Below are 87,758 nucleotides of genomic sequence, written 5' to 3'. Positions count from 1 at the left end.
CTCAGATGCAGCCACTGACGCTGATCCGACGTCCCTCCGGCGCCGCACGTCGATGTGTGTGCGAGCGTGGGACGTCGGATCAGCGTCAGTGGCTGCATCTGAGGGATCGCCGTACCACGGGTAAACAGGATCTGTTTGACTGACGACCGTGGATCGCACTGCATTTGACCGTCTTTTCGACATGACCGACCGGACCGTGATCATCACCGGCGGCACCCGGGGTATCGGCCTGTCCCTGGCGGAGGGCTTCGCTCTCGCAGGCGCCCGGGTGGTGGTGGCCAGTCGCAAGCCAGACGCGTGTGAGCAAGCTGCTCAGCACTTGCGTGAACTCGGCGGAGTGGCGCTCGGTGTGCCGACGCACCTGGGTGAAGTCGACGCCCTCGAGGCGTTGGTACAGAAGACCGTTGACGAGTTCGGCGGCGTCGACGTGGTGGTCAACAATGCGGCGAATGCGCTGGCGCAACCGCTCGGTCAGATGACGCCCGACGCGCTGATGAAGTCGTTCGAGGTCAATCTGCGGGGACCGGTCTTCCTCGTTCAGGCGGCCCTGCCATACCTGAAGGCCAGTCCTAAAGCCGCAGTGATCAACATGGTCTCGGTCGGGGCGTTCAACTTCTCGGCGTTCACGTCGATCTATTCGGCCAACAAGGCGGCCTTGATGTCGTTCACCCGGTCGATGGCTGCGGAGTTCGCCTCGGCGGGAATCCGTGTCAACGCGATCGCCCCCGGACCGGTCGACACCGACATGATGCGCAACAACCCGCAGGAGGCCATCGACGCGATGGCCGGCAGCACGTTGATGAAGCGACTGGCGTCGCCGGACGAGATCGTGGGCACTGCACTGCTGTTGGCGTCGGATGCGGGCAGCTATATCACCGGGACGGTCATGATCGTGGACGGCGGCGGAACGCCTCGCTAGCGTCGCGGATCTCGCCGCTGGTCGATGCCAGGATCTGGCTGCGGTTCTCCACCTGCAGTGCGGCTTCCAGGCTGGGCGCCTCGAGGTTGGCCCACAGCACCTGCTTGGTCGATTCGACTCCGAACCTGCCGTAGCCGCACAGGGTTTCCGCGATGCTGAGCGCCTCGTCGACGACGGATCCGTCGGCGGTCACCCGGGATACCAGTCCCAGTCTGAGTGCTTCCTGCACATCGATGGCGCGGGCCGTCAGGATGAGGTCGAACGCCGGGCCGGCACCGATGATGCGCGGCAGTGTGTAGCTGACGCCGATGTCGCAGCCGCCGAGTCCTAATTTGATGAATTGAGTGCAGAATCGGGCGGATTCGGCCGCGACGCGGATGTCGCATGCCGCGGCGATGCCCAGTCCGCCGCCGTACGCCACGCCGTTGATCGCGGCGATGACCGGCTGCCGTAGTCGCTGTATGCGCGTGGTCAGGTCGGCGATGAGCTCTTGCCACCGCATGGCCGAGCGGGGGAACTCCATTCCCTCGCCCGCTTTGTTGGGATTGGGATCGGTGAGGTCGAGTCCCGAGCAGAATCCGCGGCCAGCGCCGGTCAGCACCACGACTCGGCAGTCGTTGTTGCGGTGGATCTCGTCGAGCGTGGTGTGGAGGGTCTGGACGAGCTCGTAGGACAGTGCGTTGAGCTTCTCGGGCCGGTTCAGCTTCAGCACAGCGATGTCGGTGCGGGGATAGTCCACTTCCAGATCGGCCATGTGTTTCACGCTAGCCGCAGCTAGTCGGTGCTACTGCGCCAACCCGCAATGCCGACGACGATCATTCGCAGCTGCTTGACAGCGACCCGCTTGATCTCATCGAGCGCGGCCGGGTCCTTGGTGTCCTCGGTGGCTTCGGCGATCACGATCATCGCGTTGACGAACAGGGACGCAAGGATGTTGAGATCCTCACCGCTCCAACCGTTGAGGCCAGGGAATCGGGCCAGGTCGATTGCGAGTTCTGATGTGAGCAAACGGATTTCGGTGCGGATCGCATAGCGCAGGACAGAGACACCGCTGTTGCGTTCCCGGCCGATGAAGCGCCAATGCTCACGCCGTTCGTTGACGCCGTCGATCAGGATGTCGACGCTGGACTCGATGACGCGCTCGGGGTCCAGCTTTCCCGCGCGGGCCCCGCGAAGCATGTCGCGCAGGCTACGGAAGGACTCGTCGATGAGGACCAGGCCCAACGCCTCCATACTTTCGAAGTGCCGGTAGAACGCCGCCGGCACGATGCCGGCCGCGCGCGTCACCTCGCGCAGGCTGAGCGCGGAGAAGCTGTGGTCCTCGAGAAGCTGAAGGGCCGCGTCGATGATGGCCTGGCGCGTGGCTTGCTTACGCTCCTCGCGCGTCGGGCTGTCGCGGGTGCTGCGGGAGCGTGGCCGATCGGACCGGCTGGAGCGCGATCGATCGGCCCGCGACGAATGGTGCGCGCTGGCCACCCGGCCGAGCGTACAGACGTTTGCCGGGGGCGTTGATCCGACGGCGCCAGAAGTCGCGGTCATTCGAACCACGCTCCGACACTGGTTGTACTCACCGGGTTGCGGGACGCCGGTCCTGTTATTTCCGAATATCGCACGTCCCATGCCGGCAGAACATTTGTGAAGGCGGACACACCTGCGGCGATCCCCTTGACGCGCTCCGATGGGGCGCGCACGGTGTACATATGTTCACCGAAACGCTCGCGAGGGTGCGGCCATCCTCGCTGTTGGACCTGCTGACAGGCCCGCACGGCGTCGATCGCTACACCGAACTGGTCGATCGCACCTGGTCACGCGGTGACGCCCGCGCCAGAGTGGTGGCGGTGCGGCGCGCGACGCCGCGCAGCGTGACGCTCACGTTGGTGCCGAACCGAGTGTTCACTGGATTCCGCGCGGGCCAGCACGTCAACCTGTCCGTGGAGATCGACGGGCGCCGACGCACCCGGCCGTATTCGCCGGCCAACGCCGAGGGCGACACGCACCTCGAGCTCACCGTTGGTCGACACGACGGGGGCCTGGTCTCGACGTACCTGTTCGAACATGCCCGGCCCGGAATGGTCGTCGGGCTGGACTCCGTGGGCGGCGAATTCACATTGCCGGCCGTGCCGGGCCGCGTCCTGTTCGTCTCCGGCGGGAGCGGCATCACTCCGGTGATGTCGATGCTGCGCACGCTGCACGCGCGGGGACACCGCGACGACGTGGTGTTCGCGCACTATGCACGCTCGGCCCACGATGCGTGCTACCGCGACGAGCTCGCCGCCATCGCCGCCGAGATGTCGAACGTCTCTGTCCTGCACGGCTATACGCGGGACCGCGCCGGATCAGACCTGCCGCCGCGCTTCGAGCCGCTGGGCGACGCCGACGCCGTCTTCGTGTGCGGGCCGCCATCGCTCGTCGACGCGGTGCGCGAGCAGTACCCGCACGCACGCTCGGAGAGCTTCGTCCCGCCCGTCTTCGAAGCCCAGTCCAGCGGTGGGCGAGTCACTTTCGCCGACGCCGGCATCGACGTCGTCGACGACGGGCGTCCGCTGCTCGACCAGGCCGAAAACGCAGGCCTGACCCCGGAGAGTGGATGCCGCATGGGCATCTGCTTCTCCTGCACGCGCCGCAAGAGCAGCGGTGTCGTCCGCAACGTCGTCACCGGCGCGCTGTCCACCCCCGATGCCGAGGACGTGCAGATCTGCGTGTCGGCGCCCGTCGGCGACGTCACGCTCGACCTCTAAAACCCCGCCGAAATTGCATTCCACGCGCGTCAAATCGCCGAAATCGCGCACAGGATGCAATCTCGACGCCCGACCGAACGGAGTCATCATGACCGCTCCCAGCACCACCGAACCGCTGGCCCGCACGCTCACCAAGACCGTCGCGGGCAAGACCGTCACCCTGACCCCCGAGCAGGCCGAGGCGTTCGGCCGCGAACTCGACGCGCTCAAAGAGCGCATCATCGCCGACCTCGGCGAACGTGACGCCACCTACATCCGTCGCATGATCAAGGCCCAGCGGGCACTCGAAGTCGGCGGCCGTGCACTGCTCTTCCTCCCGCCGTTCTGGCTGGCGGGCACCGCGATGCTGGGCTTCTCCAAGATCATCGACAACATGGAGATCGGCCACAACGTCATGCACGGCCAATACGACTGGATGGGTGACCCGGCCATCTCCAGCCGCGGCTTCGAGTGGGACACCGCCTGCCCGGCCGACCAGTGGCGCCACTCGCACAACTACATGCACCACACCTACACCAACATCGTCGGGCTGGACCGCGACATCGGCTACGGCATTCTGCGCATGAGCCCCGACCAGAAATGGTCGCCGTACTTTCTGGGCAACCCGGTGTATGCGTTCCTGCTGATGGTGCTGTTCCAGTACGGGGTGGCGCTGCACGAGCTGGAGACCGAGCGCATCCGCGCCGGCGAGATCTCGGTCCGAGACAAGCGCGAGATCCTGCGCGAGATCTGGGACAAGACCAAGCGGCAGACACTCAAGGACTATGTGGCGTTCCCCTTGCTGGCCGGTCCGTTCGCGCCGTGGGTGTTCGCCGGGAACTTGACCGCGAACCTGATGCGCAACGTGTGGGCGTACATGATCATCTTCTGCGGGCACTTTCCCGAGGATGTCCAGGAGTTCTCGATCGAGGAGACGAAGGCCGAGACGCGCGGGCAGTGGTACTTCCGACAGGTGCTGGGGTCGGCGAACCTCAGCGGCGGGAAACTGTTCCACATCCTGTCCGGGAACCTGTCATTCCAGATCGAGCACCATCTGTTCCCGGACATCCCGGCCTTCCGGCACGCCGAGATCGCGCCGAAGGTCCGCGAGATCTGCGAGCGCTACGGCGTGCCCTACAACAGCGGACCGCTGCCGCGGCAGTTCGCGACCGTGGTGCGCAAGGTCGTCCGCCTCGCGTTGCCGTGGACGTAGCTCCCCAACCCCGCCGAACTTGCATTCCACGCGCGTCAACTCGCAGTTTGACGCGCGTGGAATGCAAGTTCGGCGGGGGCGGGACGTAGGTCTTGTGGCGCGGCCCCCGACGTGGTGGGGTGTCCCAGGGTCGGGTCCATGTTTGGGAGGAATTCATGCGTGCTGCGCTAGCGGCGATGACGGTGATGGCTGCGGGTGCCATGGGTGGCGCGGGGCTGGCGTGGGCGCAGCCTGCGACCCCGAGCGCCGGCGAGCTGACCTCGGAGCTGCGCCAGGTGCTCGACACCGGCGCCCCGACCGCCGAGCGGGCCGCCAAGCTCGCGGGCGGCGATGCGGCCGTGCCGACGGCGGACAACATCGCCAACCGGCTGAACTCTTATGGCGGCATGGTCAACTGGCAGGTCCAGAATCCGGTGCTCAACGGCGATCAGTTGGACGCCCAGATCGCAGTGACCATCCCGATCTTCGGCACCAAGACCCACAACATCTACTGGGTGAACCAGGACGGTGCGTGGAAGCTGTCGAACCCGTCGGCGTGCGTGATCGCACGGGACGTCGCCGGCGTCGACTGCACGGTCTAGCCAGGACGCCTCACATACCGCGGTGACGCCGGCCCGCGGGAAAGCGATTTCGATCATCGGTGGGACGCCGGTCGTCTTCCCGTCATCGACAGGCAAGGTCAGCATCTGACACTGCGGTGTGCCGGTTTCACGCCGCTCGATGCTCAAGGGAGCCCTCGGCCTCTCGGTCCTTCCTGTCGTCGGGTTCACCGGCGTCGACATCCTCCGCAGCCCGGTGCCGCCGGACCTGTTCACCCTGGGCGTCGCGTCGGGGGAGCCGAGCCCCGACGGGGTGGTGCTCTGGACTCGGCTGGCACCCGATCCGCTGGCCGGCGACGGGCTCGGCGGGATGCCGCCGCGGCCTGTCGACGTCGAGTGGGAGATCGCCCACGACCAGGCGTTCACCCGGATCGCCCAGCGCGGGGTCGTCACCGCGGTTCCCGAGTCGGCGCACAGCGTGCACGTCGAATCGACCGGCCTGAACCCCGGCGCCGAGTACTTCTACCGCTTCCGCGTCAACGGCGACATCTCACCGCCGGGCCGCACCCGCACCGCACCGGCGCCGGGCTCCATGGGGCCGACGACCATGTGCTTCGCTTCGTGCGCCAACTTCGAGCAGGGCTGGTTCACCGCGTATCACCATCTGGCGCAGGAGAATCCGGATCTGGTGCTGCATCTGGGCGACTATCTGTACGAGTACGGACCCCGCGACATGAGCGTGCGCGCGCATGCCGGCCCCGAAATCGTCACGCTGGCCGACTACCGGCAACGCCACGCCCAGTACAAGACCGATCCGGACCTGCAGGCCGCCCACGCGGCGGCGCCGTGGCTGGTGACCTTCGACGATCACGAGGTGGACAACAACTGGGCCGGCGAGATCCCCGAGAACGTCGAGGCGGACTTCCGCGCGCGCCGGGTCACCGCGCTGCAGGCCTACTGGGAGAACATGCCGCTGCGGGCCTCGGCGCGCCCGCGCGGTGTCGACATGCAGCTCTACCGGCGCGTCAGCTGGGGTGGACTCGCGACGTTCCACATGCTCGACACCCGCCAGTACCGCACCGATCAGGCGTGCGGCGATGAGTATCGTAGCGACTGTCCGGAGCGCTTCCACCCGTTCCGGTCCTTGACCGGTCCGGCGCAGGAACAGTGGCTGCTCAACGGTTTTCAGGTCTCGCAGGCTCGCTGGGACCTGCTCGGCCAGCAGGTGCTGTTCAGCCAGATGGACCTGACCCCCGGGCCGGGGCGCGGCTTCAACCCCGACGCGTGGGACGGTTATGTCCCCAATCGCGACCGCATCGCGGCCGGCATGCGCAACGTACGCAACGCGGTGGTGTTGACCGGCGACGTACACGCGCACTGGGCCGCCGAAGTGTACGAGCGCGCCGGCGATCCGCAGTCGCCCAAAGTGGCAACAGAATTGGTGACGTCGTCGATCTCGTCGGGTGGTGACGGCTCCGATACTCGCGCGGACGCCGAGGCGATCCTGCCGGAGAACCCGCACATCCGGTATTTCAGCAATCGCCGCGGTTACGTGCGTACCCGCATCACCGGCGACGAGGTCCGTGCGGACTTCCGGACCGTGCCGTTCGTGACGACGCCGGGTGCGCCGGTCCAGACCGGCGCGTCGTTCGTCATCCCCGACGGCGACCCGACCCTCCTTTAGCCCGCCGAACTTGCATTCCACGCGCGTCAAACCGTGAGTTGACGCGCGTGGAATGCAAGTTCGGCGAAGGGGGCGCGGGGCGGAAGGGGTCAAGCCCAACGGCGGTAGGCATAGCGCGGGACCTGGACGGTGCCGTGCCAGCCGCGGGCGTGCATCGCCTCGCTCAGCTGTTGAATGACGACGACGGGGTTGTCTTCCTTGACGACGCTGGCGACGTGCCAGCGTAGAGCGCGCAGTTGCGGCATGACCCAGCGGTCCTTGAGGTACTGCTCGCGGTCGGACTGATGGTGTTCACCGTCGTATTCGAAGCCGACGTGGTAGTCGGGCCAGCCGAAGTCGAGGGTGCGCAGGTAGGTGCCAAACTCGTCGAGAACCGTGATCTGCGTGAGCGGTACGGGAAAGCCGGCGTCGATGACGAGCTTGCGCCACCACGATTCCGGGATGGATTCCGCGCCGCCGTCGACGAAAGGCAGCAGCGCCTTCAGCAGTGCGACACCTCGAGCGCCCTTGTAGCGCTTGGTGAGCAGCAGCACGTCCTCGATTGAGTAGGGGGCTGCACGCATCAGCGCGTCAAGACGGCCTAACGCGTCGTAGCGGCGGAACCGGCCGAGGTCGAACGCAGTCCGCGCCGGCGTGGCGACGGGCATCCCGGCGATCTCCCGCCACTCGTCGTCGGCGACGCGATCGGACCGAGCGACGATGCCGCGCGGGGGCCGTGGGCATTTGAAGATCAACTCGACGTCGATGTCGTCGTTGACCCACAGCGATCCGTGCAGCGCCGCCGCGGCCAGCCCGGTGACGATGCCTGCTCGGCGCGACCACAACCACGCGCCCTCGGCGCGGTCACGCACCGTCGGTGCGATGCCCGCGGCTATGTGGACGTCGGGGAAGAGCGGCCGATAGCGGCGACGGAGATGGTGCTCGGTGACGAGACCGGAGGCGACCGCCTCGGTGCCGACGATGATGTTTCCCATGGCCCGAATCATCAGCACCGGCACCGACGAGATTGCGTACAGCGTGGGAGTTATCCACAGTTGACGCGCGTGGAATGCAATTTCGGCGGGAAGTTGGGGACAGAGTCGAAGCTACCGCTGGCAGGCCGGGCACCAGAACGTGTTGCGGTCGCCGGTGCGGTCCCCGACGACGGTGGTGCCGCAGCGCCGGCACGGTTGACCGTCACGGCCATACACCCAGAGGTCCTGCCCGCCGCGTGTGTTGCCGGTGGTCGTGCGGTTGAGGCGTAACCTGTTGAGCCACAACATCTGTTGTGCACGGTTCACCAACCGTAACGGATCACCCACCTCGCCGACTGCCGTCGACGGCCGCAACCCGAACACGAAGCACAACTCGTTGGCGTAGACGTTGCCGACCCCGGCCATCACGCGCTGATCCAGCAGCGTCTCGGCCAGCGGTCGCGCCGGATCGCCCATCAGGTTCGCCGCAGCGACGTCGGGGTTCCAGTCCGGGCCCAGCAGGTCCGGCCCGAGATGGTCGACGACGGACATGTCAGAAGCCCGCTCCAGCACCTCGAGCACGCCCAGATCCACACCCGAGGCGCGGGAATCCGCTGTCTCCAACACGATTCGCACCTTGTATGACGGCACGCGCACCCGCCCGATCACCCACGCACCTTCCATCTTCAGGTGCGAGTGGATGCTGGCCGCACCGACCCGGATGAACAGATGCTTGCCGCGGCTGAGTACCTCGTCGACGACCTGCCCGCTCAGATCCACTGCGGCGTAGCGCGGAACCCGGATGTCGCAGCGGGTCAGCGTCTTGCCTTCCAGCGCTTCGCGTAGCTTGGCCGCCGCGCGGAACACGGTGTCGCCTTCAGGCATCAGCGCAGCCGCAGTCCGCGGGGTGTGCGGGAGAATCCGGCATGCACCAGCGCCTCGGTGACCAGCGAGTCGCGCTGCTCGAGTACCGGTACGCCGTCCACGCGCTCCACGAGCAGTCCCGGGACACGTTGCCGGGAGACGAGTTCCGCCAAGGCCGACGCCGCTGCATTGTGGGTTTCGGCGTCGGAAGCGAAGCTCAGCAGCGACTTGCCGCCGCGCTCGACGAACCACGCCAACTCGCCGTCGACGAGGACCACCAGCGCCCCGGCTTTGCGTCCGGGCCGGTGCGCACTGTCGTCGTCACGCGAGGGCCAGGGCAGGGCAGCGCCGTACGGGTTGGCCGGGTCGGTGGCCGCCAGGGCGACCGCGGCGTGGGCCCGCGTCTCGTCGTCGATGCTGTCGGCGTAGCTGCGCAGCCGGTCGACGGTGCTGGCGGTCGCGAACTGTGCACCGCCCAGAGATTCGACGAAGTAGCCGCGTTGGCAGCGGCCGGCTTCCTCCATGGTGGTGAGCACCTTGTACATCGCCGCGAATCCGCCGGGGATGTTCTCGGTGGCCACCGCACCTTTGGTCAGCACACCGTGCCGGGCCAGCAGCTGATCGGCCTGATAGTGCGCGCGCACCGTGGTGTCCACCTCGGCGGGCGGTAGCAGTGACCAACGCCCGGCCACCGTGGGATCGGTGTCCCGGTGCGCGCCCAGCCCGGCGGAGCTGATGCTGTAGCGACTCAACCGCGGCGCGCGCCGGTGCCGATGCGACGGTGCAGCCGCACGCCGGGGACCCGACGCGCGAGTTCCGGCCAGCAGCGCCCGCACGGGCGCGAACGTGTCGCCACCGACGTAGCCTGCCCAGATCAGTTCCCACAGAGCGGATTTCAACGTCTCAGCGCTGACGCCGTCGACCGACAGCTGCCGGAAGAAGTACGCCCCGCCACCACTCAGTGCGTCGAGCAGGGCGCGGTGCACATCGGTCAGGTCCAGCTCGCCGACCTCCGACAGCGACAGTGGTGCGGTGTCGGCCGGATGGAACGCCACCCAGCCGTCGGCCGACGACAACGTCCCGGCCCCGGACCACAGCACCTCACCGGAGGCCAGCAGCTCGTCGAGCATGCCCGGCTGATAGTCACGCACGCGTTGGCCGAAGACCAGCGGCTCGACCGCCGACGCCGGCATCGGCACCCCGGCCAGCTGGTCGATCACCGAGGCCAACCCGTCGACGCCGGACACCGCATCGTTGCCCAGCTGTTGCCACGCCGGCAGGAAGCGGCCCAGCGCGGCGGTGCTGACCGGCTCGATCTGCGCCCGCAGTGCCGCCAGGGATCGTCGCCGCAGGATGCGCAGGACCTCGGCGTCACACCATTGGTCGCCGGAATCGACTGGTGCATCGGTGAATTCACCGCGCATGAGCTTGCCATCGGCGGCCAGCCGGCCCAGCACGTCGGCGGCCACCCGCACCCCGAGCCCGAAGCGGGAGGCCGCATCGACGGTGGTGAACGGCCCTCGCGTGCGCGCGTAGCGGGCCAGCAGTTCGCCCAGCGGATCGACGACCGGCTCGAGGAAGGCCATCGGCACGCCGACCGGCACCGCGACCCCCACGCCGTCGCGCAGCCGCCCGATGTCTTCGATCGCCGCCCACCACGACGTCCCCGCATAGGACACCGGCAGCGCCCGCTTGGCCGCCAGGAGGCCTTCCAGCCAGCCGCCGACGTCGTCGACCGAGCACCGCTGCACGATCTCGTCTTCGGTCAACGGGCCCAGCAGCCGCAGCAGGTCGGCCACTCCTTCGGCGTCCCGCGCGGCGCGTTCGGGCGTGAGGTGTTGCAGTTGCCGGGTGGTCGTGGCCATCACGTCGGGGTCGAGCAGTTCACGAAGCTCGACGCGGCCCAGCAGCTCGGCCAGCAGGGTCGGGTCCAAAGCCAGTGCGGCTGCGCGTCGTTCGGCCAGCGGGCTGTCACCCTCGTACATGAACGCGCCGACGTAACCGAACAGCAGCGACGCCGCGAACGGCGACGGCGTCGACGTCTCGACCTCGAGGATCCGGACCCGGCGTTGCGCCACGCGCGCCATCAGTTCGGTCAGCATCGGCACGTCGTAGACGTCCTGCAGACACTCGCGGACGGCCTCCAGGACGATCGGGAAGTCCGGATAGCCTTTGGCCACGTCGAGCAACTGCGCGGCCCGCTGCCGCTGATGCCACAGCGGGGAACGCTTGCCCGGGTTGCGGCGCGGCAGAAGCAGTGCGCGCGCGGCGCATTCCCGAAAGCGTGACGCGAACAGCGCCGAGCTGCTGACCTCGGTGGTGACCAGCGGCTCGATCTCGTCGGGCTCGAACACGAAGATGTCCGCGCCGGGCGCGGCGTCGTCGGTGTCGGGGAGCCGCACGATGATGCCGTCGTCGGAGGCGGTCGGCTTCTCGTCGATGCCGTAGCGCTCGTAAAGCCGCTTACCGACGGCCAATGCCAGCGGCCCGTGCACCCGCAGCCCGTACGGGGAGTGCAGGATGACGCGCCAGTCGCCGAGTTCGTCGCGGAAGCGTTCCACCACCAGCGTGGTGTCCGACGGCACCGCCGAGGTGGCGTCGCGCTGCTCGGAGATCAACTGCCACAGATTCTCGACAGCGAACTCGTCGAAACCGACCTGCGCACAACGCTCCTCGAATGCCTGGCGGTCCAGCCGCGCCAGCTCGCCGGTGAACGCTCCGATCGCGGCACCGAGCTCCGCGGGCCGACCCACACCGTCGCCGCGCCAGAACGGCAGCCGCGCCGGCTCTCCCGGCGCGGGCAGCACCAGCACCCGGTCGTGGGTGATCTCGGTGATCCGCCAACTGGTCGCGCCGAGGGATATCACATCGCCCGGCCGGGACTCGTAGACCATTTCCTCGTCGAGTTCACCGACACGCGAGGGGGTTTCGGTGGCTAGGAACACGGTGAACATGCCGCGGTCGGGGATCGCACCGCCGGAGGTGACAGCCAGGCGTTGCGCGCCGGGCCGCGCGGTCAGTGTGCCGGTGTCGCGGTCGTAGACCACGCGCGGCCGCAGCTCGGCGAAGTCCGTGGACGGGTACTTTCCCGACAGCAGATCCAAGGTCGCTTCGAACGCGCTGCGCGGCAGCGTCGCGAACGGGGCGCTGCGCCGCACGGTGTCGAACCACGCATCGGCGTTGACCGGTTCCAGCGCGCACGCGGCCACGGTGTGCTGGGCCAGCACGTCCAGCGGGTTGGCCGGCACATTCATGGCCTCAATCTGCCCACCGAGCATCCGCTGCACGCTGACCGCGCAGCCGATCAGATCCGTACGGTGCTTGGGCAGCAGCACGCCCTGGCTGATCTCGCCGACCTGGTGTCCGGCACGCCCGACGCGCTGCAAACCGCTGGCCACCGACGGCGGTGTCTCGACCTGGATGACCAGGTCGACCGCGCCCATGTCGATGCCGAGCTCCAAGCTGGAGGTCGCCACCACGGCCTTGAGCCGGCCGCTCTTCAACGCGTCCTCGACCTCGGCGCGGGCCTCCTTGCTGACCGAGCCGTGGTGGGCGCGCGCCAACACCGGCTCGGCCCCGAACGTCTGGCCGCTGCCCATCAGATGCGCCGGCGCCCCGCCGGCCACCGTCGGGTTGTGCGAGCCGAGCTCGACGCCGGCGCGTTCGGCGTGGATCTCGTTGAGCCGGGCGGTCAGTCGTTCGGCCAGGCGCCGCGAGTTGGCAAACACGATCGAGCTGCTGTGCGCCTCGATCAGGTCGACGATGCGTTCTTCGACGTCTGGCCAGATCGAGTTGTTCTTCAGGTTCGCCATGTCGGGCACCGGCACCTGGACGGTCAGGTCGAAGGTCTTGGCCGCGGGCGGGGCGACGATGGTGGTGGGCGCCGTCCCGGACAGGAACCGCGCCACCTCTTCCTGGGGGCGGACCGTCGCCGAGAGCCCGATCCGTTGCGCGGGCCGCTCCAACAGAGCGTCCAGCCGTTCCAGGGACAGCGCCAGGTGCGCGCCGCGTTTGGTGGCGGCCACGGCATGCACCTCGTCGACGATGACGGTCTGCACGCCGGTCAGGGTTTCGCGCGCCGCCGAGGTCAGCATCAAGAACAGCGACTCCGGCGTGGTGATCAGGATGTCGGGCGGCTTGCTGATCAGTTCGCGCCGCTTGGCCGGTGTGGTGTCCCCGGAGCGGACGCCGACGCTGATGGCCGGCGGCGCGACGCCGTTGCGTTCGGCGATGCGGGAGATCCCGGTCAGCGGCGTGCGCAGGTTGCGTTCGACGTCGACGGCCAGCGCCTTGAGCGGCGAAATGTAGAGCACCCGGGTGGTGGGCTCGGGAGCCGGCTCGCGGGCCAGGCCGTCGATGGCCCACAGGAACGCGGCCAGCGTCTTGCCTGATCCGGTCGGGGCGATGACCAGCGTGTTGTCGCCGTCGGCGATCGCAGCCCACGCCTGTGACTGCGCGGCGGTGGGCTCGACGAACGTGCCCGCGAACCACTCGCGCGTCAGCGCACCGAACCGCGACAGCGAAGACATGAGTCCATGGTGCCCTGACCTACCGACAAACCGCATATATCTGCAGGTGAGGGCATACGATGTCTTCGTGGTGGCCGCAGACCGGCAGCTCCACATACCTGCTGCAACGATCGGACGGCCGCGGATAGGCGACGGGATCGTCCGACGTCCCGCCACGCTCGTGCCTCTGCTGGAGGCCGGGGATGGCGACATCGTGACCATCAGCGCACCGACCGGCTACGGGAAGACGACCACCGCGGCGCTGTGGGATGAGGCTGATGAGCGCCCGTTCGCGTGGATGCGGCTGGACCACCTCGACGACGATCCCACCCATCTGCTTCTGCACGTCGCCGCCGCCCTCGCACAGATCGGCGCGTGTGACCCCGGCCTGTTGGACTACTTGGGCGCCCCGGGACGCGAGCCGCTGACCCATCTGGTGCCGGCGATGGCGAAGGTGCTCGATGCTGCGGGCCGGCTGGTGCTCGTGTTCGACGACACCCACGAGTTGTGCGCGCCCGAGTCGGTCGCGGCGCTGGACGCGCTGATCCATGCGGTCCCTTCGACGACGACCGTCGCACTGGTCAGCCGCCACGCGGTGCCGCTGCACCTGGCGCATCGTCGGGTACAGCGCTGTCTGGTCGAGATCGGTGTGCCGGAACTGAAGTTCACCACCGTCGAGACGGCCGCCGCGCTCGAAGCGGTCAGCGGGCCGTGTGATCAGGCCACGGTTTCGGCGGTCACCGAGGTTTCGGAGGGGTGGTGCGCCGGAGTCGTGCTGGCCGGGATGGCGCTGCGCGACGGCGCAGGCACGGAGTTCCTGACCGGCGGTGACAGGTTCGTCGTCGAGTACATGGTCGAGGAGGTGCTCCGCGGCCTCGACGGTCCGACTGTGCAGTTCCTGATGGAATCGTCGGTGCTGGAACGCTTCAGCGCCGAACAACTCGATGTCGTCCTCGGACGCGACGACTCTGCCCTCATGCTGGAAAAACTCTGTGGGACAGGGAATCTGTTCCTCGTCACGTTGGACCGGCACGGCATCTGGTACCGATATCACCGGTTGTTCGGAGATGTGCTGCGCCGCAGGCTCAGGAATACCGCACCGGCACGGATGCGTGAGCTTGCACATCGAGCAGCCGAACTCCTGGAACGCATCGGTGACATCGACGGCGCGCTCCTGCAGGCCCTGGCCGCCGGTGACCGGGCGCATGCGGCCACGCTGGTGGGCCGAGAAGCTGTCCACCTCGGATTCGACGGACGCGCAGGTGTCCTCGCGCGCCGTCTGAGTTGGCTCGACACGCAGACGTTCACCGAATACCCCGACGCCGCGGTGGCGCGCGCCTGGCTCGGAGTGGTCACCGCCGACGCCGACATGATCCAGCGCTCACTCCTTCTGGCGCACCAAGCCGACCGCGGTCGGCCGCTGTCTGACGGCACGCTGTCGGTGCCGGTGGCCGCTGCGCTGGTCAATTCGCTGATCGGTCTCGGCGGGGTGCGCGATGTGGTGCACCACGCCGACATCGTGCGCGCCGCCGGGGACAACCTGGTCAATCCGTGGTGGGGTGCGGCGACGGTCATGAAAGGGGTCGCCGAGGCGATGCTCGGCCACAGCTCCCGCGCGCGAAACCTGCTCGAATCCGCGCTGCCGGCAACAGAAGATCTACCCGGCTTCCAGGCGGCTGCGCTTGCCCATCTGGCGTTGCTCGACTTCGCTGCCGGCGACGACGACGGAGCGATTCAGCGCGCCACGGCGGCGCGGACCCTCGTCGACAAGTACGACCTCTGCGATGTGGTCCCGATGGTGGTGGTCTACTCGGTGAGCGCCGTGATGTATGCCCGGGTCGGTGATGTCGCCTCAGCCAGGGAAGCGATCTGCACGACGACGACCCTGCTGGACAGGCTCGGCGAGTTGGCCGCCCGCACCGCGCTTCTCGGGCACGGACTGCTGGCGTGGACGGCGGCGGTCATCCAGGACAACGAGCTGCTGAATACCCACCTGGATGCCGCGGAGCGTCACCGGACCCGCGAGCCCGACGCGGTGGCGCTGCAGCAGCGCGTGGACCGCGTCCGCGCGATGGCCGCCGTCGGTGCCCACCCGCTGACCTCAGCAGAGTTGCGGTTGTTGCCTTATCTGGCAACGCATTACTCGCTGCAGGGAATTGCCGAAGAGCTGACGATCGGACGGGAAACGGCGAAGAGTCAGGCGGCCGCGATCTACCGCAAGCTCGGGGTCGCGTCGCGGGCGGCCGCAGTCGCTGAGGCCAGGCGGATCGGACTGCTGGCCAACTGATCTCAGCGCATCGTCGCCAGGTTGCGCCACAGGTTGCGCAGGCTCGCAGTGCCGCCGAACAGTGTGGTGAAGTGGGTCGAGTCGATCAGCACGATGTCGCCGGCGCGCTCTTCGCACGGCGGCATCCAGATCACGGCGTTGAACTCCGTGTTGCCGGCTGCGGTGAAAGGGTGGGGGCGCTGCAGGTCCACGGGCTGGCGGGCCAGCACGCGCAGATGATCGTCTTCGGGTGCGGTGAGCACATAGTGCGGCAGGTGGGAGTGGAAGCTCAAACTCGGGACGTTGTCGAGTAGGCCCAGACCGTCGCGTTCGTGGAACGCGGTGAGCGGCGCAACGTCGTTGGTGCCGGCGATCACAGCCGGACGTAAGCCCCACGTGTTGCACACGGGAACCCCGAGCCCGCGCATCAGCGAGCGGGTGTACTGGCTGAACCGCTGTTGCCGGGGGACCAGGCGGTCGCCGTGGTGTTCGTATTCGATCTGGCGTTGCGCGAGGTCATTGGTGAACCCGACGTCGTGGTGGGGTGCCAAGACCAGGCACGTGCCGCTGCGGCCCAGCCATTCGTTGATGGCGTCCACCTCATCCTCGGTGGCCTCCAGACCGCAGTCGAGGTGATCGAGTCCGAACACCAGGAGGGTGTCGGTGTCCTCGAGGATTCCCTCGTCGATGGGCTGGCGGTAGCCGGCCTGATCCACGCGCTGCAACACGGCCACGGGATGTCCGGTCAGTTCACCGACAAGGTCTTGGAACGGCAGGGTCGAGCGATGGAAAAGCTCCAGAGTCCCGGCGATGCCCTGGAGAAAGTTCGCCGACTCGAACTCAGGCTTCTCGTAGGCGGGGTAGGTGACGTTGCGCACCTCGGTGATCGTCGAGAACCTGTTCGACATCGCCGCCGGATTCCGTTGTGCCTCCCAGGGATAACTCCAGGTCCAGTAGATGCTGATGCGACGGTGGCCGTTGCGAGCCCTGGTGACGTGGTTCTGGTTGTAGGTGCGTACGGTGTCGGCTGTCATCGTGGTGTCCTAGCTGTCCAGAAGTTCCGGAGAGGCAAGGTATCGCAGCGCAGTCAGGCCGGGCAGAAAGAAATAGGCGCCGCCCTTGAGAGTGGTGAAGGCCGGGATCCCTCTGTGTACCTTGCGGATCGGTCGTCTGGGTACGGTGAAGTCCAGGCTGCCGTCCTGGGCGCCGCAGATCGGGTCGTGCTCGTTGCCGAGTTCATGGAACGTTTGGTCGTTGATCCAAACGTTCTGCGCGAACTCGAACTGACGCACCAGGCTCGCGCAGATGATGAAGGCGGCGATTCCGCGTTCCCGGCCGTCCTCGGGGGCGCCGTCGGGCAGTGCCGGCCCGTAGGTGGCGCCGCGCCGGATCATCCGTCGCCGGTTGACGTTGTGCGCGGTGTCTCGCGGGTTGAGGCGACGCGCGTGTGACCCGAGCGGACACGCGTACCCGAACGGGTCCATCTCCTTGTAGTCGAAGTCGTTGTTACGTTGCGGATCTGCCCCGAGTTCGGGGTCGTCGGCGGTCGGTGCCAGCACCAGGGGAGCACCACTGCGCCAGCGCCCCATGAACTTCGCCGCGAGTAGCTCTTGTTCCTCCGGGCCGTCAGCATTGTCGGCGAGGTACGCGCGGAAGCGTCCCACGTGCTCTTGCAGGCGGCGGTAGGCCATGAAGCTGCTGTTGCGGGACAGCACGTGCGGCTGCGGGATGTCGTTCACCGGACCGTATTCGTCGGGATATCCGAGGATGAACTCGCCGGGCTCCAGCGCGCCTCCACTCCCGGGTGTCGGTTCCTCGCCTGAGCCTTTCATCACAGGTTGCGACAACCGATCCCGGAAACCGAAGTGGTCGTGGGCGTAGCTGAATGGCGGGTGGGCGTTCAGGTCCAGATAGGACAAGGTCCGGACACCGTGGCAGCGTGCGATGAGTTTGTCGTGTTCCCCGACGCAGCGGCGATGTTCGTCGTCGTCTCGTGCGAAGAGAATGGCGATGGCGTGCAGGTCCTCGCCGGCAAGTCCACCGACCCAGTGCCGAGGCGAATTCTCCCCGATGTCACCGAGGATGTCCGCGCGTGCTGCCATGCCCTCGCGGAACGCATCCGGGAAGGTCGCCAGCGCATCGGAAGGTACGCCGAGCGCGCGCAATCCGGTCCAGGTGAAGGCCAACGTGATCCAGCGCCGGGAGTCTTCCATGGTGTGCCGGACCTCGGCGGCTGACTGCACCTTGTCCAGTAACTCCGACAGCCATGCCCTACCGCCGGCGGCGGTGTCGAATGTCAGGAACTCGTAGCGCCCGGTCAACGCAGGCGTCCGGGTGAGCAGAATGTGTTGGATGTCGTCGAGTTCGAGGGTCATTGCATTTGGTCGAGCATCGTCGAGAAGCTGTCTTTCAAGCGCAGCGCCTTCTTGATCTCGTCGGCGGTGACGTACGGATACTCACCGTATTCGAGGAAGCTCGGGCACTGATGCGCGCGCACGAACGCGATGAAGGCTTCAGGGTTGGTCTGCCAATCCTCAGGAAAGCCTTCGAGGTTCGTGAACACGGTGGTGATGCCCGTCTCGCTGAACAGACGTACCGCGTCTTCGGTGTACTTGTCGAAGTCGGTGTCGAAGATGCCCTGGTACTGGAAATGCAGTCCTGATCCGACATCGAAGAGCACCCACCGCAGATAGTGCAGCTTCAACGGGGCCAGTATGTCTGGACTGCCGGCCACCGCATCTTCAATCTGACTGCCGTAGGCCCGCACAGCGTCTTCACAGCCATCTTTGACCTTCGCGATGATGGAGAACCCGTAGCAAGCCGGGGTGCGCGGGTAGGTGGGGCCGTACCGGCCGCGGGTGAGCTCGAAGTAACCGGTCGGCGGGATTGCCCTGGCCGCGGGCTTCGCCCATGTGGGTTCGTCCATCATTCACCTCCGCGTGGGTCGATGCTAGTTCCGGGGCAGGCGTGTGTCGTCCCCCAAAGCGGGGGAGTCCGGACACCGAGATCATCTGAGACGCAGCAAGTATTGAGGCCGTGACACCGGCGCATCGCGACGATTTCCCCCGTTGTGGGGGATGCCTGGCTGCGATCTTGTTCCTACGCTCCTATCAGCTACCCGCGGGCTCGCAATGACCAAGGTCGCAACAAACACGTGAGGAGTGTGGTGATGCGGTTACGTGTCTTGCTTGTTGCCCCCGTCGTCATCGGTACCGGGGTTCTCGTCGCACCAGTCGCGGCTGCGGACTGTGTCACGGAGGGGAACTCGACGCGCTGTTCACTCGGCGGTATCGGTACCGAGGGTTTCTACGGTCCTCATGTTCCGAATTCCTGCGGGTACGACTATTACTGCAACGACGACTGGAGCTGGTTCATCCCGTGACAACGAGCGCCGACGACGACCCGACCCATCGACAGAGGAGAAACATGTTGTCTCACAGGAGTTTTGCCCGGCGGATTCTGATGGTCTCCGTTGCGGCCGGGGCAGTCTTGATCGGTACCGCAACTCCCGCGCCCGCCCAGCCGCCGCGTCCGCCGAACTGCACCGCGGCCGATCTCTCCAACATCATGTCGGGGATCACCGCCAGCACCTCGGCCTATCTGTTCGCCCATCCCGAGGTGAACGAATTCATGACCACGCTCGGAGACCGCCCGCGCGAAGAGAAGCGGGTAGCACTGGGCGAGTACCTCAATGCCAACCCGCAGGTGAGAGACGAGCTTCAGGCAATCCGCCAGCCCGCCGTGGACTTCCGCGCACGCTGCGGCGAATGACGTCCTGGTCTACGCGGAGGGTTCCCCCGTTGTGGGGGATGGCATTGAGGCCCCTGCATTTTAGGCTGTAAGAGCCGGCGTGCCGGTGCCCGCAGGCATCGGCTGCGTCGCCCCAGCCGGATAGGAGTGCGTCATGCGCCCTGTGGCCATTCTGGTCCTGCCCGCCTTGGTGGGTTTCGGATTGACCTTTGCACCAACGACTTACGCGAACTGCGCCGGTCCTGCCTCGATGTGTCTGCTCGATGGTGTGGCCGAGAGCGCTCCATTCGTCCCGTACCCGTGTGACGGCTACGAGTACTACCCCGAACCGTGGGAGTGCGACGACGTCACCACCTGGGTGGTGGATCTCGACGACGACCCAGGTGCCGGCATCGGACGGCCCGGCACGCCGGGAGATCGGCCTGACATCGGCAAGCCTGGACGTCCGGATCGTCCGGGAGGCGGCGGAGGAGGCCGTGGCGGCGGAGGTCGGCGATGACTGCGATCAGCAAGCTGGCGGCGGTGCTCAGCGGGATCGTCCTGACCTTCGCCGGGGTGTCGGACCTTGCGCCGGCGGTAGCTGACTGCACGAGCGTCGGCGGAACGACGCTGTGTTCGCAGGGCGAGTCGCGTGGCAGCGACAGCGGTGGCGGGCCGAGCGGCTCGTCGGGGCCCTACATCCCCTACCCGTGCGAGTACGACTACTACTACTGCAACGAGTACTTCGGGTGGGACGTCGACTTGGACTGGGACCCGGGAATCGGTGTCGGCGGTCCCGGGAGGCCGGACGGGCCGGGGATCGGTTCACCGGGCAGGCCGGGCGGAGGCGTCGGCGGCGGTGGGGGCATCGGCGGCGGGCGCCGCTGAACGCTGGGGCGGCCGCCGGTCGTCGACCACAAAGACCGCGATATCTGAAACTTCGGTTATCTAAGTATCGGAGCACCTACGATGGCGTTCGCGACAACGGAAACCTGCCCACTAGGGCATGACTGAACAGAGGAGCGATTCGTGTCTCACAAGATCTTCGCGAAGGGCCTGGTGGCGGCTGCCGCCGGCTGCGGTGCAGTGCTGATCGGTGTGGCCGCACCCGCCGCTGCCCAGCCGGCCCCGCCCGCTGCGCCCGGCTGTTCGGCCGGCGACATGGCCAAGGTGATGTCGGGGGTGGCCAACGCGAAAGGTGATTACCTGCTGGCCAATCCGCCGGTCAACAACTTCTTCAGCTCGCTCAAGGATGTCCCGCGTGAGCAGCGCAAGCAGGCGATGCAGTCGTACTTCGATGCGAACCCGCAGGTGAAGGCCGATCTCGAGGGGATCCGCCAGCCGGCGAAGGACTTCAAGAACCGCTGCGGCCTTCCCAGCCACGGCCACCACGAGTAACGAGGTGTGGAGCCTGGGATCAGCGGTCGGTCTGACAGCTAGGGGAGCCAGCCGCCCCTGACCCCAGGCATCCGCCACGATACGCCGAACACGCACCGTCGCTGCAGATTCGGCAAAGAATTCACTTCCCGTCTATGTCGCCGGGCACGCCGCGTTTGCTGCTATATGCCAGGTCACGGCCCCACGTCGCGCTGTTCCTGGCAATCTCCTGTCAACTTCTCGGACACGCTCGCCGGTGCGGCAGAGCCTTGACAGGCACATACCTCCACTAGACGCTGGGCCGGTGACCTTGGCCGACAGTCGCCGCCGGGCAAAGCTGCCCCATCCCCGCCGGCGGATCCCATTGCTCGGCGACATCCTCGCCGTCGACGCCGACACGCCGTCACAGTCGGCGATGGCCCTGGTAGCGCTCGGCCCGGTGGTCGAGTTCCGTTTTCTCGGGGCGCGATACGTCGTCGCGGGCGGTGCGGATGCGGTGATGGAGTTGTGCGACGAGTCGCGCTTCTGCAAACACGTCGGCCCCGACATCGACGCGCTGCGCCTGGTCGGCGGTGACGGCCTGTTCACCGCCTACAACGACGAACCGAATTGGCAACGCGCGCACGACGTGCTGATGCCGGCGTTCAGCCAGCAGGCGATGCGCCGCTACCACGCGGTGATGTGTGACGTTGCCGACGAGCTGACCGCGCGGTGGGACGCGAAGGGCACGGTGGACGTCTCCGCGGACACCACGCGGGCGACGCTCGAGACGATCGGGCGCTGCACGGCCGGGTATCGGTTCGGCTGCTTCGACACCGAACAGCCACACCCGTTCGTCGAGCACATGGTGGCGGGGCTGAAGGCCTGCGACCGGGTCGGCGTGATGCGCGAGACCTTCCTGCCCGGGTTCCTCGCGCGCCGCGCCGAACGTAAAGTCCAGCCGCACGCCAAGGCGTTGCACGCGATCGTCGACGAGATCGTCGAGCGCCGGCGCCTTGAGGGGCCGGGCCGTCACGACGACCTGCTCGAGTTGATGCTCGACTCGGACCTCGACGCCGCCAACATCCGTTATCAGCTGATCAACTTCTTGGTCGCAGGCCACGAAACCACCTCGGGTGCCTTGTCTTTCGCGTTGTACTTCTTGGCGCGGCATCCCGAGGTGGCCGACGCGGCGCGTGCTGAGATCGAGCAGGTGTGGGGGGAGGAGCCGCGGCCCGGTTTCGAGCAGATCGCGAAGTTGCGGTACGTGCGGCGGGTGTTCGACGAGTCGCTGCGGCTGCATCCGACGGTTCCGGGGTTCTACCGGGCGGCGCGGGAGGACACCGTGCTCGCAGGGGTGTATCCGATGCGCAAGGGGGACTGGGCGTTGGCGCTGACGATGACGTTGCATCGCGATGCGCGGTGGGGCGACGATCCGGAGGTCTTTGATCCCGACCGGTTCACACCGGAACGGGTCAAGGCGCGTCCGGCGACGTTGTACCGGCCGTTCGGTACGGGCCCGCGGTCGTGCATCGGACGGCAGTTCGCGTTGCACGAGGCGGTGTTGCTGTTGGCGGTGATTCTGCGGCGCTATGACCTGATCGCCGACCCGGACTACGAGTTGCAGATCGCCGAGCGACTCACGCTGATGCCGAAGGACTTCCACCTGACCCTGCGCCGCCGGTAAGCCGCCGGTCATAAGGCGGTCGCCTCGTTTGGCCGAGCGCGCGTGTCTGCTGGTCAACACGCCGCATTTCATCAGCACGTTGCGTGCACTCGGTGCCCGTCAGCGCGCGCGAACCGATTTCGAACCTGACGTTTGACGCCTTCGATATCGGGGACTCCGCCCAGACGTGGTGCATACCGCACTGCATTCCAATGTCGGCGAGGAGGTTTTCGGATGCGGATCTGGTATGTCTTCGCCGTCCCGGTTCTGGCTGCTTTCGGATTATTGGTCGCACCCACCGCGGCTGCAGAGTGCACGACCTACGACTTCGTCAGCGCCTGCCAATCCGAGGGCCGGAGCAGCACGCCCGCGGTGCCCTATCCGTGCACGTACGACGCCTATTACTGCAACGACGGCTACAACTGGTTCTTGCCCTGATCCGACCCAACTCGACCAAGGAGCGAAACATCGTGTCTCACAGAAGCTTTGCGCGAGGCGTAGTGGTGGCGGCCGTGAGTTGCGGGGCAGTGTTGGCGGGTGCTGCGGCTCCAGCTCACGCCCAGCCCGCGCCGGCGGGATGCACCGCGGCTGATCTCGCCAAGGTCATGACCGGCGTCACCAATGCCACCGGCGACTACCTGTTCGCCAATCCGCCGGTCAACGACTTCTTCACCTCGCTCAAGGACGTCCCGAAGGATCAGAAGAGGCAGGCGCTGACTTCCTATATGGACGCGAATCCACAGGTGAAGGCTGACCTCGAGCGGATCCGTCAGCCCGCGAAGGACTTCAGGGACCGCTGCGGCGGCCCGGTCGAGGGTGGCTGACTCACCGGTCAGCGCACTCGCCGCCCCTCACTGCGCGCGCAGTCCCCGTTGGTAGCGCCGCATGCCGGCGATCCACCGGTCGTAGTCAGATCCCTTGCGCCGGTACATCTCCAGCAGTTCGACATGTGGCAGCACCAGGAACCTGTCGGACTGCACCGCATCGACAGTCGCACGCGCGACATCGGATGCGCTCAGCACCGCTGCCGACTGCTCGATCGACGACGCCCCGACCCGCGCGTCCGGATCGTCGACCTCCCGAATGGCTTGCAGCAGCGGTGTTTCCACTCCGAGCGGGCAGACACAGCTGACGCCGATGCCGTCGTCGCCGTAGGTGATGGCCAACCACTCCGCGAAGCCCACCGCCGCGTGCTTGCTGACTGCGTAGCCCGCCGCGCCCAGCTGCGTCAACAGTCCCGCCGCCGAGGCCACCGACACGAAGTAACCCGACCCGCGGGACTGCCAGCCCGGCACCAGCAGCCTTGCGGCGCGAATGTGCGCGCGAAGGTTCACGTCGAGGATGACGTCCCAGTCCGGTTCGGCTCCGAGCCCTGGCTTTCCGATGACGCCGGCGTTGGCGACGTAGACGTCGACGGGCCCGAACTCGGCTTCGGCGCGGGCGATCATGGCTTCGATGTCGGCCGGGTCTGCGGCGTCGGCGCGTACCGCGACCGCTTGGCCGCCGGTGCTGACGATCGCCGAGGCCACCTGGGACGCGCCGTCAAGATCGAGGTCGCCGACCACGACGCGCGCCCCGTGTGTGGCCACCTCGGCGGCCAGCGCCGCGCCGATGCCTGAGCCGCCGCCGGTGACGATCGCTGTGGTCTCGTTGAGCTCCATGCGCTCCATCATCGGCGGCGAGCGCGCGCAGAATGCTGACGAGACACGGCGTGTCGACCAGCAGACGCGCGCTCTCGGCAAAACGAGGCGACCACCTCAAAACGGGCGCCGCAAACGAGTCAAGCCGTGGTCAAGCGGCGGATGATCGACCGCAACCGCGGCAGGTCATCCCCGCTGACCAGCTCGCAGCCATGCCGTTCGGCGAGTTTGCGTGCCGCAGGCGTGAATTCGTGATTGGTGACGACCATCGTGCGGGTGCAGTCCTGCATCGGCGCCCCGGCGACCACCTCCTGGACCGCACCGGCGCCGACGGGCCGCGACAGCCGCTTGCACTGCACTGCCAGCCGGTGGGGCCGATGGCCGACGATCAGGTCGACGCCCCAGTCGCCGGTCATCGACGTCATGATCACCGGCACGCCGCAGGAGCGGGCGATGCGCGCCACGTAGTCCTCGAACTCCGTGCCCGACATGGCTGCGGCCGGATCCTCCCGCGCAGACGGCGTGGCTGCACCCGAAATGAACCCGGTGAAGAACGCGAACAGGAGTCGCGGCACCAGTGGGGCCGCCAACCCGACGCACACACTCCACACCGGCCCGAGCCCGGTCAGGTACGCCGTGAGCCCCGCAGCCACCGCGACAACGACGTACAGCTTCCAGGCCACGGCGCGAAGCGTAAACCCGAGCTCTGACGTTTCAGGATCGAGCGCGACGGGAACCCCCGGTCCGCGAAGCCGGGGGGCTCGAGCTTGTTACGAGGGGTTTGTCAGATGACCGCGGATCTGTCCCGCAACGCGTCCCGTGACGGGACGCATCCCGCAGAGTCGGCGCATGTCAGTGCTGCGCGTGCCGCGTTCGGCTTCACCGCCGCGGGCATCGGCTTCCTGGCCATCGCCGCGATCTGGCTGGGCACCTGCACCGGCTCCACCATCGACCCGCTGGCGTGCGGGGCGCCGCAGCGGGCGTTGTTGGCCGTCGGTGCGCCGGCGATCCTGGCGGCGGGCGGCATCTATGCCGGCGCCCGGAGCCTGCGCACCAGAGACACCGCGTGGACGTTGACGACCGCGTGGCTGCTGGTTCTGACGGTGCTGGCGGCGATCCCGAACCTGCCGTGATACAGCACTGAGCCCAGCCGGCGAACCGGCTGGGCTCAGATCAACCCCGCTCTTACTGCTCGGACTCTTGCCGCTTCTCGGCGGCCTTCGCGCCTGCGCGGGCCGATTCGGCTTCGGCTTCCTTCTCGGCGGCGTCGCGCTGTGCGTCGGCCTTGTCCTGCTGGGCCTTGCCCTCGCGGACCATGTCGTCGCGGCCGGCGACGGTACCGACCGTCTCCTTGGCCTTGCCCTTCACGTCTTCGACGACGCCCTTGATGCCTTCTTCGGGTCCACTGTTCTTCTCGGTCATGGGCTACCTTCCGGTGCGGTGGTCAGTATGACTTCTCCGACTCCAGGGCCGGACGCCAGAAAGGCTTCCCAAGCTGCTGGACCGCTAAACAGAGCGTCCAACCCTCTTACCCGACAACGCTTTTCGCAGAGGGTTTGGGTTGCGCGGGAGCTGGGGTATCACACCCGCACCATGACATGCTCCGCATCGGAAAAATTCCTACTGCATCATCGGCGCCAAGATCAGGAACGCACCGGCGTAGATGGCTACGGCCAGCAAGATCAGCGCCCCCACAACCATGGCCGATATCACGAGAATGCGACGCAGCGGCCGCCTGTGGGCGTCGGCCGGTTCGATGTCATTCATGATCGGCGCATACCCGAGCCGGGCCGGCGCCTAACACATGCCCGGAGCACCCGTGGGTAGCGGGGAGGCCGGCTGGGGTAGTCTCGCTTCGACATTTCCGGGAGGACAGATGGCCGAGATTGGGCAGCGCTACAGCGCGCAGTCAGTTGAGCTGCGTGTGGCCGCCACGCTCGAGAATCTGGCCGTGCTGCGCACGCTGGTGGCCGCGATCGGCACCTTCGAAGACCTCGATTTCGACGCCGTGGCCGATTTGCGGCTGGCTGTCGACGAGGCGTGTACACGGTTGATCCGCTCGGCGGTGGCCGACTCGACGTTGCTACTGGTGGTCGATCCGCAGCCGGATGCGCTCATGGTTCATGCGTCCACCACCTGCAATAGCTCTGACATTCTCGCCCCGGGCAGCTTCAGCTGGCATGTGCTCAGCTCGTTGACCGACGACGTGACGACGTTCTCTGACGGCCAGTCGGCTGGGGGCCAGGTATTCGGGATCTCCATGACGACGAGGCGAGCGAGTTCGTTGCAGTGACGCGCTCGTCCTCGAAGGGCTCGTCACGGCCGAGCTCTGAGTATGCGGACGTCGCAGAGATGTTCCGCGCTTTGGAGAAGATCGAGGAAGGCACTCCTGCCTTCCAGCGGCAGCGTGACCGTATCGTCGAGCGCTGCCTGCCGTTGGCCGATCACATCGCCCGCCGCTTCGACGGCCGTGGTGAGCCGCGCGACGACCTGGTGCAGGTGGCTCGGGTTGGTCTGGTCAACGCGGTCATCCGCTTCGACGTGAACGCGGGCTCGGACTTCGTGTCGTTCGCGGTGCCGACGATCATGGGTGAGGTTCGCCGCCACTTCCGCGACAACAGCTGGTCGGTGAAGGTGCCGCGTCGGCTCAAGGAGCTTCATCTGCGGCTGGGCGCGGCGACGGCCGAGTTGTCGCAGCGTCTGGGCCGTGCGCCGACGGCCACCGAGCTCGCCGCCGAGCTGGAGATGGACCGCGACGAGGTGATCGAGGGCCTGGTGGCCGGCAGCTCGTACAACACGTTGTCGATCGACAGCGGGGGCGGCAGTGGCAATGAGGACGCCCCTGCGATCGCCGACACGCTCGGTGATGTGGACATGAGCCTCGATCAGATCGAGAACCGGGAAGCGTTGCGGCCGCTGTTGGAGGCGTTGCCGGAACGCGAGCGCACCGTGCTGGTGCTGCGGTTCTTCGAGTCGATGACGCAGACGCAGATCGCCGAGCGCGTCGGCATCTCACAGATGCACGTGTCGCGTCTGCTGGCTAAATCGCTAGCCCGTCTCCGGGATCAGCTGGAGTAGATCCGGCGAGTCGGTGTGCACCGCGGTCAGCGCGGACGCGGTGTCCTCGCAGATCGGCAGCGCGGAGTCGGGGTCGCACAGCCGTAGTAGCCGGTCGACGGCCTGGCTGGGCACCAGCGCCCAGCGGATGTCGTCGCCGGCGCAGCGCACGTTGAGGGTGTGCAGTGCCGAGAAGCCCGCGGTGGCGAAGAAGCTCAGGCCGGTCAGGTCGACCACCAGCCGCTTGGTCTGGTCGCCGCTGCGCAGCGCGAAGTCGATGAACTGGTGGCAGTTGGCGGCGTCGAGTTCTCCGTGGGCGGCCACGACGGCGGCCGACGGCTGCGGCCGGTGCGTTTCGAAACGCGCGGCGTTGCAGATGAGGGCGTCGTCGTGGGCTTCCGGGGTTGACTCAGTGGCGTAGGTAGGCATGGTGACTCCATCAGGTATCTGTGGTTCACGCCAAGGTGGCCCTGGTTCTGAAAGCCGTGCGCGTCGCTAGGAGCAGCACCGCGGCCGAGACGTTGCGAAAAGGCTGTGAAATTCAACCTCGTGATCTGAACCATACGCTCTTTCGTCGATCTTGGACAATGAACGTCAGCAGATGGTGACAATTCTCAGGAAGGCGTTGACGGCTACGTCAGTAGATCGGGTGCTTATGGCGAAAAGTATTGGAAATCATGAGTATTCGATCGGAGGCATTTTGCTGGCCGCCGGTGCCGGTCTCAGGTTCGGCATGCCCAAGGTCCTGGCCTGCGATGGGGCGTGGTTGCGCGCCGGGGTCGCCGCACTGAGCGGTGGGGGATGCGACGACGTCGTCGTCGTGCTCGGTGCGGCGGTGGTCGACGTGCCCGCGCCGGCGCGGGCCGTGGTGGCCGCGAATTGGTCAGGCGGAGTGAGTAATTCGGTGCGCGCAGGGATCGCCGCGCTGACGGACACCGCTGGGTTCGCGGTGATCACCACCGTGGACACCCCGGACATCGACGCCGCTGTGGTCCGCAGGGTGCTGCACGCGGCGTGTGCCTCGGATTCCGCGCTCGCGCGCGCCACCTACGGCGGGCGGCCGGGTCACCCGGTGGTGATCGCGCGCCGGCACTGGCCGCAGCTGCTGGAGACGCTGTCCGGCGACGAGGGTGCCGGACCGTTCCTGAAGGCGCGTGACGACGTCGTCGCCGTGGACTGTGTGGATCTGGCTACCGGTAACGACATCGACGAGCGCTGAAGTTCACAGCATTGCCGCGGCGAAGCGTCCCACTGCCTCGGCGCCGGTCTGCCCGGCCTCGTCGTGCCCGGGCCGGCAGCGCGCGGTGACGGCGCGGGTGGCGGGGTCGAGCGTGACCTCGGCGAGCAGTTCACCGGTGGTCGGTTCGCATACCGCCCAGGTGAAGCGGGTCTCCGAACGCCATTGTGCAGCAGCGTTTTCGACGTAGTCGGGGTCATGTTCGCCGAGGTCGGCCAGGGCGGGGCGGTCGTCGACGCGGTCGTCGGCGCGCAGCGCGCGCAGGTACCAGGCGCCGGCGTTGATCTCGACGGGTTCCACGCGGACAAGCGTGCCATGAGGTGGCTGAGGAGATGGATCGGCCCCGCTGCGTGGCGTTCGCAGCGGGGCCGTTCCACCCCTCGATTGTGATGCCGGTGTGGTGCGCCCCGGCAAACGACATTGTCGATTGAGGCGAACATATACCCATGCGGTCCGGCAGCGGAAGATTTTCTGCGAACCCAAATTTCGTGACTGCAGTTGCGTAACAGTTAGCGCAGGTCGTGAAGCTTGGCTAAATGACAGAAACCCGCCGCTCAACAGTGCTGAGCGGCGGGTTTCTGTCTACGACACGCCGCGCGAGGGCCAACAGACACGCGCCCTCGCGCAACGAGGGGGGTGCTACTCGGAGCTCTTGAGCTCGCAGACCACGGTGCCCTGGGTGATGGCGGCGCCGGGCTCCACGGAGAGGCCGGTGACCACACCGTCCTTGTGCGCGGTGACCGGGTTCTCCATCTTCATCGCCTCGAGCACGACCACCAGGTCGCCGGCAGCGACGGTCTGGCCTTCCTCGACGGCGACCTTGACCACGGTGCCCTGCATCGGCGCGGTGACCGCGTCACCGGACGCCGCAGCACCGCCGCCACCGCCACGCTTGCGCGGCTTGGGCTTCTTGCGGAGCGCGCCGTGGGGGGCGGCTGCACCGCCGTTGCCGAGCGCGAGGTCGCCGGGCAGCGACACCTCGAGGCGACGGCCACCGACCTCGACCACGACGGTCTGGCGGGGAACGGTGTCTTCCTCATCGATCGGGTCACCACCGGTGAACGGTTCGACGGTGTTGTTCCACTCGGTCTCGATCCAGCGGGTGTGCACGTCGAACTTGGTGCCGTCGCCGATGAATGCCGGGTCGGACACCACGGCGCGGTGGAACGGGATGACGGTGGCCAGGCCCTCGACATGGAACTCCGCCAGCGCGCGCCGCGAGCGCTCCAGCGCCTCGTCGCGGGTGGCTCCGGTGACGATCAGCTTGGACAGCATCGAGTCGAACTGTCCGCCGATCACCGAGCCGGCCTCCACACCGGAGTCCAGGCGCACACCGGGGCCGGTGGGGATGTCGTAGCGGGTGACCGGGCCGGGGGCGGGCAGGAAGCCGCGGCCGGCGTCCTCGCCGTTGATGCGGAACTCGATGGAGTGGCCGCGCGGCGTCGGATCCTCGGTGATGTCCAGCGGTTCGCCGTTGGCGATCTTGAACTGCTGGCGCACCAGGTCGATTCCGGAGGTCTCCTCGGTGACCGGGTGCTCCACCTGCAGGCGGGTGTTGACCTCGAGGAAGCTGATCAGGCCGTCCTGGCCGACCAGGTACTCGACGGTGCCGGCGCCGTAGTAGCCGGCCTCCTTGCAGATGCGCTTGGCCGACTCGTGGATCTCCTTGCGCTGCTCGTCGGTCAGGAACGGCGCGGGCGCCTCCTCGACGAGCTTCTGGAAGCGGCGCTGCAGCGAGCAGTCGCGGGTGCCGGCGACGACGACGTTGCCGTGCATGTCGGCGATGACCTGCGCCTCGACGTGGCGCGGCTTGTCGAGGTAGCGCTCGACGAAGCACTCGCCGCGGCCGAACGCCGCGACGGCTTCACGCACGGCCGAGTCGTAGAGCTCGGGGATCTCTTCGATGGTGCGGGCGACCTTCATGCCGCGGCCGCCGCCGCCGAACGCGGCTTTGATGGCCACCGGCACGCCGTATTCCTTGGCGAACTCGACGACCTCGTCGGCGTCCTTGACCGGATCAGACGTGCCGGGCACCAGGGGAGCGTTCGCACGCGCGGCGATGTGGCGGGCGGTGACCTTGTCGCCGAGGTCGCGGATGGACTGCGGGCTGGGCCCGATCCAGATCAGCCCGGCGTCCAGGACGGCCTGCGCAAAGTCGGCGTTCTCGCTCAGGAAGCCGTAGCCGGGGTGGATCGCGTTGGCGCCGGACTTCGCGGCGGCGTCGAGCAGCTTCTCGAACACCAGGTACGACTCGGCGGAAGTTTGACCGCCCAGGGCGTAGGCCTCGTCGGCCAGCCGTACGTGAGGTGCGTCGGCGTCAGGTTCTGCATACACCGCCACACTCTCGAGTCCGGCGTCCTTGGCTGCTCGGATCACCCGGACGGCGATCTCACCGCGGTTGGCGACAAGCACCTTGGAGATCTTTGAGCTGGCGTGACTGGCCACTGAGCCTCCTGATGGCGTGTTCTCTAAGAGCGTCTTTAGAAATGTAACTCGGGGCAGTTTATGCGCACGAATTGAAGCGTCCGCGCGCCGGTCCCTTACCGGTGAGTAACTCTGAAGGTCGACGTAAACGACGGGGTGTGAGTAGCGTTCAAAGTGCCGCAAGTTCACGGAGATCTAGGGGGTGGGCGATGTCCGAAGCAGGGTCGCATCCCAGCATGGCGGAGCTGGCCGCCTTGATCGCGGATATCCAGCGGCGGTCGATGAATACCGAGGCGGGCCTGGCCGAGTTGGTCGACAGCGCGTCGCGCCTCGTGTCCGGCGCGGACTACGCCGGGATCACGCTGGTGCGGGAATCGTCGGAGGTGTCGTCGCTGGCAGCGACGCATCGTTACGCCGAGGTGCTCGACGAGATTCAGCAGCGCCACGGTGACGGTCCGTGCCTGACGGCCGCGTGGACACACCACATGGTGCGCATCGACGATCTGTCGGCCGAGCAGCGGTGGCAGCGGTTCCGCGAAGACGTGATGGCCGAGACGCCGGTGCGCTCGGTGTTGTCGTACGAGATGTTCGTCAGCGACAAGGTCATGGGGGCGCTGAATTTCTATGCCGACCGGCCGAACGCGTTCGGCGACGACTCGGAGGAAACCGGCTTCGTCTTCGCCGCCAACATCGCGTTGGCCTGGGCGATGCTGCGCCGCGACGAGGAGTTCCGCAGCGCCTTGGCCTCACGCGATGTGATCGGTCAGGCCAAGGGCATGCTGATGGAGCGCTTCGGTATCGATGCGGTGCAGGCGTTCGAGCTGCTGCGTCGGTTGTCGCAGGACTCGAACGTCAAGCTGGCCGAGGTCGCGCGTCAGGTCATCGCGGCCGAACGTCCCCGGCAGGAATGAGCTTCTAGCCGAAGCTGTTCGGCATCCCGAGGGGACCGTTGCGGAACGGCTTGCCCTTGGTCCGGCCCGGGACAGCGATCATCGACTCGCGGACCTCGCCGTGGGCGTGGATTTCGAGGATGTCGGCGTTGCGCACGTCGCCGTGGGTGGCGTCGCCCTTGACCACGCCGATCCCGTTCTGGGCCTGGCCGCTCTTCACACCGGGGGTGGGGCGGATTTCCTCAGCGGACGCCGAAGCGACGCTGACCACGGCCATCGTCCCGAAAGCGGCCAGCGCGATCGCACCTCCCATACCGAGCTTCTTACCGATGCGAATCGCGTTCGTATAGGCCATGTTTGGGTGTCCCCCTGAGCGTGAGCGGTCTACGAGTCACCGAGCCTAGCAGTCGGCGCCGGTTGCAGGTTTGATCGCTTCGGGCCCGCCCGGCGTTACGCCAGGCGCCGTTTGATTCGGGCCAGCATCGCTGACATGCCCCGCAGCCGAAGCGGGCTGATCAGTTTGGCCAGGCCGAGGTCGGTGTAGAAATCGTCGGGCACGGCCAAGATGTCGGCAGCCGACTGCCCGTCCAGTCCGGCGGCCAGGATCGCGGCGAACCCGCGGGTGGTCGGCGCTTCGGCGGGTGCGCTGAAGTACAGCCGGACGCGGTCGCGGTCGGCGGCGTCGACGTGCAGGAACAGCGGCGATTGGCACTCCGGTACCGGTTCCATCGCGGCCTCTTCGAGATCGGCCGGCAGCGGCGGCAATTCGTCGGCGAGCTCGAGCAGTAGGGCGAGCTTGTCCTGGCCTTCGACCTCCTGGAAGTCGGAGACCACTTCGGCCAGGCCGGCCGGCATCACCGTCATGACGTTCCCGGCGCCTGTCCTGGTTCCTCGCCGACGGCGACGGGCACGCGCACGGCGTTGCCCCACTCGGTCCAGGAACCGTCGTAGTTGCGGACGCCGGGCAGGCCCAGCAGGTAGGTCAGCACGAACCAGGTGTGGCTGGAGCGTTCCCCGATCCGGCAGTACACGACAGTCTCGTCGGTTGGCTTCAGGAACCCGTACAGCTCGTCGAGTTCTTGTCGGCTGCGGAACTTTCCGTTGTCCTGTGCGGCCTTGGCCCACGGGATGGACACGGCGGTGGGGATGTGGCCGCCGCGCAGCGCGCCTTCTTCGGGGTAGTCGGGCATGTGGGTGCGTTCGCCGGTGTACTCCTGCGGGGAGCGCACGTCGATCAGCGGCTGCTTGCCGAGGACTTCGAGCACATCGTCTTTGAACGCACGGATGGCGGCGTCGTTGCGTTCCACGACGGGGTAGCCGGTGGTCTGCTTGCTCGGCACGTCCAGGGTGGTGTCGCGGCCGTCGTTGATCCAGAGGCTGCGGCCGCCATCGAGCAGGCGCACGTCGGGGTGGCCGAACAGCGTGAAGACCCACAGTGCGTATGCGGCCCACCAGTTGCTCTTGTCGCCGTAGATCACCACGGTGTCGTCGCGGGAGATGCCCTTGCGGTTCATCAGGTCGGCGAACTGCTCGCCGGTGATGTAGTCGCGCACGTCGGGGTCGTTGAGGTCGGTGTGCCAGTCGATCTTGACCGCGCCCGGGATGTGGCCGGTGTCGTAGAGCAGCACGTCCTCGTCGGACTCGACGATGGCAAGTCCGGGCCGACCGAGGTTGCCCGAGAGCCAGTCGGCGGTGACCAGGCGTTCGGGATGGGCGTACGACTGCAGGGAGGGGCTGGGATCTGGCGGTAGCGGCACATTGTCAGACTACCGCTGCGACGACGACGTTCCCGCCGGTGTGGGGCCGCAGCAGACCGGCTCGGTGTCGGCGCTGTACGCGTCGGGCCGCGCCGCGTAGGCGATCAGGCTCGTGGTGATCAGCACCAGCGCGGCGACGCCGGCGACCTTGGTGGCGCGCTCGACGTGGAACAGCCCGTGGCGCATGTCGCGGCGGACCTGACGGATGGCCTGCGGGCTGGCGTCGCGCAACGGGTTGTCGACGAAGTGGTGCAGCGCGATGGCGAGCCCGAACGACAGCGCCACCACCGCGGCGTCGTAGTAGATGCCCGTCGACATCACGGCCGCCAGGATCACGATGACGGGCCAGTGCACCAGGTACAGCGAGTAGGAGATGTCGCCGACGTAGGTGAACGCGCGGTTGCGCAGCAGCGGCTGGAAGGCGGGTTCGCGGCCGACGCCGGCGGCGATGACCAGCAGCGTGCCGGCGACCGGGAGCAGCGCCCAGGGGGCGGGGAAGCCGGTGGCGTCGCCGAGGGTGAAAGCACTTGCGGCGATGGAAGTTACGCCGGCCCAGGACAGCAGGGGCCGCGCCCAGTCGGGCAGTCGGGTCAATGCTGCGGTGGCGGTCGCGAGGAGGGCACCGGCGCCGAGCTCCCAGATGCGCGCGAACGTCGAGTAGTACGCCATGGCAGGGGAGGCGCCGGCTTGGTAGAGCGCCCACGCCAGCGAGGTAGCGGTGAGAACGGCGACGACCGCGACGGCGGCCACGGTGAACCGGTTCTCGCTCCATTTGCCGCGGACCGCGACGACGGTGATGAGCAGGACGATCAGCGGAAAGACGAACAGGAACTGCTCTTCGATCGACAGCGGCCAGAAGTGCAGCAGGGGTGACACCGACTCGACCGTCTGGCCGGCGAAGTGCCAGTTGGCCAGGAAGAGGAACGCGAACGCGGCGTCGACGCCGACGCGGTCGGCCTGATCGGCGGGGAACACCAGGACCGATGCGGCGAGCGTGAGCATCAGGACCAGGGCCGCGGCCGGAATGATGCGGCGCGCCCGGTCGGCGTAGAAGCGCCGGAGGAAGGGTGCTCCCTCGGCCGCCGCGGAAGTGAGCAGGCTGTGGGTGGCGAAGAATCCGGCCAGGACGAGGAAGACGTCGATGCCGATGAATCCGGCACCCGGGATGTCCCAGAGGTGGTAGCCGAACACCGCGAGCACGGCCACTGCGCGCAGGCCCTTGATGTCGAGTCGATAGTTTGCTCGTTCCGCGCGACGTAGTCGTCGTTCTGACGACAAGCGATATCGCTCCAGCGCAGTGGTCATTACAGGGCCCCCCGACCGATCTTTCAGATGCGTAATTTATTCGCTATTTTCGTCAATCTACGTCAAATCGCAACTGCATGTGCGCTGAATCACCGGGCAATTTGATCTTGATCGGTGGTTGTCGGGCCGACGTGCGAGTGGTCGAACCGTCCCGACGGCAGATCCCGGTGGGATACTGTTGTAAGCACTTTCAGCGCGCTCAGGAGGTTGCGACCATTAGCAAGAAGTTGCTCGCGTCTGTGGCGACGGTCGGTCTGGTGGTCGGAGGGTCCATCGGTCTGGCTGGTCCCGCGACCGCACAGTCGGATCCGGTCTGGGTCATGCCCGATGTTCGGGGCTTGATCCTGCAGCGTGCAGTCAAGGATGTCGCCGCTGTTGCCGCGCCGGTCGAGCTCGACTTCCGGTTCCAGGACAGCAAGGGGGTTCGTGAGGTCATCAACCTCAGCAACTGGACGGTGTGCGCAACGTCGCCGAGTCGGGGCAGCCGAATCAACCCGAAGACCAAGCGGGTCATCATGGCGGTCAAGCGCGCGGCCGACGACACCTGCAGCTAGGTGGTCGGCGCCCGCGAAGCTATGGGTGCCCGATTAACGGTCCCTCCGTTTGGCCGACTGTCACCGGCTCCAGGCCGGCCTGTTCGTAACCTGCTCTGAGCTCAAAAGTGCGGTGTGAAGGCACATTCCACACTTCTTTGTAAGCTGCTGACGCCACGCCGGCGCTATCAATTTGACTTTGCAATTGTTAGCTGACAGTCTTCCGGCGAAAGCTAGGGTACGAAACTTCCGTGGGGGATACATCAATGACTGCCGTCGTCACCAAGCTGCAGGTAGGCGCTGCCGCGCTCGCTGTCGGAGCCGCCGCTGCTTTTACTCCGGTCGCCGCGAACGCTGCGCCCGCTGTGTCGACTCCCGCTGCTCCAGTGCATCAGGTGATCGGTGAACTGCCGCAGGCGCCGGGTGACTTCATGTACTACTCGCGGGTCATCTCGCTGCAGATTGCCGCGTCGAGCATCCGATTCCGTACTGCCGTACTCGATCGCAGGGCCACTCGCCTCGAGGAGTACGCGGCCAAGTATCCCAATACCTGGTTCGGTCGGCAGGCGGCAGCCACCGCAGAGCGTCTTCGCGAGCGTCGCGCCATTTACGGCGGAATCACGTTCAGCGCATGCCATAACGGTAGCGGTATCCAGGTCGGGCCGTACGGAACGGTGACGCGGGACGCCTGCTGACCTCAGCCAGCGACTCGTGAAGTGAGCCTGTACGTCGAATACGACGTGCAGGCTTTACTTTTCAGCCCTTGTTCCATACGTCGATCATCGACAACCCGGCCGCCGCGAGCATGGTGCGCACGAGCGGCAGGCTGATCCCGATGACGTTGGACGGATCGCCTTCGATGCGTTCGACGAGCCAGCCGCCGAGCCCGTCCAGCGTGAACGCTCCGGCGACGTTGACCGGCTCCCCACTGTCGACATAGGCAGTGACCTCGGCCTCGGTGGGTTCGGCGAAATGCACCGTGGTGGAACGGGTGTCGCTGCCGGTATGGGTGATGACGCCGTCTGAGATGCGCAGCAGCGCGTGCCCGGTGAGCAGATGCCCCGAGGCGCCGGCCATCGAACGCCACTGGCGCAGAGCGGCTTCAGCGCTACCGGGCTTCCCGCACAGCTGGTCGTTCAGGTAGAGCATCGAATCGCAGCCGAGCACAACACAATCCGCTGTGACATCGGCAGGGAGTTTCGCCGCCACAGCGACGGCCTTGGCGTTGGCCAGCTTGGCCACAACAGCTTCGGGCGGGGTGTCGGCGTCCAGCCCGTCGATCAACGCGTCCTCGTCGACGTCGGAGACGACGACCAACGGCTGGATGCCGGCCTGCTGAAGAACGCGCAGGCGACCGGTCGACGCCGAGCCCAGGACGAGTTGTGTCACTTGCGCATGTGCATGCGTTCCCAGAGGGTGACGCGTTGCCAGCTGGTGTGGTCGTAGCGGAGTTTGTCGACGGGGTGGCCCCACAGGTTGAGTTCCTGCGGGCCCGGGTCGGCTGCGCCGGTGCCGCCGGCGCAGCCGAGGACGGCGACCAGGGCGGCGACCTCCTCGGTCGACGGGTTGCCCTTGACCACCTGGAAGTGCGGCTCCGGTGGTGGCGGGTCGTCGATGGTCATGTCGCGCGGATCGGAGACCTCGACGATGTCGGCGTCATGGTTCATGAGCGAAAGTCCTTGTCTGCCAGTGCAGTCGGGCCGGATCAGAGCGGGATGTTGCCGTGCTTCTTCGGCGGGGTCTGCACGACCTTGCGCTCGAGCAGTTTCAGCGCGGTGGCGACGTAGCCGCGGGTGTGCGAGGGCGGGATGACCGCATCGACGTAGCCGCGTTCGGCGGCGATGTACGGGTTGACCAGGGTGTCCTCGTACTCCTGCTGCAGCTGCAGGCGCAACGCGTCGACGTCCTCGCCGCGCTCGGCGGCCTCTTTGAGTTGTTTGCGGTAGACGAAGCCCACCGCGCCCGAGGCGCCCATCACGGCGATCTGGGCGGTCGGCCAGGCCACCACCACGTCGGCACCCATGTCCTTAGAGCCCATCACGCAGTAGGCGCCGCCGTAGGACTTGCGGGTGATGACCGTGATCTTGGCGACAGTGGCCTCGCCGTAGGCGTAGAGCAGCTTGGCGCCGCGGCGGATGATGCCGTTGTATTCCTGGTCGGTGCCGGGCAGGAACCCCGGGACGTCGACCAGCAGCACGATCGGGATGTTGAAGCAGTCGCAGGTGCGGATGAACCGGGCGGCCTTCTCCGAGGCGTTGATGTCCAGGCAGCCGGCGAACTGGGTGGGCTGGTTGGCCACGATGCCGACCGGGCGGCCGTCGACGCGGCCGAAGCCGACGACGATGTTGCCCGCGTAGCCGGCTTGGACCTCGAGGAACTCGTCGTCGTCGAGGATGCGGGTGATGACTTCGTGCATGTCGTAGGGCTGGTTCGGCGAATCCGGGATCAGCGTGTCGAGTTCGAGGTCTTCGTCGGTGACGCTGTCCTCGATCGGGCCGACCGGTGGAGCCGGGTAGCGCGGCGGCTCGGCGTAGTTGTTCGGCGGCAGGTAGCTCAGCAGGTCACGGACATAGTCCAGGGCATCCTGTTCGCCGGAGGCGACGTAGTGCACGGTGCCGGATTTGGCCATGTGGGTGTGGGCGCCGCCGAGTTCTTCCATGGTGACGTCTTCACCGGTGACGGTCTTGATGACGTCGGGGCCGGTGATGAACATCTGGCTGGTCTGGTCGACCATGATGACGAAGTCGGTCAGGGCGGGGGAGTAGACGTGCCCGCCGGCCGCGGCGCCCATGATCAGCGAGATCTGCGGGATGACCCCGGAGGCCTTGATGTTGTTGTGAAAGATGCGGCTGTAGAGGCCCAGGGAGACCACGCCTTCCTGGATGCGGGCGCCGGCACCGTCGTTGATGCCGATCAAAGGGCGGCCGGTTTTGATGGCCAGCTCTTGAACCTTGACGATCTTCTCGCCGTAGACCTCGCCGAGGCTGCCGCCGAACACGGTGGCGTCCTGGCTGAACACACACACGTCGCGGCCGTCGATGGTGCCGTAACCGGTGACCACACCGTCGCCGGTCGGCCGGTTGGCCTCCAGCCCGAAGTTCTTGCTGCGGTGCTTGGCCAGCGCGTCGAGCTCGACGAAGGAATCCTCATCCAGCAGCGCCAGAATGCGCTCACGCGCAGTGAGCTTGCCCTTGGCGTGCACCTTTTCCACGGCGGCTTCACCGACCGGGTGCTGCGCCTCCTCGGCGCGCTTGCGCAGATCGGCAAGCTTGCCCGCGGTGGTGTGGATATCGATCTCGTGCTCGGCGGAAGGCTCAGTCACGCTGGTCATGAGAAACGATGCTAACGGCGCGAGTCTCAGACGTCGCGGCCGACCCTTACTAGTCCCTTAAGAAGTTCTCGGCCGGCGGCGATATCGGCGCCCAGCGACAGGGCGTGATGGTTGGTAGCCTGCGAACGACCACAGGGCGTCACCAGGGGAGGACTCGCCTTATCGCTGTCAGGCATCGCAGGCCGAGGGGTCGGCTTCGCACCTGGCTTCCCGTCGTCGCGCTGGGTTATACGGTCCTCACCTCGGTCCTGCGGCAGTTGCCGTTGACCAACAACATCTCGTTGCTCATTGCTGTCAGCGCGCCGTACGCCGTGCTTGTCGCAGTCGCGGCCCTAGTAACTGCGGTCCTGGGACGGCGGGCCGTGTTGTCACTCGTAGCGGTAGTGGTAGTTGCGACAAGCCTTGGCGTGCAACTGAATTGGTACTACGGCAACAGGGTCGCGCCGCCGGATGAAGGCGTTGAAATCCGCGTCCTGTCGGCGAACCTTCGCAAAGGGCAGGCGGACGTGCACTCGGTCGCGGATCTCGCGCGCTCGAGCGCCGACGTCATCACGCTGTCGGAGTTGACCCCGGAATGGGTGCGGCAGTTCTATGCCGCCGGAATGCGCGAGGTGTTCCCGCACTCGGTGCTGTTGCCGACGCCCGAGGCGGGAGGGATAGGCATTTGGAGTCGGTATCCGGTCGATGTCGTAACGCCGCTCAAGGGTCAGAGTACGGTCGCCGCGCGCGTGCGCGTACCTGACTTGCCAAACGGCGTCGTAGTGGCCGCAGTGCATGTGATAAATCCGTTGACGTTCTATGGGAAGGCGTTCGACGAGTGGCAGATCGGTATAGCCGGGGTCAAGACAAGGATGACTGAGCTGGCCGAGAATGCCGGTGGGGATGCGGTAATCGTTGCGGGCGACTTCAACAGCACTCCCGACATGCCCCAATTCAGAAACTTGCTGAGCGGTGATTTCGTCAGCGCCGTCTCTCAGAGTGGGTCCGGCTGGACTCCGACTTTCCCCTCAGCTCGATGGTCACCGCCCCTCATCGCGATCGATCACATCCTTCTCCGCCATGCGCGCGCGACGTCGGTCGAGGCGGTCGCCATACGGCGAAGCGATCATCGCGCACTTTTAGCCACTGTTGTAGCGCCCATCACACCATCGAAGTCCACGGAAAATGGGCGGCCCGGACTTACTTAGCAAACTCCTTGACGCAATTAAGAAATACCGCCTGAGCAGATCTCGACGTGACTCGGACGAAGCCGAACGGATACGGCTGCGTGAGCGGAGGTGCAGGTCGCCCCCGCTTCCAGGGCGCCATCACGACTTTGGATCGCGATGGCGTTTCGGTTGACACGGCTAACTGATTCTGGGAAGCTTCCAGCAACACCGAGGGATACCGACCTATTGGGGGGACCAATGAACACCATCGCAACGAAATTCAAGGTTGGCACCGCCGCGGCCGCCATGGCGGCGAGCGCTGTGATCGCGCCGGTCGCAGCGAGCGCGGCTCCCGCCGTGCAGGTGCCTGCCGCGCCAGTGCAGCAGGTCGCGGGCGGAGTCGCCCAGGCTCCAGGGGATTTCATCTGGTTCTTCCAGGTGAGCTCGGTGCAGATCGCCGGCGCATTGACCCGGACCGCGACGTACTGGACCGATGTCACGATTATGAACTACCAGCGGCTGCTCGAGGCAAATCCGAACTCGATCTTTGCACCATTCTTCGAGCGTCGTCTCGAGCAGTTGGCTAGCCAGCGGGCCAACTTCGGCGAACTGTCGTTCAGTGTCTGCCGTAACGGCGAGGGCGTGTCCGCAGGTCCCTACGGGACGGTAACGCGGGGCTCCTGCTAGAGCTGCCGGCAACTGGATAATCAAGTCATCAACAGATAGTGCTGAAGCCTGCACGTCACGCTTAGTGACGTGCAGGCTTCGTCTATTCATAGGAAAACTCTGAGTGCGATTTCTTCCGCGACGTCGAACTGATCGAAATTCTGACGCCTATAACGGCGACGACACAGGACCGCACTACGATGCCGACGACCGTGGACGGCTACCCGCCTTCATCCGAAGTCGCGGATTCGTCTGGGCGAGTGCGATGCTGGTCCTTCTCGTGCTGGGGTTGGGCTGCTGGGTCGCCGTCGGTGGACTGCAGGCCAGGTCCAGCCTTGAGCAAGCACGCAGCAGTGCCCAAAAGGCGAAAGACTCACTCCTCGACGGAGATACGAAAGCTGCGTCCAACTCAGCCGACGAAGCGGTTGCGCACGCGAAGAATGCCCGCGACGACACCCACACGCTGGCATGGAACATGGTTGCCGCAGTGCCTTGGCTCGGCAGCCCTTTCCAGACGGGGCAGGAAGTTACAGAGGTCGTCCTTGGTCTCGCGTCGGATGTTCTTAGGCCGGCAGCCGATGTCGGTCTTGCCATCGCTCCTGATCGTCTTTACCGAGATGGTCGAGTGGACGTCGAACTACTTCGCAGCCAGGAAACGCAACTCGCCGAGCTGTCGACTCATGCCAAACGCCTCAACGGCGATGCCGGCGCGATCACCGATCCCCGCTATGTGTCCCTCATGAACGATGCTCGTTCTGAACTTCAGAGCCAAATCGCAAGTGTCACCTCGATCATCGAGAATGCCGCGCTCGCAGCGCGTTTGGTCCCGTCAATGATGGGAGCGGACGGGCCGCGCAGCTACTTCATGGGCTTTCAAACCAATGCCGAAGCCCGTGGAACCGGCGGACTGCTCGGAGGGTACGGGATCCTGCGGTTCGACAACGGTGTGCCCACCGTCGACACCCTAGCTCCGAACACCGACCTTACTGGCGCAGTCGCTCCTATCGAACTGGGGCTCGAATTTGATCAACAATATGGGTACGCGCAACCATTCACCGATTTCCGCAACAGTAATTTGAGCCCGCACTTTCCGTACGCCGCCCAGATTTGGAAGGGCATGTGGCTCGAGCAGACCGGTATGAACGTGGACGGCGTGATTGCGATTGACCCAGTCGCATTGAGCTATATCCTCGGAGCTATCGGACCCATCACCATGCCGGACGGCGAGGTTGTCTCACGCGATAACGTCGTCGAGCTTACGGAGTCGACTGCATATCTCCGATTCCCGGACGATCAGCCGGCGAGGAAGCAATATTTGCAGGACATCGCGAACGCCGTTGTCGGGAAGATGACGGGAACTGTCAGGTCACCCCGGCACCTGTTGGATGCCCTCGGTCAAGGTGTTGGCGAACGGCGAATTGCCATCTGGAGTGCGAACCCCGAAGAGCAGAAGCTTCTTGAAGAGACTCCGCTTGCCCATATCCTTCCAAGCGATGACGCGCCGTACGCTGCGGTCGTAATTAATAACCTGGGTGGAAACAAACTCGACTACTACCTCGAAACACAGATCGAGTACGCGGCCGACGAATGTCGTGGCGAGACGCGCGCGTCTACAGTGAATGTGAAACTGACAAACACCGTGCCCGATGAGCCGCTGCCCGACTATGTAGCAGCCGCCGCGGGCCTGTCGCCCGAGCTACTCATTAGAGTGCCTAATGGTACGAATATCGCGTCGGTGCGTCTTTTTGCCACCAAAGGCGCAGAGTTGTCGAGCGCCATACTCAACGGCGAGCGGGTGCCGGCGATACTCAATACCGAACGCGGTCATCCAGTCTTTGAGGTGCAGGTGATTATTCCTCCAGGTCAGTACGCCGATATCAATTATCAGCTCTCCGAGCCCACGACGCCAGGTAAACCGCGAGTACCTACTCAGCCTCTGGTCGAGAACGTTGAGCCTGAAGTGTCGGTGCCCGAATGCAAATGATTAAGACGGGGCTTCGAGGGTATGCCGATATACCCAAGATTAAACTCGGGAATTGTTGGTCGACCAGTGTGCCCGGGCATTTCCAACATGCAGAGGAGGCGTCGCCTTGACTTTGCAGGACTTTCTGAGAACATTACGCGCGCGTTGGGTGTACATAACTGTCGTAGCTCTGCTTGGTTTGCTCGGTGCGGTAGGTCTCTCGTTGCTGACAACGCCCCTCTACCAAGCGTCAACTCGACTTTTTGTATCGACGACCTCCGGTGCGACGCTGTCGGACATGTACCAAGGCAATCGTTTGTCCCAAGAACGCGTGGTTTCTTATGCTCAATTATTAACGGGGCAAACGTTGGCCCAGCGCACTGTGGACAAGCTCGGGCTCGATATTAGTGCCTCTGAACTGCAGGAGAACATTAAGGCCGGCGTAAAACCCGATACCGTATTGATAGACGTTCATGTAATGGATGAGTCACCAGTTCGGGCTAGAGATATCGCCAACACTCTCTCAGAGGAGTTCGTTGGGTTGGTACGCGAGCTCGAAACGCCCCCTGATTCAGGCGCGCGTGCCGACGCTCGGGTTGTGGTTGAACAGAGAGCGTCCATTCCAGAGAGTCCGGTAGTGCCGAAGACGACCCGAAACATCGCTGCGGGGCTTGGTCTGGGCTTATTGGTTGGCGTCGGGACCGCCATGCTTCGTGACGCTCTTGACAATACAGTCAAGAGCAGAGAGACGCTTGAGGAGATAACTGGCGTCGGTCTGGTCGGGAGTATTCCACTAGACAAGGAGCGACGCAGCGAAGCTGCCATCGAGTTCGAAAGTGATAATTCGGCGATTGCCGAAGCTTTTCGTAAGCTCCGTACAAACTTGCAGTTCCTCGCAGTCGATAATCCCCCACGCGTCATTGTTCTAACAAGTTCCATGCCGAGCGAAGGGAAATCAACTACCGCTATTAATATCGCCTTGGCCCTGGCCGAAGGTGACAATAACGTCGTGCTAGTCGACGGCGACATGCGACGCCCAGCTTTGGCCAAGTATCTTGATCTGGTCGGCCCCGTCGGTTTCAGTACGGTACTCAGTGGTCGTGCGTCGCTCGACGACGCACTGCAGAAGACACGGTTCGCCGGATTGACTGTTCTAACGTCAGGGACTACGCCACCGAACCCGAGTGAACTGCTCGGCTCACAATCCGCTAGGAAGCTGCTAGCGGACCTGCGATCACGATTTGACTATGTCATCGTCGACTCCACTCCGCTGCTTGCTGTTACGGATGCTGCGATCTTGGCGGCAGGATCAGATGCTGTATTGATCATGACTCGCTTCGGAGTAACGAAACGAGACCAACTGACACACGCGGTCGGAAGTCTTGAGAGTGTCGGTGCACCGCTGCTAGGTGCTGTCCTTACGATGACGCCCCTCCGCGGCCGCTCGACGTACAGTTATAACTACAGCTACTACGGCAATGATGCGCCTCAACGCGCGTCTCGGCGACCGCGAACGCCCGCTGACACCGACGCATCCAACCGTGGCGCGGTGCAGAGGCCAGTGTCGGATCACGAAGTGTCACGTCCGTCAGATAGTTGACTACACCGCGGATTGTTTCGGTAACTGATGTGAGACCGGGGGGTTTTGGTATCGCGCTCGACTCGAACACACCACTACGCATAGGGTTCTTGTCGCCGGTTTCGTTCTTCAAAGGCGGTGCCGAGCGTTCACTGTTCGACCTCATGGAGAACCCCTCGGTTCATCCTGTCCTTTTCGTCACAGAGGAAGGACCTCTGTCCGAGGCTGCGACACAACGCGGAATCGAAACGTGCATCGTGCCGTTCGGTAGGGTCTCAGCAATCCGCCGCCCCTTCAGGGTGACGAGTGCATTTCCCGTGTTGTCTGACTGGATACGAGCGGCGCGGCTGCTGGCTCGGGTGTCAGCTGACCACGGGGTTGTGCTCGTCCATAGCAACGGTCTGAAGGCACACGCCGTTGCCATCCTTTCGTCGCGCCTGGGCGGCCCACCCGTCGTTTCTCACATTCGCGACATCGGTTATACGGGCGTAGAACATAGAGTCTGGCGAGGGTTGGCTCGATTCTCGGCGCAGACGATCTTAGTTAGTCGCGCGTGCTGGCCGGACATGCATCTGCCCGAGAATGTCACGGTGATATTCAACAGCGTCGGCAGCATGGATGTTCAGGCGCAACCGCCAAAGAGCCTCAAGCAAGAGACGGTCATTGGAATCTGTGGTCGTATACATCCAAATAAGGGGATTCACCTCGCCCTTGACTGGGTCGCTGCGGCGCGCGAACGAGGGTACGAACTGAAGCTCATTATCCGAGGTGCTGCTGCGCCCGAAGATGCTGAATACGAGCAACTGCTCCAGACCCAGATTCAAAAATTGAATCTGAGTGAGCATGTAAAATTCGACGGATTCCGAGATGAACTCGTGGAGATATACGCCGGCCTCGACGCAGTCTTGGTGCCGTCGGTAATCCCAGACCCGCTGCCGCGTTCGGTGATGGAGGCATTCGCACTGGGGCTCCCCGTCATTGGTTATCCAGCCGGGGGCATTGTCGAAATGATCGAACCGGGAAAGAATGGTTGGTTAGCCGATTCAAGTGACGCCTTCTGTAGCGCAGTCGGTAATATCTGCGCACTAGGACCCGACGGGTTGGCTCTGTTGAAGGCTAGGACTTCCGCCACAGTCCAGCAGCGCTTCAGTCGCACGCGAATGTTTGCCCAGTTGAACGCAGTGTACCGGCGAGCCCTGGGATTTAGCGCTGACATCTCGAGTGATTCGAGGACTCGTTGAGTAGCTCAGATTGGAGTCGGCGGCTGTGATCCCTAAGCGAATTCTCTTTGTCATCCGTTCGTATAGTCCGGACCAAGTGGGAGGCGGCGCTAAATCGGTTCAGACTCTAGCTGAAGGTCTCGCGGCCCGCGGCCATGACGTTCACGTGTTGAGACTCGCGCCTAGAGGTGAGGAGAGCGATTATTTGAAGCGTGCGGAAGAGGCGGGCGTCGCAGGGCCCGGCAAACCCCAGCTTCACATCGCGCCGCTGCGAAATATCCACTGGCCCTTCGGCAAAGAGGAGCATACGAAGGCGTCAAAATTACTATGGCACGCAATCGACATGCATAACCCATGGGCGGCGCTCGACGTAAGGCGCCTCCTCAGAGAAATAAAACCGGATATCGTTAATACAAGTATCATCGACGGGTTTTCGCCGTCTATTTGGCGAGAGATTCAGCGAAGCGGCGCCAAGCTAATCCACACAATGCGGGATTACTACCTGATATGCGCACGTTCGAGTATGTATCGCAATGGTCGGAATTGCGATAGTCTTTGTGGATCCTGCAAAGTGATTCGCACAATAAACCGGCGTCGTTTGCGCCAGGCCGATTTGCTATTGGCTAATAGCGGTTTCGTCGCCGACACGCACAAGCGTTTTGCGGGATTGCCGGCCGATTTGCGCACTGCAGTGCAGTGGAATGTGAATGAGCGACCCATCGTCACGGATATCCGCAGTTTGTGGAGCGAGTCCATTGTTTTCGGATACATTGGCCGCTTAGCGCCGACAAAGGGTGTCGATATACTGTTGGACGCAGTTACCCAGATGCCTGCTGACGGTCGAAACTGGTCGCTACTAATAGCGGGCGATGGACCGTCGGCCTATGTTGAGAAGCTGAAGGCTTCAGCAGAGGCTCTTCCTAATGTGAAGTTTTTGGGATGGACGGCGCCCGAGGAATTCTATGCTCAGATCGACGTGCTCGTCTGTCCTTCTGTTTACAACGAACCCCTGCCGCGCGTAATTTATGAAGCATACGGCTTCGCCATTCCCGTAATCGCATCGCGAGTTGGCGGCCATCCGGAGATCGTGACGGACGGAGACTCGGGCAGGTTATACAAAGGAGACGATTCCCGCTGCCTAGCGGAGTGTATGCAGACGTTCCGCAACATGCCCCACCACGGTTATCAGGAATACAGCGCCGGTGCGTTATTACACGGGCAGAAGTTCACGCCCGCAGCAGTACTCGATAGCTTCGAAGATCACATGGCGGCCCTCTTTGCTCGACCGGAAGACGTGCCGGAAGGGGGGCGGAGAAAATGACTGTTCAGGTAGATTTGCCAGTAGGACGGCTCAGTGCGAGCAACGCGATATTGCTCAAATGGCGCCTAATGACATGGTTGTGGGGCCGCGGTCCCTACGCTAGTTTCGTTGCTCGCGTTATCCGCGGACACATCCGGCGCACTTACGGTTGCTACCTTTCTCCAGCTAGCAAGGTCGGACGGGCAGTCTACCTACCGCACCCGGTCGGCGTCGTAGTGGGAGACAATGCAACGATCTGCGATGGAGTAACGATATACCAGCATGTAACGATCGGACAGGCACAGGAGGCCGGCTTGTGTCCGCGGATCGGTCGTGGTGCCAAAATTTTTGCAGGGGCCGTTCTCATAGGCGACATCGTGATCGGTGACGGTGCGGTGATAGGCGCAAATGCGGTTGTCCGGTCATCTGTGCCGCCAAATGAAGTCGCGGTCGGGGTACCGGCGCGCGTTGTCGGTCGCAGTCGGCAGTAGAGGGGCTGGCTCTGTGAACAAGCAATATAGCGCGTGCCTTCAAGATGGCTTAGAAGAGATATCAGAATCACGCGCGACATACCCGATTAATACGCGTTGAAGAGGATCCGCAGTAATGACAAGTTTCGCGACGCAGTCCGAAGTCGCTATTGCTCATGACTATCTCACACAACGCGGCGGGGCGGAAAAGGTAGTACTTGCTCTGGCCAGAGCATTCCCGGGAGCGCCGATATATACGACGCTGTACAATCCTGGAAGTACGTATCCAGATTTTGCGGGTTGTACGATCCGGGTCTCGTGGCTCAATAGCGTGCCAATTCTACGCAAGTTCCACCGGGCCGCGCTGCCGTTCTTGGCGATCGCATCGAGTATGGTGAAAATCGAAGCGCGTGTCACGCTCGTGAGCAGCAGTGGCTGGGCGCATGGATTTCGCAGTCGTGGTCCGAAGATTGTGTACTGTTATTCGCCTGCCCGCTGGCTCTATCAGCGAGAAGCTTATCTCGGTGACCGGCGCCAAATACTTAAACGTATGGCGCTGCGAGTGCTCGAACCCGCATTGAAGCGCTGGGACAGGCGATCTGCGTCCTCGGCCTACAAGTATTTCGCAATATCCACCGTGGTACGTCAGCGAATACAAGAAGCGTACGGCATAGAGGCGGAAGTGCTTCCGGCGCCGCACTCTATTGATACAACGCAACCACAGGAGCCCGTCGACATTTCCGAGTTGCCCCGCGCGGCGGAGGACGGGTACTACCTGTGCATTTCGCGCCTGCTCCCTTATAAGAATGTAGACGTTGTCATGGACGCCGTAAGTTCGTTACAACTACCACTCATAATCGTAGGAACCGGGCCGGAAGAGCGCCGGCTCCAGCAGAAAGCTGGACGGGCGGTGTTGATGTTGAAGAATCTCACTGATGGTCAAATGCGCTGGCTATACGCCAACTGCAACGCAGTGATATCGGCCAGCTATGAAGATTTTGGTCTGACACCCATAGAGGCGGCTGCCTTTGGAAAGCCCTCTATTGTTCTTCGGTGGGGGGGATTCTTGGACACTGTCCGTGAAGGAGTGACTGGCACATATTTCGATAAACCGACCGTCCCCCTGATACGCGAAGCTGTCCTTGTAAGCCGAGAAAGAACGTGGGATGATGCCCTACTTGTGGAGCACGCCAAAGGCTTCTCGGAGGAGCGATTTGTGCGGCGTTTGAAAGAAGAGATGCAAAAGGCGGCAGGCGCTTAATGATTGAAGTCGACAAATGACTGAAATATGGCGCGATACGACGGACAGACGGGCCGACGGTACGGCCGCGAAGCCAGACGTTAACGCAGTGACAAGCGGTCGCCACAGGTACTCCGTGCCGGATCTGCTCATATTGGTCGCTGTCGGCGCGTTGTGGTTTCCAACAGTGGATTTTCGCATCGGTCCGGCATCTTTGAATCTCTGCGAACTCGCCCTAATGGCGGCTGCACCATCGCTACTGTCCTCCACAGTATTACGACAGAATTTTGCGCCTAAGGCGGCCCTAGTGGTGGGCGGATTTACTGTCATGACTGTGTTATCGGGACTCCAGATCCTCTATGTCACGGATGCAACAGGAACACTCGGGGTGCTTATAAAGTTTGCACTCAGCGCGATTTTCGTATTACTTCTTCTGAGTAGTAGGCAGCGCGAGGCGATAACGCGCCAGGCAATCAGAGTCTTTTGCTGGGCGGGATTCGCTTCATTGCTCGTATCAAATCTCGACTATTTTTTCGACGTCCTTGGCGGCGTAACGTATGCCCAAGTTGGCGATCGGCGCTCCATGGGATTTTTCGAGCATGCAAACCAATACGCTATTTGGATAATCAGCTTGGTTCCTCTAGTGCTTCTGGTCTCTCGAAACATTGTCTTTGCAAGTCTGGCACTACTGAACATCGGCCTAGCCCTTGTCGTTACCGGCTCGAAGTTTAATCTCGCGCTCGTGTTCGTAATTGCGTGGTTCGCGCTCGGTCTGCGCGCCAGGCTTAGGCTTTCTATATTGATACCGGCGGCTATTCCCGTATTTGCCTTCGCATACGCGAGCGTGATGAACACCGTGATAAACATCATGAGATTGGTGAATCCCGAATACGCCGAGAAGGTCCAAGTCGCGATTGAGGATCCCCTAAATGCATACTCGGTAGTCGATCGCCTCGCTTTGTGGCAGAGCGCTGTGGACCATGCGGCGGAAAGTCCGGTCATCGGAATTGGCGGTGGACAAGCCTATACAGTGCTTACTTATCCGCACGCTCACAATATTGTGCTCCAGTACTTGTTAACCTACGGAGTGCTGGGCGCTGTGGTAATACTGCTATTGTTTTGCGTTGCGTTCGCGGCTTCAGTCGAGGGCAAGCCGGCTGATACAGACAGCTATCGCGCTAAGCACGCTCTGACCCTATCCTTAACCTCACTATTCATTTCTAATCAATTTAGTGACTCCATGGCATCTCAGCAAATTCTGCTATTCGGAATCATCGTAGGGATTCTTCTCGCTTTGAATCGAACGAGATGCTCCGGCGATCGGGAGCGCACGTCGAGCGTCTCCACTGCCAAGACTAGGCGATCATATCGTACGTTTGATACGAACGCGAGCGCGGGTTCGAGTCAATTGATGCGACGTCGGTACGCACTGCAAAATAGGTAGGGTATATGTCTAGAAAAGTTGCTTTAGTCACGGGATCCGCAGGTTTCATCGGATTTCATGTCTGCAAGGAGTTGCTTACAAGGGGATATCGGGTTGTCGGTCTAGACGCATTGACCGACTACTACGATGTCAATTTGAAGCTAGGGCGCCAGGCGATTCTGTTGGAGAACGACTCATTTACTGCCCTGAATAATCGGTTAGAAGAGAAAGACCTCTTATCCGACGTTTTTGCTGCGGAAGAACCGGATATCGTGGTGCACTTGGCCGCCCAGGCTGGCGTAAGATATTCGATCGAATCCCCAAGAACCTACCTCGAGAGCAATATCATAGGGACTTTTGAGCTTCTTGAGGCTGCGCGATTGCATCCGCCTCAGCACATGCTCCTTGCCTCGACATCGTCTGCATATGGCGCCAGTAAGGACATGCCGTACGTCGAGTCGGCCCGCGCTGACCACCAGATGTCCTTCTACGCTGCCACGAAGAAGGCGACCGAAAATCTCGCGCATTCATACGCACATCTTTTTGGTCTACCGATTACAGTTTTTCGATTTTTTACCGTGTACGGACCTTGGGGCCGGCCCGATATGGCCCTATTTAAATTCACCCAAGCGGTCCTGGATGGCCTGCCGATCGATGTCTACAATTATGGTGATATGAAGCGGGATTTCACCTACATAGACGATGTCGTACGTGCAATTGCGTTGCTGATGGAGTGTGTGCCTTCTCATTCTGGAGAACGCGTTAGCGGTGATAGCCTTTCGCCGGTTGCGCCGTACCGCCTAGTGAATATCGGAAATTCGGAGCCTGTCCAACTCACTGAATTTATTCGCGCGATTGAGCAAGCTACCGCTATGCCGGCTATAAGCAATCTCATGCCGATGCAAGCTGGGGACGTGCCAGCGACGTGGGCTGACACTACTCTTCTAAGTGCTCTGACAGGCTACCGCCCTGCAACGAATATTACTGACGGTGTAGCGAAATTCGTAGATTGGTATCGGGATTTCTACAACTGTTAGGTATTAGGGGAACCTAGATGAAACCTTGCTCGCCTCCGACATGCCACTAGTGGGATGGATAGCAATTATTCGGACATGCGGTACTGCGCGTAGCGAGCTGGATCGTGGCCGGAACGTACTTCAAAGTTGCGGTAGTTCCTTTACGCGGACGAACTTCGAGTTGATAGATCGGGCCATGATTGCGGCGATGCCGATCGCTAGACCGGCCACCTGCGCGTCAGGTCCGTACTGCCGGCAGCACTGGCGGTTTACGGTAGGAGGCAATACCGTTAGGTGCGGTATGTAGGCCACGGAACAATTCAGGGGGTGCGAAAGGTGAAAAGGAAAGCGCTAATTACCGGAATTACCGGTCAAGACGGTGGGCACTTAGCTAAATTATTGTACAGCAAGGATTATGCTATATATGGAGTAATTCGCGGCCAGAGTAACTCGAAGAAGGAGAAATTCCTTGAGGAGTTCCCTTACGTATCTCTGATCGAGGCCGACTTGCTTGATCCTTCTTCAATACTTCGTGCGGTTGATGAGTCAGACCCAGACGAGTTCTATAATCTGGCGGCGATCAGTCACGTGGGCTACTCGTTCAAGAACCCAACGTTAACCCTGGACACCACGGCTGGCGGCGTTTTGAACTGTCTGGAAGCCATTCGCATGACTGGCAGGTCGAAAAAGACGCGGTTCTATCAAGCGTCTACTTCCGAAATGTATGGCGGACTGGACTATAATAGGCCTGGTTTAGGCTACGATGAAAATTCTCTTTTTCATCCTCGAAGTCCGTACGGTGTAGCCAAGTTATATGCACATTGGATAGCGAAAAATTATCGCGAAGCTCACGGTATATTCGCGGCCTGCGGTATCTTATTCAACCACGAAGGCGAAAGACGCGGTGTCGAATTCGTGACTCGGAAGATCACCCACGCCGTGGCGCGTATTCACTTGGGGCTACAGGACTCGCTTGAGCTGGGGGATCTCTGGCCGAAGAGGGATTGGGGTTATGCTGGCGATTATGTCCGCGGAATGTGGCAGATGTTGCAACATGATCAGCCGGACGATTTTGTGTTGGCGACCGGGGAAACGCACTCGATCGAGGAATTTCTAACACAAGCATTTATGGAGATTGGGATTAGCGATTGGACTCCGTATGTGAAGCGGAGTAGTGCATTCGTGCGGCCGGCCGAGGTGGATATCCTATTGGGGAATCCAGCGAAAGCGGAATCGGTTCTTGGCTGGAAGCGTGAGGTTGACTTTTCTGGGCTGGTCAGGCTCATGGTGAATCATGATATTGCGGATCAGAGAGCTCGCCACGTCCTCCGCGCGATTGAACCTGAACTATGACGGAAACCCCTTCTGGAGCTCGGGTTGCTGTCACAGGTGCTACAGGATTCGTAGGACAGGCAGTTGTCAAGAATTTAGCGGACCAAGGCTACAGGGTCATTGGCATATCGCAGCCCAAAAGTCCTCCGCCGAACCTTGAAGGGCTTCTGGATGCCTATTTTTCTATCGACCTTAGAGAAAAGTGTCCAGATTTCGGGAGCATTGACGGCCTGATCCACTTAGCTGGGCTTTCGAGTGTGGGTGCGTCGTTTTCGCGACCCCAAGATTATATCGCTACCAATAGCCAAATCGTCACAAATCTCTTCGAGAGTGCCCTCGCTCATCGTTGGGAAGGTAGGGCGATTCTCGTTAGCTCCGGTGCTCTGTATGGCGCTGTGACAGTCCCCTTGGCGGGTTTTTCAGAGGATTCACCTGTTCTTTCCACGTCGCCATATGTTATTTCGAAGATCCTCATCGAAAAGCAAGCGGAATATTACGGGTTGCGTGGTGTAGATGTCATTGTAGCCCGTCCGTTCAATCATATTGGCCCAGGCCAGAAGCCAGGTTTCATTGTGCCGGATCTTGTGCAGAAGGTAGTGGGTAGTCTGCCAGGACACCCGGTTACGGCCGGCAATCTTAACTCATCACGCGATTACACGGATGTACGCGATGTGGCGGAGGCGTATCGTCTACTCCTCGAATGCGCGAGTCCGGTTCATAAGATATATAACGTTTGCAGCGGTCTGTCTCGGTCCGGTCGTGAGATACTAAATGCCATATGTAAAGCCTTAAATATTCACGTACCGGATGTGGTAGAGGCAGATAGCCGCGCTATCGATCCGTCTACGGTTATTGGCAACGGCGAGCGCATTAGACACCAGGTAGGTTGGGAGCCAATTATAGATTTTCAAACGTCTATTAACGATTTCGTCGAATGCTACCTTCAGGGTCAGCATAGCTTATAAGATTGGATGTTATCGGATGGGCGTTGGCAAACGAGATTCTGCAATATGTTGTGGAAGCCGAAGTGTATTGTAGTGTTGCTCGAACATTGCTCCAATCGGCCGCTCCCTGATGTCAGGCTTAGGGCATAGGATGAGCATGTTGGATATGAGAGTCGAATGGGCTCCTTAGCTACGAGGGGTGCCCGGGGGGGGCTTGTCGCCGTCGGGACGCAATGCACATCCTTGGTCGCCCGACTTGCGTGCATTGTGACTCTCGCACGCTTGCTAGTACCCGAGTACTTCGGGATGGTCGCAATTGTCGCTGCTTTTGCGGAGCTCGCGGCGAGTATTATCCAGTTCGGGCTTCCACTTGCCGCTGCGCAGGCCGACTCTCTAAGCCCCCGTGCGAAGTCCGCGCTTTTTCTGGTCAATTCACTTCTAGGTCTGCTCTTTGCGGTCGTGTTTTTGGTGAGCGCCGCACCGGTGGCTAGAATATATGGTGACGCACGTCTTTTCGATATTATGCTGTGGCTATCCATTGTTCCTGTCGCTGTTGGCGTTTCTGCACAGTTTCGTGCGCAATTAATGCGCGATCTGCGATTCGTTATTTCTGAATTGGTCGTGACCTCCTCACACCTTTTCAGTATGGCTTCAGCAGTGATCCTCGCTGCGCTCACCGGCAGTATTTATGCGTTGGTGGTATTGGTTGTCGCTCCGCAGGTCGTTCAGTTAGTGTGCTTCGTTGCTGCGGCGCGTTGGCGCCCCGGCCTGCCCGGAGCATGGGTTGAGGCTTACCGAATCATTATCATCGGTGGCCAGATCTTCGTCATAAATCTTCTGAAGAGTGTGTCAAGAACTGCAGTCGTTCCGGTGCTGGGTCTGTCTGAGACGTCGGCAAACGTAGGCTTTTATGACCGTGCGTACCAATTGTCTGCAGTTCCTGCAAACACGGTTATGGACGCTTTGCAGCGAATTGTGGTACCGCTGCTGGCGCGTGTGAGGTCCGATCGTACAAAGCTCCACATTGCGTACGAAAAAGTGCAGACTACTGCAACCTTACTCCTGGTTACGGGTAGCTGGGTCCTGGCGGCAGTCGGTCAACCTCTTGTTGTGCTTGCATTAGGGCACGAATGGGCCTTGGCGGGCACGATATTGCAGTTCCTCGCTATTGGAACAGGTTTCCGACTCATGGCCATGATGGAGCAATGGCTATTTATCGGTGGGCAGGCTACAAGAGCTGGCGTGATCTTCAGTGTATGGTCTCAACCACTTGTCATCGCGGTTTCTTTGGCTGGGCTGCCCTGGGGTGTGGTGGGTGTAGCTGTCGCTAATGCGATCGCGTGGGCGTTGTTCTGGCCTCTCTCGACGCTCGCTGCTGCGAGGGCAACGGGGATAGATGGTGCAACCCTGTTGAAGAAGAGTGTGGTCACTGCAGTTGGATTCAGCTTGCCGGCTGCACTCTCGGCATTTGTTCCAAGAATCTTCCTTAGCGACCCCGTCGTAATTGTCTCAGCAGGTCTGCTGTCGGCTCTCTCCGTCGGTTGTTTGTTAATTGCCTTAAGGCCGTCGATTCGGGCGACTGTAGGTGGCGTGGTTTCGGCAGTCAGAGGTGGAGATCTCCGGCACTAGTCGACTTTTCGTACATCGGACAGCGGAATTATTCGAGGCATTAGCGTGTGGCATGAATAGAGCTTCTTTCGGCATTTGATTTAGTGCCTAGTTCGGCGCCGTGGTGCCTAACTCACCTTCTGGCCTGACCGAGGACAATGGTTTGTAGAGTCCTGTGGCTTAGCGCCAAAGGGAAGCGGCGCGTTCCATGCGCGAGTTGGCACTGGATAGGGCCGTTAACGCTTTGCCGACTGCGTACGACGTCGCCAGGTCTTCACCCCCAACGCGACGATGCCACATCACAGCCCTCTAGAATCTGGAAGTTCCGTGACAACGCCACGAGACCATCTCTGAGCAGGCCCCCGCGTTAACCTCAGATCCGGTGGGGGTTTCCGCTGGGGTCACCGCTGTTGCGCTGTGTCTCTTCGTTGTCGGCGGACTCGAGGGAGAGCGATCTACGTCGTAGAGCACTAGGCGGCTACAGTAAACGCGGGCGAGAGCTAAGCACGCCGTCGTGTCAACGTCGCGATCTTTCTGTTGTAGAGCCTCCGGCACGGGTTTTCGAATCCCGCGATTGTTGGGGGATGACGGTGGTGAGTTGCGGGCTGGCCGTGTCCTTTCCTGCTTGATTGGTTGGCTGCACACCATTCAGACACACAGTTGATGAGACGCCCTTGAGTCGGGCCAAACCGACCGGTGTGACTCGGGCCCAACCGACCGGTGGCGGACGCACGTCAAGCGCAATTCATGACGACCGCTCACAGGCAATTCCCTGTCCGCCCCAACACCGCATCACCCTTCCATTCGCCGAGTTGGTGGTCCAATGCGGTAGGTTGTGCGTGAAGGGGAGCGGGCGGGTCGTCAGCGAGCACAGTCACAGTCGATTGTTATACGTATGTTGACGACGGTCGAAACGTAGGCCGGTGGCGACGGTTGAAAAGTAGGCCACGTGGTCGTGGTTATTGTGCCGTGTTGTCTGGCCGCGCGGAGGGCAAGGTGTCGATTCCGGTGTCTTTGAGGCGGTAGCTGGAGCCTTTGAGGGTCAGCACCTCGGCGTGGTGAACGATGCGGTCGATCATTGCGGCCGCGACGACCTGGTCGCCGAATACGTCGCCCCAGCGGGCGAAGGGCAGGTTCGAGGTCAGGATCAGCGAGGCGTGTTCGTAGCGGCTGGAAACGAGCTGGAAGAACAGGTTGGCCGCGTCCTGCTCGAAGGGGATGTAGCCGACCTCGTCGACGACGAGCAGCCCGATCCGGCGCAGCTTGGCCAGTTCGGCGGGTAATCGCCCGGCGTGGTGCGCGGTCTTGAGGCGGGCGACCCAGTCCACGGCGGTGGCGAACGCGACGCGGTGGCCGGCTTGAGCAGCCTTGATCGCCAGTCCGATTGCCAGATGCGTCTTCCCGGTTCCGGGCGGGCCAAGGAGCACGACATTGCTGGCTTTGGCCAAGAATGCGCTAGTGCCCAGGTGGGCGATCATGTCTCTGTTCAGTGCTGGTTGGTGATCAAAGTTGAAGTCCTCCAACGATTTGCGAGTCGGGAAGCCTGCTGAACGGATCCGGATGGCCGCTCCGGATGCCTCTCGGGCGGCGACTTCACGCGAGAGGACCGCAGCCAGGTATTCCTCGTGGCTCCAGCCGCCGTCGCGGGCCTGCTCGGCCAGTCGTGCCGCCGAATCTCGGATGCGTGGTGCTTTGAGCGCCCGTGCGTAGTGCAGCACCGCTTTGATCGGATCCTCGGCCATGATCACGCCACCTCACCGTCGGTGCCGGCGCCGGTGAAGTCGACACCGAAGGCGCGGTCGTAGTCGGCCAAATCGCGCACCGGATGCTCGGGCTCTGCCACGCGGGCTCCGTGCTGGAACTGGCGGCGCAGCACCGCCGCGGTCTCCACGTGGTCAGGATCGGTCAGGGTTTGACGAGCAGCCCAGCACCGCTGGTGACGGGCCAGCAGCCGACCTGACTGGGCGACGGTCACCTCAGTCAGGGTGGTGCGCACATCGACCCATTGACCGATGGCCGTCGGGTCGACCGAGTAATCGTTGCCGGCCACTCGTACGTAGTAGTCGCGACCCAACCGCACCGAGGTGACGGTCTCGACGACCGGAGCGACCGGCGGCAGGGTCAGCATCGCGTCTCGATCAGCATCAAAAAAGTCGACCGGGCGGCCATTGAGCGCCCGCACCGTTCGACTATTGGCGATCCGAAGCCACTGTGCCAGTTGAGTATTGAAGTCCAGCGGTGACTCGAACGTGCGGCCGGGCATGAACGAGGTCTCGAGATATCGGTTGGCCCGCTCAGCGATGCCCTTCGATTCCGGATCGTAGGGTTTGAGCTGCACCACCCGCGATCCCAACGTGCCCATCAACGCCGTCACCGGCTCGGTGAGCCGACCACGACGCCCAATCCCGGCTTCGTTGTCCCACCACAGCTCATGAGGCACCGCGGCGAAGCTGCCCGAGATCAGCTGCCACATCCCGGCGACCAGGTCCAACGTCTGACGCGAAGGCAGCATCACCGCAGCGATGAACCGCGAGAACGCCGCCACCATTACCAGCACCGGCAGCATCGCCTGCTGACCAAACCCGACGGCAATCTTGGCCGGCGGGAACCACAGATCACACTGCACCGCCCGACCCGGGGGATGGTCGAGCCGATCAACAGGATCAGCGGGCAGATACTCCGGCCGGATGGCCCGCACCCGCTCGCGGAACCACGAGATCGACCCCGTCCAGCCCACCCGCTCAGCGATCACCGTCGCCGGCATCTGCGGATAGACCATCAACAGCGCCCTCACCTGCGGTTCGACCGCGCTAATTGCCGAGGCCACCGGCGCCCGCCGGTACTTCGGTGGCCCATCGCTAGCCAACGCATCAGCGACGGTGTCACGCGCGATGCCGAGCTGGCGTGCAATAGCCCGCTGCGACAAACCCTCGCTGCGGTGAAGATGCCGGATCAACGCCCAGTCCTCCAAGGAGATCACCCATCCAATCAGATCGGGTGGCCTACTTTTCGACCGTCGCTTCTGGCCTAGTTTTCAACCGTCGTCAACATACGTAACGCTCATCAACTTGTTTGATGGCCTCTCGGCGCTGTGGCTCCGAACTGGCTAGCCACGGAATGGGGTAATTTCGGCCGCCCGGAATGTTCTCTACGCTGTTACAAGGCTTGCGCACAATCGACCGTTATTACCTAGACACCACGTGCGAAGCAGAAGTGCCTTGGCTAGAGGAAAGGTAACGCAATGGGGGAGCGACGTCGCCTATGGGCTCTAGACGGGCTTCGCGGACTCGCAGCGCTTGCGGTAGTCGCGTACCACTACTTAGACCGTGGACCGCAGTTATATCCCGAGCTGGGCCATGCTCACTCATGGATCGAGTGGGGCCAGTATGGGGTCCAGTTGTTCTTTATCATTTCTGGCTTTGTAATCTTCGACTCCGTGAAATCTAGTACCACCGGACACTTCTTCGCCAATCGGGCAATCCGGCTTTACCCCGCATACTGGCTGGCAGTTTTCCTGACTTTTACCGTTGTATTGTTCTTCGGCCTGCCAGGTCGCGAGACATCACTTTTAGTTGCCTTGTTCAATCTGACTATGCTGGAAGGTTTTTTCGGAATTCCGTATGTGGATGGCGCATACTGGACGCTCGCGATTGAACTTGCTTTCTATGTCAGCATTGCTGTCTTGGCCCGTATCGGTGCACTCGCCGACGGCCGACTGATCACGACGTTGTTCGTCTGGATTGCAGCGGTTCTTGCGATGCGCGGTATCGGCCTAGTTTTTCACGGTAATCCAGTCATTGACATGCTGGACGGCATCGCAAGCTGGTTACCGCTTTTTGTGGTCGGAATTGCTCTGAACATCGGCCATAAGAGTGGGCGGTGGATTGCCCCCGTGGCAGTGATAATATGCGCCGTCGCTGTCACAGCATCGCGCGGACTGGCCGTACTTCCACCGCTCATCGTAGCTACAGCTTTAGTGGTAGCCGCAATCGTCGTCCGGATCCCACAAGGGGTGCGCCCCTTTTCTAATTTCTTGGGTGAACTGTCCTACCCCGTCTATCTCCTGCACCAGAACATCGGGTACGTACTCCTTCTTTGGCTGGCCTCGGCGGGCGTTCCGCAACTAGGTGCTGTCGCGATAACGGCGGCTGTAGCAATTTCGATTGGGACCATTGCGGCCTACGCGTTCGACATTCCTGTGCGATCCCGTCTGCGGGCTGCCTTGGCGTCGAGGTCCGCGCTACAGCCCAAAAGACACGGGTAGCCAAACCCAGCTACGATGAGATACTCACAGACCGCCGCCGTGATCGTAGCTTGATACTCTGTGCTTACCGATTCTGGAGCCGGTGGGCGAGGTGGCTCGGATAGGGTCTCGAGCGACTCTCCTGTGTTTGAAGTTCCTGGCAATCGCGCATGACTAGTTCGTAGTGGACCATTGTGGTACTGCAGCCTAGATGCTGAGAGACCGCTGCATTAGTGACCGCTAGATTAGCGCCTGCCCATTCCGCGATAGACCCACCCAGCCTTGCGCCATTTATCTTGATTAAGGCAGTTTCTTCCATCGATGATCTGTTTACGGCGTACCACTCGTTCCAAGTCCGCCGGTTCGAGGTTCTTAAATTCGTCCCATTCTGTAAGTACCAGCGTGACGTCAGCCCCCTCGCATGCTGTTTGGACGCTGCTGGCGTAGTCGAGAGTGGGGAATAACTTTCTCGAGTTCTCAATTGCTTTCGGGTCGTACACTGAGACCGACGCTCCCTGCAATTGGATCTGACCCGCGATATTGAGGGCCGGTGAGTCCCGGATATCGTCCGAATCCGGCTTAAACGCGGCACCTAGCACCGCGACTCTCGTCCCGATCAGGGAACCGCCGGCGGCCTCGCGAGCTAATTCCATCATCCTAGTTCTTCTACGCATGTTTATGCTGTCGACTTCGCGTAAGAACGTCAAGGCTTGATTCGCGCCTAGTTCGCCGGCACGGGCCATGAAGGCCCGGATATCCTTCGGTAAGCAACCGCCACCGAACCCGATCCCCGCGTTGAGGAATCGTCGGCCGATTCGTGCATCATAGCCAATCGCATCGGCCAACTCGGTCACATCAGCCCCTGCTGCCTCGCATACCTCGGCCATCGCATTTATGAAAGAGATCTTTGTAGCGAGGAATGCATTCGCGGCAGTTTTGACTAATTCCGCGGTCTCGCGGTCCGTGACCAAGAAAGGACAACCTTCGTCGATAATGGTCTTGTACACGTTTCGGGCAGCGGCTTCGGCTTGCCCGCTGGTCAGCGGATCAACGCCGAGAACGATACGGTCTGGGTGAAGGGTATCCTGCACAGCAAACCCTTCGCGCAAAAATTCGGGGTTCCATGCCACCTCGACTTCATCGCCTAAAGGTGAAAGTTCCCTCACCATTTCGCTTAGGCGCGAAGCGGTGCCAACAGGCACTGTTGACTTTCCGAAGATAACAGAAGGCCGCGAGATTAGCGGTGCAAGCGTCGTGACGACGGAATCCACATAGGTGAGGTCGGCGGCGAATTCGCCCCGCTTCTGCGGAGTTGCGGTTCCGATGAAATGAATATCAGCAAACTCGGCTGCCTCGGCGTATGACGACGTGAACCTAAGGCGGCCTGCAGCGATGTTCTTTTGCAGCACTTCGTCGAGGCCGGGTTCGAAAAACGGGGCTTCTCCGGCGGCAAGCTTTGCGAGTTTGGCCGTGTCGACGTCAACACCGACTACGTCGTGCCCTAACTCGGCCATACATGCCGCGTGCGTCGCTCCTAAGTATCCGGTACCAAACACTGCTACAGAACAACCCATTGAAGATCCCCCTAATTTCTCCAGTCTCCTGAAAGATGGAGCGTTTGTCCGTATCTTAAGCGTGGCCCGCGGCCACTGGCCGCGGTCGCGGACAGCGTGCCAGTCGCTTCGCCCAGTGTCCACCCATCACATCACACCCCGTACGGTAGAGCGCGGAGGGGAACCGGGGTGGACCGCAGCCTGAACGGGCCTGATCCCCCCGGCATCGGACGACAAGTTGCAATTGCCGGGACTGTGGCAGCCGATCGAGGAGGAGTTGGTTGGAGGTCCTGTTTGTCTGCACAGGAAACATTTGCAGGTCACCGACAGCAGAACGATTGGCCGTGGCAGCCGCGGCGCGAATGCAGATCCCGGCTTTTGTTGCACACAGCGCCGGAACACGTGCGGTGATCGGTCATGGTATCCACAAAGAAGCCGGACGTGTGCTTGAGCGGCTTGGTGGTGACGTCGGCGGCTTTACGGCGCGTCAGTTGTCGCCGAAGATCGCAGGGGGCGCTGACCTTATTCTCGCGATGACACGGGCCCACCGCGACATTGTGCTTGAGTTAGCGCCAAGGAAGATCAACGTAACTTTCACGATGCGAGAAGCCTTTCGCTTAATTACTGAGCGGGGCGCCTTGTCGCTCGGGGACCTATCCGAAGCCCGATCACAGCTTTCGGCGGGAGCCTGGCAGGACGTTCGGGACCCGATAGGCGAGAGCGCGGAGGTCTTTGACGCGGTTGGTGAAGAGATCTTCCGTCTTCTGCCGCCGATACTTGGACTAGTGGCAAGTGACTCGAAGGGAACATGAGGGGTGTGGCCGATGTTAACCGGACGTTAGAACGTCGGTTGCGAGGGCTGACCGCGGAGACTGGACATTCTCGGTCGTGTTCCTGTGCCGTCTCGGCAGCAAGTCCGTAGCCGATGGTCTGAAACGTGTCAGCGAAGGTGCGCGACCTCGTTTAGCCGCCGGCGGGCTGCAAAGCGTATCGATGACTCGCCTTTCGCTGATCGCCGAGCGAACGCCTCTCTCCTGTTGAAGTGTGCCTAGCTCCTACGCTAAAGTTCCTGCGCAAGGGGAAAGCACATGGGGGGTTCCATGACAGCGGTCAACGACCGACTCGACACTGCAGCAAACATAGTACCGATACCGACAAAGCTGCCAGCGTGGCAAAGAGGCTACGCGGGACGTCTGCTGGCGACGGACGTACTCGGTGTTCTATTAGCTATTGGTTTGGCGCAGTGGCTACGCTTTGGCGCGTCCGCGCCCGAGGTTGCATCGTACCGGTACCTCGATTACACAGTGGTTTCGGTGGCGATCGCAGTCATCTGGCTTGCGGCGCTTTCGATAAATCACTCCCGGTCGCCGCGTGTGATCGGTTCAGGTGCCGAAGAGTACCGCCGCGTGTCCCTGGCAACTCTCGCCGTCTTTGGCGGTGTTGCGATCGTATCGATGCTGTTCAAGCTCGAGATCGCGCGGGGTTATCTGATGATCGCGCTTCCTGCTGGCCTCTTGATGCTGATCATGTTCAGGTGGCTCGCGCGCCTTGTAGTTCGATATGTCCGGCAGAAACACGGTCGTTGCATAACTCGTGTGTTGGTCGTCGGAAGCCCGTCGGCCGTCCGGGACCTTACTGCGTCGCTCCATCGCGACCCGGCCTCTGAGTACGAGGTCGTAGGGGCCTGCATACCGGGGCCCCTCCCGCGCAAGAAGATCGACGTCTCGGGCGTCGGAACCATCCCGACATTCGGTGATGAATCGCATGTGGTCGGTGCCGTGACCGCTACCAACAGCCACGCTGTGGCCGTCACCGCCACTGAGCGTCTCGATGGTCGCGGTATTCGAGACCTGTCCTGGGAGCTCGAGAAGCTCGACATCGACCTCTTGGTGGCGCCGGGAGTCGTCGATATCGCGGGTCCGCGCCTGCAGATGCGACCGGTCGCCGGCCTGCCGCTCATCCATGTGGAGAAGCCGCAGTACCATGGCGCGAAGAAGTTTCAGAAGCGCCTGTTCGATGTCGTCTTCTCTAGCGCGGTACTGCTTGTCGGGTCGCCGATCCTGCTCGTCGTCGCCCTCGCGGTGAAACTGACCAGCAAGGGCCCGGTCTTCTATCGGCAGGAGCGCATCGGCCTCGACGGTCACGCGTTCCAGATGATCAAGTTCCGCACCATGGTCGATGGCGCGGACAAGATGGTCGACAAGCTCGCTGCACTCAACGAGAGCGAAGGCGGCGTGCTGTTCAAGATCCGTGAGGACCCGCGCGTCACCCGTGTCGGCAAGATTCTTCGGAAGTACAGCATCGACGAGTTGCCTCAGTTCATCAACGTGCTCAAGCGCGATATGAGCGTCGTCGGCCCGCGCCCGCCGCTGGCCAACGAAGTCAGGTCCTACGACGACTACGCCAAGCGCCGCTTGCTCGTTCGCCCGGGTATCACGGGTCTGTGGCAGGTCAGCGGCCGCTCGGACCTGTCGTGGGAAGACTCAGTCCGCCTCGATCTCTTTTACGTCGAGAATTGGTCGATGATCTCGGACCTGCTGATCGCGATCAAGACCGTCAAGGCGATGCTGAAGCCCAACGGCGCCTACTGAGCCGGAGTCTTCGGCTTAGCAGCCCCGAAGCTGACTGATCCAGCCGGTGACGCGGTCTCGAAAACTGTTGCCCGCCGGGCGATATCGCACGCACTCGCACTTGGCGCAGTCCGTCCCCGCGCGGTAGTGCTGATGCACGGCAAACTCATGCCCACAGCGACATTCACGTTGCACGCCACGACAATACGCTGAGGCGCACGGCAGCTCGTCGAATCAGGCAACGTTTCGCCATCACGAATCAGTAGAGTGCTGGCGTGGGTTATCCCGAGAACATGCTGGCTAGGGACGAACATGTCGTCCTGCATCGCCATCCGCACTGGGGCAGGCTGGTGTTCCCGGCGCTGCTGCTCATCGTCGCGACCGCGGCCGCATCCTTCGTCGCCGGCTACGTCAACACCCTGGACTGGGAGCCGAGCGCAAAGAACGTCGTGTTCCTCGTCATCGCCGTGCTCTGGTTCATCCTGATCGGCTGGCTGGCGGTATGGCCGTTCCTGAACTGGTGGACCACCCATTTCGTCATCACCGACCGCCGCGTCATGTTCCGCCACGGCGTGCTCACCCGCGCCGGCATCGACATCCCGCTGGCGCGCATCAACAGCGTCGAATTCCGCCACGGCCTCGTCGACCGAATGTTCCGCAAGGGCACCCTGATCGTCGAATCAGCCTCGCAAGACCCACTGGAGTTCAACGACATTCCGCAAGTGGAACGCGTGCACTCACTGCTGTATCACGAAGTCTTCGACACGCTCGGCTCAGAAGAATCGCCCGGCTGATCCGGTAAGGGAAGTTCCACGCGCGGACTCGGTGGCCACCGGTAGCCTTTCAGATCAATGGACTCCTTCGGTACCGACCTGCTGTTCGACGCCCGACAGATCGACCAGAGCGGCATCGGCACGTACATCAGCGTGCAGTTGCCGCGCCTAGAGTTGATTCTGTCCGCGCGCCGTCGCAGCCTGACTGTCCTCGCGGACCGTGACAACACACCCGCCGTCTCCTCGAGCACCCATCTTGTGTACTCAGCCCCGGCTAAGGCGCCAGTCTATTCGGTGGCCGAGCAGCGCGCTTGGGCGCACGCGCTGAATGCAGTGCGCCCGAGAGCCTTCTGGACTCCGCACTATCCGTTCCCCATCGCTCTCATGCGTCCTTCGCAGCGGAAAGTGCTGAGTTTCATCACTGTTCACGACGATAACCATTTGCTGCCAGCCGAGATCAGCGGTCAGGGCTCCGCTCGCCGTCTGTACGCGCGCGCGATGCTGGAGGCCGACGCTCGGCGCTCGCACACGATCTTCACGCCGTCTCGCGCCGCTGCCGACGCCTTGGCGAAATATGTTCCGTCGGCACAGTTCGTGGTGACGCCGATCCCGGTCGGCGACGCCTGGTTCGAACCGGCCGACCCTGCGCTCTCGCCGGTCAGCGGCAGATTCATCCTGTACCTCGGGAATGTCAAACGGCACAAGAACCTTCCGGCGCTGCTGGAGGCCTATACCGAAGTCGAACAGGACATTCCACACACGCTGGTGATCGCCGGCAGTGGCGCATCCGTCCGGACACTCGACGACCGCGTTCGCACCCTCGCGACGGCGCTGGGGGACCGCGTCCAGATGATCGGACGCCTCGAATTCGGGCAGCTGCGCGCACTGGTCGCGGCCGCCGAGCTGCTGGTGATGCCATCCCTCAACGAAGGCGCGGGCCTCCCACCGCTCGAAGCGATGGCCTCCGGGACCGCTGTGGTGGCGTCAGCGATCCCGTCCCTGCAAGAAACCTGCGGGGACGGCGCGGACTACTTCGATCCCCACGACCACCGCGGGCTCGCTCAACTGCTTCGCACCTACTGCCTCGACGATGCGGCCAATGCGGGTCTGACCGCCCGCGGCGCGGCGTATGTCGCACAGCGGCAGTCCCGCATCGACACGGACGCCGCTGCCAACACGATCTGCTCCGCGCTGGAACGTCACTGACCAGCGGTCGCGTCCGCCGGCTGCGCGCGCTCGCTTCTGGTGCGCCGCATCCGCCACCACCATGACCCCACCAGCGCAAGGATCACCGCGACCGCGGCGACGGCCACCCCGACGATGGTCCACAGCGACGTCCCACCGTCCTGCGGCTCCGCCTCCTCGGAGTCACCGGCGCCGATGGTGAGCTCCGTCGGCACCCCGCCGATACCCGCGGCGAGCACATTCCCCGACAGTTGTGACCACCCGTCGGTCAACCCGTCGAGGTAACCCAACAGCGGGTCCACCAGTGTCCAGGCTCCGGTCGTGGTCACCAGTACCACTGAGCGGTTTCGCGCCGGATCGGCGAACGCCTGAATGGATCCCAATCCGTTCTCGATATCGGCGCGCAACACACTCGGCAGGTCGGCACTGATCGCGGATCCGTTGCCGCTCAACGGGGGACTCAGCGGAGTCTGCTCCAACCCAGCCGAATTCGCGACCAACAGCGCTCCCGCTTCGGCGTCGACGGCAGACCGGAAGTCCACCACCTTGGGAGTCAACCGCGCGGTGGTCAACTGGGCGATCTCGGCGACCACGCGTGCCGCGTGAATCAACTGGTTCTGACCGCTGCCGTCCAACCCGACATAGAACTCCGGGGCGAACTCCGAAGGCACCGCGCCGAACCCCTCCAGCGGCGCACCGCCTCGCCGCATCGTCAGCGTCGACTCCGGATCGATCTGGAACGACAGCGGGGCGATGAACGGACCGCACTCCTGGTGCGGCGTGAATGTGACGGTGAGGTCCAGCCCCACCCGTTGGCGCAGCGCCGCACCCGGGACATCGAACGTCGCGTCCAGCCGGCCGGTGCGGTCCAACGGGGCCGTGTAGAGCACGTCGTCACCGGATCGCACGGTCACCGTCGCCGAATCACCTTGAGCCACCGGCGTGTAGTCGGCCAGCAGATGCGCCTGCAGGCTCGCGACCCTCGGCCCCAGGGCGGCGCGGTCGACCCCGACGTTCAGCGTGCCCGAGCGCAAGACGTCCATGCGGCCCTGCATCCCCAGCTGCTGGAAGGTCACGGTGTCGGCAACGGGGGCGGCGCTCGAGCCGGCCTGATCGACCCGGGCCGCCGGTACCTGCGCCAGCGACTGCAATTCGTTGTCCAGCAGTGAGACTTGGGCGGTCAGCTCGTCGCCCTGGCCGGACACCCGCAGGAACGACGCCGGACCGTCGGCCCCTTCTACCCGTAGACCCGCCGAACCCCGCTCCACCATGACGGCCCGACCCAACCGCCCTGCCGGCGGCGGCACGGCCCCCCGCGGAAGATTCTCGACCCGCACATCCAGCGGCACCGGCTGGTACAGCCGGGTCAACGCCGACACCAGAGTCAACGTCGCTTGTTGCTCGGCCGCATCGGCGCCGACCGGCGCATAGACGACAACGCGTTGAAGCACCGGCGGGAAGAAGTCGGCGATCGTGGTCGGCGCCGAGGACTCTCCGGCGTACAGCGTGCTCAGTTCACTGATGAGCAGTTGCTGCGCCGGCCCGCACACCTGATCTGAGCGATCGGTGGGACGTACCGTGAACGACAAACTGATCGCGGAATCGCGCACCGTCGCCGCCGACACGTCGATGTCGAACGGCGTGACCGCCTGCGCCGACGTCGCAGGAGGCAGGTCGACCGCCGCCAGGAACGTGCCGTCACCGTCGACGATCTCGACGAAACCTGCGCCGATGTTCACCGGCGCGTGCAAGAGCCCACGCACCCGCAACGCTGACATTCCGTTCGGCACCGGGACCGTGAAAGCCGTTGCCGTACCGGCACCGAGCAACACCTCCGGCGCCAGGCCCAGCGCAGGCCAATCCAAGGACAATTCGGTCGCCTCGCCATCGGGCTGCGCCTGAACCGGACCTGCCAGCGCGATCGGGACGCACACCAACATCGCTGCCAGCAGCGTCCGAAACATCCTCACCACGGCCTGCTCTCGACCGTGCGATGCGCCGCGGAGGTCAGAGAAAACAGTGATGAGGAGGGTTCGTCCGGGTGCACGCGGTCTGCCTTCGAGAGTGTGTGAGCGGTGAAGTCCCAACAGGGGCTGGACTATACCGTCGCGAACGCATCCGAACCCCGTAACCAAGTAGTTAGCTGCACCGTACCTCGTACCGCTCGACGAACAGGCATACTCGGAGTTCGTCCATGCCTTGATACCTGTGCCGCCGCGGCGATCCCGAAGTGCATGGCAACTGTGAGGACGGAGCACCGTAGAACATGTCAGCCCACGGGGGAGGCGCGTCCGAAGCGTCGTTGGCGACGATTTCTGAGCTGGAGACGCGCACCTGGCGGGCCAAGCTACTCGCCGCGGCCGTCGTCGGCTTTGTCGTCGGCGCCCTGCTCGGCGGCTCGGCTTTCAGCATGCTCGGATCGGATACCACTGCCACCAGCTACCTACGGCTCAACGACCAGACCGATCTGGTCGCGCTCGCCGGCGGTGCCGACCAGACGACGCCCAGCACCAAGGAGGTCCAGGAAAACTACGTCTCCGGCGAGGTGGCCTACTTGTCCGGAGAAGGTTTCGCCCAGTCGGTGGGGGACAAATTGGGCAAATCAGAACCCGCGATGTTCGAGGTGACCCAGAACGGCAGCACCACCGTGGTGACCGTGTCCAGTACCGCCGCTTCGGAATCCGAAGCCGTGCGGACCGTCGACACCGTCATCGAGCTGTATCGCCAACACCTGACCCAACGCAGCGACCAACAGTTGCGCACAGTTCTGCCGGTACTTGCGCGATGGGAAGCCGGTGCACCGCCGGACCGTGTCCAACAGATCCAAGGATTGCGCGAACGCGTCCAGTTGCAGGCGTCGCCGGACCGGATGATCGTCGTGTTGCAGCAACCGACTCCCAACCATCCCAGCACTGACCGCTGGAAGGTCGGCGCGCTGCTGGGCGGAATTTTCCTCGGCACGCTACTGCCGCTGATGCTGATGGCGCGCCGCCGCCGTGCCGGCCGGCTGTCCACCGACCCACAGATCGTCAACGCCGTCGACGGTGTGCTGGTGCCCGCAGTCGACCTACGGCAGCCGGCGCGCGAGGGGTGGAGCGACAAGCAGGCCAGGCTCGCACGCACCCTCTGGGCGCAGCTCCCGTCCGCGACGTCGCCGCGCGCCGTGGTCGTCATCGGTGCCTCGTCGGCCTCGGGCAGCCGCACCATCACCGATCTGCTCGCGTTCGCTGCCGCCGAAACCGGTGCAGCGACAACGGTGCGGCTGCGCGACGACCCAGCACCGTTGCCGGCGAGCCGAGATGAGACCGCGATCCTCGACGCCGGTGCGTTGGGTGACGCCGCCGCGCTGCCGCAGGCGATCGCCGCCGCCACCGATCTGGTGGTGGTGGCCCGCCTCGGTGTCGACACGGTCGCCCAGGTGTTGGCTGTACGGTCCGCAACCGCCGCGGCCGAAACAGTGCCGCTCGCCGCGGTCTTCACGCACCGCCCATGGTGGAGCCGGGAGAAAGCAAGCGCGCGGCAGACCGACCCCGACCGATCCTCGGCACCGGCGGACACGTAGAAGTGCTTGGGCTGCACCCCGAATCGCGGACCACTCCGCTCGGCCCCGCGGAAGGCGGCGCTCTCTCCGACGATCTGCCCGACGAGTGGTGGTTCCGGCCCGCGTTCTTCATCCTGCTCCCGGTGGTCGGCTCCTTCCTCGCATGGTTTGCGATGGTCGGGTGGCGCACCTACGGCGACACCCCGTCGTCATGGGCGCGCCTATCCGGATTCGCCATGCCCGAGCCGCTGAGCGTCCGGGCAGCGGTGCTGATCGTGTTGTGGTACGCGGCCGTGGTGTCGGTGGCGAGCCTGGGATTCCGCATCGGCGCGGAAGCCAAACCGGCCGCGAGCACCGTGGCGCGATTGAGTACTCCGACCTTCGAGCGCCGGTACTTCGCCATCATCATGGCGGCCTCGGTAATCGGTGTCGCCTACTCGTATTACAAGATCGGTAGCGCACAGTCGATCATCGGCTCCCTGACCACCCAGAGCAACCAGTTCACCAACTCGTTGCCCGGTTACGCCGGCGTGCAGACACTGCGGTCGGCAACCATCCTCGCGGCGCCGCTGAGCATCTATCTGTGGCGTAAACGTGTCGTCGGACTGACAGCCATGGTGGCGGCGCTGGTGCTCCTGCTTCTCAATTCCATGATCGCGTCGCGTCTTTCGCTGTTCATGGCGACGGTGGTTTACCTGGTGATCTGGGTCAAGACCCGCAAGCCCGTGCACGACAGCGCGGTGTACGTCCGGCGATGGATTGCCGCTCTGGCACTGGCGGGTGTTGCCTTCGGTGTTCTCACCGGCCTGAACTATGTGCGTAATGCGCTGTACTACAAGGATGCCGGTGTCTCCAATCCCGCGGTGATGAACCTCTACCAGATGGGCGCGTACCTGGGCGTACCCGCTCAGGTGTCGATCGGGGTGGCCGACGCGGTGATGCGTGCCACCTGGGAGAACCCCGGCCACCCGGTCACCGCCGCCAACGCGGCTGTCCCGACCTTCCTGCAGTTCGAGAAGGTCGCCAAAGCCGACGGTCTCAAAGACGCCGATGCCTATGGCTACGCCGTCGAACTGGAGGCCAACTTCACGACCAACTCGGTGTTCGCCGATACCTATGCCGTCTACGGAATGTGGGGCTGGCCTTACACTTTGGCGCTGTATGCCATCGCCGGTTACGTCTTTGCGCGGCTGATTCGCTACGGCGTCGCTGTGGGATGCACGGCCGGGGTGATGGCGCACTGCCTGTCCGAAGTGTGGCGAACACAGAACGTGAACTTCGGCTTCGTCATCTTCCTGCTGCTGCTCGCCGTGTTCAGTGCGGTGATCGCCGACTTGTGGTGCCGCCGCGACGAGGCGCGGCGATGATCAGCAGTCACCGACGCGGTTGACGACCGAATCCGGGTCCACATTCAGAGTCCGGATCTCTACCGCCGGGCCGACGGTCCCCACGCCACACGCGGCGTCGGACCTACGGACCAGGACCGGTGTCCACGAGGGAGGAGCGGCCGGCCACGTCACGTCCATGGTGGTGACGACGCCCTGGGAGTCCTCGAAGATCGCGCACGGCGCCGGAGGCTGCTGCCACGGCTGACCGCTGTCCTCGATGGCCAATGCCAGTGCGTTGACGGTGAGATCGGTGGTGGCGCCGGCGTAGAACGTCGTCACCGGCACGCGGTGAACGACGGTGAGATCCTCGAAATCAATGGCTTTCGTGGCGGACAGCCCGACGCCGCCGTCGCCGCCGTCGGTCGAGGTGGCCTCGACGCGGCAACGTCCCAACCGCAACCCGCTGACCGGCTGGCCGGTCAGCGACTCGACGCGGACCCCCCAATTGGCGCAGTCGGTGACCGTGGCGTTGTCGATGTGCACATCGAACTCGGTGAACCGGGCATCGACACCCTCGGCCGGTGGGCGCGCCAGCATCTGCAGACCCATCGAGCAGTCTCGCACCGTGACAGAGTCGAGCCGGACCTGCCGGGACGCGACGTAGTGCCAGATCGGGTCCGACTCGACCGTCGCCGAGTCCGCGATCACCCCGGAACCTTCACGCTTCCCGGTGACCTCCAAACCGGTGATGGAGACCCGCTGCGCGCCCGCCAACCGGACGCCGTTGGCCATCCCGCCGGTGATGCTGACGTTGGACACGGTGGCGTCGGCGTTGGACCAGTCGGTCAACTGAGGGAACGCGAAGGTCTCGGCGGCGTTGTCGAAGAAAGGCTGATCGTTGAAGTAGGTGACGAACGCCAACCCGTCATCGCCGTTGTTGGCGGCCACATAGTCGTCGACCGTGATCCGGCGGCACGCGTTGAAGTGCAAACCATCAGCCGCGGTGTCGACGACACGTAAACCGGAGATCTTGATGTCGGATACGCCGATCAGGATCGCCCCGGATTGCGCGCTGCCGCGGACTTCGCAGTCGACGAGTTCAACCTCGCTCACCGGCGCGGCTGGGCCCTCCCACCCCTGCGGTGTCTGATCGGAATCGGTGGCACAACCCAAGATGCGGATACCGTCTCCCATGGACCGCGTCGCTCGGGTGACCCAGCGGATCTTGGCGTTACGCACCGCGATCCGGGCTGCCGGACCGTGGACCAGAATCCCGTGCGCGGTCCCCTTGTTGGTCGCCGGGTCGACGTTGTCCATCACCAGTTCAGCGCCCGGCTCGAACTCCACGGTGATATCGGACAGTCCGTCGAGGCGGACCGCGGCGCCCCACTGGGGATTGAGCTCGGCGATGCGATAACTGCCCTTCGGGAATCGCAGCGTGTCACCGGATTTCAGCGTTTCCACCGCGGCGCGGACAGCCGCGGAATCGTCGCCGGCGCCGTCGCCGACCGCGCCGTGATCGCGAACGTCGACCACTGTGCGCTCCGGGGAGCGCGCACAGGCTGCCAGCGCGACCGCGATCGGCAACGCTGCGAGAAATCGTCGTCGCTCGATCACCAGGTCTTTTCCTCCGCCCGCGTTGCACCGATTCTCCTGAAGCCGTAGTAGTACAGCAACAGGCTCACGGTTTCTGCCACCAGGAAAGACAGAAACGCGGCCGTGTAGGACCGGAAGATCAACAGGAACGACACGCCGAAAAGCAGATAGATCAGCGTGCTACCGCACCGGATCCAGAACACCAGCGCGGTGCGTCCGGCTCGGCGCAGCGCGGCGAACGGCACCGTGGTCACCAGCATCGAGCCCTTCCATAGGCACGCCAGCAAGAGCGCGGCGATCACGACGTCTGCCCACGCCGGCCCGAACACGGCGCTCCACAGGCCCAGCCAGTTCGCGCCGAAGATCACCGCAAGGCCCGCGACAAAGGTGGCCGCAACCGCGGTGGCTTCACCTTTGGCGCCGTGGGCGAGGAGTCGCATGCGGCCGTAAGCCAGAATCGGTTCGAGCGCCCCGGACACCGTCGAGACCACCCGGAACCCGACCGACGCTGCCGGACCCAGCATCACCAGGACCAGAGACTGCAGCGCTGGTTGCACCGAACCGACGACGGCCGTCTCGCCGGTCACCCAGGCGGCGCGGCGTCGATCCGGCGGCATCCCGGATCCGCCGACGCGCGGCGCCCGCCACAGTCTCATCACGATGGCCGCCACCGCACCGAGGGCCAGGATCCGGGCACTGGCGCCACTGTGGTCATCGGCGAGCAGAAGCGCGGCGCCGCAAGCCGCCAAAAGGACTGCAGCCGACGCGGTTTCCAGCTTCCACCGCCCGCTGACCACCCCGACTGACCGCGCCATCAACAGACCGGACTGCAGACCCACGATGCCCAACAGCAGAACCGGCGCCGGGGGCACCGGGGGACCGACCATCAGCGCCAGGCCGCCGGTCACGCTGAACAGCGTCATCCACCACGGCAACGCCACCTGATGATCGGCGTCCGGAGTGGCCAACCGCGATTCGATCACCCACGCACTGAGGACCGCCGCGACATATGCGCCCAGCGCGAGGCACAGCGCCAGAAAACCCTGCTGCTCGATGGGCGCGATGCGCGCGAAGACAGCGAGATAGAACGCCGGAAACGCGGCGAGCGCCAGCCCGGCGAGCACCTGTGCTGCGGTTTGGACGAGTTTGGTGGTCATGCTCACCGGACCACGGCCCGATGATCTTCTTCGCGGGAGAACGTTCGGCCGAGCACCCCCTCGGTGCGGCCGGTCAGCAAGGCCAGTCCGTCCGCCGGAGTGAACTTCTTGCGATTGCGCAGCGGCATCAGGGCAGCGGCCAGCAGATGAGCCAGCTTGTACCACAGCGGATATCGCCACTTTCGCAACAGATGGCCGGCGCCTCGCCCATAGTTGCGGAGCTTGCGGCGTCGCTCTTCGGGCCGCAGGTGGGCGAACTCGGTGGCGGCGTGCACCACGATGTCGCTCGCCCACTCGATCGAAAAGCCGTCTCGCTCAGCCAACCTCAGCACCAGATCGGTGCCCTCCCCGGCCTGCCAGGGACTGTCAGAGCCCGTGCCGATCGACACGTCGAACCCGCCGACGGCCCGGAACTCGTCGAGGCGGAACGCTGTCGCCGGTTCGATCGCACCCCACGCCGTGCGGCGTGTGAGAGGCGCACCCGCAGCAGGCAACAAATTCCGTGGGCCCTCCTGGTCGACCAGCTGCGCCGCACACACGGTGGTCGGCGGCACACAGCGGCCGGCGAGGCGTTCGAGGAAGTCGGCGTCGTAGCGGGTGGTGTCGTTGGGGAACAACACCCAGTCGACGTCGTCACCCAGCGCGGCGGCGGCGATATTGCGTGCGTGCGATACCCCTCGGGGGCTGACCACCACTCGGACCGGCAGGTGACGGGTGCGTAGCAGGGCCGTCAACGCCTCGGGTTCCGGCTGCTCTCTGTCGTGGTGTGCGATCACCACCGCCGACGGGGGATAGGTCTGCGCGGCCAGATCATCGAGCAGCTGACCGACCTCCGCCCAGCGACCAATCGTGGCGATGGCGATCCCGAAACGCGGAGCCGTCACACCGTGCGTCCCCGAAGGTTCGCCGACAGGTCCGGTGTGGCCCATGTGCGCTGCAATGTGTCGTCGAGCGAATGCTTTGGCTGCCAACCGAATACGTCATGTATGTGGCTGATGTCGGCACCCAGGAACGGGCGATCGACGGCCCGCATCCGGCTGGGGTCCTGCCGGACCTCGAACCGCAATCCCAGGACGGAGCGCATCCGCGCCAGGATGTCGTCGACGGAATACTGCTGACCGCTGCCGAGGTTGACCACCTCGCACGCGACACCATCCGGGTTGGCTCCCAGCGCGGCCGCAGCGAATCCGCTCGCGGCGTCGAGTACGTCGATGTAGTCCCGCTTCGGCCAGGTGTTGCCCAGGTTGATGGCGTCGGCGCCGCCGTGTAATTGCGACACGATGGCCGGCAGCAGATGCGGGTTCGTCTCACCCGGCCCGATCACGTTGAACAGCCGGACGATGCACGCGGAGAGCCCGCGATCGCGGGCGAACGCGCGGACATACTCCTCGCCCTGAAGCTTCGTGATGCCGTAGATGTCGGCCGGCCCCAGCGCGGACTCGAACTCGCGGTGCGGCGCCTCGTCCGGCTCGTACACTGCACCGCTGCTGGCGAAGACGAACCGCGTGCCCGGCTTACAGGCGGCCATGAGGTTGACGGTGCCCGAGACATTGGTCGCGACCGCCAGTGCGGGATCGGCGTCGCATTCAGGGATGTAGTGGATGGCCGCCAGGTGCACGACGACATCGGGACTGAACTCCTCGACCACAGTGCTGATCGCCTTGGCGTCGCGGATGTCCACCTGGCGGAATTCGACGCCGTCGAGGTCGTTGTCGAACCACTCCGGGGTTCCGTACCGCAGCGCGTCTGCGAGCAGCACGGTGTTGTCTGCCCGTAGGACGCGGATCAACTCATGGCCGACGAAACCAGCGCCGCCGGTCACGATGATGCGTTTGCCTTCACCCGGCATATTCCATGACCTCCCTTGCCCGCACTTCCAGCGTGCCGGCGATACCCGACCAATCCAGAGTTTGTGCCCCCGCCAGTCCTGCCTGGGAGAACCGGTCCCACTCCGCCGCCGCGGACCGCAAGCCGTCTGCGAAATCCGACGGCTCCGTCCCACAGACGACTCCCGAACCGTACTGTGCGACCACGTCTTTGGCGCCATTCTCCGGGAAACTCGCGGTCACGGTCGGCAGACCGCTGGCCATCGCCTCGGCGATCACGCGCGGAAATCCCTCCCGACGGCTCGGCATGGCCAGAATGGCGGCTTCTGACAGCAACGAGATCTTCTGGGCTTCGGTGACCTCCCCGAGTACGTGCACCCTGTCGGCGATCGGCGAGCGTGCCACATAGGACTCGATCGCCGCGCGCTCCGGACCGTCACCGGCAATGGTCAGATCGCCTTCGAAGTCGTCTGCGACCAACGCGAATGCATCGATGAGCAGCGGCAGATTCTTGTGGGCGAAAAGTCGCCCCAGGGAAAGGACGCCTGACCGGGTGTCACGTGGTGCATTGCGGTAGCGGCCCACCTCGAGGCCGCTGGGAAGTACGCCGAAGGGTTGTCCCGACTGTGCACCGATCTCCGCGGCGACAGCTGCGCTGACCGCAAAGTTGGCGGACACCATCTTGGGGAACCGGGCCTGGATGGTGCGGAACAGGGTGCCGTCACGAACCTCGCACCAGTGCACCGCGCTCCGCCGCCGCGCCCGGGGCGGTAGTGCCAGGACGTGCATTAGCGGCCACTGGTTGAGCAAATAAAAATCGTGTCGCGCGGAGTTGGTGATGCCGCGAATCCACGCACTGTACCGGGTTATCTGTGACCAACTGCGCCGCAACGCAGGTACGAGAGGCTTCTGATAGCGACCGTTATTTGGATTGCGGAAAAGGCTTACCCCGTTGAGGATTTCATGCGTCGGCAGACTCGGATCGTGGCCGATGCAGTAGACGTCGACGGTGTGGCCGCGCCGCACCAGAGCCTCGGCCAACTCTTGGAAAAACACCTCCTGGCCGCCGATGTGAGGACTGTAGAGCTCGGTGAAGAACGCGAATCGCAGAGGCGGTTGCACGCCACCAAACTTACGCACAGTCGGGCGCTCCGCAGACCGATTCGCAGTGTCGGGTGTGCGCGTTTCAAGATCATCCATCGGCGGGCAGCTAACTGGGTTTCCGTGAGAACGCTGCCTTGCTCACCTGTTAATTAGCGAAGGTATCGGTTACCGTTCGTGAAATGGCCGTCCACCTGCCCAAGTTCGCCAAGTTCGACGAGTGGCTGAACAAGACTCTCGATGAGCAGGCGAAGGCTTCCGGTGAGGACGTGCAAACCTATATCGCACGCTCGGTCGGATCTCGCATCCTGCACGAACTCAAGCGCGACAAGAGCCCCCTCTTGGAAGAGGCCAGGGCCCGGCTCGTGGCATCGGGAGTGTTCGATGCGGAAGCCATGCCCGATGTGTCGGAAGCCGTGAACAATCCGGACCGTCTGCAGGCGCTCTACGCCACGGGACTGTTGGATACACCTCCGGAAGAAGCGTATGACCGGATCACCCGGACCGCCGCCGATGCGCTGAACGCACCCTACTCGGCGTTCTCGTTGATCGACCAGGATCGTCAGTTCTTCAAGAGCACCGCCGGTATGGACACGGGTACCGAGGAGAAAAGACAAACGCCACTGGCCGACTCGGTGTGCCAGTACGCCGTGGCAAATGGGGCACCGCTGGTGATCGACGACATGCGCATCGACCCGGTGTTCCGCAACCACCCCGCTGTCCTCGACGGCACAGTGGTCGCCTACCTCGGCATCCCGCTGATCGACCGAGCCGACAACGCCATAGGCACACTGTGTGTTTTCGACACTCAGCCCCGGCAATGGAGTGCTGGACACGTGCAGGTGCTCAGTGATCTGGCAGCACTGACCGCCGAGCGCGTCTTCGGTCACTGACCTGGATAAAATTCCGACGCAAACACAGATAGCAAATTCCGGTCAGTTTTGTGCACCGCTGATCCCAGCAAAATAGTTCCGCGAGTTTCTCATTTGACGGCTGTTTGGGTGTAACCCGCCCCGCAGCACCCTTACAGTGGCTTGTAACAGGGCGCGCTCAGGGGTGGGGAGATGCAGTTAGAGGCCAAGTCGACGGTTGAACATGCATCTCAGCGGCCCGTGCCGCAGTTGAGGGCCGTGCCCCCCATGCACGAGAACTTGACGCGAACACCGCGGTGGATTCAGGGATTGCGGAACGAAAAGGGCTACATCACGCTGACCGTATTCCTCGACGGCTGGGCTGCCTTCTGGGCGGTCATGCTCGCGCAAGACATGACGAACGCCCGTGCCGACCCGCGACCGATTGCACTGCTGTCTTGGCTTTTCGTGCCGATGGTCGTTTTCGTGCTCTACACCCGGTCGATGTATCGCCGCAAGCTCGACCACAGCTTCCTCGACGACTTCGAGCCAGTGATGACCAGCATCGCGGTATCAGCACTCGCAGTGATGACCATCATCATCGTGGTGGTGCCGGCCTTACCCACCGGCTCGGTCGTCGCCACGCACGTACGTCCGAGCGAGCTCACCGTGCGGTTATGGTTGTGGGCAGTCATCTTTTTCACCGCTGTGCGGTTGGTCCGATCGCTGGTCCAGCGTTACCTACGGCGCAAGTATCGTTTCGGGTCCTCAGCGTTGATCGTCGGCTCCGGCCCGGTGGCCAGCCAGCTCATCGGCCGCATGCGCCAGATCCCTGACTACGGTCTGCATCCGGTCGGACTTCTCGCCGAGTCCAAACCCGCAGAACTGAACGGGCTCGAGGTGCCCTATTTGGGCATCCCGTCGGACCTTGAAATCGCCGCGCGGACAACAGGAGCCGTCGAACTGATCATCGCGCCGTCGATTGAATCCGACGACGAGCTCGCACGTACGGCCATGCTGGCTCAGAAACTCGGGATGCGCGTCCGGGTGGTCCCGCGCGTGATGGACGCCATCGGGGGCGACGTCTGGGTCGAGCACCTCGGCGGTGTACCGCTGATGGTGTTGTCCCACACCGATCCCAAAGGCTGGAAGTTTGCCATCAAGCATTGGCTGGGCCAGTTGATCGCCGGGCTCGGGCTGGTCCTGATCTCCCCGCTGTTCCTCGGCCTCATGTTGGCGGTCAAACTCAGCTCGCCGGGACCGATCTTCTTCGCGCAACCGCGCGTCGGTCGCGACGGAAAAGTGTTCAACTGCCTCAAGTTCCGCAGCATGCGGCCCGCGGACCCGAACGCTGCGACATTCGAGCTCAAAGACGGTGCTGCCCCCGGCGGCGTCGAAGGCGAGGACCGGCGCACCTGGATCGGCAAGATCATGCGTAAAACCTCGCTGGACGAATTGCCGCAGCTGCTCAACGTGGTCAAGGGCGACATGACCCTCGTGGGTCCACGCCCCGAGCGGCCGGAATTCGTCGAATTGTTCGAGATGCAGATCCGGCGTTACGGCGAGCGTCACCGCGTCAAAGCCGGCATCACAGGCTGGGCTCAGGTACACGGACTGCGCGGTCAGACCTCCATCGCCGACCGTGCCGAGTTCGACAATTACTACATCCAAAACTGGTCTCTACTCCTGGATTTCAAGATTCTCGTCTTGACCGTCTTGGCGGTATTGCGGCCCACCGAAGAGTAGGTCGTCATGACAGACCAACCTGCGCATGTCGGCCTGATTCCCGACGGGCTGCGGCGGTGGGCTCAAGCCAACGGCACCACCCTCGTCGACAGCTATTTGCGCGGTGCGGAGAAGGTCGTCGAGATTCTGCTGTCCCTGCAGCGCCACGGCGTGCAAACGGTGTCGGTGTACAACCTCAGTCGTGCCAACCTCGGCCGACGCGACGACGAGCTCGATGCCGTCTATCACGCGTCGGTGCGGTTCTTCAGTGAGATGATTCCCGCCCACTTAGATCCCGGCGTCTGCAGCGTGCGGCTGCACGGCAACCGCCGTCTTCTCCCGGACAACTACCTGGCCGCAGCTGAAGACACCGAAAGACTTATGCGCGGCAACGGGTTCCGAATCAATATCTTGGCCGCCTACGACGCTTTCGATGAACTGCGAATTGCTTGCCAGCGGGCGTCCGCCGAAGGCTGCGACATTGCCGATGCGTTCGAAATCGGCGAGGTCGACCTGGTCATCCGCAGCAGCCCGGAGCCTCTGCTGAGCGGCTTTCTGCCGGTGCAGAGCCAATATGCACAACTGCGTTTCCTGTCCACGCCGCTCAATGAACTACAGCCTCACCACATCGACGAGTTGATTGCCGACTACCGGCGGCTGCCACAGCTTCGGGGGCGCTGAGCGTGGGTAAGAACCCGGTGATCATCGGTGCCGGCCCCGCGGGACTGACCGCGGCGCTGGAGCTGACCCGCCGTGGCGTGACGCCGCGTCTGTACGAGGCGAGCCCACACGTCGGAGGCCTGGCACGCACACCCGCCGAGGGGGACTGGCGCATCGATCCTGGTGGCCACCGCTTCTTCACCCGCAGTGAACAGGTCTCCGACCTGTGGCGGTCCCTCCTGCCCGACGACGAGTGGATCGCTGTGCCCCGCAGCTCGGCGATGCTGGTCAACGGGTACTACGTCCGCTATCCGTTGGTCGGCCGGGATTTGTTGACCCAGATGGGGATCCACCGGGGTGTGCGCGGTGCCGGAAGCTTGGTCTGGGCCCGCCTGCGTCGCGGAATGCGGTGGCCCGACGATTACCAGAACTTCCGAGATTGGGGCACCGGCGAGTTCGGACGCTACTGGTACAACATGTTCTTCGACGGCTACGTCCGCAAAACGTGGCTCACCGAACCCGCCGAGCTGTCGAGCGACTGGGCGCTTCAACGCATCAAACCGATCGGGTGGCGGCGTGGCAAGAACAACGCCTTCGCGATGCAAGACGTATTCCGGTATCCCAGACGCGGCCCCGGTCAGCTGTGGGAAGCCGCCGCCGCGGCGGCGACCCAAGCCGGTGCCGCCATCTCAGTGGACTCCCGGGTAGACAAGCTCCGCTTCGACGGTCAGACGTGGACGGTGCATCTGGTCGGTGGGGAAACCGTCACCGGTGACGCGGTGTTCTCCAGCATGCCGCTGGGGCAGCTGGTCGAAGCCCTGGAACCGCAGCCGCCGAAAATCATCCGCGCCGTGGCCACGACGCTGAAACACCGGGCGTTGATCACCGTCGCCGTGGCGCTCAGCAAGCACTACGAGATCCCGTACAACTGGGTGTACACCCCGGGTCCGGACTTCCACGCCGGTCGGGTGCAGAACTACCTCCGCTGGTCCGAAGGGCTCGCGCCGCAGGGCTGGGACGGCACGTTCCTGGGGTTCGAATACTTCATCGGACCCGGCGGAGCGCTCTGGGACGCCAGCGACGAGCATCTGTTCTCCCTGGTCGCCAAAGACTTGAAGACGTTCGGGCTGGACCAGACGGCTGTGGAGAAAACGATGATCGTGCGGTCGCGGTACGCGTACCCCATCCACGACCCCAGCCGCAGCCGAGACATCATCCGGATCCGTGACTACCTGCGCGAGAACTATCCCTCACTGCACCCGATGGGCCGAAACGGGATGCATCGCTACGACAACCAGGACCACGCGATGCTCTCGGCAATGCACAGCGTCGGCCGATACTTCGGTGAATACGTGACCGACCCGTGGCACGTCAACACCGAGCGTGAGTACCACGAAAGCCGGCTGCTACGGCACTGAGCGCCGTCAGGACGTCTTCGAAACGCTGCTTTCGTCATCAACGCGGGTCTGTGCCCGTCGCCGCCGAGACAACCGCATCGGCGTGACGTTCGTGGTTTCCGGCAGCTGATGGCGCAACTCGTACTCGTCCTCGAGCACCTCGGTGATACCGCCGACGGTCAACGCCGATTCCAGCGCCTTCTCCGGATTGCGGGCGAACTCGTCGGGGAAGACGAACCGGCGGAACGCCCAGAACCGGAACGCCATCTGCAGCAGGTTGCCGATGATGTAGGCCGAGATGAAGTCGGCCACATTCTCGACAGCCAGTGACACCATCGGTGCGCGCAGCATGAACACATAGCTGGAAATCCACAGCGGAGCCATGCTCAACAGCACGCCCACACCGCTGACCCCGAAGAACAGCAACGCCTCGTGATGACGCTCCCGACCGCCCCGGTCGCGGAAGCTCCATTCCCTGTTCAGGATGTAGGACGCGATGACCGCGACGATGCCGGCGATGATCTTCGCGGTCACCGGCTTGGGCTCGAGAATCGTCAGCTTGAGCGTGAAAAAGATCGCGAGATCGATGACGAACGTAGTGGCGCCGACGATCGCGAACTTGATGAATTCGTGGTGCCTCTCCGCAAAGGGACGGACCGGCTTCGGGAGCCGTTTGATCGTCGCATCGGCAAAGGACACAAGATCGAAGTCTACGGAAACGATGCCGCCGCTGTCGCATCGCCTCGTTACCGCAGGTCATCGGTGTGGTCTCAGCCATGACACGATATGTGCCGTGCGAAGAACTTCTGCGTCATCTCCGGTCGTAGCAATGATCGGCGGCGGTCAACTCGCCCGAATGACCCACCAGGCTGCGATCGCCCTGGGCCAGACACTGCGCGTGCTGGCGTTGCGTGACGACGAGTCGGCCGCCCAGGTGACCCCCGACGTCGTCCTCGGCTCCCACACCGACCTCGACGCGCTGCGCCGCGCCGCCGCCGGCGCCACCGCTCTGACGTTCGATCACGAGCACGTGCCCACCGAGTTCTTGGAGACGCTGGGGGCCGAAGGAGTCGCGGTCTATCCGCCGCCGGCGGCGCTGATCCACGCGCAGGACAAGCTGGTGATGCGGCAGCGGCTGTCCGCGCTCGGCGTCCCGGTGCCGAGGTTCTCCGCGGTGTCCGGGTTGGACGACGTCGACGCGTTCTGCAATGAGGTCGGCGGACCCGTCGTCATCAAGACCGTGCGCGGCGGCTACGACGGTCGCGGCGTCGTGCTCACCTCCACCACCGACGAGGCGCGCTCAGCGGTGGCGCGGTACCTCGAGGACGGCGTCGAGGTGATGGTCGAAGAGCGCGTCGCGATGCGCCGCGAGCTGGCCGCGCTGGTGGCGCGCTCGCCGTTCGGGCAGGGCGCCGCATGGCCGGTGGTCGAGACGGTGCAGCGCGACGGCATCTGCGTCACCGTCGTCGCGCCGGCACCTTCGTTGTCGCCGGACCTCGGTGCCGAGGCTTCGGAAATGGCGCTGCGGATCGCGTCGTCGCTGGGCGTGGTCGGGGTGCTGGCCGTCGAGCTGTTCGAGACAACGTCCGGCACCCTGCTGGTCAACGAACTGGCGATGCGCCCGCACAACTCCGGGCACTGGACCATGGACGGGGCGCGCACATCGCAGTTCGAACAGCATGTGCGCGCGGTACTGGACTATCCGCTGGGCGACACCTCGGCTCTCGCGCCGTGGACGGTCATGGGGAACGTGCTGGGGGCACCCGAGACGCCGGCGATGTCGATGGACGAGCGGGTGCACCACCTGTTCGCGCGCATGCCCGACGCCAAAGTGCATCTGTACGGCAAGGAGGAACGGCCCGGCCGCAAGATCGGCCACGTCAACCTCGTAGGCAGCGACTCCGTGGAGGCCCTGCGGGAGCGCGCAGAGCGGGCGGCACACTGGTTGTCGCACGCAGTCTGGACCGACGGATGGGATCCGCACGCATGAGTTCTGCACGGGTAGGCCTGATCATGGGCAGCGACAGCGACTGGCCCGTCATGTCTGAAGCCGCCGAGGCGCTCGCGGAGTTCGAGGTGCCTTTCGAAGTCGGCGTGGTATCGGCACACCGCACCCCGGCGCGGATGCTCACCTACGCAACGGAGGCCGCCGGGCGAGGTATCGTGGTGATCATCGCCGGCGCCGGGGGAGCAGCGCACCTGCCGGGCATGGTCGCCTCGGCGACGCCGCTGCCGGTGATCGGGGTGCCGGTGCCGCTGGCCCGGCTCGACGGGCTGGACTCGCTGCTGTCGATCGTGCAGATGCCGGCCGGGGTGCCGGTGGCCACGGTGTCGATCGGCGGAGCGCGCAACGCCGGCCTGCTGGCGGTGCGGATCCTCGGGTCCTCGGATTCAGCGCTGCAGTCGCGGATGTCTGCGTACCAGGCCTCCCTGGAACAGATGGTTCTGGAGAAGGACGAAACGCTGCGACGGAAACTGCTGGGCGAGTAGCTGTTTCGCTTTGCGTTGAGTGCTGCTCGGCCACTCGCGCTCGTGCCCAATCCGTCCCGGCGGTGACGCATTCGACCGTACGCGCACCTGACCCGGAGCCTTTGGCTTTGGGCAACCGTGTGCGGGGGTCGGCAGCCGCGGACTATCGAAGGTAAGGCAGAGGGTCGATCCGTCCCGAATACCCGTTGCCGAAATTCGGTGTCCTCGGCAAGACCTCGAAGTGCAGATGGGGGCCCGACGAGTTGCCGGTGGAACCGGCATACCCGATCAACTGCCCGCGCGTGACCGTCTGCCCGTTGTTGATGACGGTGCTACTGAGGTGTGCGTATCCGGAGTACACGTTCAGGCCGGGATGCCAGACGAGTACGGAGATACCGGCCATCCACGTCATCCACGAATGGTTCTCCCCATAACCCTCGAACGAAATCACGCCGTCGGCAGCCGCATAGACCGGTGTCCGCGGATTCATCGTCACGTGCAGGTCGATTCCGTTGTGGCCGTTGCCGCCGAAGTAGCGATTGACTTGCACGGAGGCCAACGGCCACCGCATCCGGGTGCTGGGCGGTGGGGGAGGCGGCGGCGGTGGAGGCGCTTTGGGGCTGATGACAGCGGTGACAAGGACTGGCGCGGTAGACAAACCATCGCTGCCGCCGATGGTGAACTGCACGGTGTCTTCACCCGGCGAACGGTGGGCGTTCTCGCGAGCACCGGTGGTCGGGGTGAATGTGAAGCTGCCGTTGGCGGCGTCCATCACGAGTGATCCGGTGGCAGCGTCGATGCCGGCCACGATGGAGTAGGTGAGTCCGAAGCCATCTGGGTCGGCGATGTTGACGTACCCGGTGACCTGACCGTTGCTGTCGTTGACTCCGGTGATGGAGTAGCTCGGGTTACCCACCGTGGGAGCCGCGTTCTTACTCGGTGGCACGATCCCGACGCGGACACTGACGCGGTCGACGCCGCCGTGACCGTCGCTGACGGTGACGGTGAACCGGTCGCTGCGGCGGAAGATGCTGGTGGCTTCTTCGCGAGCGGCAGCTGTTGGGGTATAGACGAAGCTACCGTCGGCGTGGATGACAACGGTGCCGCGCGAAGTCGGGCCGCTCCCAACATATGTCACTGCGTCTCCGTCGCGGTCTGTGACATTGATCTTGCCGGTGACGATCCCGTTGGCCGGATTTCCCTTTCCGACAGTAGCTCTCGCGTTCGGCTTGACGTTGGCGGGACGGATCGCCACTCCGATGTAGGTGCTGACCGAGCCTCCGTAGCCGTCGGTGACGGTGACGGTGACGGTGCCCTGATCCCACCCAGGTACTGCGGCGCTGGCGTGCCGCGCTGCCGCGGTGGGAGTGTAGGTGTAGTAACCGCGCGAATTTATGGTGACAGTGCCCTTGGTCGCGGTTGCGACATAGGTGAGCTTGTCTCCGTCGTCGTCGGTGGCACGGACCCGGCCCTTCACATTCGCGGTGAACAGTCCCGCGGTGCCGGCGGAGATGGAAGTAATGGTAGGGCTGGTATTCGGCACCGCCGCAACCAACGATGTCGCCTGAGCCCCCTGCGCCAACCGTGACTCGGCGGAGGTGGCCGGGCGTCGGGCCGCCGCCAGCATGGCCAACAGGATGGGTGATTCACCGGGCATGTCCGGGACCGGTGTCAGAAGCGGCGCGAGAGCGGCGGTGAGAAGCCGCTTCTCGGTGACTGTCTCGACAACCGCGGGAGCCATCGACACGTCAAGTGTCACTGCTCCCGTCGGGACTTGTTGAAAGACCGGGACTTCGGAGACCGACGCGGTTGCCGGCTGGTCGACTTCTCGAACTTCGGAAGGCTCCGTGACGTCTGCGAGTTCTCGAAGCGGTAAGCGTTCATTTCGCTGTGAGAGCAGGTCGTCGGATTCGCCTGCGGTGTCAGTGATCTCGGAACCAGACCCGCGCGCTTTGTCATTGACGCTGCGCTGGGCGGCAGTCGCCCCTCCGCTGCGCTCAGCGCGGGGGCGGCGTGTCTGCTTGTCGGCGTCGCTACGGACGTCGTCCCTGCTGGTTGTCCGGTCCCTTGCCGAGGTGGTGGTGTCCTCGGAATCCGCCCATGCCGTAGGCGACGAGGCGACCGCTACTCCGATGCCCAGTGCGGCTGCCAACGCGCCTACCCGCCCGATGAAGCGTGCATGTCCCATAGTGGCCCCCTCTGGCCGGCAAAGTTGCCGAGTCGCCCTGCTGTCAACGTGCGACGGACGATATGTCCTCGCCAATAGCTTGCCTTGCAACGAGTGCTGATCCGCCAACGTTTGCTATGTCCAGGCGAGTTAATCACCAGGAGCGTCAATAGGGAAGGTTCGGCCCCGAACCGACGAAAAAGCGTACGAACGGATGACACGGCAGCGCCATGTCGGAGGTCAATTGCCCGCCTGTGCTCGACGGTTGGCGCACAATGGTTTCAAGGTGAGCGTCCGGAGGGGGAGACGATGGCTTTCCGATTTTTCGCAGCCACGATATCGGCGGTCGCGGTCCTCGCAGTCGGGTGTGCCGACGAGCCGGAACTCCCGTTAGCCGGCGACGCAACGCCGCGGCCGGTCGTTCCCGCAACGTTTTTCGATGGGTGTGGAGTCGTCGCTTATCCCGCGACGGGTGCGCGGGGGACCGTGACGGTGATCTCCGGTGCCGTCCCGTGCCAGGAAGCCATGCGAATCACCGACCGATACCTGCATGACCCGTCACTCGTGCACACCGGCAACTCCTGGTCCGCCGAATTCGAAGGCTGGATGTGCAGCACGCCCACATCGGCGGCCGCGCAGGAGTACGGCTACCTGTCCTCTTGCCGCGACGAACGGGGCAGTGAGATACGGGTGACCCCAGAGCGGCCCGCAGGTGCGGAGCCCCTGGCGGTCGATTGCGACGAGGCGGACATCGCCGCGGACATGGGTCAGCAATTGAATGTCCAACGCTGCTACGGAAATTGGGCGTATGTCGACAGCGGAGAACTCGGCGACGCGCAATCCCTGATCCGGTTGGTCAACGGCGCATGGGAACGCTACACAGGCTTCCCCAGCAGCATCTGCACGGCTCAGGCGACCGCCGACGGTGTGCCGGTGCCCGAGCTGCGTAGTTTCATGTGTTGACTTTTCCGTAACCGCCAACCGGTGGCGACTTCGGCGTCGGTGGCAGTGATGGCCGGCGCGGGCGCGGCGGGATCTTTGGCGGTGGCCAAGGTGCTGATGGCGATGCCGGGAATGAAGAAGGCGGACTCGACGGCGAGCCGGGACTCGACGGGGCGCCAGCAGCTGGCCGAGACGATTTGTTGCTAGATCTGACGATCTCGTCAACAGATTGACGAGCTAACTATCGGGAGACGTCGTACGACGCGAAGTTTTCGCTGAGGGTCTCGGCGCGGCTCACGGGACGCCGCGACAGGGAAACGGCGTCAGGAGGCTCGAAGGACGACGACCGGCTCGACGCTCTGTACGGGCGAAGCCACCTGAATGTGGCCTGTTTGTGCTGCATGCATGCCCGCGTCCACGACTGCTGAGGCGCGCAACCAACGCGGAGTAGCGTTCCAACCACACTCGCAATGCGCGGTACGGCGAAGGGCTGGGCCATCGATGTACACCTGCATGTCTCGGAAAGTACCCAATGAATGTGAGAGGGAACCAAGTCTCTTGCTGAAGTTTTGCTGAGAGGCGGCGCGGGCTGCAACTTCGCGACCGGGCGCAGACGAGCTAAAGTTACCGGTGAGTAGCAAGGAGATGAAGATGGCCAACTGGGCTGGAGATCCGTCGTTCGATTTGTTCCAGCTACCCGAGGAACATCGAGAGCTGCGGGACGCAATCCGTGCGCTGTGTGAGAAGGAGATCGCTCCGCACGCCGCCGATGTAGACGAGAACTCGCGCTTTCCTCAGGAGGCGCTCGACGCGCTCGTGTCGTCGGGCTTCAACGCCGTCCACGTACCCGAGGAGTACGGCGGCCAGGGCGCCGACTCGGTTGCGGCGTGCATCGTCATCGAAGAGGTCGCGCGCGTCGACGCCTCGGCGTCGCTGATCCCGGCGGTCAACAAGCTGGGCACCATGGGACTGATCCTGCGCGGCTCCGACGAGCTCAAGCAGAAGGTGCTGCCCTCGATCGCGGCCGGTGAGGCGATGGCGTCCTATGCGCTCTCCGAGCGCGAGGCCGGCAGTGACGCCGCGGCCATGCGCACCCGCGCCAAGGCAGATGGCGACGACTGGATCCTCAACGGCGCCAAGTGCTGGATCACCAACGGCGGCAAGTCCTCCTGGTACACCGTCATGGCGGTCACCGATCCCGACAAGGGCGCCAACGGCATCTCGGCGTTCATGGTGCACATCGACGACGAGGGCTTCACCATCGGGCCCAAAGAGAAGAAGCTGGGTATCAAGGGTTCGCCGACCACCGAGCTGTACTTCGAGAACTGCCGCATCCCGGGCGACCGGATCATCGGCGAGCCCGGCACCGGCTTCAAGACCGCGCTGGCGACGCTCGACCACACCCGCCCGACCATCGGTGCGCAGGCTGTCGGGATCGCCCAGGGCGCCCTGGACGCGTCGCTGGAGTATGTGAAGGATCGCAAGCAGTTCGGAAAGTCCATCAGCGAGTTCCAGGCGGTGCAGTTCATGCTCGCCGACATGGCGATGAAGATCGAAGCCGCGCGGCTGATGGTCTACTCCGCCGCTGCCCGCGCAGAGCGGGGCGAGGGCAACCTCGGGTTCATCTCCGCAGCGTCCAAGTGCCTGGCCTCCGATGTGGCCATGGAGGTCACCACCGATGCGGTGCAGCTGTTCGGCGGGGCCGGCTACACCGTCGACTTCCCGGTCGAGCGGATGATGCGCGACGCCAAGATCACGCAGATCTATGAGGGCACCAACCAGATTCAGCGCGTGGTGATGAGCCGGGCGCTGCTGAAGTAGGCCGCGTCTTCACGAAAGTGCGCTCACGGTCGTGAACCTTCGGGTTCGACGACTGTGGGCGCACTTTCGCGTTCTGCAAGGCTGTGGCCGCTCAGCTTGGCGGGCCTCTTCCCGGTGGTGTCCAACGTAACGCGACGCCGCATTGGCTAACGCGACGCAGGTCGGCGCGCCCGTTCGGGCTCGGCGAGTCTGGGCCGTCGCCGCCGTCACAACCCCCGTTCGGCGACCCACGAATGCGAGTCGCACGTGAAAAGCCTGTAGGTCACCGAGCGAAACGCGTGCCGTGCGAGTGACGAAGCCCCGAGGCTCGCGACCGAGTTCCTGGGCCGTCCGCGCACGGTCGATGTACTGCCAAA

Annotated in this window: 82 protein-coding genes; 49 read left to right on the top strand and 33 right to left on the bottom strand. The window is 63.8% G+C overall.

Features of this window, described 5'->3' with window-relative positions:
- Nucleotides 1-148 precede the first annotated feature (148 nt).
- Nucleotides 149-919 (top strand): SDR family NAD(P)-dependent oxidoreductase, encoded by a 771-nt coding sequence (locus ACQI46_RS22020; RefSeq protein ID WP_427096169.1) that lies wholly within the window; start codon nt 149-151, stop codon nt 917-919.
- Here the strand turns inward: ACQI46_RS22020 and ACQI46_RS22015 are convergent.
- Together ACQI46_RS22015 and ACQI46_RS22010 are read right to left on the bottom strand one after the other, a co-directional pair.
- The gene (locus ACQI46_RS22015) at nt 885-1,673 is read right to left on the bottom strand and encodes an enoyl-CoA hydratase/isomerase family protein (protein WP_427096168.1); all 789 of its coding nucleotides are present in this window, start codon (nt 1,671-1,673) and stop codon (nt 885-887) included. The genes ACQI46_RS22020 and ACQI46_RS22015 overlap by 35 nt on opposite strands.
- Nucleotides 1,674-1,693: 20 nt before the next feature.
- Complete coding sequence (locus tag ACQI46_RS22010; RefSeq protein WP_427096167.1) at nt 1,694-2,395, bottom strand: TetR family transcriptional regulator; 702 nt, start codon at nt 2,393-2,395, stop codon at nt 1,694-1,696.
- A 224-nt stretch (nt 2,396-2,619) separates the two neighbouring features.
- Between ACQI46_RS22010 and ACQI46_RS22005 the strand changes: the two genes are divergently transcribed.
- The 4 genes from ACQI46_RS22005 to ACQI46_RS21990 all read left to right on the top strand — a co-directional run bounded on the left by ACQI46_RS22005 (nt 2,620) and on the right by ACQI46_RS21990 (nt 7,072).
- Nucleotides 2,620-3,657, top strand: a complete 1,038-nt coding sequence (locus ACQI46_RS22005) for a flavin reductase family protein (RefSeq protein ID WP_427096166.1) — start codon at nt 2,620-2,622, stop codon at nt 3,655-3,657.
- An 88-nt stretch (nt 3,658-3,745) separates the two neighbouring features.
- Nucleotides 3,746-4,849 (top strand): fatty acid desaturase family protein, encoded by a 1,104-nt coding sequence (locus ACQI46_RS22000; RefSeq protein WP_427096165.1) that lies wholly within the window; start codon nt 3,746-3,748, stop codon nt 4,847-4,849.
- Between the two features lie 155 nt (nt 4,850-5,004).
- A complete protein-coding gene (locus ACQI46_RS21995; RefSeq protein WP_427096164.1) occupies nt 5,005-5,430 on the top strand; it encodes a hypothetical protein in 426 nt (141 codons plus the stop codon).
- 118 nt (nt 5,431-5,548) lie between these two features.
- Nucleotides 5,549-7,072, top strand: a complete 1,524-nt coding sequence (locus tag ACQI46_RS21990; protein WP_427096163.1) for an alkaline phosphatase D family protein — start codon at nt 5,549-5,551, stop codon at nt 7,070-7,072.
- 89 nt (nt 7,073-7,161) lie between these two features.
- Here ACQI46_RS21990 and ACQI46_RS21985 read toward each other — a convergent pair whose 3' ends face one another.
- From ACQI46_RS21985 to ACQI46_RS21975, 3 genes are all read right to left on the bottom strand, one after another.
- A complete protein-coding gene (locus ACQI46_RS21985; protein ID WP_427096162.1) occupies nt 7,162-8,046 on the bottom strand; it encodes a hypothetical protein in 885 nt (294 codons plus the stop codon).
- A 111-nt stretch (nt 8,047-8,157) separates the two neighbouring features.
- The gene (nei2, locus tag ACQI46_RS21980) at nt 8,158-8,910 is read right to left on the bottom strand and encodes an endonuclease VIII Nei2 (RefSeq protein ID WP_427096161.1); all 753 of its coding nucleotides are present in this window, start codon (nt 8,908-8,910) and stop codon (nt 8,158-8,160) included.
- Nucleotides 8,910-13,418, bottom strand: coding sequence for an ATP-dependent helicase (locus ACQI46_RS21975; protein WP_427096160.1), 4,509 nt, complete (start codon nt 13,416-13,418; stop codon nt 8,910-8,912). The genes nei2 and ACQI46_RS21975 overlap by 1 nt, the downstream gene beginning before the upstream one ends.
- Nucleotides 13,419-13,611: 193 nt before the next feature.
- Here ACQI46_RS21975 and ACQI46_RS21970 point away from each other — a divergent pair, with 193 nt between their 5' ends.
- Nucleotides 13,612-15,684: a LuxR C-terminal-related transcriptional regulator gene (locus ACQI46_RS21970; protein ID WP_427096159.1), complete on the top strand. Its 2,073-nt coding sequence runs from the start codon at nt 13,612-13,614 to the stop codon at nt 15,682-15,684.
- A gap of 2 nt (nt 15,685-15,686) precedes the next feature.
- On the opposite strand, the gene ACQI46_RS21965 is transcribed toward ACQI46_RS21970, so the two are convergent.
- The 3 genes from ACQI46_RS21965 to ACQI46_RS21955 are packed head-to-tail and all read right to left on the bottom strand — an operon-like array spanning nt 15,687 to nt 18,589.
- Nucleotides 15,687-16,697 (bottom strand): hypothetical protein, encoded by a 1,011-nt coding sequence (locus ACQI46_RS21965; RefSeq protein WP_427096158.1) that lies wholly within the window; start codon nt 16,695-16,697, stop codon nt 15,687-15,689.
- Between the two features lie 9 nt (nt 16,698-16,706).
- Complete coding sequence (locus tag ACQI46_RS21960) at nt 16,707-18,038, bottom strand: Dyp-type peroxidase (RefSeq protein ID WP_427096157.1); 1,332 nt, start codon at nt 18,036-18,038, stop codon at nt 16,707-16,709.
- Nucleotides 18,035-18,589 (bottom strand): hypothetical protein, encoded by a 555-nt coding sequence (locus ACQI46_RS21955; RefSeq protein ID WP_427096181.1) that lies wholly within the window; start codon nt 18,587-18,589, stop codon nt 18,035-18,037. Before ACQI46_RS21955 ends, ACQI46_RS21960 begins: the two co-directional genes overlap by 4 nt.
- A 500-nt stretch (nt 18,590-19,089) precedes the next feature.
- Here ACQI46_RS21955 and ACQI46_RS21950 point away from each other — a divergent pair, with 500 nt between their 5' ends.
- From ACQI46_RS21950 to ACQI46_RS21920, 7 genes are all read left to right on the top strand, one after another.
- Nucleotides 19,090-19,434, top strand: a complete 345-nt coding sequence (locus tag ACQI46_RS21950) for a heme-binding protein (RefSeq protein WP_427096180.1) — start codon at nt 19,090-19,092, stop codon at nt 19,432-19,434.
- Between the two features lie 133 nt (nt 19,435-19,567).
- The gene (locus tag ACQI46_RS21945) at nt 19,568-19,912 is read left to right on the top strand and encodes a hypothetical protein (RefSeq protein ID WP_427096156.1); all 345 of its coding nucleotides are present in this window, start codon (nt 19,568-19,570) and stop codon (nt 19,910-19,912) included.
- The gene (locus ACQI46_RS21940) at nt 19,909-20,280 is read left to right on the top strand and encodes a hypothetical protein (RefSeq protein WP_427096155.1); all 372 of its coding nucleotides are present in this window, start codon (nt 19,909-19,911) and stop codon (nt 20,278-20,280) included. The genes ACQI46_RS21945 and ACQI46_RS21940 overlap by 4 nt, the downstream gene beginning before the upstream one ends.
- Before the next feature lie 141 nt (nt 20,281-20,421).
- A complete protein-coding gene (locus ACQI46_RS21935; protein ID WP_427096154.1) occupies nt 20,422-20,790 on the top strand; it encodes a heme-binding protein in 369 nt (122 codons plus the stop codon).
- 283 nt (nt 20,791-21,073) lie between these two features.
- A complete protein-coding gene (locus tag ACQI46_RS21930; protein WP_427096153.1) occupies nt 21,074-22,435 on the top strand; it encodes a cytochrome P450 in 1,362 nt (453 codons plus the stop codon).
- 213 nt (nt 22,436-22,648) lie between these two features.
- Nucleotides 22,649-22,852 carry a hypothetical protein gene (locus ACQI46_RS21925; RefSeq protein WP_427096152.1) on the top strand — a complete coding sequence of 68 codons (204 nt, stop codon included), beginning with the start codon at nt 22,649-22,651 and terminating at the stop codon, nt 22,850-22,852.
- Nucleotides 22,798-23,238: a heme-binding protein gene (locus ACQI46_RS21920; RefSeq protein ID WP_427096151.1), complete on the top strand. Its 441-nt coding sequence runs from the start codon at nt 22,798-22,800 to the stop codon at nt 23,236-23,238. Before ACQI46_RS21925 ends, ACQI46_RS21920 begins: the two co-directional genes overlap by 55 nt.
- Before the next feature lie 27 nt (nt 23,239-23,265).
- Here ACQI46_RS21920 and ACQI46_RS21915 read toward each other — a convergent pair whose 3' ends face one another.
- Both ACQI46_RS21915 and ACQI46_RS21910 read right to left on the bottom strand, forming a co-directional pair.
- Nucleotides 23,266-24,075, bottom strand: coding sequence for an SDR family oxidoreductase (locus ACQI46_RS21915; protein WP_427096150.1), 810 nt, complete (start codon nt 24,073-24,075; stop codon nt 23,266-23,268).
- A gap of 119 nt (nt 24,076-24,194) precedes the next feature.
- Nucleotides 24,195-24,737 (bottom strand): restriction endonuclease, encoded by a 543-nt coding sequence (locus ACQI46_RS21910; protein ID WP_427096149.1) that lies wholly within the window; start codon nt 24,735-24,737, stop codon nt 24,195-24,197.
- A gap of 105 nt (nt 24,738-24,842) precedes the next feature.
- On the opposite strand from ACQI46_RS21910, the gene ACQI46_RS21905 reads away from it, so the two are divergent.
- Complete coding sequence (locus ACQI46_RS21905; RefSeq protein ID WP_427096148.1) at nt 24,843-25,187, top strand: hypothetical protein; 345 nt, start codon at nt 24,843-24,845, stop codon at nt 25,185-25,187.
- 52 nt (nt 25,188-25,239) lie between these two features.
- Here the strand turns inward: ACQI46_RS21905 and ACQI46_RS21900 are convergent, their stop codons facing one another.
- A complete protein-coding gene (locus tag ACQI46_RS21900) occupies nt 25,240-25,476 on the bottom strand; it encodes a CsbD family protein (RefSeq protein ID WP_427096147.1) in 237 nt (78 codons plus the stop codon).
- 198 nt (nt 25,477-25,674) lie between these two features.
- Nucleotides 25,675-25,821, bottom strand: coding sequence for a hypothetical protein (locus ACQI46_RS21895; RefSeq protein WP_427096146.1), 147 nt, complete (start codon nt 25,819-25,821; stop codon nt 25,675-25,677).
- A 109-nt stretch (nt 25,822-25,930) separates the two neighbouring features.
- On the opposite strand from ACQI46_RS21895, the gene ACQI46_RS21890 reads away from it, so the two are divergent.
- Both ACQI46_RS21890 and ACQI46_RS21885 read left to right on the top strand, forming a co-directional pair.
- Entirely contained in the window at nt 25,931-26,347 is a 417-nt protein-coding gene (locus ACQI46_RS21890) for an ATP-binding protein (protein WP_427096145.1), read from the top strand.
- A gap of 59 nt (nt 26,348-26,406) precedes the next feature.
- On the top strand, nt 26,407-27,132 hold the full coding sequence (locus ACQI46_RS21885; RefSeq protein WP_427096144.1) for an RNA polymerase sigma factor SigF: 726 nt from the start codon (nt 26,407-26,409) through the stop codon (nt 27,130-27,132).
- Here ACQI46_RS21885 and ACQI46_RS21880 read toward each other — a convergent pair.
- Nucleotides 27,103-27,540 carry an STAS domain-containing protein gene (locus ACQI46_RS21880; RefSeq protein WP_427096143.1) on the bottom strand — a complete coding sequence of 146 codons (438 nt, stop codon included), beginning with the start codon at nt 27,538-27,540 and terminating at the stop codon, nt 27,103-27,105. The two genes, ACQI46_RS21885 and ACQI46_RS21880, sit on opposite strands and share 30 nt — an antisense overlap.
- Before the next feature lie 226 nt (nt 27,541-27,766).
- Here ACQI46_RS21880 and ACQI46_RS21875 point away from each other — a divergent pair, with 226 nt between their 5' ends.
- Nucleotides 27,767-28,330 (top strand): nucleotidyltransferase family protein, encoded by a 564-nt coding sequence (locus ACQI46_RS21875; protein ID WP_427096142.1) that lies wholly within the window; start codon nt 27,767-27,769, stop codon nt 28,328-28,330.
- Nucleotides 28,331-28,333: 3 nt separating this feature from the next.
- On the opposite strand, the gene ACQI46_RS21870 is transcribed toward ACQI46_RS21875, so the two are convergent.
- Both ACQI46_RS21870 and ACQI46_RS21865 read right to left on the bottom strand, forming a co-directional pair.
- The gene (locus ACQI46_RS21870; protein WP_427096141.1) at nt 28,334-28,648 is read right to left on the bottom strand and encodes a hypothetical protein; all 315 of its coding nucleotides are present in this window, start codon (nt 28,646-28,648) and stop codon (nt 28,334-28,336) included.
- Between the two features lie 339 nt (nt 28,649-28,987).
- Nucleotides 28,988-30,793 (bottom strand): acetyl/propionyl/methylcrotonyl-CoA carboxylase subunit alpha, encoded by a 1,806-nt coding sequence (locus ACQI46_RS21865; RefSeq protein WP_427096140.1) that lies wholly within the window; start codon nt 30,791-30,793, stop codon nt 28,988-28,990.
- 188 nt (nt 30,794-30,981) lie between these two features.
- On the opposite strand from ACQI46_RS21865, the gene ACQI46_RS21860 reads away from it, so the two are divergent.
- Entirely contained in the window at nt 30,982-31,683 is a 702-nt protein-coding gene (locus ACQI46_RS21860; protein ID WP_427096139.1) for a GAF and ANTAR domain-containing protein, read from the top strand.
- Between the two features lie 4 nt (nt 31,684-31,687).
- Here ACQI46_RS21860 and ACQI46_RS21855 read toward each other — a convergent pair whose 3' ends face one another.
- From ACQI46_RS21855 to ACQI46_RS21840, 4 genes are all read right to left on the bottom strand, one after another.
- Nucleotides 31,688-32,017 (bottom strand): hypothetical protein, encoded by a 330-nt coding sequence (locus ACQI46_RS21855; RefSeq protein ID WP_427096138.1) that lies wholly within the window; start codon nt 32,015-32,017, stop codon nt 31,688-31,690.
- 95 nt (nt 32,018-32,112) lie between these two features.
- The gene (locus ACQI46_RS21850) at nt 32,113-32,526 is read right to left on the bottom strand and encodes a SufE family protein (protein WP_427096137.1); all 414 of its coding nucleotides are present in this window, start codon (nt 32,524-32,526) and stop codon (nt 32,113-32,115) included.
- The gene (locus ACQI46_RS21845; RefSeq protein ID WP_427096136.1) at nt 32,523-33,419 is read right to left on the bottom strand and encodes a sulfurtransferase; all 897 of its coding nucleotides are present in this window, start codon (nt 33,417-33,419) and stop codon (nt 32,523-32,525) included. Before ACQI46_RS21845 ends, ACQI46_RS21850 begins: the two co-directional genes overlap by 4 nt.
- Nucleotides 33,420-33,428: 9 nt before the next feature.
- Nucleotides 33,429-34,724, bottom strand: coding sequence for an acyltransferase family protein (locus ACQI46_RS21840; RefSeq protein ID WP_427096135.1), 1,296 nt, complete (start codon nt 34,722-34,724; stop codon nt 33,429-33,431).
- A gap of 320 nt (nt 34,725-35,044) precedes the next feature.
- Between ACQI46_RS21840 and ACQI46_RS21835 the strand changes: the two genes are divergently transcribed.
- Nucleotides 35,045-35,278: a hypothetical protein gene (locus ACQI46_RS21835; protein ID WP_427096134.1), complete on the top strand. Its 234-nt coding sequence runs from the start codon at nt 35,045-35,047 to the stop codon at nt 35,276-35,278.
- Nucleotides 35,279-35,523: 245 nt separating this feature from the next.
- Nucleotides 35,524-35,952, top strand: coding sequence for a hypothetical protein (locus ACQI46_RS21830; protein WP_427096133.1), 429 nt, complete (start codon nt 35,524-35,526; stop codon nt 35,950-35,952).
- 61 nt (nt 35,953-36,013) lie between these two features.
- Here the strand turns inward: ACQI46_RS21830 and ACQI46_RS21825 are convergent, their stop codons facing one another.
- From ACQI46_RS21825 to ACQI46_RS21815, 3 genes are read right to left on the bottom strand one after another with little or no spacing between them, the layout of a single operon-like run.
- Nucleotides 36,014-36,646, bottom strand: coding sequence for a Maf family protein (locus ACQI46_RS21825; RefSeq protein WP_427096132.1), 633 nt, complete (start codon nt 36,644-36,646; stop codon nt 36,014-36,016).
- The gene (locus ACQI46_RS21820) at nt 36,643-36,924 is read right to left on the bottom strand and encodes an acyl-CoA carboxylase subunit epsilon (RefSeq protein WP_427096131.1); all 282 of its coding nucleotides are present in this window, start codon (nt 36,922-36,924) and stop codon (nt 36,643-36,645) included. The genes ACQI46_RS21825 and ACQI46_RS21820 overlap by 4 nt, the downstream gene beginning before the upstream one ends.
- 38 nt (nt 36,925-36,962) lie before the next feature.
- On the bottom strand, nt 36,963-38,588 hold the full coding sequence (locus ACQI46_RS21815) for an acyl-CoA carboxylase subunit beta (protein WP_427096130.1): 1,626 nt from the start codon (nt 38,586-38,588) through the stop codon (nt 36,963-36,965).
- A gap of 263 nt (nt 38,589-38,851) precedes the next feature.
- Here ACQI46_RS21815 and ACQI46_RS21810 point away from each other — a divergent pair, with 263 nt between their 5' ends.
- The 13 genes from ACQI46_RS21810 (at nt 38,852) to ACQI46_RS21750 (ending at nt 54,518) form a co-directional block, all read left to right on the top strand.
- Nucleotides 38,852-39,775, top strand: a complete 924-nt coding sequence (locus tag ACQI46_RS21810; RefSeq protein WP_427096129.1) for an endonuclease/exonuclease/phosphatase family protein — start codon at nt 38,852-38,854, stop codon at nt 39,773-39,775.
- Between the two features lie 219 nt (nt 39,776-39,994).
- On the top strand, nt 39,995-40,423 hold the full coding sequence (locus tag ACQI46_RS21805) for a hypothetical protein (protein WP_427096128.1): 429 nt from the start codon (nt 39,995-39,997) through the stop codon (nt 40,421-40,423).
- Nucleotides 40,424-40,667: 244 nt separating this feature from the next.
- The gene (locus ACQI46_RS21800) at nt 40,668-42,386 is read left to right on the top strand and encodes a DUF4012 domain-containing protein (protein ID WP_427096127.1); all 1,719 of its coding nucleotides are present in this window, start codon (nt 40,668-40,670) and stop codon (nt 42,384-42,386) included.
- A gap of 106 nt (nt 42,387-42,492) precedes the next feature.
- Nucleotides 42,493-43,965 carry a polysaccharide biosynthesis tyrosine autokinase gene (locus tag ACQI46_RS21795; RefSeq protein ID WP_427096126.1) on the top strand — a complete coding sequence of 491 codons (1,473 nt, stop codon included), beginning with the start codon at nt 42,493-42,495 and terminating at the stop codon, nt 43,963-43,965.
- Nucleotides 43,966-44,054: 89 nt separating this feature from the next.
- The gene (locus ACQI46_RS21790; RefSeq protein ID WP_427096125.1) at nt 44,055-45,185 is read left to right on the top strand and encodes a glycosyltransferase family 4 protein; all 1,131 of its coding nucleotides are present in this window, start codon (nt 44,055-44,057) and stop codon (nt 45,183-45,185) included.
- A gap of 25 nt (nt 45,186-45,210) precedes the next feature.
- Nucleotides 45,211-46,485: a glycosyltransferase family 4 protein gene (locus ACQI46_RS21785; RefSeq protein WP_427096124.1), complete on the top strand. Its 1,275-nt coding sequence runs from the start codon at nt 45,211-45,213 to the stop codon at nt 46,483-46,485.
- Nucleotides 46,482-46,955, top strand: a complete 474-nt coding sequence (locus tag ACQI46_RS21780) for a serine O-acetyltransferase (protein WP_427096123.1) — start codon at nt 46,482-46,484, stop codon at nt 46,953-46,955. Before ACQI46_RS21785 ends, ACQI46_RS21780 begins: the two co-directional genes overlap by 4 nt.
- 115 nt (nt 46,956-47,070) lie before the next feature.
- Complete coding sequence (locus tag ACQI46_RS21775) at nt 47,071-48,195, top strand: glycosyltransferase (protein ID WP_427096122.1); 1,125 nt, start codon at nt 47,071-47,073, stop codon at nt 48,193-48,195.
- Between the two features lie 115 nt (nt 48,196-48,310).
- Complete coding sequence (locus ACQI46_RS21770) at nt 48,311-49,618, top strand: O-antigen ligase family protein (RefSeq protein WP_427096121.1); 1,308 nt, start codon at nt 48,311-48,313, stop codon at nt 49,616-49,618.
- 5 nt (nt 49,619-49,623) lie between these two features.
- Nucleotides 49,624-50,634, top strand: coding sequence for an NAD-dependent epimerase/dehydratase family protein (locus ACQI46_RS21765; protein WP_427096120.1), 1,011 nt, complete (start codon nt 49,624-49,626; stop codon nt 50,632-50,634).
- A gap of 315 nt (nt 50,635-50,949) precedes the next feature.
- Nucleotides 50,950-51,966 carry a GDP-mannose 4,6-dehydratase gene (locus ACQI46_RS21760; protein WP_427096119.1) on the top strand — a complete coding sequence of 339 codons (1,017 nt, stop codon included), beginning with the start codon at nt 50,950-50,952 and terminating at the stop codon, nt 51,964-51,966.
- Nucleotides 51,963-52,910, top strand: coding sequence for an NAD-dependent epimerase/dehydratase family protein (locus ACQI46_RS21755; RefSeq protein ID WP_427096118.1), 948 nt, complete (start codon nt 51,963-51,965; stop codon nt 52,908-52,910). Before ACQI46_RS21760 ends, ACQI46_RS21755 begins: the two co-directional genes overlap by 4 nt.
- 156 nt (nt 52,911-53,066) lie before the next feature.
- Nucleotides 53,067-54,518 carry an oligosaccharide flippase family protein gene (locus ACQI46_RS21750; RefSeq protein ID WP_427096117.1) on the top strand — a complete coding sequence of 484 codons (1,452 nt, stop codon included), beginning with the start codon at nt 53,067-53,069 and terminating at the stop codon, nt 54,516-54,518.
- Nucleotides 54,519-55,456: 938 nt separating this feature from the next.
- Here the strand turns inward: ACQI46_RS21750 and istB are convergent.
- Both istB and istA read right to left on the bottom strand, forming a co-directional pair.
- Nucleotides 55,457-56,239: an IS21-like element helper ATPase IstB gene (gene istB / locus ACQI46_RS21745; RefSeq protein ID WP_427096116.1), complete on the bottom strand. Its 783-nt coding sequence runs from the start codon at nt 56,237-56,239 to the stop codon at nt 55,457-55,459.
- 2 nt (nt 56,240-56,241) lie between these two features.
- Nucleotides 56,242-57,477: an IS21 family transposase gene (gene istA / locus ACQI46_RS21740; protein WP_427096115.1), complete on the bottom strand. Its 1,236-nt coding sequence runs from the start codon at nt 57,475-57,477 to the stop codon at nt 56,242-56,244.
- Nucleotides 57,478-57,738: 261 nt separating this feature from the next.
- Here istA and ACQI46_RS21735 point away from each other — a divergent pair, with 261 nt between their 5' ends.
- Complete coding sequence (locus ACQI46_RS21735; protein WP_427096114.1) at nt 57,739-58,761, top strand: acyltransferase family protein; 1,023 nt, start codon at nt 57,739-57,741, stop codon at nt 58,759-58,761.
- 224 nt (nt 58,762-58,985) lie between these two features.
- Here the strand turns inward: ACQI46_RS21735 and ACQI46_RS21730 are convergent, their stop codons facing one another.
- Nucleotides 58,986-60,314, bottom strand: a complete 1,329-nt coding sequence (locus ACQI46_RS21730; RefSeq protein ID WP_427096113.1) for a UDP-glucose dehydrogenase family protein — start codon at nt 60,312-60,314, stop codon at nt 58,986-58,988.
- Nucleotides 60,315-60,574: 260 nt separating this feature from the next.
- Between ACQI46_RS21730 and ACQI46_RS21725 the strand changes: the two genes are divergently transcribed.
- From ACQI46_RS21725 to ACQI46_RS21710, 4 genes are all read left to right on the top strand, one after another.
- Complete coding sequence (locus ACQI46_RS21725; RefSeq protein WP_427096112.1) at nt 60,575-61,105, top strand: low molecular weight phosphatase family protein; 531 nt, start codon at nt 60,575-60,577, stop codon at nt 61,103-61,105.
- A 288-nt stretch (nt 61,106-61,393) separates the two neighbouring features.
- Entirely contained in the window at nt 61,394-62,884 is a 1,491-nt protein-coding gene (locus ACQI46_RS21720; protein ID WP_427096111.1) for a sugar transferase, read from the top strand.
- A gap of 254 nt (nt 62,885-63,138) precedes the next feature.
- Nucleotides 63,139-63,657 (top strand): PH domain-containing protein, encoded by a 519-nt coding sequence (locus tag ACQI46_RS21715; RefSeq protein ID WP_427096110.1) that lies wholly within the window; start codon nt 63,139-63,141, stop codon nt 63,655-63,657.
- 57 nt (nt 63,658-63,714) lie between these two features.
- A complete protein-coding gene (locus ACQI46_RS21710; RefSeq protein ID WP_427096109.1) occupies nt 63,715-64,842 on the top strand; it encodes a glycosyltransferase family 4 protein in 1,128 nt (375 codons plus the stop codon).
- Here ACQI46_RS21710 and ACQI46_RS21705 read toward each other — a convergent pair.
- Nucleotides 64,836-66,785, bottom strand: coding sequence for a hypothetical protein (locus ACQI46_RS21705; RefSeq protein ID WP_427096179.1), 1,950 nt, complete (start codon nt 66,783-66,785; stop codon nt 64,836-64,838). The genes ACQI46_RS21710 and ACQI46_RS21705 overlap by 7 nt on opposite strands.
- A gap of 302 nt (nt 66,786-67,087) precedes the next feature.
- Between ACQI46_RS21705 and ACQI46_RS21700 the strand changes: the two genes are divergently transcribed.
- Together ACQI46_RS21700 and ACQI46_RS21695 are read left to right on the top strand one after the other, a co-directional pair.
- Nucleotides 67,088-68,383 (top strand): hypothetical protein, encoded by a 1,296-nt coding sequence (locus tag ACQI46_RS21700; RefSeq protein ID WP_427096108.1) that lies wholly within the window; start codon nt 67,088-67,090, stop codon nt 68,381-68,383.
- Nucleotides 68,311-69,729 (top strand): hypothetical protein, encoded by a 1,419-nt coding sequence (locus ACQI46_RS21695; protein WP_427096107.1) that lies wholly within the window; start codon nt 68,311-68,313, stop codon nt 69,727-69,729. The genes ACQI46_RS21700 and ACQI46_RS21695 overlap by 73 nt, the downstream gene beginning before the upstream one ends.
- Here ACQI46_RS21695 and ACQI46_RS21690 read toward each other — a convergent pair whose 3' ends face one another.
- The 5 genes from ACQI46_RS21690 to ACQI46_RS21670 are packed head-to-tail and all read right to left on the bottom strand — an operon-like array spanning nt 69,730 to nt 75,469.
- The gene (locus ACQI46_RS21690) at nt 69,730-71,307 is read right to left on the bottom strand and encodes a glycosyl hydrolase family 28-related protein (protein ID WP_427096106.1); all 1,578 of its coding nucleotides are present in this window, start codon (nt 71,305-71,307) and stop codon (nt 69,730-69,732) included.
- A complete protein-coding gene (locus ACQI46_RS21685) occupies nt 71,304-72,443 on the bottom strand; it encodes a hypothetical protein (protein ID WP_427096105.1) in 1,140 nt (379 codons plus the stop codon). The genes ACQI46_RS21690 and ACQI46_RS21685 overlap by 4 nt, the downstream gene beginning before the upstream one ends.
- Nucleotides 72,444-72,445: 2 nt before the next feature.
- A complete protein-coding gene (locus tag ACQI46_RS21680; protein ID WP_427096104.1) occupies nt 72,446-73,327 on the bottom strand; it encodes a glycosyltransferase family 2 protein in 882 nt (293 codons plus the stop codon).
- A complete protein-coding gene (locus tag ACQI46_RS21675; RefSeq protein WP_427096103.1) occupies nt 73,324-74,292 on the bottom strand; it encodes an NAD-dependent epimerase/dehydratase family protein in 969 nt (322 codons plus the stop codon). The genes ACQI46_RS21680 and ACQI46_RS21675 overlap by 4 nt, the downstream gene beginning before the upstream one ends.
- Nucleotides 74,282-75,469, bottom strand: coding sequence for a glycosyltransferase family 4 protein (locus ACQI46_RS21670; RefSeq protein ID WP_427096102.1), 1,188 nt, complete (start codon nt 75,467-75,469; stop codon nt 74,282-74,284). The genes ACQI46_RS21675 and ACQI46_RS21670 overlap by 11 nt, the downstream gene beginning before the upstream one ends.
- 83 nt (nt 75,470-75,552) lie before the next feature.
- Here ACQI46_RS21670 and ACQI46_RS21665 point away from each other — a divergent pair, with 83 nt between their 5' ends.
- The 4 genes from ACQI46_RS21665 (at nt 75,553) to ACQI46_RS21650 (ending at nt 80,024) form a co-directional block, all read left to right on the top strand.
- Nucleotides 75,553-76,263: a GAF domain-containing protein gene (locus ACQI46_RS21665; protein ID WP_427096101.1), complete on the top strand. Its 711-nt coding sequence runs from the start codon at nt 75,553-75,555 to the stop codon at nt 76,261-76,263.
- Between the two features lie 171 nt (nt 76,264-76,434).
- A complete protein-coding gene (locus ACQI46_RS21660) occupies nt 76,435-77,967 on the top strand; it encodes a sugar transferase (RefSeq protein ID WP_427096100.1) in 1,533 nt (510 codons plus the stop codon).
- Between the two features lie 6 nt (nt 77,968-77,973).
- The gene (locus ACQI46_RS21655) at nt 77,974-78,627 is read left to right on the top strand and encodes an undecaprenyl diphosphate synthase family protein (protein WP_427096099.1); all 654 of its coding nucleotides are present in this window, start codon (nt 77,974-77,976) and stop codon (nt 78,625-78,627) included.
- Nucleotides 78,624-80,024, top strand: a complete 1,401-nt coding sequence (locus ACQI46_RS21650) for an FAD-dependent oxidoreductase (protein ID WP_427096178.1) — start codon at nt 78,624-78,626, stop codon at nt 80,022-80,024. Before ACQI46_RS21655 ends, ACQI46_RS21650 begins: the two co-directional genes overlap by 4 nt.
- A 6-nt stretch (nt 80,025-80,030) precedes the next feature.
- On the opposite strand, the gene ACQI46_RS21645 is transcribed toward ACQI46_RS21650, so the two are convergent.
- Nucleotides 80,031-80,702: a GtrA family protein gene (locus ACQI46_RS21645; protein WP_427096098.1), complete on the bottom strand. Its 672-nt coding sequence runs from the start codon at nt 80,700-80,702 to the stop codon at nt 80,031-80,033.
- Nucleotides 80,703-80,832: 130 nt separating this feature from the next.
- Here ACQI46_RS21645 and ACQI46_RS21640 point away from each other — a divergent pair, with 130 nt between their 5' ends.
- Together ACQI46_RS21640 and purE are read left to right on the top strand one after the other, a co-directional pair.
- Nucleotides 80,833-81,993, top strand: coding sequence for a 5-(carboxyamino)imidazole ribonucleotide synthase (locus ACQI46_RS21640; protein WP_427096097.1), 1,161 nt, complete (start codon nt 80,833-80,835; stop codon nt 81,991-81,993).
- Nucleotides 81,990-82,493 carry a 5-(carboxyamino)imidazole ribonucleotide mutase gene (gene purE, locus ACQI46_RS21635; RefSeq protein ID WP_427096096.1) on the top strand — a complete coding sequence of 168 codons (504 nt, stop codon included), beginning with the start codon at nt 81,990-81,992 and terminating at the stop codon, nt 82,491-82,493. Before ACQI46_RS21640 ends, purE begins: the two co-directional genes overlap by 4 nt.
- A gap of 142 nt (nt 82,494-82,635) precedes the next feature.
- Here the strand turns inward: purE and ACQI46_RS21630 are convergent, their stop codons facing one another.
- Entirely contained in the window at nt 82,636-84,213 is a 1,578-nt protein-coding gene (locus ACQI46_RS21630; protein ID WP_427096095.1) for an Ig-like domain-containing protein, read from the bottom strand.
- Between the two features lie 912 nt (nt 84,214-85,125).
- On the opposite strand from ACQI46_RS21630, the gene ACQI46_RS21625 reads away from it, so the two are divergent.
- From ACQI46_RS21625 to ACQI46_RS21615, 3 genes are all read left to right on the top strand, one after another.
- The gene (locus ACQI46_RS21625) at nt 85,126-85,602 is read left to right on the top strand and encodes a hypothetical protein (protein WP_427096094.1); all 477 of its coding nucleotides are present in this window, start codon (nt 85,126-85,128) and stop codon (nt 85,600-85,602) included.
- Nucleotides 85,603-85,623: 21 nt separating this feature from the next.
- Nucleotides 85,624-85,788, top strand: a complete 165-nt coding sequence (locus ACQI46_RS21620) for a hypothetical protein (protein ID WP_427096093.1) — start codon at nt 85,624-85,626, stop codon at nt 85,786-85,788.
- Nucleotides 85,789-86,232: 444 nt separating this feature from the next.
- Entirely contained in the window at nt 86,233-87,402 is a 1,170-nt protein-coding gene (locus ACQI46_RS21615) for an acyl-CoA dehydrogenase (RefSeq protein WP_427096092.1), read from the top strand.
- The last annotated feature ends 356 nt before the right edge of the window (nt 87,403-87,758 follow it).

This window comes from Mycobacterium sp. SMC-4 (genome assembly GCF_050205565.1).
GTDB lineage: Bacteria > Actinomycetota > Actinomycetes > Mycobacteriales > Mycobacteriaceae > Mycobacterium.
The sequence above is the reverse complement of the archived record's forward strand: the minus strand, read 5'-3'. Positions and strand labels throughout refer to the sequence as shown.

Excerpts from the sequence above, each read along its gene's own strand:
- ACQI46_RS22015 (WP_427096168.1), bottom strand. The coding sequence starts at position 1,673 with ATGGCCGATCTGGAAGTGGACTATCCCCGCACCGACATCGCTGTGCTG.
- ACQI46_RS22005 (WP_427096166.1), top strand. The coding sequence starts at position 2,620 with ATGTTCACCGAAACGCTCGCGAGGGTGCGGCCATCCTCGCTGTTGGAC.
- ACQI46_RS22000 (WP_427096165.1), top strand. The coding sequence starts at position 3,746 with ATGACCGCTCCCAGCACCACCGAACCGCTGGCCCGCACGCTCACCAAG.
- ACQI46_RS21995 (WP_427096164.1), top strand. The coding sequence starts at position 5,005 with ATGCGTGCTGCGCTAGCGGCGATGACGGTGATGGCTGCGGGTGCCATG.
- ACQI46_RS21985 (WP_427096162.1), bottom strand. The coding sequence starts at position 8,046 with ATGGGAAACATCATCGTCGGCACCGAGGCGGTCGCCTCCGGTCTCGTC.
- nei2 (WP_427096161.1), bottom strand. The coding sequence starts at position 8,910 with ATGCCTGAAGGCGACACCGTGTTCCGCGCGGCGGCCAAGCTACGCGAA.
- ACQI46_RS21975 (WP_427096160.1), bottom strand. The coding sequence starts at position 13,418 with ATGTCTTCGCTGTCGCGGTTCGGTGCGCTGACGCGCGAGTGGTTCGCG.
- ACQI46_RS21965 (WP_427096158.1), bottom strand. The coding sequence starts at position 16,697 with ATGACAGCCGACACCGTACGCACCTACAACCAGAACCACGTCACCAGG.
- ACQI46_RS21960 (WP_427096157.1), bottom strand. The coding sequence starts at position 18,038 with ATGACCCTCGAACTCGACGACATCCAACACATTCTGCTCACCCGGACG.
- ACQI46_RS21955 (WP_427096181.1), bottom strand. The coding sequence starts at position 18,589 with ATGGACGAACCCACATGGGCGAAGCCCGCGGCCAGGGCAATCCCGCCG.
- ACQI46_RS21950 (WP_427096180.1), top strand. The coding sequence starts at position 19,090 with ATGTTGTCTCACAGGAGTTTTGCCCGGCGGATTCTGATGGTCTCCGTT.
- ACQI46_RS21945 (WP_427096156.1), top strand. The coding sequence starts at position 19,568 with ATGCGCCCTGTGGCCATTCTGGTCCTGCCCGCCTTGGTGGGTTTCGGA.
- ACQI46_RS21940 (WP_427096155.1), top strand. The coding sequence starts at position 19,909 with ATGACTGCGATCAGCAAGCTGGCGGCGGTGCTCAGCGGGATCGTCCTG.
- ACQI46_RS21925 (WP_427096152.1), top strand. The coding sequence starts at position 22,649 with ATGCGGATCTGGTATGTCTTCGCCGTCCCGGTTCTGGCTGCTTTCGGA.
- ACQI46_RS21915 (WP_427096150.1), bottom strand. The coding sequence starts at position 24,075 with ATGGAGCTCAACGAGACCACAGCGATCGTCACCGGCGGCGGCTCAGGC.
- ACQI46_RS21905 (WP_427096148.1), top strand. The coding sequence starts at position 24,843 with ATGACCGCGGATCTGTCCCGCAACGCGTCCCGTGACGGGACGCATCCC.
- ACQI46_RS21900 (WP_427096147.1), bottom strand. The coding sequence starts at position 25,476 with ATGACCGAGAAGAACAGTGGACCCGAAGAAGGCATCAAGGGCGTCGTC.
- ACQI46_RS21895 (WP_427096146.1), bottom strand. The coding sequence starts at position 25,821 with ATGAATGACATCGAACCGGCCGACGCCCACAGGCGGCCGCTGCGTCGC.
- ACQI46_RS21890 (WP_427096145.1), top strand. The coding sequence starts at position 25,931 with ATGGCCGAGATTGGGCAGCGCTACAGCGCGCAGTCAGTTGAGCTGCGT.
- ACQI46_RS21885 (WP_427096144.1), top strand. The coding sequence starts at position 26,407 with ATGTTCCGCGCTTTGGAGAAGATCGAGGAAGGCACTCCTGCCTTCCAG.
- ACQI46_RS21880 (WP_427096143.1), bottom strand. The coding sequence starts at position 27,540 with ATGCCTACCTACGCCACTGAGTCAACCCCGGAAGCCCACGACGACGCC.
- ACQI46_RS21875 (WP_427096142.1), top strand. The coding sequence starts at position 27,767 with ATGGCGAAAAGTATTGGAAATCATGAGTATTCGATCGGAGGCATTTTG.
- ACQI46_RS21860 (WP_427096139.1), top strand. The coding sequence starts at position 30,982 with ATGTCCGAAGCAGGGTCGCATCCCAGCATGGCGGAGCTGGCCGCCTTG.
- ACQI46_RS21855 (WP_427096138.1), bottom strand. The coding sequence starts at position 32,017 with ATGGCCTATACGAACGCGATTCGCATCGGTAAGAAGCTCGGTATGGGA.
- ACQI46_RS21850 (WP_427096137.1), bottom strand. The coding sequence starts at position 32,526 with ATGACGGTGATGCCGGCCGGCCTGGCCGAAGTGGTCTCCGACTTCCAG.
- ACQI46_RS21840 (WP_427096135.1), bottom strand. The coding sequence starts at position 34,724 with ATGACCACTGCGCTGGAGCGATATCGCTTGTCGTCAGAACGACGACTA.
- ACQI46_RS21835 (WP_427096134.1), top strand. The coding sequence starts at position 35,045 with ATGCCCGATGTTCGGGGCTTGATCCTGCAGCGTGCAGTCAAGGATGTC.
- ACQI46_RS21830 (WP_427096133.1), top strand. The coding sequence starts at position 35,524 with ATGACTGCCGTCGTCACCAAGCTGCAGGTAGGCGCTGCCGCGCTCGCT.
- ACQI46_RS21820 (WP_427096131.1), bottom strand. The coding sequence starts at position 36,924 with ATGAACCATGACGCCGACATCGTCGAGGTCTCCGATCCGCGCGACATG.
- ACQI46_RS21815 (WP_427096130.1), bottom strand. The coding sequence starts at position 38,588 with ATGACCAGCGTGACTGAGCCTTCCGCCGAGCACGAGATCGATATCCAC.
- ACQI46_RS21805 (WP_427096128.1), top strand. The coding sequence starts at position 39,995 with ATGAACACCATCGCAACGAAATTCAAGGTTGGCACCGCCGCGGCCGCC.
- ACQI46_RS21800 (WP_427096127.1), top strand. The coding sequence starts at position 40,668 with ATGCTGGTCCTTCTCGTGCTGGGGTTGGGCTGCTGGGTCGCCGTCGGT.
- ACQI46_RS21780 (WP_427096123.1), top strand. The coding sequence starts at position 46,482 with ATGACTGTTCAGGTAGATTTGCCAGTAGGACGGCTCAGTGCGAGCAAC.
- ACQI46_RS21775 (WP_427096122.1), top strand. The coding sequence starts at position 47,071 with ATGACAAGTTTCGCGACGCAGTCCGAAGTCGCTATTGCTCATGACTAT.
- ACQI46_RS21765 (WP_427096120.1), top strand. The coding sequence starts at position 49,624 with ATGTCTAGAAAAGTTGCTTTAGTCACGGGATCCGCAGGTTTCATCGGA.
- ACQI46_RS21755 (WP_427096118.1), top strand. The coding sequence starts at position 51,963 with ATGACGGAAACCCCTTCTGGAGCTCGGGTTGCTGTCACAGGTGCTACA.
- ACQI46_RS21750 (WP_427096117.1), top strand. The coding sequence starts at position 53,067 with ATGGGCTCCTTAGCTACGAGGGGTGCCCGGGGGGGGCTTGTCGCCGTC.
- istB (WP_427096116.1), bottom strand. The coding sequence starts at position 56,239 with ATGGCCGAGGATCCGATCAAAGCGGTGCTGCACTACGCACGGGCGCTC.
- ACQI46_RS21735 (WP_427096114.1), top strand. The coding sequence starts at position 57,739 with ATGGGGGAGCGACGTCGCCTATGGGCTCTAGACGGGCTTCGCGGACTC.
- ACQI46_RS21730 (WP_427096113.1), bottom strand. The coding sequence starts at position 60,314 with ATGGGTTGTTCTGTAGCAGTGTTTGGTACCGGATACTTAGGAGCGACG.
- ACQI46_RS21720 (WP_427096111.1), top strand. The coding sequence starts at position 61,394 with ATGACAGCGGTCAACGACCGACTCGACACTGCAGCAAACATAGTACCG.
- ACQI46_RS21710 (WP_427096109.1), top strand. The coding sequence starts at position 63,715 with ATGGACTCCTTCGGTACCGACCTGCTGTTCGACGCCCGACAGATCGAC.
- ACQI46_RS21705 (WP_427096179.1), bottom strand. The coding sequence starts at position 66,785 with ATGTTTCGGACGCTGCTGGCAGCGATGTTGGTGTGCGTCCCGATCGCG.
- ACQI46_RS21700 (WP_427096108.1), top strand. The coding sequence starts at position 67,088 with ATGTCAGCCCACGGGGGAGGCGCGTCCGAAGCGTCGTTGGCGACGATT.
- ACQI46_RS21695 (WP_427096107.1), top strand. The coding sequence starts at position 68,311 with ATGGTGGAGCCGGGAGAAAGCAAGCGCGCGGCAGACCGACCCCGACCG.
- ACQI46_RS21685 (WP_427096105.1), bottom strand. The coding sequence starts at position 72,443 with ATGACCACCAAACTCGTCCAAACCGCAGCACAGGTGCTCGCCGGGCTG.
- ACQI46_RS21675 (WP_427096103.1), bottom strand. The coding sequence starts at position 74,292 with ATGCCGGGTGAAGGCAAACGCATCATCGTGACCGGCGGCGCTGGTTTC.
- ACQI46_RS21670 (WP_427096102.1), bottom strand. The coding sequence starts at position 75,469 with ATGGATGATCTTGAAACGCGCACACCCGACACTGCGAATCGGTCTGCG.
- ACQI46_RS21665 (WP_427096101.1), top strand. The coding sequence starts at position 75,553 with ATGGCCGTCCACCTGCCCAAGTTCGCCAAGTTCGACGAGTGGCTGAAC.
- ACQI46_RS21660 (WP_427096100.1), top strand. The coding sequence starts at position 76,435 with ATGCAGTTAGAGGCCAAGTCGACGGTTGAACATGCATCTCAGCGGCCC.
- ACQI46_RS21655 (WP_427096099.1), top strand. The coding sequence starts at position 77,974 with ATGACAGACCAACCTGCGCATGTCGGCCTGATTCCCGACGGGCTGCGG.
- ACQI46_RS21640 (WP_427096097.1), top strand. The coding sequence starts at position 80,833 with ATGATCGGCGGCGGTCAACTCGCCCGAATGACCCACCAGGCTGCGATC.
- purE (WP_427096096.1), top strand. The coding sequence starts at position 81,990 with ATGAGTTCTGCACGGGTAGGCCTGATCATGGGCAGCGACAGCGACTGG.
- ACQI46_RS21630 (WP_427096095.1), bottom strand. The coding sequence starts at position 84,213 with ATGGCTCCCGCGGTTGTCGAGACAGTCACCGAGAAGCGGCTTCTCACC.
- ACQI46_RS21615 (WP_427096092.1), top strand. The coding sequence starts at position 86,233 with ATGGCCAACTGGGCTGGAGATCCGTCGTTCGATTTGTTCCAGCTACCC.